Origin of the sequence: Deinococcus peraridilitoris DSM 19664 (assembly GCF_000317835.1) — a bacterium.
Classification (GTDB): Bacteria; Deinococcota; Deinococci; order Deinococcales; family Deinococcaceae; genus Deinococcus_A; species Deinococcus_A peraridilitoris.
Genome location: NC_019793.1, coordinates 2560535 through 2670749, shown reverse-complemented (window position 1 = coordinate 2670749; position 110215 = coordinate 2560535). Strand labels below are relative to the sequence as shown.

The window sequence follows — 110215 nt, the reverse complement described above, 5'->3', positions numbered from 1 at the left end:
TCTCGCGGACCCAGGCCAGCGTGTCGCGCACGGTGTCGGTGAGTGGGCGGCGCGTCAGGCCCGCCGTGACCGCGCGCTCGTCGGGGGCGCGCATGGCGATGCCCCAGCTGCCGCCCGCCAGCGGCAGGTTCAGGCCGCTCTGTTCCAGGGCCGCATCGTCGAGAAAGCGCGCCCGGACGGGCGTGGACTGCGCCCCCTGCACGGCGCGCACGACCTCGCCCCAGTTCAGGCGCTCGCCCACCGCGTTGAAGGTTCCGGCCAGGTCACGCTCCAGCAGGCCCACGACAAAGGCCGCGAGGTCGCGCGCGTCGATCACCTGAAACGGCGTCTCTTCGCTGCCGAACAGCGCGAACTCCTCGCCGCCCGCCAGTCCCTGGATCCAGAAGGTGAAGCGGTCGGTGTGGTCAAAGGGCCCCACCACCAGACCAGGGCGCACCACCGTCGCCCGCTCGCCGTACACCTCGCGCACGGCCTCTTCGCACAGCACCTTGAGGCCACCGTACGTGCTCCCGGTCACCTCTTCGACCGCAGGGTCCTCCAGGGTCGCGAGGGGAGCGTCCTCGTCCTGCCGTTCGGTGCCCGCGTAGACGGACACTGTCGAGATGAACAGGTAGCGTGAGGTGGCCTCTTTCAGCGCCTGCGCGCTCTGGCGCACCACGCGGGGCACGTAGCCTGACACGTCGATGACCGCGTCCCACTGCCCACCTTCGAGCGCACCGAGGTCACCGTCCCGGTCGCCACGCAGGCGCTGCACCTGCTCTGGCAGGTCGTCGGGTTGCTGACCGCGCGTGAAGATGCTGACCTCGTGCCCGCGCGACAGGGCCGTGAGCACGATGTGTTTGCCGACAAACTGGGTACCACCGAGAACGAGCAGGCGCATGGGCCCATTTGACCATGCGCCCTGCTCCGCCCGACTGAGCGATTTTGCTTAGCCGGGCCCGGCCTTGTGGGCCGGTATGCTGGGCGCATGCTGACCTTGTCATCCTGCAGCGGGCCACTCCGGTCGCGGCCCACCGGAGTTCTGTCATGAAGATCCGCTGGACCAGGCGCACCCTGCGCCTGCGGCTCGACGATCTGGAAAGCGCCGCACTGCAGCGCGGCGAAACGCTGCGTGAACGCATCCACTTTCCCGGCGGCGACTGGAGCGTCGAGCTGCGCGGCGCCCAGGAAAGCGAACTCGGAATGCGCGACGGTGTACTGCAGGTGACCCTCGACGAGGACGAACTGCGTCTCTTCGCCCGTCAGCGAGAGGACGGCATCGAGCGCGAAGGTCAGCCGCGTCTGCTGGTCGAGCAGGAACGCCGACCTGACGACCGGTCCCAGGAAGGAAGTCCCGCGTGAAGGCGCCGGGTGAAGTGATCTTTTCGCGTGGAGAACTCCCCGAAAGCGTGCACCGCGTGCACGTGGCCGTGGTGAACGCAGCAGGACAGCTGGTCGCGTCGTGCGGAGACGCCGCACTCGTGATGTTTCCACGTTCGAGCAGCAAGCCCTTTCAGGCCATTCCCCTGGCCGAGGCCGCCCCGGACCTGTCGAGTGACGAGCTGGCCATCGCCTGCGCGAGCCACGCGGGCACACAGCGGCACCTGAGCGTGGTCGAGCGGCTGCTGCGGCGCGCCGGGCTGGACGAAAGTGCGCTGCAGTGTGGCACACATGCTCCCTTTGACCCGGACGCGCAAGCGCAGCTCGTGCGCACGGGCACGCCCCCGAGCACACTGCACCACAACTGCTCGGGAAAGCACGCCGGCATGCTGCTGACCTGCCGCCTGCGCGGGCTTGACCTCACAAGCTACACGGCGGCGCAGCACCCGCTGCAGCGTGAGATTGCGGCCCTGCACGCCGCGCTGGGCGCGGTCGACGAGGTGCGTGTGGGACGCGATGGGTGCAGCGTTCCCGCACTCGCCCTGCCCCTGGAGGCCGGTGCCCGGCTCTTCGCGCGTCTCGCTGCTCCCGAGGGGCCGCATGAGGCTGCGCTGGAACGCGTGTTTGCGGCCATGACCCTACATCCGGAGCTGATCGCGGGAACGCGGCGCCTCGACACCGAGCTGATGCCGCGCGTACCCGGCTGTGCCAGCAAGATGGGCGCCGAAGGCTACTTCGGGCTGGCGCTGCGAGACACGCCACAGGGACCGCTGGGCGTGGCCATCAAGATCGAGGACGGATCGGAACGCGCCCGCGCCCACGCGACCCTGGCAGTATTGAACGCGCTGGGCGTGCCGTTCTCGCCCGAGCTGGCAGACCTGTACCCTGCAGCCTTGCATAACTTTGCCGGATATCCGGTGGGCGAAGTGCAAACCGAAATCCACCTGGCCTGAACCTTGGTGCCGCGCGCTGTAAGAATTTAGACAGGACACCTCGCCTAGCCTGGGGCGAAGTGACTCCGAAACCGTCCCATGAACCCGTTCTCTGAGACACCCAATCCAGGCAGCACGTCACCCACGGGCGATGCACTGACTTTGACCTGGCCGGCCGTGCGCTCGGCGCTCAATTGGCTGGGACGTGATGACGAGATGCGCAGCGCAGACTGGCAGGCCCTGCTTGACGCCGCAATTGCCTCGGTGGAAGGCGCGCAGGCCGGGTCGATTGCCGTGCGTGAAGGCAGCGTGTTCCTGTTCCGCGCCCAGCGGGGCTTCATGCCCGCCCTGCTGAGCGTCGTGGAGCCCGAAGCGGTCATGCTGGAGTGGTATGGCCAGGACCTGAAAGGCTGGCAGGAAGGCCAGCCACGCGTGATGCGCGGTGAGGCGCTCGTTCGGCATTCGCTCGGCGTTCACGCCAGGGACGGTGAAAGAGACAACTCCCGAGCCTACGAAACAGCCGGACGCGCCCGGCAGCTGCGCGCGTCGCTGTGCCTGCCCGTGGTGCTGGGCAGCGAGGTGGTCGCGCACCTCAACCTCGACAGCTTTGAGCGGGAAGACAGTTTTGACGCCAGGGACTTGCAGGTCGCGCAGGAATTCGGACATCTCGTGGCCGCCCTGCTGGCCGCCCGTAACCGGCGCACCCAGGAGCGCGAGCGAGCGCGCGAACTGGAACGGCTGGCAGAGATCGGCTCGGCGCTGCACTCGGCGAGCGCGCCCGAAGAAGTCGAGCGCATCCTGACCTTGCAGGCCCGCGAATTGCTGAACACGCGTGACGCGCTGTTTTACCGCTTTGACCCGGCAAGCGACGTTCTGCGCGCTTCGGTCATTCCGGACGTGGTCCGGCCCGCAGGAGAGCTGTGCGTTCCCCGCGGTCAGGGACTGATGTGGACGGCTCTGGAGCAAAACGAGGTGCTGTACACCAACGACGCCCGGACCGACCCCCGGGTATACAAGCCCGGCGGAGTGCTGCATGACGTGGTGCTGGCCGTTCCGCTGCACAGCGCCCAAGGTGTTCCGCTCGGCGCCCTGGTATGCGGCGACTGGCACCCCCGGCGCCTTGGCATGCAGGAGCTGCGTCTGGCACGCGCCATCGCCGGCCTGGGATCACAGGCGCTCGGGCGGACCCACGCCCTGGGAGCATTGGTCGCGCGCGCTTCAGAGCTGCAAGCCAGCATCGCGCGGTTCGAGGCACTCAGCCAGCTTTCGTTGGCTCTCGAAAACGCGCGCACCACCCATGACGTGGCGTCCCGTGCGCTGCAGGTGCTGTCAGCGACCGTGGACATCGGTTATCTGGTGTTCTGGCAGGTCGACGGTGACTGGATCACGCCCGGTGCCTTTTATGGTGATGTTCCCCCGGCCGTGCAGGTCCAGATGAAACGCGGCCTCGGCGAGAATGCCGGCCGGGCCTGGCAGGCCACCCAGGGACACAACATGTACCTGGAATGCACCGAGCGCCCCGAACTGCACGAGCTGGGCGTGCGCGGTGTGGCACTCCTGCCGCTGCCCTTCAAGCAGGGCAACCGTGAGGTCATGGCCGCCTACAGGCGTGGTGAGGCGCGCCCCTGGAGTGCCGACGAGCGCGCCCTGCTTGAAACGGCCGCGCGCTCGATCGGCGTGAGCTACGAGCGCGCACAGCACGTGCAGGAAGTGGAATCCACCCGCGAGGGCGCGCTGCTGTCGCTGGGTCTCGCCCTCGAAGCGCGCGATTTCGAGACCCACGGTCACACCCGCCGGGTTGCGGCGCTTGCCATGAGGCTTGGGCAGGCCTTCGGGCTGGACTACGAGGCCCTGGACGCTCTGCGGCAAGGCGCCTACCTGCACGACCTCGGCAAGATGGTGCTTCCGGACGCCATTTTGCTCAAGCCCGGCAAGCTTGGCGACCACGAGTGGCAGATCATGCAGGGACACGCCGAGCACGGCTACACCCTGGCGCGCAACATGCCCAGTCTGCCTCATGGTGCCCTGGACGTCATCCGCCATCATCACGAGCGCTGGGACGCCAGCGGCTATCCCGCCGGGCTGGGCGGCGAGCACATTCCCCTGCTGGCCCGGCTCTTCGCGGTCTGCGACGTCTATGACGCCCTCACCAGCATCCGTCCGTACAAAGCGGCCTGGCCGCACGCAGAGGCCATGGCGGAAATCGCACAGCAGGCAGGGCGGCACTTCGATCCTCGTATCGTTCAGGTGTTCGGCAGTCTGTTCGCGGACCGAGAGCACACGCCTGCTGCGCCGGGCGCTGCCGACTGAGCGGCGCGACGTCCGCACTGCTACGCCTGAAACTGCGGATGCCCGGCTTGACGGAGCGCGCTTTCGAGTTGGTCAAGCCTGAGTCCGTGTGCGGTCACACCGTTCGCGCCCGTAATCGTGGTGGCCGAAAGCAGCGCATTGATGATCGCTTCCTCGACGGCGTCGGCGGCCGCGACAAACAGCGCCGACAGGTGGTGGTTCCCGAGCATCCGGACCTCGCTTGTGAGCGGTCCCGCCAGTGAATAATCCGCACGTGGAAGGCCGGCGTTGCCCGTGGCAAAGGCGATGAACAGGTCGCCTGACGAATCCTCGGTGCCGCCTCCGGTTCGCGCGAGCCCGATGGAAGCACGCTGTGCCAGCCGCGTGCACTGCCCGGGCAGGAGGGGCGCGTCGGTGGCCAGCACCACGACGACGCTTCCGGTGCCCGGAGGGATGGGCGCGCCATTGCCGGTCCGGTCGAACGGACTGGGCACGGCAGCGCGCGACAGGAAACGGCCGACCGGGTAGCCGTCAACGCACAATCGCTCACGGCGACCGTGGTTGGCCTGCACCAGAGCCCCGACCGTAAAACCACCCTGGGAGGGCGCCAGCACGCGTGAGGCCGTGCCGATCCCACCCTTGAATTCGTGGCAGATCATGCCGGTGCCGCCTCCGACCGCTCCTTCGGCAACCGGCCCGCTGCGGGCTTCGTCGTAGGCCCGCGTGACGTGCTCCTCGCGGACGTGAAAGCCACCGATGTCGCTGAGCAGGCCGTCGTAGGTTTCGCTGACCACCGGCATGCTCCAGTACACGCCGTCATCGCGGCGGTCGCGCAGTTCGAGGGCGATCAGCGCGTCGCGCACTACGCCCACCGAGTGGGTGTTCGTCAGGGCAATCGGGGAAGCGAGCAGTCCGGCTTCCTCGATCCACTGCACGCCCGTCATCTCCCCGTTGCCGTTCAGGCGGTGAAAGCCGGCGAACAGCGGCTCGTCACGCGCCAGGCCGGCACGCGGATGCAGCACCGTCACCCCGGTGTGCACGGGTCCGTGTCCGACGCGCAGCGCTCCTTCTCCCTCGATCAGGGTGGTGTGCCCGACCCGCACGCCCGCCACATCGGTGATGGCGTTCCACGGTCCGCTTTCCCCCAGCCCCACACCTATCCCCAGATCGCGCAGTCGTCCCATTCTCTTCCCCTCCTGCCTGAATGTTCGAAAGACGTGAATGTTCGAAAGACAAGGACAGTGCTCAGCGGGTCAGGGTGACTTTGCGCAGGCTGGGCGGTGCGTCGGGGTCAAGTCCACGCGCGAGGGCCAGGTGTCCGGCCAGCAGGTACACGCTCAGCGCAGACGGCAGCGTGTCCGTCCAGCCGTGCCCGCTGGCAGGCGTGATCAGGCGCAGCGGCGCAGGAAGCGGTGCTTCGGCACCCACCAGCAGCAGTTCCACGGCTTTTTCACTCAGCGCACGGTAAGCGTCGGCGGTCGAAGCGGCGGTTTCGTCACGCGCCTGCAAGGCCAGAATGGGAAAACCGGCCTCGACGACCCGCACGGGACCGTGCAGAAACTCGGCGGCACTGTAGGCTTCGGCCATCAGACCACTGGTTTCCTTGAGCTTGAGTGCGCTCTCCAGCGCCACCCCGAAGTGCGCGCCCCGGCCGAGAACCACCATGGTTTCGGCGTAGCGGTAGCGCTCGGCCCGCTCACTTGCCACGTCTTCGAGCAGCAGCGTCGCCGCGAGGGTATCGGGCAAGACCTCCAGCGCGCCCGAAAGCGTTCGGTCGTCTGCCAGGGCAGCCACGAGTTGCAGTCCGGCGGCGAGGCTGGCGAGGTAGCTTTTGGTGGCCGCGACCGCCTGCTCGGTGCCGGCACGCAACGGCAGCACGAACTCGGCAGCGCGCGCCAGATCGGAGTCCTCCTGATTGACAAACGCGACGGTCAGGGCGCCGCACGCGCGGGCGCGCGTGACGCTCTCCACCACGTCGGGTGACGCCCCCGACTGCGACACCGCCAGCACCAGCGCGCGTTCCAGGCGCAATGAGCGGCCGTAGAGGGTGTGTACGCTGGGCGCCGCGCTGCCGACGCTCAACCCCAGGGACGCCTCGATGGCGTACTTGAGCACCGTGCAGGCGTGATCGCTGCTGCCACGCGCCACGGTCACGACGTGCAGGGGATCACGGGACCGCACTTCACGGATGAGGTCCTGAACGAGCGGGGCGTTTTCGCGCAGCAGGCGCTCAACGACCTGGGGCGCCTCGCGGGTTTCCTGCAGCATCAAGGGGTTCGTGGTGGGCATGGTTGATGTTTCCTTTCGTGCGTTTTCCGGGCGGGTCAAGCCACCCGGGAGCCTTTGATCCATACTTCCTGAACGGCATAATCGGTGTCCAGCACCACCAGGTCGGCGCGGCAGCCGCTTTCGATGCGTCCCCGGTCGCTCAGGCCCAGGTACCGGGCGGGATTGGCCGACAGCAGCGCCGAAGTCTCCTCCAGGCTCAACCCCAGGGACAGGGCGTTGCGCAGGGCCACGTCCAGGGTCAGGACGCTGCCCGCCAGGGTGCCGTCGCTCAGTTGCGCCCGGCCATTCCTCACCTGCACTTCCTGACCACCCAGCTCGCTGATGCCGTCACCCAGCCCGGCCGCGCGGATGGCGTCGGTCACGAGCGTCAACCGGTTGCCCAGCGCCGCGAGCGCCGCCCGAAAGGAGGTTTCGTGGACATGGTGCAAATCGAGGATCAGCTCGGCGTAAGCGTGTGCCGAGGCGAGCAGCGCGCCCACCACACCCGGTTCGCGGCCAGCCAGACCGCCCATGGCGTTGAAGAGGTGGGTGCCGCCCACCACGCCGCCCAAGGCGCGCACACGCTGCATGAGCTGCTGGGCGTCCTCGCAGCGGCCCGCCGTGTGCCCCAGACTGACGCGCACGTTCATACCCGCGAAGGCCTCGGCGGCCTTGGGCGCGCCCTCCAGTTCGGGCGCCAGCGTCACGACCCGTACCACTTCCAGGGCGAGTACGTCACCGATCCGCTGCGATTGGGGAAGCAGCGCGTGGGGAGGTTGAGCCCCCAACCTTCGGGGGCTGATGAAGGGTCCTTCGAGGTGGGCACCCGGGATGTCCGCGCCGCCCGGAACCCCAAAGGCGCGCACTTCGGCAACCCCCCGCAAAGCGTTCATGACCTCGGGCCAGGGGGCGGTCATGGTGGTGGGGAGCAGGGTCGTGGTGCCGTGCTGCGCGTGGAACTGCGCCAGGGTCCTTACCCCTGCGGGGCCGTCCATGGTGTCACCTCCCCCACCGCCGTGCACGTGCGAATCGATGAAGCCCGGCAGAACGAAACGGTCGACCGCCGGGCCGGGCACGACATGCTGGATGCGGCCGCCCTCAAAGGTCACCTGTCCGGACAGCAGGCCCCTGGGCGTCAAAATCTGTCCGCCGATCTTCACGGCCACCGCTCCTGATGACAATGTGCGTTGCGTGCAATCATGCCACTCTCCGAAGTGGCGTTGACACCACTTTCAACGCCAGCGTAATGTGACTCCAAAAGTCCTGTCAAATCTGGAGTATTTTTTCAGGACATTCTGGAAGGAGTTCAGGTGCCACAACGACTTGCCACCACAGACTTGACGCCATCGGGCCAGCTTCGCTGCGTCTCCCCTGCGCCGTGACACGTGAACCCTACGGACCGGCCGGAGCGCTCAGCCGACTGCGGGCACAGCTCGAGTTGCTCACGCCTGCGCAACGGCGTACGGCGTCCTACGTGCTGGCCTCCCCGCAGAAGGTGCTGTATCAGACGGTCACCGAAGTAGCCGAAGCGAGCAGTGCCGGTGAAGCCACCGTGATTCGCCTCACGCGGGATCTGGGGTTTCGGGGCTTTCAGGATTTCAAGCTGGCGCTGGCTGCCGACCTTGCCGCTCCCGCCGCGAGCGAGGCGGTGGGCGCCTCCTCGCGGGGACTGATCGCACGTGCCGCGCAGCACGCCGACACGGCGATCCGCGAAACCCGCAAGGTCCTGGGCGAGGCAGATCTGCAAGCTGCCCTGGACGCGCTGGCGGCAGCCCCCCGGGTGCTGATCTGTGGTCAGGGGGCCAGCGGCGTGACCGCCCTCGACTTCGCCTACAAGCTGTTGCGCCTTGGACTGAACGTGAACGCCACACTCGATCCGCATCTGGCCACCATGTACGCTGCCACCCTTCCGCCAGGTTCGGTCGCGCTGGGCATCAGCCGCTCGGGCAGTACCGTCGACACCGTACAGGTGCTGCGGGTCGCCCAGGAACGCGGCCTGTTCACGGTGGCACTGACCCACCGCGCCAAAAGCCCCATCACCCGCCACGCTGACTGCGCCCTCTACACGGCCAGCCCCGAAGATCCACTGGACGGAGGCGCGATTGCCAGCAAAATCGGGCAGCTGCTCGTCCTCGAAGCGCTCTTTCTGGGACTGACGCTGCGTCTGCCAGACGCCCGACAAGCCATTCATGACACGGCGGCCGCGGTGGTGGACAAAAGTTACTGAGATGACCTGCCGTACCCGCGAGCCGCGCGCGACAAAGCGTGACAAAGTAGGGGGTGATGGTTCCTCCCACTTCTTCCACGCCGGATACACCAGCGGAACGCCCGGGCCTGCTTGACGCCCTGATGCGCGGCCGGAGTGTCTCGCCGCGTCGGCGCCGGCTGGGCACGCTGGGCTTTCTGTGTCTGCTGGCGCTGGCTTTTCTGCTGGCGCCCCGTCCAGCACTGCGGGTCGTGAACGCCAGCAGCGAAGCGCTCCACGGTTTGCGCGTCTGTCTCGGTGAACAATGCGAATCACGCGAAACACTCGAAGCCGGCGCGCACTGGAATGTTCCCCTGCGCGTCACTCAGGACGCGTCCGCCAAGTTGGTCCTGTCGGGTACACCCAAAGGTCAGGGCGCGCAGGCTTACGTCACGCCCGGGCAGCGTCTGGACTTTCGCGTGCGTGCCCCCGACGTGATCGACCTCATTTCGCGCTGAGCGACCTGCCTCTTTTTGGCGGCCGAGTGGAACCCGGTGATGCGACGCCAATGATTCTTGAGAGCGTCGGTCTGTTTCATTGACAGGAAAACGCGTTCCATCAAGCCACTTCCGTCCGCGTGGGTGCCGGCTCGGTTGCCCCACTCGATCAGGATCTCTGGTCAGCAGAGGGCCGTGACACTGACCACCGTTTTAGTAGGTATTGTCGACTGCCCCGACGCTTTGCGGCTCCTCTGGGGGCAGGTATTGCTGACCTTCCGGCACGAGCGAGGTATCCGGCACCGGTGGCACCGGTTCGGGCAGCGGCTGCAAATCCTGGGGTACGGGTACGGTGTCCGTCGGAAAGTCCTCTCCGGGAAGCGGGGGCTGTTCGGCCGGCACCGGTTCACTCGGGATGGGCTCACTGGGAGTGGGAACTTCGGGCGCCGAAGGCTCGGGCATGGTGGGTTGCAGATCCTCGGGTTGCGGCAGCCCGGAGGGTTCGTCCGGGGTAGGAGGGATCTCGGTGGGCGCAGCTTCTGGCAGTGGCGCCTCTTCGAGCGTGGGCGCGGGAGCTTCCTGGGGGCGCTCCCTTTGCGGCCGGGGCGCGGGTGAACGCTCAAAGAAACGCCGCACACCCGCGCTGAGACCGGGGCTGTCTTCTTTGACAGCCATGCGCACGCCCCGCACGAACTGAAAAGCCACACCCTCGGGCGCGCCGAAGGCCTGCGGCGTGCGGCCCGCGAGGGCGCCGGCGACGGCCTGTTGCCAGACCGGCGCGGCAATGTCGCCGCTGTAAGCGTTCTCCGGCATCGCGCCCCCTTCCTGCCTGCCCACCCACACTGCGCCCGCCACACCCGGCGTCACGCCCGCGAACCACAGGTCCTTGACGTCGTTGGTGGTACCGGTCTTGCCGCCCACGTCCCAGCCGGGAATGCGCGCCCGCCAGGCCAAGCCGCCCTGCCCACGACCCAAATCGTTGACCACGCCGCGCAGCATGTCGAGGCCCAGGAAGGCTGTCTGCGCGTCCCATACCCGCCGTGAAGCGTAAGTGGGCAGCGGTAGCGCCCGGCCGTCCGGCGCAACGACGCGGCGCAACACGCGCGGTTCGTGCCATTCGCCCCCGTTCGCGAAGGTGGCGTAAGCGCTCGCGAGCTGCAGCGGGCTGGCTTCCAGGGTGCCGATGGCCAGCGACAACCCGGCGTCCGTCGGCACCGACAGTCCCAGATCGCTCAGTTTGCGTTCCAGGTTGCGCACGCCGACCTCCTGGGCCAGCCGTACGGTGGGCAGATTCAGACTGTGGTTAAGGGCATAGCGCAGCGTCACGGGCGTACCGAGATAGCGGCCACTGTAATTCCTGGGTTGATAATCACCGCTGATGGGCGCGTCGAGCACCGTATCGTACTGCTGACCGCCTTTCTCGAGGGCCAGGGTGTAAAGCAGCGGCTTGATGGCGCTGCCCACCTGCCGCCTGGCCTGCGTCGCGTTGTTCCACTCTCCCGCCACGAAACCCTCAAGCTTCTGCCCCACCAGGGCCAGCACCTCGCCGGTGCCCGGCTCCACGAAGGCCATGCCCAGCGTAGCCCCCTCGGGCAGACGGGCGTCACGCGACGCCCGCTCGGCTGCCGTCTGGGCCTGCAGGTCCATGGTGGTGTAGACCTTGAGGCCCGTGCCCGAGTACACCGCTTTGCGTCCATACAGCCGAATCAGCTCCCGCTCGACGGCCTGCAGGAAATGCAGGTGCGCGCGGCCGGGGGGCACGGGTGTGTTGCGGTTCTTGGCGCTCTTGTCGACCAGGGTGGCCGAAACGATGTTGCCCTGTGCGTCGTACCGGACCCGCCAGCCGGCCGGTTGCAGCGGGAAACGCCAGGCCGCGTCGGCCTGAGCGCGACTGACACGGCCGTCCTCCACCATGCGCTCGAGCAGGCTGCGCATCAGGGAACGGTAACCCGGGTAATTGAAATACCGGCCCGGCGAGGGAATCAGCGTGGCGAGATAAACGCTCTCGGCCAGGTTGAGGTTACGGGCGTCTTTTTGCAGGTAAGAACGCGAGGCCGTGGCCGCGCCGATGATGTCGGTCCGGCCACCCGATCCCCAGTAGATGACGTTCAGGTAGGCGCCGAGAATCTCGTCTTTGCTGAAGTTGCGGTCGACCTGGACCGCCAGAATCGCTTCCTTGAATTTGCGTTCGGGCGTGCGCGCACCTTCCAGATCGGCCAGCAGGGTGTTTTTTACCAGCTGCTGCGTCAGGGTGGAGCCGCCTTCCAGATCACCCCGCAAACCGCGCCACAGACCACGCGCGATGCCCAGAAAATCGATGCCGTGGTGATTGAAAAACCGCCGGTCCTCGCTTGTCACCACCGCGTCGCGCAGAAAAGGGCTCACCTGATCGAGCTTCAGCAACGTGCGGTTCACGCGCGCACCGTTGGAGAGCGACGGTGCGAGGGTGCCGACCAGCTGACCGTCCCGGTCGAAGACGCGGCTTTGCCCGGAGAATTCCAGCACGTCAAGGTCCGACACGCTGGGCAGATCGCGGCCCCAGGCGAAGAGCCCGCCCAGAAAGGCCAGCAGGGCGACAAATCCCGAAGCGACAACACCGGTCATGACACGCACCCGCTCAGTCTAGCCTTCCATTCCTGACGGGCCGCGCAAGCTTGATGAGCGACCATGAGTCTGCGGGAGGGTACATCTCCCCTGCCTAACAATTGTTAGACTGAGGCCCGTGAGTCAAGAAAACCTGAAAAAAACACCGCTTCACGAAGCGCACGGTCGCGCCGGTGCGCGCATGGTGCCCTTCGGCGGCTGGGACATGCCGGTTCAATACGCGGGTGTGATGAGCGAGCATCAGGCCGTGCGCGAAAGCGCCGGGGTCTTCGACGTGTCACACATGGGCGAATTCCGCGTGAGCGGGCCGGGCGCGCTGGATTTTCTGCAATACGCCACCACCAACGACGTGAGCAAGCTCAAGGTGGGGCGCGCGCAGTACAACCTGCTGCCCAACGAGCGCGGCGGCCTGGTCGATGACATCTACATCTACCGCCTGGACGAAGAAGAGTACCTGATCGTCGTGAACGCCAGCAATGTCGACAAGGACTTCGCACACCTGCAGCAACTCGCGCAGCACCATGACGTGACCCTCAACGACGAATCGGACGCCTGGGGCCTGCTGGCCGTGCAGGGCCCCAAGACCGCCGAACTGCTGCAGGCCCACGTCGATACCGACCTGAACGCCAGAAAGAAAAACAGCGTCTTCCACACCAAGCTGTTCGGCTTTCCGGTGATGCTGGCCCGCACGGGCTACACCGGCGAGGACGGCTTCGAGATCTTTGTGGACAGCGACAGGGCCGAGGTCGTATGGGACAAGCTGCTGGCCATCGGCTTCACGCCGGCCGGTCTCGGCGCGCGTGACACCCTGCGGCTCGAGGCCGGCTTTCCCCTGTACGGTCACGAATTTGGCGACGACATTCACCCTCTCAGCAGTCACTACACCTGGGTCGTGAAAGACACCAAGGACTTTCACGGCCGCGACCGCATTCTGGGTGAAGCGCCGCAGCAGAAGCTGGTCGGCCTGAAACTCGATAAGGTCATCGCTCGTGAAGGCTACGCCGTCAAGAGCGGCGGCGAGGTCATTGGGCGGGTCACAAGCGGCAGCATGAGCCCTACCCTCAAGGAGCCCATCGCCATGGCCCTCATCGACGCCAGCCGGCTCACCGGTGGTGACCTCGCCATCGAGATTCGCGGCAAAGATCACCCGGCGCGTCTCGCCGACCTGCCGTTTTTGCAGAAGTAATGCACCCTGGCACAACCGGGGCGCGCGCACTTTAGACCCCGTTTCCACCCTCTAGACTTGAAACGCTCCATGCCCGACCCATCTCATCCGTAGGAGAATCTGCTTGATGAACATTCCCAGCGACCTGAAATACCTCAAAAGCCACGAGTGGATCAAAGTTGACGGCCCGGACTCTTCTGGAAACACGGTGGCCACCGTCGGCATCACCGATTTCGCGCAGGACCAGCTGGGTGATGTGGTGTACGTGGAGCTCCCCGAAGTTGGCCGCGAGGTACGTGCCGGTGAAGCCGTCGCGGTGGTCGAGAGCGTCAAGACGGCCAGCGACATCTATGCGCCCGCAAGCGGCATCATCACCGAAGTGAACAGTGAGCTGGCCGGCAGTCCCGAGCGTGTCAACGAGAATCCCTACGAGCGCGGCTGGCTTTTCCGCATGACCGTTTCGGAAGTCGGTCAGGTCCTGGACGCCAGCGAGTACGAAGCCATCGCACAGTAAGGATTCAGTGCCCGGTCGTCGGCCATCAGCCGTTCTGCTGACTGCTGATGGCCGACTGCTCAGAGCCCTGGAGGACATTCCATGAAGCCCCTCAACGAACTTCTCGATTTTAATGCCTTCACCGGGCGTCACCTCGGACCGACCGAGCGCGAACAGCAGTCGATGCTGGCCGAGCTGGGCCTGGAGAGTCTCGACGAACTGGTCGAAACGACCCTGCCCGAGAGCATCCGCTTCAAGGGTGACTTAAAAATCGGCCCGGGCGTCAGCGAAGCGCAGGCGCTCGCCGAACTGAAAACCGCCGCGCAGAAGAACAAGCTTTACCGCAGCTTTATCGGCACCGGCTACTACGGCACCCTCACGCCCGGCGTGATTTTGCGCAACCTGCTCGAAAACCCCGGCTGGTACACCGCCTACACTCCCTATCAGGCTGAAATTTCGCAGGGTCGGCTGGAGATGCTGCTCAACTTCCAGCAGGTCGTGATGGACCTCACCGGCATGGAAGTCGCCAACGCCAGCCTGCTCGACGAGGCCACCGCCGCCGCGGAGGCCATGACCCTCGCCAAACGGTCGGGCAAGAGCAGGAGCAACACCTTTTTCGTCGCCTCCGACGTGCATCCGCAGACCCTTGACGTCATTCGCACCCGCGCCGAGTACTTCGGCTACGAGGTCGTGGTGGGCGACGCTGAAGGGGAATTGCCCGAGTGCTTCGCGGCGCTGGTGCAGTACCCCGGCACCTACGGGCACGTGCGCGACCTTGCGCCCTTCACCGAAAAGGTGCACGCCGCCGGAGCGCTCGCCATTGTCGCGACCGACCTGCTCGCGCTGACCGTGCTGACCCCTCCCGGTGAACTGGGCGCGGACATCGTGGTCGGCAATTCGCAGCGCTTCGGGGTGCCGATGGGCTTCGGCGGTCCGCATGCGGCCTTTTTTGCCTGCAAGGACGAATTCAAGCGCTCGATGCCGGGGCGCGTGATCGGGGTCAGCAAGGACAGCCGTGGACGGCGTGCCCTGCGCATGGCGATGCAAACCCGCGAGCAGCACATCCGCCGCGAGAAGGCGACCAGCAACATCTGCACCGCGCAGGCGCTGCTGGCCAACATGGCCGCCGCGTACGCCGTTTATCACGGCCCCGAGGGCCTGAGGACCATCGGCGAGCGGGTCTCGCGCCTCACGGGCATCCTGCACCGGGCGCTGACGAACGCCGGGATTCAGCCGCAGGAAGCGTTTTTCGATACCCTCAGCTTCCAGACCTCCTCGACGGGCGCCGTGCGAACGCGGGCGCTCTCCAAGGGCATCAATCTGCGCTTTGAAATCGATACCGTCAGTGTCTCGCTCGACGAGACGACGACCCTGCAAGACGTCTCGGACCTTGTGGAAGTCATCACGGGTGAGCACGTGGACGTGTCGGCCCTGAACGACACTGCCCCGAGCGGCATTCCTGCCGCCCTGACGCGCACCAGCAGCTACCTGACGCACCCGGTGTTCAACACCCATCACAGTGAAAGCGCCATGCTGCGTTATCTGAAGCTGCTGGAAAACAAGGACTACAGTCTCGTGCACGGGATGATCCCGCTGGGGTCGTGCACCATGAAACTCAACGCCAGCAGCGAGATGGCGCCCGTGACGTGGCCGGAGTTCGCGCACATTCATCCCTTCGCTCCCCAGGACCAGACTGAAGGTTACGCCGAGATGATCGGTGAGCTCGAAGCCTGGCTGGCTGACATCACCGGCTACGACGCCGTGAGCATGCAGCCCAACAGCGGCGCGCAGGGCGAGTACGCGGGCCTGCTGGTGATCCGCAAGTACCATGAGGCGCGCGGTGAAGGGCACCGTAACGTCTGCCTGATTCCCTCCAGCGCGCACGGCACCAACCCCGCGAGCGCCGCCATGATGGGCATGCAGGTCGTGGTGACGAAAACCGACGAGAACGGCAACATCGACCTCGCCGATCTGCGCGAAAAGGCCGAGCAGCACAGCGCCAACTTGGGCGCCCTGATGATCACGTACCCCTCCACGCACGGGGTGTACGAGGAGCACGTGAAGGAAGTCTGCGACCTGATTCACCAGCATGGCGGGCAGGTCTACATGGACGGCGCCAACATGAACGCACAAGTCGGCCTGAGCAAGCCCGGACTGATCGGCAGCGACGTCAGCCACCTGAACCTCCACAAGACCTTTGCCATTCCGCACGGCGGCGGCGGCCCCGGCATGGGCCCTATTGGCGTGAAGGCACACCTCGCACCGTACCTGCCCAACCACGCCGTGCGCCCGGTCAGCGAAAGCTCCACGGGCGCCGTCAGTGCGGCCCCGTACGGCAGCGGCGCCATCCTGCCCATTTCGTACCTGTACATCAAGATGCTGGGCAGCGAGGGCCTGAAGATCGCCACGCAGGTCGCGGTCTTGAACGCGAACTACATCGCCAAGAAGCTGGAAGGGCACTACAGCGTGCTGTACAAGGGCATGAACGGCCGCGTCGCGCACGAGTGCATCATCGATGTGAGACCCCTGAAGGCCGCGACGGGCATCACCGAGGAAGACATCGCCAAGCGGCTCATGGACTACGGCTTCCACGCGCCCACCATGAGCTTCCCCGTGCCCGGCACCCTGATGATCGAACCCACCGAAAGCGAACCCAAGGAAGAACTCGACCGCTTTATCGAGGCGATGGTGCAGATTCGCCGGGAGATCCGCGAAGTCGAGGACGGCCTCATCAAGGCCGAGGAGACGGCGCTGCGCCACGCGCCACACACCATGGACGACCTGGTGGACGCCGAATGGCAGCGGGCGTACTCGCGCGAGCAAGCCGTGTTCCCCACAAGGCACACGAGAGGTGCGAAGTACTGGCCGACCGTGAATCGGGTGGACAACGTGTACGGCGACCGTAACTTCTTCTGCTCCTGCCCGCCTGTGGAGGAGTACGCCGACTTCGAGTTCAGTCAGTAAGCCACAAAACGAAGCGGACCCTCGGTCGAGGGTCCGCTTCGTTTCATACGGCAGCTTCACGGCGTGCGTGGGGTACAGCTTTCTGGTATGACCTGATCTGCGCTGTAGATTTGCACGGCTCCCTTGTGGCTGCGTTTGATCTGGTACATGGCGCTGTCCGCGCGCGCCGTCAGGGTTGTGATGTCCTGACCGTCACGCGGGAAGAGGCTTACGCCAATGGACACGCCGACCAGCACGTGTTCACCGTGAATGAAAAAGGGAGCTTGCAGAACAGCAAGCAGACGCTCGGCGATACGCTGCGCGTCGTGCGGTGACGACAGGCAATGCACGATGGCCGTGAACTCGTCTCCTCCGAAGCGCGCGACGACGTCGTCACGCTGGAGGCACGACCGGAAGCGTTGGGCCACCTGAGCGATCAGCTCATCGCCTGCCTGGTGGCCCAGCGAATCGTTGACCCCTTTAAAGCCGTCGAGGTCAAGCAGCATCACGGCGAACATTTCGTTCTGCCGGGCTGCCTGCGCGATGGCCTGCTGCAGCAGCTGGTCAAAATGCAATCGGTTGGGCAGGCCCGTCAGGACATCGTGGTGCGCATGAAAACTGGCCTGCTCCAGCAGCTGCTGGTTGTGCTCAAAGGCCCGGTTGAGTTCCTGATGGGCTTCCTGCAGCTGCTCGGCCAGCGAGCGCTGCTCTTCGGCACTCTGGCGAATCTGCTCGACTTCGTGCTGAATCAGCAGGGTTTGCGTGCGTTTGTCCTGAGCGTCGTTGAACAGTTGCTGCTGACACGCATGAAAGGCTTTGTAGTGCGCGAGTGCCTGAAAATAATCTTCTCTGAGTTCCCAGTACCGCGACAGGCGCTCGTGCGCTTCACTGCTCTCGGCCGTCAAACTGAGCTTCTCGGCCAGCGACAGGGCGCGCCGCAGGGCGTGGAGCGCAGAGTCGGCCTCTCCAGCGTGCAGCAGGGCGCTGGCCGAACGAATCAAGACACTGACCGTGAGCTGCTGGTCTTCAAGGGTGCCCGCCAGTTCAAGTGCGTGGGTGTAATGCGAGAAGGCAGCCCGGCTGGCTTCCTGACTGAGGTACCAGTCTCCGAGAGCGCTGAGCGCCTGCGCTTCCCCCTTGCGGTAGCCGGTGTCACGCAGCAACTGCAGGGCCTGCTCAAGGGAATCGAGCGCCTGCTCAGGCTGTTGCAGTTCACGGTAGCACTCCCCCTGGTAGAGTGCTGCCATGCCCTGGTAGCGCTTGTTATTGCTGGCCAAGGCCAGTTGCCAGGCCTGGCGGTAGTACTCCAGCGCCTGACTTGTGCGTCGCAGTTGCTGACACGTGGTTCCCAGGTTGACACGAACGATGATGCGGTCCAGGGGGTCATCGTGCTGCTCAAAGACCTGTAAGGCCTGGAGGTAGTACTCGGTGGCCTGCGAATAATCACCCAGATACTCGTGAACGCCACCAAGGTTGTTCAGGCAGCCCGCTTCGCGAATGGGCAGCGCGGCCTGACGGCTCAGTCGTAAAGCCCTGAGAAAGTGGGCAGAAGCGGGCACGTAATGGCCCTGGTCCATGTCGACAAGCCCGAGGTTCATGAGGCAGCGAATCTGGGTTTCGGCGTCAGGGTGCTCTTCGGTGATGGCCAGTGCTTCATGCAAGTTGTGCCGGGCAGTGCCGTAATCGCCCAGCGTCCAGCGGGTGCGTCCACAGTTGAGCAGGCTGCGGGCCAGTCGGCTGACGTCACCGAGACGAGTGGCCTCTTCGCGCGCCTGTTCGCCCAGTGCGAGCGCCTGGTGGGCATCGCTGTTTCGGAGCTCCTCGGCCCTACGAAGCCACAGGTCAAGCTGCATGGCGCCTGGGTTGGGCCGGGCGGAGTCAGCGTTGTCAAGGCTCTGGTCAGTCATAGATTCGTGCAGCACAGTCCCACTGCAGCTTTATTTTATGAAGACTTTCACACATTTTCCTTACAGAGTCTTTCTGGAGTGGGCGCGCTCCAACGGAATTGACCGGATCTCTGGTGCACAATTCGTGCCGCTTCCACAGGTGGCAGATCGTCCGAATCCGGGTCAGCCTTTCAAAACACCCCGAGGTTCTTGAGCCAGTCCTGCCACGCCATGACTTCCCATGCCTGATGACGGCTCTGACCACTTGCAGCGGACCCTGACCAACGTTGAGTTTCCTCCACTGCAGCGTGGCTCTGCAGTGGAGGAAAGGGCCAAAATACATCTCATGCTTTTCTCATTCTCACGGTTTTAGATGGGAGGGTACTTGTCACAGATCGTTTTTTGTTGTCGCTCCTCTCGTGTCTTCACAACGCTAAAAATGTAAACGCTTACATAAAGCCGGGTACATCAAAGTCTCTCACCACGACGTGAAAGGAGGCATGTCTTTCCTGTTGCTTGAACGCTTCAAACACACGCTATCGACGCTCAACAAGGAGGAGTAAAAAATGGGATGCAATGGCAGGCAGTACAGAAAACAGCAGCCCGTTCATACAAGTGGTGACGAGAGACGCAGCGTTTCGCGCCAGGCCCTGTTCCTGCTGGCAGGACTGACGGTCCTGCTGGGTGCTTGCGGACAGCAGGCAGCCACGAACGTCTCCGCTCCGGATGCCAGGCTCAGCACCACGGCAGCGCGTGCCGGCAGCGTCCGCGACCTGGGACCAAATGTCACCGTTTTCGATCCCAGCATGCCTGTCAGCCAGATTCAATCGATTCTCGACGCGACCTACGCCAAACAGGTCAACAACGAGATGGGCACCGAGCGCTACGCCTACTACTTCAAACCCGGCACGTACGGCACCGACGCTCAGCCGCTGCAGATCAAGGTCGGCTACTACACCGAGATCTCCGGTCTCGGCGCCTCACCCTCGGACGTGGTGATCAACGGCAAAGTCGAGGTATACAACCGCTGCCTCGGGGACAACGGCACGAGCAACTGCATCGCGCTCGTCAACTTCTGGCGCACGCTGTCGAATCTGACCATCAAGGTCAACGGTGCGGGTCAGGACGGCTGCCGAGCCTCGGCGAATTTCTGGGCCGTGTCGCAGGCCGTATCCGTGCGCCGCGTGGGCGTCGAGGGCGGCAACCTGTCACTCATGGACTACTGCACCGCCGGGCCGCAGTTCGCCAGTGGTGGATTTCTGGCCGACAGCAAGACCCAGTTCATCATCAACGGCTCACAACAGCAATGGTTCACGCGCAACAGCAGCATCGGCGGCTGGTCCAACGCCGTGTGGAATCAGGTGTTTGCCGGAGTCGAGGGAGCACCAAGCGACGCGTCCTTTCCCGACCCGCCCTACACGACGCTGCAGACCACCCCGATCAGCCGCGAAAAACCTTTCTTGTTCGTCGATTCACAGGGCGAGTATCAGGTTCGCGTACCCTCGGCGCACCGCAACACCCGCGGTACCTCGTGGGTCAACGGAATGACGCCGGGCCAGACCATCGCTCTCAGCGAGTTCTTCATCGCGCGGCCCTCGGACTCGGTGCAGGTCATCAACCGGGAGTTGGCCCGCGGCAAAAACCTGCTGCTGACCCCTGGCGTCTACGATGTTGCGCAGAGCATCTCGGTCAAGCGTCCGGGCACGGTCGTGCTCGGGCTCGGCCACGCCACGCTCACTGCGGTGGGTGGCACGACGCCGCTGAAAATTGCCGACGTTCCCGGCGTCATCATCGCCGGGGTCACCATCGATGCGGGCACAACCCTGTCGCCGGTGCTGCTGCAGGTCGGCACCAAAAACGGCAACAACGGCCGTCCACACGTCGATCCGGCCAACCCGACGACGCTGAGTGACGTGTACTTCCGCGTGGGCGGACCGCACATCGGCAAAGCGGACATCAGCCTGGAGGTCAACAGCGATCACGTCCTGATCGACCACACCTGGGTCTGGCGTGCCGACCACGGTGTCGAGGGCTTTACCCGGGGCGTGAATGGCGACACCGACCGCTGGTTCACCAACATCGGGCGCAACGGTGTGGTAATCAACGGTAATTCTGTCACGGCCACCGGACTGTTCGTCGAGCACTTCCAGGAGTACAACACTGTCTGGAACGGTGAAAATGGTACAACGATCCTCTACCAGAACGAATTGCCCTACGATCCGCCCACCCAGGAAGAGTGGCAGCACGACGGCGTTCTCGGCTGGGCCGGCTACAAGGTCGCTGACCACGTCAAGACACACAACCTCTACGGTGGGGGCGTCTACGTCTTCAACCAGAACAACCCCTCGATTCACACCACAAACGGCTTCGAGGTTCCCCGAACGCCGGGCGTCAAGCTTCACCACATCATGACGGTGAATTTGAGCGCCGGTACGATCGACCACGTGGTAAACGGTGTGGGAAGCGCGGCGGACACGTCCAGAATCGGCCAGCCGGTCTACCTTTCCGGCTATCCAATACCCTGATCTGGCGTCACAACCCGGTGTCGTCATGACGGGGAGGCCGGACCATCGGCCTCCCCGTCACGCTCCGGTGTCGCCTCGCCAGCGGCGCCAAGCCGACCGATGATTGAGGCTTTCTTCATGCGCCGGGCAGATGCGCCCTGAAAACGCTGTTCGGATTGTCATGATGCAGATATGACCGACTTCGCCGAACGCACCCTGGGACTCGAACACCACCAGGGAAACCGGGAACAGGTGCGCATCTTGCAAGAACACCTGCGCCGCCTGCACGACGAACACTGCACGGAGAACGCGGAACACGACGCTCCGGACAACCTCCCCGCCGCACAGGTGAGGTGAGAAGCGCGGCATGTGGTGTAGGCTGGCCGCGTGAAAGTCGTGATCAGTGCGGACATGGAGGGCGTGTGCGGCGTGAGCAGTTGGGTGCACGTCTCACCGCCGGAGTTTGGCGGGCTGGTATCGGAAAGCGAATACGCGCGTGCCCGTCTGCGCCTGACGCGCGAGGTGAACGCAGCAGCCCGGGGAGCGTTCGCGGGTGGCGCGAGTGACGTCCTGGTGAACGACTCGCACGACGGTATGCGCAACCTGCTTCCAGAAGAACTTCACGAGGGCGTGCAGTTCGTAAGCGGCAACGACAAGCCGCTCAGCATGGTTCAGGGAGTCGACGAGGCAGGCGTAGGCGCGCTGCTGTTCGTGGGCTACCATGCCCGTGCGGGCACACCGCGTGCTCCGCTGGCGCATACCTGGAATGGGTTCGTCCGTGATGTGCGCGTCAACGGACGCTCGACGGGCGAATACGGCCTGAACGCGCTGGTGGCCGGGCATTATGGGGTGCCGGTGGTGTTCGCTTCGGGCGATGACCAGGCCATCGCGCAGATTCAGGCGGAGCTGGGCGAAAACGTGGTCGGCGTGAGCGTCAAGCGCGGCCTGTCACACTTCAGCGCCATTCACCTTCACCCGGCGCGGGCGCAGCAGCTGATCGAGAAGGGGGCCGAACAGGCCATCCGGGGCACCCACCTCTCCCCTGCGCCTTACCGCACTTCCTTTCCAGCACGCGTGGAACTGGCTTTCGATCATCAGGCACGCGCCGATCAGTGCGAGCGCGTACCCAACGTTACGCGGGTGGACAACGTCACGGTCGCCTACGATTCACCCGACGCGCTGCACCTGTTTCAGAGCTTTCGCCTGCTGTGCAAGGTGGCCGAGATCAATCTGCACACCTGACCGGGGCAAGCACGGAACGCGCGGTTCCACTTCAACGCCGCAGCCACGCTCACTGCGGCGGCGGGGTTGCGCTCAGGCCGCCTGACGCAGCGGGGGCAGGCGGCGCAGGGCTTGGCGCAGCCGCTGACCAATGCTCGGGGCCGACCGGGGACGGGGCTCGACGTTGACGCCCGGCACCAGCGTGCCGATGGGCAGGCGGTAGGCGCTTTCGGAGGCTTTGGCCGGTGCGAGGCAGAACTGAAAAATGCCTGTCCGAGACGCGAAGAGCTCAAGGATGACACTGCGGGCATGGTGCTCTTCGTGCACGGGAAGGCCGTTGACGACGAGCGACCGCAGGCAGCCCTGTTCGAGCTGCAGTTCGAAGTGATCGGTGCAGTGAGATGCAGTCTGCCAGACCTGCAGGCGCCCGCTGCGCCTCGCAATCGCGCCAATCACCTGTTCGACGGGTTGTTCGGCAAAACTTCCAAAAATCACAAGGCGCCTCGACGTTGAATTCTTGAAGAGTAGGGGACGTAGCACATCAGGATCTGCCTGCTGAACAGCGCTGTTGCCTTGGCATGGTTCTGTACAGACAGCTTATCTAAAGACCAGTTTAATTTCCACTCATTCTCTTATTCATGAAATTGCCTCCCGAGGCAGCTCGCGACAGTTGCCCTGAGGTCGGGAATATCAGCCACCACATCGCACGAAGGTTCAACTGGTAAATCTCGCTGGCCGCGCTCCGCGATGATGACCCACCAAGAGACCCGGCGCGTTTTTCCGGGCCTGGCACTTCCCATGCTCGTTCGCATTCAGGCGTTTCCCAAGAAACGCTTGAATGCGAACGGGGCGGCAAGGCGCTCGCTCCAGCCAAGACAGTCGGGTTTTACCCGGGTACCCTGCCAAGATGGAATTCCGCGAAGGCAAAGGTGAGGTCGTATCAGGTCAGCAGGGCGCTCAGCAGCGCCCAGGCCCGCCACGCAACCCATCCACCCGCCAGGCCGCCTGACAGCAGCGCGATTCCGGGGGCAACCGCGTACAGCACAAAAAATCCTGCCAGCGCCGTCATTCCCGCCGCCACACCGGTCCACAGGCTGCTGGTGGCTCCAGCCACGTTCACCCCGAACCACAGCGCCGCCAGGACGGTCAAGGGAAAGATCAGCAGTACCAGCGACGCGTGGCGCGCAGGCTGCCGTGCCCGCGCGGCCGAGCGCACCCTGGCCGGGTGGACTGGGGCGGGGCGTCTGTGCAGCGTCGGCCCAGACGCTTCTGGCCGGTCGCCCGACGCCGGGCGCTCCGGGGACGAACTGCGTCTCGCAGCCGCCTCGGGTCTCATCTTCAACCTGGCCGGCTTCTGGTTCTCGGGCGCCTCGACCGGTTGCGGTGGTTCCAGGGCCAGGCGCACTTCCTGCACGGCGCGCAGGTAACCGGGCAGGTCGTCAGGAACGTACTGCGGGTCGTGAGCGCTTTTGTTGCGCACGGAGGCGATGAAACGAATCTTTTTAAGGGTGTCATCTGCCAGGGGCGGTTGCGCCGTACTGGCTTTCTCGTGCAGGCCCTTGCCGCTCGCCTGTCGGTGCGTGACCAGCAGGTGCTCGATTTCCGCAGCACCACGGATGATTTCGCCGATCGCGGTTGCCGTCGAGGTCATGAAGGACTCTCATTCTACAGGCCAGGCGTCCTGGCCGGCCTTCAGGTACGGGTTCCTCGGGGACGCGGGCATGTTCCCTGTTTTCCAAAGCGGATTGCGGACAACGCCGCACGCCCAGGGAGGCGCTCAGCAAAGATGCCCGAACCCGGAGTGCTCAGGGACTGACCACCCGGGCCACGCCCTGCTTGACCAGACCGTCCTGAAACTTTTGGTTGTTGCGCCAGACCACGACCATGGCCGGAGGTCCTTTTTTGACTACCTGTATCACCACCCGCAGTCCTTCGGGCAGGCCCTTGCGAATGGCGCCGGTCGCACCGGGCAGGAGCGTCACCCCGTCCAGCCGCACCGGAAAGGGCTGCTGCCGATTTTCAGCACAATGGTGCCATCGTCGAAGACGGTCTTGACGCTGGCGGCCAGTTTGGCCGTACTCTTGGTATCTGACACCGCTGGGGTCGTCTGTGCTGCAGCGGAGGTGGCCACCGGTGCCAGTAGACAGAGTGCCAACAACGCCACCCGGCGGGCCGACGGGGAGACAACAGCCCTCTTTTGGATGTTTGAATTGTTACTCATTACTCAAAGTGTAGTCATTCCTGAGAAAATCGTGATGAAGATAAGAATGGTACCCAAAATCTGCCCTCGAGATCATCTGTCGCATGTGGGAAGCGAAGCAGGACCTGCCAGTGGGAAATTCCGCTCTATTTCGTAAGACTGACCGGGCACAAATTTGACGAACTGCCAGACAGACTCGGCCTGAAACGAGCTTTCTTGCGCGAATGTCGCACGGGCCGAATGCAGCGCTTCGTGGAAGGACACGTGGAGCGCCTTCCATCCCAGCACCAGTGAGAGATGTGGCGCAAAGGACGCGCCCTCGAAAGCACCGTGGGGCGCTTTCCCGAGGGCTTCCAGCAAGGCTTCGTGTAACCGGTGCACACCCTCTCCCTGCACGGAGAGAAAAATCACCCGATCACCGAAGGTGTCCACTCCCTGCACGTTCACCGAGAACGCCGGTCTGAGCGCGCAAAGCGCCGCGACCCGCTCTTGCCAAGCGAGGTCACTGTCCAAATTGTTCGGCGCTTTGACGGTCACGTGCGGCATGGTGATGTGATGCCCGAGCGATTGTTGCCACTTTACGATCCGCTCACTCAAATCGGCGGGCGGCCGCAGGGCCAGAAATCGGCGCGGACCCTCAGGACGAAGCGTCATGCCACTCGCCCTGCGGAACGAAACCCGGGGGCAGTTCGATCAGCACCCGGTCAATGCGGCGCCCGTCCAGATCCACCACCTCCAGGGTCCAGCCTTCTACTTCCAGGCGCTCGCCGACATTGGGAATGCTGCCCGAGTGTGACAGCACGTACCCGGCCAAGGTGGTAAATTCCTCGTCCTCGCTCTTCGGCAGGTTCAGCACCTCGCGCAGGTCGTGCATGGCGATGCTGGCGTCCACCAGATACGAGCCGTCGCCACGGCGCACCAGCATGCCCGCCTCCTCCGCTTCGTCGCCGAAGACCCCGATCAGTTCGGAAATCAGGTCGTTTGCCGTGACCATGCCCACCAGGTCACCGTATTCATCGACCACCAGTGCCTCGTACTGCGTGCGCCGGTGCAGCTGGGCCAGCACGTCGTTGGCCCAGGCTCCCTCCGGCACGAACAGCGGTGAGCGCACCACTTCCCGAAGCGGCAACTGGGAATCGAGGGCCACGGCCAGCAGGTCGTCCCGGCGCACCAAACCGATCACTTCCTCGGCATTGCCCTGGTAGACCGGGTAACGGGTGTGGCCGAGCCGCAATGAATCGGCGAGCACCTCGGGAACGGGCCGCGCCACGTCGAGCAGCACCAGCTCCACGCGCGGCGTCATCACGTCGCGCACCCGGCGGTCGGTGAAACGCAGCACCCGCTCGATCAGTTCGCTTTCCTCGGCTTCCAGCGAACCGCTTTCGGTGGCCTGTTCCACCATCGCGCGCACGTCCTCCTCGGTCACCACGTCCTGACGCTCGCCCTTCACACCCAGCAGCGACAGCAGGCCCGTGGTCGTGCGGTCGAGCGCCCACACCAGCGGCCGGGTGAGGACCAACAGCAGGTGCATGAGGGGCGCGACGCGCAGCGCCAGCATCTCGGGGTCACGCAAGGCAAGGCGCTTGGGCGCCAGTTCGGCGATCACCAGCGAGAGCAGCAGCAACACCAGCACGACCACAACCGACCCGACCGTGGGGGCAGCCAGGCCAAACCGGCCTTCCAACGCGGGCGTGAGATAGCGCGTGAAGTGCTGAGCGGCAAAGATGGCGTTCACAATGGTGAGCAGCGTGACGCCCAGGCGAACGGTCACCAGCAGAGCGCCCGGTTGCTGGGAAAGCGCCAGGGCGATTGCCGCCGCGCGCTTGCCCTGGTCTGCCAGGGTTTCCAGGCGCGACCGGCGGGCCGAGGTCACAGCCAGTTCACTGGCCGACAACAGCCCGCTGATCAGCAACAGCGCCAGAACCAAAGCCAGCTCGAGAACGGGTGAGTTCACAGGGGTAGTGTACGGGCACCGGTGCTGCTGCTGTCCAGGTATGCCCACAGCTCAAGAAAGCCCGAACGTGGGGCAACATGAACGTCAGGTCAGCCGCACGATACAAGACCGCCCAGCAGGCTCGGCACAATGGGCGTTGGAGGAAGACCATGCGTTATTCGAATTTGACGTTACTGGGCATGCTGGCACTCCTGCTGCCCTCGTGCACCCTGGCCATCCAGCCCCGACCGTACAACGTGACGGTCGACAACTCGCGCTGCTTCACGACTGCCACGGTGTTCATCGATGGCCAGAACGTCGGGACGGTGCCCGGTGGTGGGCTGCGCAGCTTCCCGGTGACCAGCGGTATCCACGAGATCAACGTGGATAATGACCTGATCGGTTCGCGCAGCATCCGGGTGCAGGGTGACCTGACCTGGCGAGGCGGCACCTGCCTGTAATACCGACTCCGGATGCTGCGTGGCAGCCCCTCCGCTTCGGTGCGGGTGCCACGCAGCGGACTCCGTATCAGCAGCAGACGGAGCGCCTGAAATCAAGCCCTCTTGCCGTGAGCCTCCACGGTTCTCCCGAAGCAAAAAGCAGTGGGTGGACACCTGTCCACCCACTGACTGCCTCGGCCGCTCAGCTGGAGCGTGAACCACCCCGGCCACGACCCCGCGAGGGACGCGAAGGGCCCGTCCGGCCGCCTTCGCGGGCCGGTTGGGCAGCAGACGCCGGACCGCTCGCCGATGACCGGGAAGGTGTCGCCGCACGGCCCGCGCCTGAACCGGCCGGGCCGCGTCCGCCGGGCTGGGGATCCTGGGCCGCTTTGCGTTCGGCCTTGGCCTTGGCGCGGGCGCGCTCTTCGGACTTGCGGGCGCGGATTTCGGCAATGCGCTCACCGATGGGCACCTCGAACCGCTCGCTGGGCCGCGCGCGGTAATCGAAATCCGGCAGAGTCACCCGGTCGAGCTTGCGACCCACTGCACGCTCGATGGCCTTGAGGTCGCCCTCTTCCTGGGGCGCTACAAACGTCAGGGCCTCACCGGTCATCTCGGCGCGCGCAGTGCGGCCCACCCGGTGGATATAGTCCTCGGGGATTTCCGGCACGTCGAAATTCACCACGTGCCCGAGCGCTTCGACGTCGATGCCTCGCGCGGCGATGTCAGTGGCGACCAGCACCCGGTACTTGCCGGACTTGAAGCCCGCCAGCGCCTCGGTGCGCGCTGCCTGGGAACGGTTGCCGTGAATACGCTCGGCTTTGACCCCGGCCTTGATCAGTTTTTCGGCGAGGCGGTTGGCGCGGTGTTTGGTGCGGGTGAAGACAATCGCGCTTTCCATGCTGGGCTGGCGCAAAAGCTCCAGCAGCAGGTCGGTCTTGAGCTCTTCGGGCACCGGATAGATTGACTGGGTGACTCCCTGAGCGGGGGCCGCCTTGCGCTCGGCTCCCACCATCACCGGGTCACGCAGCAGTTCACGGCTCAGCTGCAGAATCGGGGCAGGCATGGTCGCCGAGAAGAAGAGTGTCTGCCGCCGCGCCGGCAGGTGACGCAGCACCCGGCGGATGTCGGGCAGAAAGCCCATGTCGAGCATCCGGTCGGCCTCGTCGAGCACCAGCACTTCCAACGCCTCCAGGCGGGCGTAAGGGTGCTGGAAATGGTCGAGCAGGCGCCCGGGCGTCGCGATGATCAGGTCGGTGCCACCACGAAACGCCTTTTCCTGAGGCTTCATGCTGACACCGCCGAAGACGCTCGCTACGCGCACATCCGTGAATTTTGCGAGTGCCAGGGCGCTTTCTTCGATCTGCGCGGCGAGCTCCCGGGTGGGCGCCAGGACCAGCGCGCGCGTTTTGCCGCGCGGCAGGCCCTGCAGGCGCTGTAGAATCGGCAGCAGGAACGCGGCCGTTTTGCCGCTGCCCGTCTGCGCGGCACCCAGCACGTCACGGCCCTGCAAGGCCGGCGGCAGGGCCAGCGCCTGAATGGGTGTGGGCTTGGCGTATCCAAGTTCGCCAACCGCGCGCTGCAGGCTGGCATGTAAGTCGAGCGCGCTGAACGCGTCTGCAAAAGTAGTGGTCATGTGTGGCCTTTCCAGGCGCCGCCCTTGAACGGACCAGCAACGAAGCGCCGCTCAGGCCGGTGAGCGGGCGCTCCTGGACGTGCGGGGGCGCCACAGGCATCAACGTTCGGGCATGGTGGCTCCCCTGGGGGCGCTCACAAGAAAAAACCGGCCTGACCTCGGCCGCTGATTTCTTTAAGATAGCGCGTTATGCACGCGCGGTCAAATCATGCACTCGCAGTCCGGGCCCGCGGGAACGCGAGTACACACTGTGCGGGGAACGCGGCGGGAAGCGAGGCAACACGACACGACTCATCCGTTCGTCTCGCCGTGCAGGCTCAGAACCAGGCTGCGGGCACCTCCGGCGTTGCGGTGCTCGCACAGATAGAGGCCCTGCCAGGTTCCCAGTGCCAGACGTCCACGCGACACGGGCACGGTGAGCGAGCTGCCCAGCAGGGCTGCCTTGAGGTGCGCTGGCATGTCGTCGGGGCCTTCGTCGGTGTGTTCCAGGTAACTCGCGCCGTCCGGGACCAGACGGTTGAAGAAACGCTCGAAGTCCCGCCGGACATCCGGCGAAGCGTTCTCGCTCAGGGCCAGGCTGGCCGAGGTGTGCTGCACGAACACGTGCAGCAGGCCGACCTGCACGCGCCCGAGCTCGGGCAGCGCCGTCTGGACGTCACGCGTGATGAGGTGAAAGCCTCGGGGCCTGGGCGACAGGGTCAAGACGGTGGAATACCACATGACTCACCTGTAGCACGCCGGGCGCGACCGAGGCCCGCGGCAGGGCCACCGCACCCTGCACTTCACTGCTCAGGCGACCTGCTGGGCCGCGAAGCGCCGGGAGGGCTGCAGGTACTCGTCTTGCGCGGCGATCAGCTGAATCTCGCGGCTGCCCCGGCGGTGGGTCAGTTCGAGCATGTTGTAAAGCGCCGAAACCGCATTTTCCAGACTGTGCGGCACGTTGCCGCTGCGCAGGTAATGTCCCAGAAACAGCGCGGCGACCGCGTCACCCGTGCCGTTGCGAGGCGGATCGAGCGGCAGCAGCGGCGTGCGGACGGTCCAGGCGCCCTCGCCGGACAGCATCAGCGTCTCGATGGCGTCGTCGGGCGCGTCCTCACGCACCAGGCTCGTTACGACCACGATGCGCGGTCCGTGCGCCCAAATCCGCGCGCGCAGTTCGGTGGCCGCCTGCAGGGCGTCCTGCAGGGTGCGCACCTCGCGCCCCGTCAGCAGTTCGAGTTCGAAGTGGTTGGGGGTCACGATGTCCGCTGCCGCAACGGCCCGCTCGCGCATCACCTCGGGAATCTCGGGGCGCACGAACACCCCGCGCCCCACGTCGCCCATCACGGGGTCGCAGCAGTAAAGCGCGCCGGGATTGGCCTCACGAACGCGCGTCACGGCGTTCAGAATGGCGCCCGCCGTGTTCGCGTCGCCCATATACCCCGAGAGTACGGCGTCGCACTCGTGCAGCACACCGCGATCGGCGATGCCCTCGATGACTTCCGCGACATGCTCGGTACTCAGGACCTGCCCCCGCCACTGACCGTAACCGGTGTGGTTGGAGAACTGCACGGTGTGAACAGCCCAGACCTCGAAACCCAGGCGCTGCAGCGGAAAGACCGCCGAGGCATTCCCGGCGTGCCCGTACGAGACCCAGGACTGGATGGACAGAATGTTTCTCACTCGCTCGCTGCTTGCCTGCACGCGCTCGATCATACCTTTCCAGCAGGCGGGGGACCAGCGGCCAAGGTGATTTCCTGGAAACGTTCCCTGGAAACGGCCCTCAGGGCCAGGTGCGGCGGGCAGGACGCAAATGGAGCACGCCGAGCAATGCCAGCAGCAGTGCCAGCGCGTCAAGCGCGCGAATGTCCTGCGTAACGGCGTATGTTTCGCTGATCAAAGCGAGCACACTGAAAACCAGAAACCACAACTGTCCTTGCCAGCGCATGATCCCAGTCTGAACGGGCCACATGACTGCAAACTGAGGCTGTGAGGTTTCTTTCATGACAGCGTCCTAGACTGAGCTTCTGCCCATCATCGGCCAGCGCCCTCTACGGCCGAGTCATGCCAGGTCCCCGGGAGGTGCAGTTCAAGCGGCCTGCAAGGAGTGTTATGTTTCGCCTCGTACCCGTGATATTCCTGTCCCTGACCGTCTGGGCTGCCGGCCAGCATCAGCACGCCCCGCCTCCCGCAGCAGGCTCGCCCACTGCGCAGCAGGCTCGCCACCGCGTCTTCGATCCGCAATTGCTCGCACAGCTGGAGACATTGTCCGGGCGCAACTTCGACCGTGCCTACCTGTCGATGATGATCGCGCACCATCAGGCTGGAGTGGAGATGAGCCAGGCCCTGCTGCCCCGGCTGCGTGATCCACAAGTCCGCGAGTGGGCGCAGATCGTGGTCACGGGACAGCAGGGGGAGGTCCGCGAGATGACGGCAATGCTCACCGATTTCCAGTTGGGCGGCCTGGACCGCGTGCGGGCCGACGCCATGAAGGCGCACATGCAAGGCATGCTCCGCGCCGTGCGGGCTTCGACCGCACCCGAGGAAGCGTTCGTGAGCCATATGCTCGAACACCACGCTTCGGGCGTGCTGATGGCCACCCTCGCCCTGATGCGCTCGGACAACGATCTGCTGCGCCTGGACGCCCAGGGTGTCGTCCGGGTCCAGGCCGAGCAGATGAACACGTACCGCAGCTGGAAGCCTCGCTCGTGAGCGGAGCGTGCTTCGCTGAAGCTTCCATGAAGCAACCTTGGGGAAACTGGCACGGTCGGCCTGCCCGGACGAGGGTACGCTGACCCCGCTATTCATGTACGTCACCGCCGACCTTTCGAGTTGTACCCTGCGCATCCGCATTGGGACCGTAGTCCTGCACGTTCACGCGGAAGACGCCCAGACGTTTGCCAATTTGCTGCGCCGCCCGCCGCAAGCGGGGCTGGTATGGCTCGACGCTCTTGATCACACCCGGGGAGCGCGCCTGCGGGCACTGAACGAAGGCACTGAACTCACCGCCGACCAGGGCCAGGGCGCTCGTGAGTGGATCACCTGGACCGTGGCCGTCGACGTGGCCGGTGAAATCACCGGAGGGCTCGGTACCCTCCGACTGGCGCGCGCGGGCTGAAAGGGCTGAATCCTCCCAACAAAGGCTCAGGAGGGGCTCAACGCAGCTTCAGGTGCAGGTGCCCCCGGATCTCAGTGCGAGGTGTGCGGGTAGACGCAACTGGCGAACACCTGGCCGACTTCACGATTCCTCGTAGAAATACAGGCCACACCCGCCCCGTTGACTGGCACGCCGCCCGGCACCGAGTTTCTTCCCCAGCCCGCTGGCCACGCGTCATGGTGACCCACACAAAGGAGGCGCCCAAGTGGGCGCCTCCTTGCTGACGTGTGCTTATTCGTGCTCCGGATCGCCCTCAGACTCACTGGGGGCGTGGCTGGGCACTTCGGGATTCTCGACGAACTCGGTGGGATCGAGTTCGCTGAAGCCGATCTCCTGTTCGTACTTCTCGATCTTGACGTGCAGCCTCTTGACGTCGCCTTCGACCAGACCGTAGTCAAACGAGCTCCAGATGGCCGTCTGCTGAGTGCTGTCGCCTTCAAAGGTCGGCACTTCACGCGTGGCCTTGATGCCATCTTCGAGCTGCTTGCGTCCCTCGATGCCGAGATTGCGAAACACCACCTGCATGACGTCCCGGCTGAAGTCGCGCGGTCCGTACACTCCGGCGCGGTACACCGTTTCATAAAACTGTTCCCAGTCAGGCACCAGGTGGCTCGCTGGCATCGAGAACTGCGAAATGACGTTCTTGATGGCCTCGAGGGTCTTTTGTGGGTAATAGTACAGGTACAGGCGCACACCTTCCAGAAAGAAGTTGTAGTGCGCTGCTTCGTCCACCGCGATGGTCTGCGCTACCTTCGCCAGCACCGGGTCCTGAAAGCCCACAAGGTGCGGCTTGGTGCTCTTGCCCTGTGCGATGTTCATCATGTTGAGGTAGTTCAGCTGCGTCGCGCGCTCCTGAAACACCGTGTAGACGAGGTTGTGAATGGCGTCCGGAAAGGGCAGCGTCCATTGCTGGCTTTTCAGGCGCTCTTTGTACTCGGCGATCCATTGTGGCGAACGCTGGCGCGAAAACAGCACGGCGTTCTCCCAGGCGTCGGCGTGCTTCTCCTCTTCGCTGCCCCACCGCAGCTGAAAGTGGCTGCGTCCGTGACTGGCGCGCACCAGACGCAGCAACTCGCTGGTGTAGTCAGGCGCGTACTGCTCGACAGCGAAAAAGCCCTGCAAAATGGTCGTGACTTCTTTGGGCATGTCAGTGCGCAACTGACGCCACTCGAAACTCTTGTCAGCATTCCAGTTGCGCGTTTCCTGGCTCCGCGAGGTGTACCAGCGGTACAGGCCCAGAAACGCCCGTTCGATCAGGGTATCTTTTTCCTGGTTGGACAGCAGGCCCGCGGGCTGCCGGCGTCCGGTCGGCAAGGCAGAAGGAGGAATGATGGCACTCATACTCAGAGATGCTAGCGCGAGATTTGGTGGATGATGTGTACTCTCTTGACAGTTGCGCCAAGAATTCCTCCACCCTGCCTTGGGTCAGTCCGGTTGCACGAGCCGCAGATTGCTGCCGTGAATGGTCGCCCGGCGAGCCAGCAACAGGTGGTGCAGGGCGTCCCGGACGTTGGCTTCCTCGGGCAGTCGGGCGCGGATTTCCTCCAGGTCCATCTCGCCGCCCTCCGCAATCTTCAAGAATTCCTCAATATTGCGCGCTACCCGTCGGGCTTCCTCGGCGTTCTCGGGGACATGCACTTCATCCTTACGAACGCTGCGCACCTTGCGTTCACGCGCCGCACGCACCTGCTCGAGCTCCGAGCGCAAACGGGCCGCCTCGTCGTTCAGGCGCAGCACCTCGTCCTGCAGACCCTCCAGCACTCGGCCGGCCTGACTCTGGGCCTGCTCGGCAATACGCCGCGCTGCGCGCAGACCGGCGCGATAGCCGCGCGCGTAGCCGGCCAGTTCCGACTGGGCCGCCACGCCGCCCACCGCCCGGCGTGCCCGCGAGTCCTGCGTCACGCTGGTAAGCAGCTGCTGTAGTTCCAGGGCGCGGTCGAGCGCTTCACGCTCCTCGCGCACCAGACCTGAGCGCAAGTCGGCGTAGGTGCCGTCCCGCGGCGCCGGCGCGGGCAGTTCCAGCAGCAAAGCGAGTCGTGCGTCGAAAGATCCAGGGGTATGCTCGTCCACGGAGCGAAATTTACGTCGTCTGGGCATGATGGGGGTCGCAGTGACCTTTCTGGCCACGTCGGGGTGTGGCCGCCGACCTTCGAAACGGGGACGCGCGCAGCGCGGAAAAGAAGTCGTCGCGTGGGCGATCCGTCCCAAGGTCGGTGAAAGAAAAAGCGACCGCTGTGGCCGCTGATTCCTTCAAGATAGCGCCTTATGCACGTCCGGTCAAATGATGCAGCCGAAAAGCAGACGAACTGGGCGGCGAACGGAGGTCAATCGAAGCAGGCAGCGCACGCAAAAATGACGGTCAGCGGAAGTCAGCGGGAATGCCCCGCACCTGACCCGACGCAGGCACCCGCAGCGCGCCGCCCCAGGTGCCGTTCAGGGTGACCGGACGACTCACGGTGACCAGGGACGGGTCCAGGTTTCGTCGTGTGGAGCCTTGTCCGCACCGTCACCGGTCGTGGCGACCATGACACCGCTCACCAGGTCGGCGACCGGAGACTGCCGGGGACTGGGAAGCGGGGTCAGTTCGGTCCAGCGGTTCGTGTCCGGGCGGTACATGACGACGTTGGCCACCTCACGCCCGCCACGAATGGACTGAGGATCGTTGGTGACGCCCCCCACCACGATGATGCGGCCGTCACGCACGAAAGTGCTCGCACCCGCGTGTCCCAGCGGACGCGGCATGGGAGCCACCCCTCCGGCCGCGGTCCAGCGGTCACCTGCCGGGTCGTAGGCGTAGACCGCCGAAGTGTTGGTGCTGGTCTCGGCGTCCGAACGCTGACCACCCAATCCGTAAATGGTTTCTCCTACCACTGCGCCTGACAAGTGATTGACTGCCAGCGGATACGGAGCCTTGCGCTGCCAGCCCTGGGAAGGCTGATCGAGGTTGAGTGCCCAGTGGGAATTGTAATCACCCCCGTAGCTGTCTCCGGTGCGGACGGTTCCCGCGAAGTAATGCAGGAAGCGGCCCCGCCGCACCAGGACACCCGCCGCGCGCGGTGCGGGCAGTGAGGGCGCGGCACTCCAGGAATTCGTGGCGAGGTCATACTTCCAGACTTTGGCGGTCGTGACGATCGGATTGGTCTTGGTGTAGCCGTTTCCGACAAAACCGCCTGCCAGGTAAATCGTGCGGCGCTGCTCATCCAGGGCCTGCCCGGCGTGGGTGATGGGCTCGGGCAGGTCGGCGATGCGCGTCCAGGTGTTGCTTGCCACGCTGAAACGGTAGCTCTCACGTGTCGCGTAAACCGCGATGTCCGGGGTGTTGCGGAAGCCTCCGAAAGTGAAGAGCTGGCCTTCGGCGGCCAGTCCCTGCGATTCCCAGCGTTTCAGGGGCGCCGGGGCTTTGACGCTCCAGCCTGAAGTACCGCCCGTGGTTGCGCTGCCCTCGATGGCGACTTCCGTGAAGGCCGTGGCGCTGCCCGTGCTGGTTCCGCGGTTCACGAGCCGCAGGTGACGGGCGCTGACCGGCGCAGGCAGCACGAAACGCTGAAAGTCGTTGGTTGCGCCGCTGCTGGTACGCGTCGTCACGGTCGTCCAGGAGGTCGTGCTGGTGATGGTGGCGCTGGTGGTGACCTGCAGATCGAAGGTCGCGCTGCGTGAGCTGCCTTTGTAAAAGGCGATCCGCACGGCGCTCACCGTGCTGGTCGTTCCGGGATCGAGGCGCAGGGCTCCGCCCACGGCGTTGGTGCCCCACCAGGTGCCGAACTGGCCGTCGACTGCTCCACCCGCCGAACTTCCGGCGTTGGTGTCGACTGAACTGGCCGTGATTCGCAGGTCACCCACCGCGAGGGGACTGGCGGTGACTTCATGAGCCGTGTCGGGGAATTCGGGGCTGACCTGCCGGGCGCAACCGGAGAGCAGCGCAAGCAGCAGGAAAATCTTGACTTCCTTGGTGAAGTGTCGCATGCGTTGAAATCCAGCATTCTGATCTGGTGCGCCTCGTTCTATCCAACGCGGTAAAGACGCCTCTCGGCAGTTCTCATGAAACGCTGGCGGCAACGCCAGGGCGACCACGGGAGGCTTTCGGGAGGACGGGAACCCGGCGGCATACCGGTGCGTATCGGCTGTATATGTCGAGTTGCCCCGTCGTTCAGCTGCAAGACCGGTCACGACGCCCAGCATTCGTTCGTGGCCACCTTTGTCCGTGGGCGCGGTGCGGCGCCATGCGCCGCACCGTGCGCTTTCACCACGTCGCCCGACGACGCGCACGGTACGATGCCAGCACAGGGTTCACTTCTCCGTGGGTTCCTGCAGGAGGGCTTCTTTTATGAACCGCTCCCGTTACTTGCCAAGCGCCACCCGTCTGCTTCCAGGTCGCCTGATGATGTTGGGCCTGTTGCTCCTCGTGCTGGGCGCCTCGCTGCTCACCCTGGGGCGGGCGCAGTCCCCGGGCCCGGTGGTCGTGGTGCCCATTCAGAACGAAATCGATCTGGGCCTCTCCCCTTTCCTGAAACGCGCCCTGGCCGGAGCTGCCGAGCAGAATGCCCGCGCGGTGATTCTGGAGATCAACACACCCGGCGGGCGGCTGGACGCCGTGCTGCAGATGCGTCAGTCCATCCTGGACTCGCGGCTGCGCACGATCGCCTTCGTGAACCGTGAGGCCTTTTCGGCGGGCGCGCTGATCGCCATTGCCGCGCAGGAAATCTATCTCGCGCCCGGCGCGGTGATGGGCGCCGCGACTCCGGTGACCGGCTCGGGCACCACCGCGGACGCCAAAACCATTTCGGCGGTCCGCTCGACCTTCCGCTCCACCGCCGAACTGCGAAAGCGCGATCCGCTGGTGGCCGAGGCGATGGTGGACCCCTCAATTGCCATTGAGGGTCTGGTGAACCGCGGGCAGTTGCTCACCCTCACCGCCTCGCAGGCCCAGCAGCGCGGGTATGCCGATGGCGTGGTGACGGACCGCGCGGCGCTGCTGAAAGCGGCGGGCCTGGACGGTGTGACGGTACGTGAGGCCGAAATCAGCCCCGCCGAACGGCTGGTGCGGTTCCTGACCAATCCACTGGTGGCGTCGCTGCTGACCTCACTGGGTTTCCTGCTGATTCTCGCCGACGTGTACACAGGCGGATTCGGTCTGATCGGCAGTCTCGGGCTGCTGCTGTTCGGGCTGTTCTTCTGGGGGCATTTCCTGGCCGGACTGGCCGGCTGGGAAGGCGTCACCCTGGCAGTCATCGGCTTGGTGCTGATCGCCGTGGAGGTGTTCGTGCTGCCCGGCTTCGGCATTGCCGGAATTCTGGGCGCAACGGCCCTGCTGGGTGGCCTGTTCGTATCCCTGATCGGGGGACAGGTCATCACGCCGCAGGACCTGACACGTGCGGCGTCGACCATCATGGCGACCTTTGTGCTGATGACGCTGGGAAGTCTGGTACTCCTGCGCTTTCTGCCCCGCGCCGCGGCAGTGCAGGGCATGATTCTCAATTCGCAGGTCGGCACCACGGAAGCCGCGCCCATCAAGCAGAGAACGTCCAGAGCGTGGCACTGGCTCGAGGGTGAGCGCCTCGAAGCCCACAGCGCCACGTATGCTGAGGGTGCCCCGGAGCCACCACCGCAGCGCTCTTTTGAGGGAGCCGTGGGCGTCGCCCTTTCGGATCTGCGACCGGGTGGCATCGCGAACATCGAGGGGCAGCGCGTCGATGTCGTATCGCAGGGTGACTACATCAAGGCGGGCGAGCAGGTGCGCGTCATTGCCGACGAAGGCTACCGGCGGGTCGTGCAGCGCGCCCGGACCGGCGACAGCGACCTCACCTGAGCGGACGAGGAAGGAACGGAGAGACATGGAAGGCACACTGTTTACGCTGGGAATCCTGGTTTTTATCGTCTTCATTCTGTTGTGGATGTTCTTTTACTTCGTGCCGGTGGGCTTGTGGATTACCGCAATCTTTTCGGGCGTACGGGTGAGCATCGGCACCTTGATCGGCATGCGACTGCGCAAGGTCAACCCGGCCGAAATCGTCCGTCCGCTGATCAGCGCCACCAAGGCGGGCCTGAACCTCGACGTGGGGCAGATGGAAGCGCACTCGCTGGCAGGCGGCAACGTGGGCCGTGTGGTGACGGCCCTGATTTCGGCCGACCGCGCCAACATCGCGCTGCCCTGGAAACGCGCGACGGCCATCGACCTCGCGGGCCGTGATGTGCTCGAAGCGGTCCAGGTCAGCGTCAATCCCAAGGTCATTCAGACGCCGCGCGTCGCCGCGGTGGCCAAGGACGGCATTCAGGTCGTGGCCGTGGCACGGGTGACGGTGCGCGCCAACATCGAGCGCCTTGTGGGCGGCGCGGGTGAGGAGACCATCATCGCCCGGGTGGGCGAAGGCACGGTGTCGTCAATCGGCTCGGCGGCCAACCACAAGATGGTGCTCGAAAATCCTGACGCGATTTCCAAGTACGTACTGGAGCGCGGTCTCGACGCCGGGACGGCTTTCGAGATCCTGTCGATCGACATCGCCGATGTCGATGTCGGACGCAACATCGGCGCCGAGTTGCAGACCGATCAGGCCGAGGCCGACAAGAAAATTGCGCAGGCCAAGGCGGAGGAGCGCCGCGCGATGGCTGTCGCCTACGAGCAGGAAATGCGCGCCCGCGTGGTGGAAGCCGAAGCGCAGGTGCCGCTGGCACTGGCCGAAGCCTTCCGCAACGGCCGCCTGGGTGTGATGGACTACTACAAGATGGAGAACGTACAGGCCGATACCCGCATGCGCCAGGCCCTCTCCGAGGACGATGAGTCTGCCAACCTCCGGGGCGGTTGAAGGCCACGATGACCGGCTCGAATGACGGATTCGGCGGGCGTGGGCTGTCACGCGAACTGCCCGATCCGCAGGAATACCTGCGCGAGCAGGCGCTGAAAGCGCAGGTGGCCCCGGAGCCGTCACCCCCACCGCCACCTCAGGAGACGCCACAGATGAGGGTGGCGGCCGAGCCGGTCCAGGCACGGACCGTGGCGCGCCCGGAGAGAATGCCAGCGGGTGTGGTGGAAAGCGCGCGGCCCCTGTCGCAACGGGAACTGCTGCGCAAAGAACTGTCCTCGCGCCGGGCGCTGCAACGCGCGTTTCTGCTCATCGAAGTCCTCGGTCCGCCCAAAGCACTGCGCGATCCGGACGAAGGTTAGTTCCCCTGCGGGCAGAAGGGCACACTCGTTCTGTTATGCACACAAGGGCCGCTCCTGAGGAGCGGCCCTTGTGCCGGCTGGTCCGTTGCTGCTCCAGCCCATAAAATCAGGGCACGGCCCGGACTGGACCGGAGTTTGAATTTTCCAAACGAACGCCCGGCACGCTGGGGCGACGTAGGCTGGGAACATGTCCGAGCCCTTGATCTTCTCGTTCGAGCCGATGCACGAGATCCTGCCACGGGTGCGCGCCGCGCTGAACGGGCAGGGCGAGGCACAACTGAGCGTGCCCAACCCCGACCTGGACTTGCAGCGCTTTCCCGGGGAACGCACCCCGCAAGGCATCTGGCGCCCGCTGCAGGCCTGGCTTGATCTGGCCGACCGGCTGGAATGCCACCTGATGACCCCCGTGGTGCGGGGCGAGCGTCTGGAGCTGCACCTGCGCCGCCTGCCGGGAGCGTCACTGCACCGGCGCTCGAAAGATCAGGAGCGGTACGGGGCCGACAGCGAGTTTCAGCGTCTGGACAAGCTGGAAGACCCGATCCTGCTGGACGACCTGCTTGAGGCGCTGGCACGGGTGCGCCTCCAGCCCGGCGCGCGCATTCTGGATGTCGGCGTCAACAGCGGTCGGGAACTGCAATTGCTGGATCTGGCCTACCCCGGGCATGACTTTCAGGTGGTGGGCATCGATGTGAGCGAGAGCGCCCTGCAACTTGCCCGCACCCGCTTTGCACACTATTCGTTTCGTACGTTGGACGTGAATAATCTGCCGCACGCGGCACTGGGCCGCTTCGATCTGGTGCTGTCGCTGGGAACGCTGCAGAGTTCCGGCATCGAGCAGGACCGGGTGTTTCGCACCCTGTTGCGTGACCACCTCTCGCCGGGCGGCGCGCTGATCCTCTCGCTGCCCAACTGCCGCCTCGAAGCCGGGCGGCTCTCGTATGGAGCAAGGCTGCTGAATTTTCGCAGGCCCGACCTGTCCCTGCTGCTCAAGGATCTGGCACTGTACCGTCGGCATTTGCAGAAACATGGCTTTCGCGTGTACGTCACCGGCAAGTACGAGATCGTGCTGACCGCCGTGCCGCAGGTGGGGCCGACGGGCGATCAACCGACACTGGAATCGGCGGCCTCGGGGTCGTGAATCAGCTTGACCCGCCCGACTTCTCCGGTTTCCAGCCGGACTTTGATGCCGTGCGGATGGCTGGGGGCACGGGTCAGCAGGTCGCGGACGACGCCGCGTGTGAGACGACCCGAACGCTGGTCGGCCTTCATGACAATGCTGACCGTGAGTCCTGGCCGGATGTTGCGCCGAAGTTGGCCTTGGGTCATGTGCTTACCATACCCGCTGCTCGCCGGACATGCAGTATGAAAAATAAACTGAGTACAACAAAATAGATGAGTTTTGTAAGAGCCTTGAAAGTCTTAATACGAAAAAATTCACATATGTCAATGTCAATGAAGGCGCGCCTTGGAGCACTCTCGGTACTGCTGCTCGTCTCTCCCGCCCTTGCCACCAAAGTCAAGATCGCTCTCGTCGCGCCACTTTCCGGACCGCTCGGCCCAATCGGTGAATCCGCCCGACTGGCCTCCGAGCTCGCCCTGCAGACCATGCGGGCGCAACTGACCAAGGCCGGCCTGGAGGTCACCCTGGTGCCGATCGACGAGGGCAACCCCACCATCGCCGCCCAAAGCGCGCGGGCACTGGTCAGCGACCCCGAAGTGCTGGGCGTGCTCGGACCGACCTTCTCGGGAACCGCCATGCTGGTGAGCGACGTGCTGCGCCCGGCCAACCTGGTCATGCTCAGCGGAGCGGCCACTGCCACCGAAATCACCGACCGCAACTACCCCAACGTCAACCGTGTGGTGGCCCGCAGTGACGCGCAGGCAGCCGCGATGGCCGAGTACCTGTCGCAAAAGACGCCCCACCGCAAGCTGATGGTCATCTCCGACGCCACGACTTATGGCAACAGCCTGGCTGACGATGTCGAGACTGCCGCCGCCGTCTACAAGCTCAACGTGGTCGGCCGCTTCAACACCACCGCGCGCATCGCGTTCGAGGACATCGTGACCGCCGCCAAAAAGCAGAATCCGGACGTCATCTACTTCAGCGGCGGCCAGGAAGCCGGGCTGGCGCTGCTGCGTGAACTGCGCAGTGCCAACATTACCTCCGTTTTTGCCGGCGGCAGCACCTTCGAAGACCCCAGCTTCATTCGCACCGGGCAGGGTCTCGTGAAGGGCGTGCTCTACACCACCACCTTCGGTCCCCTCAACAAGTTCGCCGCTGCAAGCGCGTTCTCACAGCGCTTCAAGTCGGCCTTCAACCAGAACGCCACCATTTTCAGCGTCTTCAACTACGACGCCACCCGCGTGATGCTGCAAGCACTGCTGGATGCCAAGGCGGGCGCGGGAGACACCCTCAGCCGTGCGGACGTGAGCGCCGCCGTGCGCAAGGTCAACATTCCCGGCGGCCTCACCGGCGCCCTCTCGTTCAATGCCAAGGGTGACCGCCAGCGCGCACCGCTGTTCGTGATGCGCTTCAGCGAGACCACCACGCTTCCGGAGTACCTGCAGATTCACATTGCCCGCCCCAAAGCCGTGAAGTAAACCCGACCAGACCATCAGACAGCGGAAGTGCGAACCACAGTATTGGTTCGCACTTCCGCTGTCTGATGTCACGGCTCGCGCCCTGCCGAGCAGAACGGTCATCCTTTTTCATTTGATGCTTCAGGGAACTCTGCCCGGGGGGTATAGTAGCGCCTGAGCCAGGTGCTTAGGCCGCTCAGGCCCGGAAAGAGCGTCCGCTCGGTGACATTGGCCTGATCAAGCTTGTCGCGGACTTCCCACTTGACTTCAGCCGGCAGAACGATCTTGGTGTACGCCTGTGGACACTGCTCCAGCCAGGCTTCCATTGAGTCCCGCGGATCGGACAGCAGCGAGAACAGCGCGTACTGCTGCACGATCCGCTCGTCCAGCGAGGGCGGCTCGAAAAACAGCAAGAAGGGCTCACGCGAGCGCGCTTCGAGTTTTTCGAGTGCCTGAACGTCGAACATTGCCGAATCCGGCGCGTCGCCCTCGCGGTAATGCTGTGAAAACGAAGCGAGCAGGTCGACCGTGAACACGTCCGAACCTTCCTCGGCCAGGAAACTGCCAAGTTCCGGCGGCAACCGGGCGTTTGTCTCGGCGTAGTTGACCATCCAGATCACCCCGTCACAGTCGAATCTGGAAGGGTCGGCGGTGGCAAAGTGCATCGCCACCAGCGGTGAATACGACCAGTCGAGCAGCCGGGTCGGCAGGCCATGGTGCTGCCCGGTGGCCAGCCAGTACCAGTAAGAATCGCGCTCGACCACGTCCCGGTAGGCGTAGCGCCGAAAGGCGCGCAGCAGGTGCCGCTCCAGTTCACGTGGATCACCGCCCAGTCGTGACAGCGAAGGGACCAGCGAGTAGTGCAGGTCCGAGACACCACGAAAAGCGTAAGGAGAGCGGAAACGCGACAGGCGGTCGTTCCAGGATTGACGGTACACGGCTTCGTGCAGTTCGGTCCAAGACGCCACGCGAATCTCGTCCATGCCTCACGCTGGCACGGATACCCGCAGGTCGTGTGCGAGGGAAATGAAGTTGTACTCGTACATCTCAGCCGCCTCTACGCCAGTGAAGCAGGCGAACTGGCCTGCCACAGCGGGCGAGGCCCTACACTGGCCCATCAAGCGTGCCCAGGTGCAGCGCTACCGCGCGATGTGCCGCGAAACAGGGGTTCTGGTGCGGCGTATTTCAGGATGGCCGCATTCCTTCGCCAAGGACATCTATCGATCCGTGGGCTGTGCAGACTCGCCCGGAACACGGCAGAAATCGGCGCGGCGTACCGCATACTGAGCGGCATGGGTTTTCTTCGCAGAACGCTGGCCCGCGTGGGAATCGGCAACGCTACCGTGGATACGCAGCTCGCGCAGGTGTCCGTCCGCCTGGGCGAGCAGGTGGAAGGGAAGGTGGTCGTGCGCGGGGATCAAGCGCCGCAGGCCATCGAGCACATCGAGCTGTTCGTGCTGGCCGGCAACTCCGATCAGGTCAACATGCACGAGGTCCAGCGGGCTCGCGTGTGCGGGCCCCTCGAAATCGCACCTGGCGAGGAGCGCGTCCTGCCCTTTGAGTTCGTCCTGTCGTACCACACGCCCCTGTCGCTGCGCGGAACCCGGGTAGGAGTGCAAACCGGCGTCTCGGTACGGCTCGCCGTCGACCTCAACGACCACGATCTGCTGGAAGTCCAGCCCAGTGCGCCCGTGCAGACGCTGCTCGACGCGGCCGAACTGCTCGGGTTGCGTCTCAGCCGCAGCTATGTAGACTACGCTCCTGCCAGGCGCCGCCCCGCGCAACAACTGGAATTCCTGGCCCCGGACACCTACGGCGTCAAAGAAGTCGAGCTGCTGCTGTCCGTCGAACCGGACAGGATCGACGTGACGCTGGAAGTGGACCGCCGGGCCCAGGGTCTGGTTTCGCTCATCACCACGGAAACCGAAGCCCGCACGCATTTCTCGCTGGCAGGCGCCCTGCTCGACAGCGGCGTGGACGCCGTCGCCCGGGAACTCGACCGCTTCATCCGTGAGCGCCCGACGTCGTGAAGCATTATGCCCGGCATCCGCCGGAACTTCGGAGCATGTGAACCTTTTTCCACCTTGGCGTCATTTTCCGGCGACGAAAACCGGGTATGGTGACGGCGTGACCGATCCGAACAGCATCACGGCCCATTTCGATGAGGTCTCGATTCCGGCGACCATCACTGCCCTGGAAGGTGGCGGTGGGTACATGCGCGTGACGCTCAACTGGCAGAACACTGCCTTCTCACCTGCTCCCGGCATGGAAAGCGAACTGGAGATGCACGACGGCGGCCGCTTTCGTGTCACGCTGCTGGAGCAGATCACCGACACGGGCAAAACGTCAGCCGAGTTTCGCATGAAGTTGCTGGGCCGCGGCCGGGGATAAACCAACGATCCACGGGCGGCCTGCGGACATAAGCGAGAAAACCACCTGGGTTGCCCGGGTGGTTTTCGTTGGCGTGCCCGGTGGTCTACTCGCTGACCGCACCGATCACTGGTGTCACGCCGACACCCGCAAAACTGGCGAGGTCGGCGCGAACCGCCCGCCCCTCGGCGCTGCCCATACCGGACTGCAGCGCTTCCAGGCTCTCGAAGTACAGACCTACGACCAGGTAGCGGCAATCAGATCGGAGCAGGTGTGCGTTTTCCGAGCCCTCGGCGCGTGGCGAGCAGCAGCGCCCAGGAGGCGACGCTGAGCAGCGCACACAGGACAAACACGGCAGTGTAGCCGAAGAACTGCGCACACAGACCCACGCCCAGGCCGCCCAGCAGGGCGCCCGCATTCATGGTGTTGGCGTAGAGGGTGGTCGCAACCCCCACACGGTCGGGCATGAGTTCCTGCACGTAGGCCATGCCCAGGGTCGCCAGAATGGCAATCACCACCGCACGCACTGCCTGCGCGACGGCCAGCCACCACACGCTGGGCGACAGCAGCACCAGCACGAAATACAGCACGAACAGCGCAATACCCCACAAGATCAGTTTCTCGTTGCTGAGGCGCCGGGCACTCACGACAAAGCTGAGCATGACCGGGATTTCCAGCAGCGCGCACAGGCCGACCAGCAGGCCCACGTCGCTGGTGGTTCCGTGCAATACCTGTGTGACGTGAATCGGCAGCGCCACTGAACCCATGTGCATCGAGGTGCCGTAGAGCACAAAGCTCAAAGCGACCAGGGCGACGGGTCGGTCGGTCCCGGAGGCGGCGCTCGGCGGCGCAGGCGCGACCGGGTTGGCCCGTGCGGCCTCGCGGGCCCGCGCCGATGTACGCAGGATCGGGACAGCAGCCAGCGCGAAGCAGGCGGCCGTCGTGAGAAACAGCCCGCGAAAGCCTCCTGCGGCCAGCAGCGCCGCGCCAATACCCGGGCCCACCACCCACGCCAGCGAGAACAGTGAGCGCAGGGCGGTCATGCTCTGCTCCCCGGCCGTACCTGCCTGCGCTTTGGCCAGGGCGAACAGCTGCGGAAAAGAGGCGGCGCCCGTGCCGATGAACACCACGGCCGTCAGCAGCAGCAGGTAATTTTCGGTGAGCGCATACAGGGTATAGCCCAGCGCAGCGCAGGCCACGGACAGCAGGACCACCGGCTTGCGGCTGGGCAGGCGGTCGGAGAGACGCCCCAGCAGGGTGCTGATCACGATGCTGCTCAGCGCGATGGTGGTCAGAAAGAAGCCCAGCGCGATGGGCGACATGCCGATTTCGGTCACTCCGAAGAGCGACAGGTAAGGCTGGGCGAACGATGTGGCAAAACCCAGCAGCATGATGGCGATAGAGAGGCCCCCGATGCCGGGCACGTTTTTCAGTGAGGTCAGTGTATTCGTCTGCATAAGGGAAGGGTCACGGCTGTTTGTGGCACAGGTGTTTGTGCCACAGGCTCGCCGGAAATCACGCACCAATCTAAATCGGTTCAGGAACGGCAAACGGGAAAGTGGAACAAATTACCTGCCCGTTGAAAAGGGCCGCGCGATCCAGTGACGGAGCGCCGGTACACAGGGTCCATCAATGCACGGAGTCGAACGGTACACTGTGCACAACAGACTTCACCACACAGGAGAAAGCTTCATGCAGGGAACCGTCGTCGCCGTCAGCCTCAGTCAGACGCACACCTTCAGCAAATACCTTTCCGGGCTCATCCGGCTTAAGGCGCGCTGGGGTGTCGAAGGTGACGCCCACGCGGGCACGACCGTCAAGCACCGCTCGCGTGTCGCGCAGGATCCCAGTGCGCCGAATCTGCGTCAGGTGCACCTGTTGCATGCCGAACTCTTCGACGAACTGCGACTCGCCGGATTTCAGGTCGGCACGGGCCAGCTGGGCGAAAACATCACCACGCGCGGCGTCAATCTGCTGGCACTGCCAAAGGGCGCCCGACTGCACGTCGGGCGCGAAGCTGTGGTCGAGGTCACCGGCCTGCGCAATCCCTGCGCCCAGATTGACGCCCTGCAAGCGGGCTTACTCGCGGCGGTCCTGGGACGCGACGAACACGGCGGTCTGGTACGCAAGGCCGGCATCATGGGCGTGGTGCTCGAAAGTGGCGAGGTGCGCGCCGGTGATCCGCTGAGGGTGGAACTGCCGCCCGAGCCATACTTGCCCCTCGAACGTGTGTAAGGCCACCTGAAATCTTGGCTTTCTCCATGCAGTTCGGGGGCGCTTCACAGGCTGCACTCCTACACTCAGGGCAACCCGCTCTTCCGGAGGACACCCATGACCGATGACGCTCGCAATGGACCGCTCAAGACCCCCGAGCCGCCTGACCAGGAAGCCGTTTCACACGATGAGGGTGACGGGCCCTTCGGGGCCGATATGACAAATCTGCGCGGCGGCACCCGCAGTGAGAACGACGTACCTGAAGCCAACGCCAGTCCGTACAGCACCGGGACGAGTTCGGCCACCGGCCGCTCGCTCGCCCGCGATCCGCGCAGCACATTCGACGGACAGACCACCGGCACAAGCAACGAGCGTGAGGAGCAGGACGAGTCACACTCCTGAGCGCGGCGCCACAGCGAGGAAACAGGACAGCACGGCCCTGTTTCCTCAAACTTGCAGGAAGCTCAGGCCTGCGAGTTGTCGGTCGTGTCGTCCTGGCGGGCTGTCCCCGTGGCCTCCCCTTCGCTTGCGTCGCCCATTACCGGAATCACCGGTATACCGGGAGACGGCGTGCCACCCGTGGGACCGCGGGCCCCGACACTCGCTTCACCCCAGGGCAAGATGGGCGTGCCACCGTCTCCACTGGCATCCTGCTCGCCGGTTGCGGGCGGATTCACCCGATTTTGCGTATCGTCCTCGATCTCTTCGACGGGCTTGCCGATGGGCGGGATGTTGGACAGGCGGTGATCGTCGCTCATACCTCAGGGTACGGGTGGCAGGTACCGTAATCGTATGGTCGGGTTAAGGCCCTCTTGAACACCGCCGAACGGATCCTCGGAGACGCCGGCAGGCTCATGAGATCAGGCGCTTTCAAAGCTTCCCATGATGACTGGTTAAAGCAAAGTTAACAGCATTCAGCGGTGACAGTGAAAGGCACCTCCTAGGCTGAGCTTATGCCTGTCTCCGATCAGCAGATCAAAAGCAAAGTCGGCGCGTTCTGCATGCCGACCTTTCATCTGCTGCCGCAAGCTGGAACGCCGGCTCAGGGCACATTGATCCGCGACACGCAGGGCGATTACCGTGTCGTGCGGGTGTTGCGTGAATCCCGAGCGGGTTTCGGCGCCATCGTGCTGGCCGAAGCCGCCTGAAGCACGCCAATTTTGCTCGTCTGCTCGCTCAGGCAGCCCGAGGTTTCGGTTTGATCATGGCGCTCAGTTCACGGGCCGAATGCCGGGTGACGATGCAGCCGGTGCGTTCGTGCAGGGTACGGAACGTGGCTGCATAAGGCGCCTCGTCCGGAGAGCAGCCCTGCCAGTTGCCACGCACGTCCCGCGCCAGCAAAAACCAGGCCGGATCGGGTGGGGGCTTCCGGAACTCTACGTTGGCTCGCTTGACCATGTCAGTTCTGAATAGCGCTTGCGAGGCGTCCCGCCTGTTGCGAAAACACTTTGTGAGGAAAATGCGGGGCGCGGGCACAAAACAGGTCGATCATCCGGCTCATCATTTACCTAATCCTGTCACTCAATTATGTTATATACTAAATTCATGAGCAGCGAGAAGCGTACAGCCCTGAATGCGGCCATGAGCCAGATCGAAAAGCAGTTCGGCAAAGGCTCGATCATGATGCTCGGAGCAGAAACCAAGCTCGACCTGGAAGGCCTTCCCACCGGCAGCCTTTCGCTTGACGTTGCCCTCGGCGTTGGCGGCATTCCCAAGGGTCGCATCACCGAAATCTATGGCCCCGAATCGGGCGGCAAGACCACCCTGGCACTCAGCATCATCGCGCAGTCGCAGAAAAACGGCGGCATCTGCGCCTTCATCGACGCCGAGCACGCCCTAGACCCCCTGTACGCCCGCGCGTTGGGCGTCAACACCGACGAATTGCTGGTGAGCCAGCCGGACAACGGCGAGCAGGCGCTGGAAATCATGGAACTGCTGGTACGCAGCGGCGCGATTGACGTGGTCGTGATCGACTCGGTCGCGGCCCTGACGCCCCGCGCCGAAATCGAAGGTGACATGGGTGGCTCGCTGCCCGGCCTGCACGCCCGCCTGATGAGCCAGGCGCTGCGCAAGCTGACCGCTATTCTCAGCAAGACGGGCACCAGCGCCATCTTCATCAATCAGGTGCGTGAAAAGATCGGCGTGATGTACGGCAACCCGGAAACCACCACGGGAGGCCGGGCCCTCAAGTTCTACGCCTCGGTGCGCCTCGACGTGCGCAAGATCGGTCAGCCCAGCAAAGTCGGCGACACGGCGGTTTCACACACGGTCAAGGTCAAGACGGTCAAGAACAAAGTCGCCCCACCCTTCAAGGAAGTCGAGCTGACCATCGTGTACGGCAAGGGCTTCGACCAGCTCAGCGACCTCGTGACGCTGGCGAGCGACCTCGAGATCGTCAAGAAGTCGGGCAGCTTTTACAGCTACGGTGAAGCTCGCATCGGTCAGGGCAAGGAAAAAGCCGCCCAGTACATCGGCGAACGCCCCGAATTGCAAGAGGAAATTCGCAGCAAGGTCATGGGGTTGATCAAAGAAGGTCGCGCCTCATCATTGCTCAAAGAAAGCGTCACGGACGACGAACAGGTCGCCTGAATCAGAGATGAAAAAACGCGCCCGTACGGGCGCGTTTTTTCATCTCAAACAATGCTCAAACTCCTTGAGTGAAGCGCATGGCCGCGCCCACCATCACCCGCATCCCGTGCTCGAGCGCGCGCTCGTCCACCGTGAAGCGCGGGTGGTGGTGCGGGGCGCTGATGCCCTCTTCCTCGTTGCCCGCCCCCACGAAGAAAAACGCACCCGGCGCTTTGGTCAGGTACGCACTGAAATCCTCGCCGCCCATGGTGGGTTTACCCTCCACCAGTGCCGCCTCACCCAGCGTGTCATGCACAACCTGCTGCAGTTCACCCGTGACCACCGGATCGTTGTGCAAAGCGCGGTAACCCTGCTGGTAGCGAAACGAGTAGCGGGCGCCGTGCGCCTCGGTGATTCCTTTCACGACGCGCTCCATCCACACGGCCGCGTTTTCGCGCAACTGCGCGTCGAAGGTGCGCACCGTGCCGCCCAGCGTGGCCACGTCGGGAATCACGTTGTCCGCCGTTCCGGCGTGGAACTGCGTGACGCTCACGACCATCGGCTCGAGCGGATCGCGGTAGCGCGACACCACGTGTTGTAAGTTCGTGACGATCTGCGCCCCGATCACCACCGGATCGACCGTCTGTTCGGGATGAGCGCCATGGCCGCCCTTGCCGCGCACCACGATCTCGAAGGTGTCAGGCGCCGCCATGGTAGCGCCCGCGCGCACGGCGATCAGGCCGGTCGGCAGCGACGAGTAGAGGTGCGCGCCCACCGCCAGGTCCACCCCGTCCATCACGCCCGCGTCCACCACCTGCTGCGCGCCTCCCGGAAACAGTTCCTCGGCGTGCTGGAAAATGAAGCGCAGTTCGCCCTGCAACTGCGCCCGGCGTTCGCTGAGGATCTTCGCCGCGCCCAGCAGCATCGCCGTGTGGCCATCGTGTCCACAGGCGTGCATCACCCCGGCCGTCTTGGACGCGAACTCGAAATCGTTTTCCTCGTGAATGGGGAGCGCGTCCATGTCGGCACGCAGCAGCACCGTGCGCCCTGCTCCGCCTTCGCCTTTCAGGACGGCCAACACGCTCGTGGGCGTCGGGCGTGAAATCTGCAGACCCTCAAAAGAGCGCAACACGCCCTCGACGTACTCGGCCGTGCGGTGCTCCTGAAAGGCCAGCTCGGGGTGCTGATGCAGGTGGCGGCGCCAGGCGACGACTTGCGGCGCGAGTTGCGCGACCGCGTCCGTTGTGGAGGTTGTCATAAGCCAGCCTAACAAGCCTGCGGCCTTCACGCCAACTACACTGCAAACGTGATGCAGGCAGCCGACCGAAGTACCATGCGTCTACTGGCCGCCGTGCTGCTGGCCGTCTTTGCGCTGACGGTGGCCGGTACGGTCGGTTACCGCGTGATCGAGCAGTTCAGCTGGCTTGACAGTGTGTATATGACCCTGATGGTCCTGACCACCGTCGGTTTCGGCGAAGTTCAGGAACTTTCCACCGCCGGAAAAGTCTTCACCAGCCTGCTGATGATTTTTGGCATCGGCACCATGCTGTACCTCCTCAGCACCATCGCCGAAATCAGCTTCACCTCTATCGCCGATCCGTATCGGGCGCGCAAACGCCGGGAGAAACACGTGGAGAAACTCAAGGAACACACCATCGTCTGCGGCTTCGGGCAGGTTGGTGAAGCCGTCAGCGCCGAACTGCACGCCGCCGGACAGGTCTTTGTGGTGATCGATCAGGTGCACGAGCGCCTGCAGGTCGCGCATGACCTCGGCTACCACTCTGTCGAAGGCGACGCCACCCAGGACGCCACGCTGCTGCGCGCCGGCATCAGGGCCGCGAACGCCCTTGTCACGGACATGTCAAGCGACCCCGCCAATCTCTACGTCGTGCTGTCCGCCCGGGAGCTCAATTCGAACCTCACGGTCGTCGCGCGCGCCAGCACCGATGACGCGGCCGAAAAAATGCGTCGGGCCGGAGCAAACGAGGTCGTCAATCCGCACCGCACCAGCGGCAAGCAGATCGCTGCACGCCTGCTGAATGCTGATTTCGCGCAATTGCCCAGACGCGTCCGTTTCGGGCAGGAGCACCTCATCATTGACGAGCTCATGGTCGGGGCGGCCCTCGCCAATCAAAGCATCGAGGACATCGAGCGCAACAGCCACGTCAGGATCATCGCCCTGCGCCGCGATGGAAAGCCTCTCCAGCCACGCGAACAGAAGACCCTGCAGGAAAACGACGTGCTGCTGATTGCCGGCACAGAAGATGAACTCCGGAGCCTTAGGTGAGTGTTATTTGCGAAAATACTCAAGAGAGGCCAGGAACCCGAAACGCTTACCGCGCGTAATCATCAGGGAAATGTCGATCAAGACCCTGCTGTTCAAGGTGGCGCGCGAGATACTGCGCCAGCGTGGCTATGGACGTAACTACGGTTATATTCGCGGCGGGAAGCGCAAACCCCGCTCGCTCAAAGGAAAAATTTTCGACTTTGCCGTCCGGCGCATCGAAAAAAGCCTGAGCAGGTCGCGCCGCCGGTAAATTCGGCCATCGCTCTCTTTCATGACGAGGAGGCGCTGTGGCCGCCTCCTACAATGACCGTATGGTTACCGCAATCGTTCTGGTGAACGCCGAGCGCTCCCGCATTCCCGAAACCGCCGCCGAACTGGCCAACGTGACCCACGTCAAGGAGGTCTACAGCGTCACGGGAGACTGGGACATCGTCGCAGTGCTGCGCCTGCCGAGCTACGACGACCTCGACGACGTGGTCACCGGGGAACTGCGTAAGGTCGAGGGCATTACGCGCACGACCACCATGCTGGCCTTTCGCACCTACGCGCCCGCCCTGCTCGATCAGGGCTTCGGCGTCGGTCTGCACGAAGACTGAGGCGAAGGCTCAGATTCGCTCGAGCGTGTCGCGGGTGCGTTCGCCGCGTACATTCCCGGTGTTCAGGGTGCCTGCACTTTCCAGCATCATCACCCAGGCTTCCTCGCCTTCGGCTGCCGGCTTGTGCTCCACACCGCGCGGCACGATCAGCAGCTCGCCTTCCTGAAGCAACATGTCGCGTTCCTCGGGATCGCGCAGACCCATCCGGACTGCGCCACGCACGACGAAAAACACTTCGTCCTCGTGTTCGTGGTGATGCCAGATGAACTCGCCACGGAACTTGGCGAGCTTGACCTGCTGTCCATCCCACGCTCCCACCACGCGCGGATTCCAGGCGTCATCAAAAAGTGCGAATTTCTCCGCGAGGCTCACCTTGCGCAGCGGCTCCATCACGCGCCGGCTTCCTGCGCGGCCGCATCCTGCATGGCGCGCAGCACTCGTGCCATGTGCTCGTCGAGATCGACACCAAGTTCACGCGCGCCCTGCTCGACCTCGTCACGGTTCACGCCCGCCGCGAAGCTGCGTGTCCTGAAGCGCTTCTTGAGGCTGGTGAGTTCGACCTGACGCACGTCCTTGTCAGGGCGAATCAAGGCCGCCGCCTGAATCAGGCCGGTCAGTTCATCGACTGCGAAGAGGGTCTTGGCGAGCAGGCTGTCACGGGGCGTGCCGGTGAAACTGGCGTGCCCCATGATGGCGTCGAGTACATCCTCGCCGGTGTCGGTATTGCCGCGCAGATACATCACGCCCCAGTTGGGGTGCTCATCAGGGTGCAGTTCGTAGTCAAAGTCGTGCAGCAGACCTGCCACGGCGTAAGTCTCCTCACTTTCACCCCAGTGCCGCGCGTAGGCGCGCATGGCGGTCTCGACGTTGAGCATGTGACGCTGCAGGGAAACGCTGGGCGTGAACTGCATCATCAGGGCGTACGCTTCGTCGCGGTTCATGCGCTCCAGTCTAGCGAGCCTTCCGGGCGACAGGTTGCCTGCCGCCCATGGCAGCTTGTTCAGCCCTGAAGGCCGGGCGTCCCGAAGAGCTGTTCCTCGACAAAACCCATCAACTCACGCAAGGTCGCCTCATCAAAGGCAAAGCGCGCGCCAGCAGCCTCGAAGAGTTCCGGCAGCGGGCACGTACCGCCCAACGCCAGTGCGGCCTTGTAGCGTTCCAGCGCCAGCGCGGGATTGTGCTGTGCACCCCTCCAGATCTGCAGCGCGCCGATCCAGGCCAGCGAGTACTCCAGCATGTAAAGCGGGTAGGCAAACACGTGCACGAACTGCCAGCCCTTGGCGCGCTCGCGATCCAGGCCGTGCGTGTCCACGCCTCGCTCGAAGCGCGCGGCGCATTCCAGCCATTTGGCATCGATCTGTGCGATCGTGACGTCCTCGGGTGCTTCGGCGTACAACCATTGCTGAAAAGCGTCTGCGGTCGCCTGACTGATGAACTGGCGCAGCACGGTTTCCAGCTTGTCACGCCGCGCACGGGCAGCGTCTTCGGCGTCGTAAAAGCCCACGGGGCGCTCCAGCAAGGGCAGGGTAAGCAGTTCCATGGCCTGGCTGCCGACCTCGGCGAACTCGATGGGTGACATGAAGTTCCACACCAAGTGGTGCGGCTGCCCGGACGCGAGAAAGTGAAACGCGTGCCCTGCCTCGTGCATCAGTACCCGCACGTCACCATCCGTGCCCACGGCACTCCAGTAGATGAAGGGCTGCAGGGCCCTGGGAAAGTAATCGCAATATCCATATCCCGGCACTTTTTCCGCTCGTGGCTCCAGGTCGAGGTACCCACCCTCACGCATGCGCGCAAACTGCGCGCCCAGGTCTCGGTCCAACGCCTCGAAGATGCGTTGCGCGATGTCTTCCAGCTCCTGCGTGCCTGTAAAGGGCACCAGGGCCGCGCGACCCTGACTGTCAGCCGAAGTGTCCCAGGGGCGCAGAGCGTCCAAACCAAAGGCGGCGCGGCGCTCTGCGAAGACCCGGGCAAGCAGGGGCGTCACGGTCTGCTCGACCGCTTCGTGCAGCGTCCGGGTGTCCCGGGGTGAGTAGTCAAAGCGGTTCATGGCCTGCCAGACATAATCGCGGTAGTTTGGAAACCCGGCGTTACGGGCCATCTGACGACGCAACTTCAGCAGCTCCAGAAACACCGCGTCGAGTTGCGGCGCACTCTTTAGACGCGCGGCCATGATGGCCCGCCAGGCGGATTCACGCACACCGCGATCTGGCTGCAACAGCAACCGCTGCGCTTCGGGCAAAGTGAGTGCTTCACCGTTGACGACCGCTCGCTGTGCGCCGGTGATTTTGTTGAACTCGTTGGCCAGCCGGTGTGCCTCGGTTTCCAGCGTGACGTTTTCTTCCCGGAACAGCGCGGCGGCGTTGCGCAACTGGCGAAGCATCTGCTCGTGCTGCGCTTCGGGTTGCCAGCCTGACAACGCCAGCAGTTTCTGGTTGAGGCCGTGCGAGGCGCGCGTCACCTCTGGCTGCACGTGCTGCAAAAACGCGAGGTAGGCTTCTTCGGCGTCCCGGTCGCTTGGGTTGGCGTCTTTGGCACGCGTCAGGTGTGCACGTATGTCCCAGACGTCCTTTTCGAGGTCACTCCAGTGTCGCAGCCAGTCGGGCGCATGCTCAGGAGTCAGGTGGTCGGAGGCGAGCGCTTCATAACGCGGCGCCAGTTGGGTCCAAGCAGTAACAGTCTGGGGCATCAGGCTCCTCGGGTACCGGGTCAGCTTACCTTGCCGGGAAGCCCTCATTCCTCACTGCCGACGCGTGAAGTCTACTTTCGATGGGCGCTGTCACGCTCTTTGAAGGTAACCCAATTCGCCTTTTTGCGCTGTGCAGTTCGGCCAGCCCTAACCCAAAAACTGCTGCGCTCAGCCGTTCATCACTTCACGCAACGCCGCCGCGAAGCCTTCCTCATCGTCGAGCCAGGGGTAATGCCCGGCGTCCAGCACGGTGAGTTCCGCGTCCGCGAGATCCTGGAGCCAGCCGACCTGCTCGGGGTAACTGGTGCGGTCCCACTCACCGGCAATGACGTAAACGGGACGCTTGAGCTCCATCAGGAACGGTGGATACTCGAATTCCCAGAAGCCGTGCAGCACCAGCGCCTGCTGCACCTCGGCGCCACCGACCAGCTGCGACTCGGCGTCGGCGAATTCCAGGTGCAGGCGTGAAGCACTGTCACGAAACTGCAACGCGTTGAGCAGATCCCGCGCGTTGAGCAGGCTGAACGCCGCCTCGACACGGGCCGCGCCCACCTGCGGGTATTTGCCTTCAGGCGTGCGGGCGAGCACCTCGTCACGGGGATCCTGGGCGGCCTTACCGCTCACACGCCCGGCTTCCTGCAACAGCGTCAGCGCCAAGTCGGGCAGGTGCAGCCAGGGACTGACCGTGATGACGCGCTCCACGAACTGTGGATAGCGGCGGGTGTACTCCAGCGCGACCAGCGCGCCAAAACCGTGACCGAGCGGCGTGAAGCGCTCCAGGCCCAGAAATTCGCGCACCGCTTCGATGTCAGCGACCAGCGTGTCGAGATCGAGCGTTTCCTCGGCGAGCGACGCGCTGCGCCCGGCACCACGCTGATCGAGGTACACGACCCGGTAGTCTTCGAGAAGTTCTCCCATCAGCGCGCGAAACGAGTAGCTGTTGTACCCGGGACCGCCGTGCAGGTACAGCAGGGTGGGGGCGTCTTCCTCTCCGACCACCTCGAAGTACAGTTCGGTGCCGTTGAGTTCTTCCAGATACGACTCGTCCGTGGGGCTCATGCCGCCACATGCTAACACCGGCGCAGCAGATCACCTGTGACGAGGTGCGGCCCTCCCTACGATCAGCCTTCAGGAGCCTTTAAAGCGGTTGTCATAAACATTGATAGGTTTTTGATCAATGTCTATGACCGAGTGGAGCGAGTAGACCCTGTGCTGGCGCGGATGGAAGTGGAATTGATGGAGTGTTGTTCTCCATCAATGGAACGGACAAACGCTCTAAGGCGCTGCGTACGTCACGCTGATGACCCCTTTGGTGCTCGACAGACGGTAAGCCCTGACGGCGGCGGCATACAGGGCGGCGTTGTTGTACTCGCAGCTGAAGAGCAGGTTCGTGCCACCCAGCGCCAGGCGCTTGCCGCGTGTGGCCGATTTCAGGCACTGCTTGCTCACCGCGAAACGGTGACGCTCCCCGAAACTGAGCGCCTGGAAATCCGGCAGCACCGTGCCAATGGCGTAGAGCAGTTGGCTGTCCTTGAGCCCCTGCGGATCGAGCAGCAGCAGGGTCATGCCCGCCACCCGGTTGCCCGCAACACGCGACACCACGCCCACCCCGGGGGCTTTCTGCAGGCGGTAGGCGCGGCTGGTGGCCCCACCCAGCGTCACGGTGCCCAGGGACTGGCAGGCGTACTTGGCACAGAATTTCGAGGTCAGCAGCCCACCGCCCTTGATGAGCAGTGGCTCGGCGCTCACCTGACCGGCAAAGCAGACCAGCAGCGCGCCCAGGGCCCGCGTTGCCAATATTCGGCGTGGTTCTCGCATGCGCGGAACCTAACACGCTCCTGCATGTGCCTCATGAAAGGCTCCGGCGTTTCCGAAGGAAGCGGGGAAAGCCTGAGGTGCCCTCGCGCCGCTGGCGTACCCTGAGCTTCATGACGGTGCCCATCACCCGAAGCGAGCGCTCGCTTCTTCCGGACATTCTGCGGGGCCTGGCGATCGGGGGCATTCTGCTGGTGAACCTGCAGAACTTTGCCGGCTACGTGCCGTGGCTGCAAAGCGGGCCCGACCGCAGCGCGCAGGCGTTCATCGACTTTTTCTTCAACGGCAAGTTCGTGTCCACCTTCGCGATGCTGTTCGGCGCGGGCATGGCACTCTCCGTCGCACGGTCGGGCAGCGCGCGGCAGGTACGGCGACTGCTGGCCCTGCTGCTGATCGGGGTGCTGCACGGGGTACTGGTGTGGGTAGGTGACATTCTGGCCAACTACGCGCTGGTCGCTTTTGTGCTGCTGGCGCTGCTGCGCGCGCCCACTGCCCTGCTGGCCGCCGTGATTCCGGCCCTGCTGGGCTTTACCGCCCTCAGCGTCAGCCTGCTTGCACTGGTTTCCGGCCACGAAAGCGCGGACATCAGCAGCGCGGGCGTACACGCGGCCTATCAGCAAGGCAGCTACCTTGAGGTCCTTTCCTTTCGCGCGCCGCAGTTTCTGGGAGAGTTGCCGGGCATCGTGATGTTTTATGGCCCGTGGCTGCTGGGCCTGTTTCTGATCGGGGTGCTGATCGCGCGCAGCGGGGTGCTGCAGCGCCCGCAGGAATTTCGTGGGCCCCTGTGGCTCACCGTGACGCTGGGCCTGGTGCTGGGCGTGCCGCTCAACCTGGCCTTCACGGCGCTGGCCGCGCAGGACAGCGTCTCAGCACAGTTCTGGGCCACCTTGCTGCGCTTTGCAGGCGGTCTGGCCTTCGCGCTGCTCTACGGCGCGCTCCTGGCCCTGCTGGTCGGGGCGGGCCGCGGTCGCTGGCTGCGACCCCTGGCAAGCGTGGGGCAACTCGCCCTCAGCAATTACCTGCTGGCATCACTGGTCTGCACCTTCGTGTTCAACGGCTACGGCCTGGGACTTTACGGACGGTGGGGCGCCCTGAACAGCCTGCTCTTCGCGCTGGTGCTGTTCGTCGTGCAGGTGCTGCTGAGCCGTTGGTACCTGCAGTACTTTTCGCGCGGACCGGCCGAATGGCTGCTGCGGCGTCTCACTTATGGCCGCGAGCGGCCATAACGCAAAAAAGACAGGGCCAAATGGCCCTGTCTTTTTTGCCCGTGAGGGCTACGACGAGCGGCCCACCGCCGGACGCAGTTCGGTGAGGGCGGCGCGCAGCTCCTCGACCTTGTCGGTCTGCTCCCAGGGAAATTCCGGGCGGCCGAAGTGCCCGTACGCGGCGGTCTGCGCGTAAATCGGGCGCAGCAAATCGAGGTTGGCGATGATGGCCTGCGGACGGGCGTCGAAGTGCGCGCGCACCAGGGCGGCCAGCTGCTCGTCGCTCACGGTGCTCGTGCCAAAGGACTCCACGCGCAGGCTGACGGGGTTTGCCCGCCCGATGGCGTAGGCGACCTCCACCAGGGCCCTGCGGGCCAGACCCGCCGCCACCAGGTTCTTGGCGATGTAGCGCGCGTAGTACGCGGCGCTGCGGTCCACCTTGGTGGGGTCCTTGCCGCTGAAGGCGCCCCCGCCGTGCGGCACCGCGCCGCCGTAGGTATCCACGATGATCTTGCGCCCGGTCAGGCCGGTGTCACCGTGCGGTCCGCCGATCACGAACTTGCCCGACGGGTTGATGAAGTACTTGGTCTCTTCGCGCAGCAGCTCCTGCGGAACGACATGCTGAATCACGTGCGAGAGCATGTCGGCGCGGATCCGGGCCTGCTCGACGTCCTCGCGGTGCTGGGTGGAGATCACGACCGTGTCCACCCACACCTCGCCGCCATCGCGCACGATGGTGACCTGGGCTTTGGCGTCGGGGCGCAGGTAATCGAGGGTGCCGTCCTTGCGGACCTGCGCGAGGCGCCGGGTCAGACCGTGCGCGAGCGTGATGGGGAGGGGCATCAGTTCGGGTGTTTCATCGGTGGCGTAGCCGAACATCAGACCCTGGTCGCCCGCGCCGATCATGCTGAAGCGGTTTTGCGGCAAGGCGCGCTCGGCCTCGCTCATTTCGCGCCACTCCTCGGAGTAGTTCACGCCCTGCGCGATGTCGGGGGACTGCTCGTCGATGGTGGTCATGACCGAGACGCTGTCGGCGTCAAACCCGTACTTGGCGCGGGTATATCCGACGCTACGCACGGCCTCGCGCACCACGCGCGAGATGTCCACGTAAGCCTCGCGCGCGCTGATCTCCCCGGCCACCAGCGCGAGGCCGGTCGTGACGAGCGTTTCGCAGGCCACCCGCGAAGTGGGTTCCTGACGCAGAAATTCGTCGAGGATCGAGTCGGATATGAAGTCGGCAAGTTTATCCGGGTGTCCTTCGGACACGGATTCCGAGGTGTAGTACTGGCGCATGCGTTTCTCCAGGGGGCCCAAGCAGGGCCGGTCGCGTGTGTTGCGGCGCGCCTCGGGAAGGGACGTGTCCGCCCCTGACGCGGCAATGAGCACAGCGTAGCGCGCCCGGCACTGGGGCGGGAGTGCCGAACACACCAACAGGCGAACGGCTCTGGCGGATTTGGCACGTTCCTGCTCCGGCAAAGCTGGGTAGACTCCCTAACACGGAGGCCGGTTCTGAGTTACGACTACGACGTCATCGTGATGGGTGCAGGCCACAACGCCCTGATCACCGCCGCCTACGCTGCCAAGGCAGGCTACCGGGTGGGCGTCTTCGAGCGGCGCGCCGTTCCCGGCGGGGCGGTTGCCACCGAGGAGCGCGTGCCTGGCTACCAGTTCGACCTGGGCGGCAGCGCGCACATCCTGATCCGCATGACGCCGATCGTGAAAGAGCTGGAACTCTCGCGCTACGGACTGTATTACCTGGACCTCGATCCGATGTTTCACGCCTCAGACGGCGAGACGCCCTGGTTCGTGTGGCGCGACGCGGCGCGCACCGCGAACGAGCTGGAAAACCTCTTTCCCGGTCAGGGCGAGGCCTACGCCCGCTTCATTTCCGACTGGACGCCTTTTGCGCGCGCCGTCAACGAGACCTTTCTCAGCGTGCCCTCTCCGCTGGAACTGGGGCGCAAACTGATTCTCGGCGGAGGCGGCGGGCGGGGGTGGCAGGGGCAGCTGCGCCGCATCCTGCGCCCTTACGGCGAGGTGGCGGGCGAGTACTTCTCGGAAGAGCGCGTGCGGGCACCGCTCACCTGGATGGCCGCGCAAAGCGGGCCGCCGCCCACCGAGCCGATCTCGGCGCCCTTTCTGCTGTGGCACCCGCTCTACCACGAGGGCGGAGTGGCGCGGCCCAAGGGCGGCTCTGGCGGCCTCACGAAGGCGCTGGCGCGCCTGATCGAGGCGCACGGTGGCACGCTCACCGTGAGCGCGCCCGTGAAACGCATCCTGACCGAGGGCCCGCGCGCCACCGGGGTGGAGCTCGCAAGCGGCGAGCGCATTACAGGGCGGGCGGTCGTGAGCGGCACGCACGTTCTGGCCACGGCGGGCGCACTGCCCCCAGAGTTCGTACCCGAAGCGGCGCGCGAGGTTCGGGTCGGCAACGGTTTTGGCATGGTGCTGCGTCTGGCACTGAAGGAGAAGGTGCGCTACCGCCGGCACCACGAGCCTCATTCACGCGTGGGACTCGGCCTGCTGATCAAAAACGAGCGCCAGCTGAGCAGGGCCTACGGCGAGTATCTGGCCGGTGACCCCACCCGCGACCCGCCCCTGATCGCCATGAGCTTTTCGGCAGTGGACGACAGCCTCGCCCCGCCGGGCGGTGAGGTGCTGTGGCTGTGGGCCCAGTACTACCCCTACAGCCTGGCGCGGGGCAGCTGGGAAGAGCGCCAACTGGAAGTGCGCGACTGGATTCTGGACGCCTTCGAGCACTACGCGCCCGGTACCCGCGAGAACATCGTGGGCGAGCTGATACAGACGCCGCTGTGGCTGGAGCGCGAGCTGGGCCTTTACCGGGGCAACGTGATGCACCTGGAGATGACCATCGACCAGATGTTCGCGCTGCGGCCCTTTCTGGGCGCCGCCTCGTACCGCTGGCCGGGCCTGCGGGGGCTGTACATGACGGGCGCGAGCACCCATCCGGGCGGCGGCATCATGGGCGCGAGCGGACGCAACACGGCGCGCGAGCTGCTGAGAGACCTTTCCCGGCGAGGCTGGAAATGACGACCCTCCGTGCGTGCGAGCTGGCCTGCCCATGACCTATCTGCAATACCACCTGCTGTTCATCGCGCCGCTCCTGGCCTTGCTGGCCCTGTGGACCTGGCGCGAAGTGCGCTCGGGCCGCCCACTTGCGGGCGCCTACCGGCCAGAGAACCGCTGGGCCTGGACTTTTTACTGGCTGCTGCCCCTCATCGCCTTCGTGTATACCACGCCGTGGGACAACTATCTGGTCTATAAGCAGGTCTGGAACTACCCACCCGAGCGTGTGCTGGGACGCGTCGGTTACGTGCCGCTCGAGGAGTACGCCTTTTTTGTCCTGCAGACCCTGATCGCGGGCCTGTGGCTGTTTTTGCTGCTGCGCCGGGGCGGGCCGCCACACATCTCCACCTTCGCGGTGCGCTGGGGCGGCGCAGTTCTGCTGCTGCTGCTCGCCTTCGCGGGCGCCTTCATGCTGAGCTTCGAATCCACCTTCTACCTGGGCCTGATCCTGGCGTGGGCCATGCCGGTGCTCGCGCTGCAGTGGGCCTTCGGGGGCGACCTGGTATTGGGAAACGCGCGGACCTTTCTGCTCGCGGTGCTGCCCCCGACCGTGTACCTGTGGGCAACCGACCTCTTCGCCATCAGGCAGGGCATCTGGAGCATCAGCGAGCGCTACACCACCGGGCTGAACCTGTTCGGATTGCCGCTTGAAGAGGCCGTGTTCTTTCTCGTCACCAACCTGCTGGTCGTCACGGGGCTGCTGCTGTTTTTGCATCCTGTCGCGCTGGAGCGGGTGCGTTTCCTGCGGGCGACTGTGCGGCCCTGGGTGGGGCTGCTGGCCCTGTCCGCGCTGCTGCGCGTGCCGGTGCCGCTCTGGCCCGAGGGCTTTGCCTTGCTGGCCACGATTTCGACGCTGCTGCTGGCCCTGGCGGCCCTGGCCTGGGCCTGGGAGCAGGTCGGGGCGCGCGCCCTGCTGCTGGCGGGGCTGGCCTTTGGGGTGGGGCTCCTCGTCGAGGTGCTCGGCAGCCGCACCGGGTTTCCTTTCGGGGCCTACAGCTACGACCCGCCCGGACCGACACTGCTGGGCGTGCCGCTGCTGGTGCCGCTGGGCTGGTGGTGGATGACCGCCGCTGCCCTGGCCCTGGCAGGCGGGCGGCCCCTGCTGGTCGGGGCGCTGCTGGTCGCGCTCGATCTGGGACTGGAGCCCCTGATGACCCGCACGGGCTTCTGGACCTGGAGCGCGGGCGGGGGCCTCTATTACGGGGTGCCGTGGGTGAACTTCCTGGGCTGGTTTGTGGTGGGCAGCGCGCTGGCCTGGGTGCTGGGCCGGCTGGCGCCTGAATTGACCCGCACTGGGGGCAGCTTCGCCTGGGCGTACCGGCTCGAAGCCCTGATGCTCCCGGCCGGGCTGCTGCTGCTGGGTATGTGGCCGGCGGCCCTGGTGACCTTTCTGGTGATGGGAGGACTGACATGGACCTCGTCGAGAGCAGCTTTCGCACGCTGATCCGCCGCACGGTGCGGCGTGATCTGCGCGGCGTGTGGCTGCGCGGCGCCCTGCCGCCGGGAGGCGCGGTGCTGGCCCTCAACCATCACAGCTGGTGGGACGGCTACGTGCTGGCCGAGGTGTGCTGGACCTTCGGACGCCGCCCCAGCGTGCTGATGAACGACGAGCAGCTGGCGCGCTTTGCCTTCTTTCGCGCGCTGGGCGTGCTGGGCACCCGCGAACTGCGCCCCGCCGTGCGCCGCGCGCGGGCAGGCGAGTGGCTGTGGATCTTTCCGGAAGGTCGGCTCACTCCCGGCCCTGCAGTGGTCGAGCTGCAGCCAGGCGCGGCCTGGCTCGCCCGCGCTGCCGGGGTGCCGCTCGTGCCGGTGGCGCTGCGGGTGGTGCTGCGCGGTCATCAGCATCCCGAGGCATACCTGCGGATCGGTACGCCGACCGCCGACCTGACACGTGGTCTGGCAAGCGAACTGTCCCTGCTCGATCAGGAGCTCACCGGCAGCGATCCCGAGTGGCCGCTGGCCGGATACCTGCAGCTCACGCGCGGAGCGCGGGACGTGCCTGAGCGGCTGGAAGGACCCAGCCGCACCTTGACGCGCCTGCTGGGCCATCCGAAAAAAAGGCAAGGCGGGTGGAGAACCTGAGCCACCTTTCCCTTTCGCCGCTGCTGGAGCGGGCCTTGCGCGGTTTCTTTCATTACAAGCTCCTGACCCTGGCGCTCAACCTGCTGACCTTCGAGGTGCTGCGCCCCGCGCGCCCGGCAGCCTGGCCACGGGTGTCCCTGCTGGTGCCCGCCCGCAACGAAGCGCACAACCTGCGCCGCACCCTGCCCACGCTGCTCGCGCAGGGCGCCCACGAGGTCATCGTGCTCGACGACCACTCGAGCGATGAAACGCCATTGCTGGCAGCGCGACTTGGAGCGCGGGTACTGAGCGGCGCGCCGCTGCCGCCCGGCTGGCTTGGAAAGACCTGGGCCTGTCAGCAACTTTCGGAAGCCGCGACGGGTGACGTGCTGATCTTCACGGACGCCGACGTGCTGTGGCAGCCCGGAGCGCTCGACGCGGTCGTCGAGGCGCTGCTGCGTTCGCGGGCGGACCTGCTGACCGTGTGGCCCCGCCAGGAAACCCGTTCGGCGGGCGAACGCCTGATCGTGCCGCTCAACGACGACGTGCTGCTCTCGCTGCTGCCCGCGCCGCTGATCCGGCTGCCCTTCGCCTCGGCGGCGGCGGGCAACGGGCAGCTGATGGCCTTCTGGCGTGCGCCGTACGAGCGGCTGGGCGGTCACGCCCTGGTGCGCGGCGAGGTGCTCGAAGACGTGACGCTGGCCGTGAAACTCAAGACGCGCGGCGGTCGCCTCGCCATCGCGCTGGGTGGCGACCTTGTGAGCGTGAGGATGTACCGCGGTTACGCCGAGGCCGTACAGGGTTTTGCCAAGGGCCTGCCCAAGGCCCACGGAAGCAGCCGCGCGCTGCTGGCGCTGTCCTGGGGCTGGCACCTGCTGGCCTATAGCTGGCCGTGGTTGAGCGGCAGACACGAATTCATGCTCTACGCCCTGATCGAGCGGCTGCTGGTCAACCTCAAGAGCGGACGGCGCGCACCCGCCGACCTGCTGGAAGTGCTGGCCACGCCCCTGCTGCCCCTGGCGACCCTGCCAATCTACCTGCGCGCCCTCAAAGGCTCCTATTCCTGGAAGGGCCGGACCTACCACCGGCCCGGGCACAAAGCGCACGACGCCCGGAGCCGACCATGAAGCGCGTCGTGGTGATCGGTGCGGGCTTCGCGGGCCTGGCGGCCGCCCTGCGGGCGCGGCGGGCCGGCGCGGACGTGACAGTGCTCGAAGCCCTCCCCCGGGCAGGTGGGAAAGCCGCGCTGGGGTGGGCCGACTTCTCCAGCGGGCCCACGGTCGTGACGATGCCGCAGGTGCTGAGCGCCCTGCACGAACGGGTGGGCCTGCCCCGCCCGCACTTCGAAAGCGCGCGTCCAACCACCACCTACAGCTATGCGGACGGGCGGACCTTCGCGCCGGGCGCCCTGGCGGTGGAAGGGGACCTGGACGGCACCCTGGCCCAGCTCAGCCGAACGGAAGGTCAGGATTACCTGCGCCTGCTGCGCCTTGCCCGCACCCTGTACCAGGACGCACAGGACACCTTTCTGTTCGCGCCGCCCCCTTCGCGCACTGCCCTGCTGCGCTACGCGCTCACGCGAGGAAGGCGCGCCTCACCGGGGCGCTCCCTCGCCAGCCTGGTGCAGAGCGGGCCTTACCTCACGCCTTTCTGGCTGCGCTTTGCCACTTACCTGGGTGCCGATCCCTACCGGGCGCCCGCGGTGCTGCACAACATCAGCTGGGTCGAACTGGGAATGGGCGTGTGGCACCTGAACGGCTGGGCCGGTGGGCCGCCGGGTCAGGCACGCGGCCTCGGCGCGCTCGCGGCTCGGCTCGCCGAGCATGCGGGCATGCTCGGGGTGCGCTTCGAGTACCGGACCCGCGTCGAGCACCTCGTGCACGAACGGGTCGCGCCCGGAAGGCGGCTGGTGTACGCTGCCCACACCGGCCGTGGGGTGTTCAGCGCCGACGTTTTTGTCAGCGCGGCTGACCGGGACCATACCCTCGGGTGGCTCGGCGCACCGCCTTCACCACGCCCGCTGGGCCTGAGTGGCTTCGCCCTGCAGTTACGGCTGTCTGAAGCCCTGCCGGCCGCCCACCACCTGCTCTTCTCGCAGGACTACGCGCGCGAGTGGCAGGAGCTGCGTGCGGGGCAACTGCCCACCGATCCCACCCTCTACCTGCACCTCGACGGCGACCGGGCATTTTTCCTGGTGAATGCCCCGCCTCGCCCGGAACTCGGCGCGGGGCGTGACGAGTACGCCCGGTTTCTGCTGTGGCGCCTGCAGGAACGCCTGCCCCTGCCCGTGCGGGAGTGGCGGGCCCTCTCCCCTGCCGAGTACGCGCGGGTCGCGCGAGGTGGCGCGATTTACGGCTCGGCGCCTCACGGTCTCGCGGGCGCCCTGCGTCCGGGCTGGCGCCTGGGCTCTTATGACAACCTGCGGCAGGTGGGCGGTACGGTTCATCCGGGCGGCGGGGTGCCCCTGTCGCTGCTTTCAGGCTGGAACGGCGCGGGAGAGCTGCTGAGTCTGCCTTACGACGATCTGGGAGGGCGTGGGCCATGGTGAACCCGGCCGGCCTTCCCGCCCCTGAAGCGCATCCCTATGCCGGGCATTTTCCGCGCTGGGGAACAGCGCCACTCCAGTTGCTGCAGGAAGGCGCGCAGTTCGGCACGACGTTTCAGCTGAAGCTGGGCCTGCCCACCGTGGTCGGCTTTGGTCCGACCTGGAACCGCTCGCTGCTCACCGATCTCGAATCCTTTGTCAGCGCGGGAAGTTTCAGCCGTCTGGTGCCGTACCTGTCGGGCGGCGTGATCATGACCGACGCACCCGGGCACCGCAGCCGCCGGGCGCAGCTCAGGGAGCCTTACGGGAAAAACGCGCTGCTGAACTTGCAGGAGCGCGTGCGCTCCGCTCTGTACGACGTGCGGCCAAGCGGTGAGTTCGACGCGTTGTCCTGGGCTGACCGGGCGACGCTCAGCATGCTGAACGCCGCCTATTTTTCGGGCGAGTTCGATGCGGAGCTGCTGCACGCCTTTCTGGCGCCGTTGCGCCTGCCCTTTCCCTCGCCGATGTGGCCACGCCCGATCCTCTTTGCGCGGGTGAACGCCGAGCTGCGCCGCCTGGCAGGCAAGCGGCTGGAACAGGGAGGCGACGACCTGCTTTCGCACCTTGCCCGCCTGAGCGGCGGCCTGACGGAGGCGCGGGTGACGCTGGCCGCCGGGCACGATACCACCACCCACACGCTGGCCTGGACGTTGTGGCACCTGGCTCAGCACGGTTCCTGGCGCACAGCCGAGGGACTGCGCCCCGCCATCAGGGAGACCCTGCGGCTGTATCCCAGCGGCTGGATCGGCAGCCGCCGCGTGAAGCGGGCCGCCGAAATCGAGGGGGTGGCCCTCGCTCCTGGCAATTTGGTGATCTACAGCCCATTTTTGTCAGGGCGCTCTCCGGAGTTCTGGACGGCACCCGAGGAATTCCGGCCCCAGCGTTTCGAGCAGGCGCCGCTTCCCTGGACGTACCTGCCTTTTGGAGGCGGTGAGCGGGTATGTCTCGGCATGCACCTGGCGCACCTGCTGCTCGAAGAAGCGCTGGGGCTGTTTCTGTCGGGAGAACTGAGCGCCGTGACCGGCGACCCCACACCGCGTCCGGGCGTGACCCTGGGACCGACCGGGCCACTGGTGCTGCGCTTCCGACCCTGATGGGTGAACTGCTCCAGCCCAAGCGCGTGAACGCTGACGTTTTATGTCCGTGGCCCTGACGTACACTTCGCTGATGCATGACGTGATCGTGGTAGGAGCAGGCCTGGGTGGCCTGGCGTGCGCGCGCGACCTGGCGCGGTCCGGGCGGCGCGTGCTGGTGCTGGACAAGTCACGCGGCGTGTCGGGACGGGCGGCCACCCGCCGTCGGGAAGGCGTGCGCATCGATCACGGCGCGCAGTACTTCACGGCGCGCTCAGAGCGCCTGCAGCGTCTGGTGGACAGCTGGCAGCGCGAAGGCTGGCTGCGCATCTGGACATACGGCTTTCCCTTGTGGGAGCGCGGGCAGGTCACGGCGCGCCCCGAAGGTCATCCCCGCTTCGCACCCCTCAACGGCATGAGCGCCTTGGGGCACCACCTGGCCCGCGATCTGGAGGTACTTTCCGAGGTAACGGTATCCTCGCTTGCTCGGCTGGAAGGAGGCTGGAAGGTCTACGCCCAGGACGGCAGCGCCTTTCAGGCCGCCTCGCTGGTGCTCAACCTGCCCGCGCCGCAGCTCTCGGCGCTGGTGACCGACCTGTCCCTGGGCGCAGCCGGAGAGCAGCTGGACCGCGTGCGCTTCGATCCCACCTGGACCCTGCTGGTGGAGCTGCAGCGTGACCTGCCGGTCGACTGGCCTGCCGTGGAGCTTCGCCACGAGGTGCTGAGCTGGCTCAGCCGCGATCACACCAAGCGCGCTTCCGGCGCCTTGCCGACGTTGGTGGCGCACGCCTCGGGTTCCTGGAGTCGGGCGCACCTGGAAGAAGCGCGCGAGGAGGTTGAGGTGGCGCTGCTCGCGGCAGTGCAGGAAGTCACGGGCGAGATCGGCGTCCGGCGCGTTCAGGGGCACCGCTGGCGTTACGCGACGCCGACCGTGCCGTTCGGGCACCCCTTTCACTGGGACCCTGGGTTGCAGCTGGGCTGGTGTGGCGACTGGTGTGGCGGCGCGCGCGTGGAGGGCGCACTGGAAAGCGGGTGGGGCCTCGCTCAGGCCCTGCGAGCCAGCCTCACGACAGCATGACCTCGACCTCTTCGCCGGCACGCACGGGCTGACCTTCGGGCACAATGACCAGCACGTCGGATTCGCTCAGGGAGCGCAGCACGCTCGAGGCCTGCTTGGGGTACTCCACCACCGCGCCTTCACGCAACACCCCGCGCCAGAAGGCCGTCTTGTCGGGCAGGGCCCGGAAGTTTTCACCGGCGCGAAGGCGCACCGTGCGTGTGGGCAGCCCGGTCAGGGCAGGCCGGACGAGCACTTCGAAGACCACCAGCGCGCTGACCGGGTTGCCCGGCAGGCCGAACAGTGGGGTACCGCGCCACGAGCCACACAGGGCCGGGCCGCCGGGGCGCATGCGCACCTTCCAGAAGGCGACTTCGCCGTCTTCGATCAGGAGGTCGCGCACCAGATCGTAGCGTCCCATGCTGACCCCACCCGAGGTGAGCAGCAGGTCGGCTCCGCCCGCCCGTTCCAGCGCCTGCGAGAGCGCCCGAGGGCTGTCAGGCGCGCTACCGAGCATCAGCGTCTCGTGCCCGCTCTGCTGCACCAGCCCCAGCAGGCCGTACAGATTGGAGTTGTACACCTGCCCTTCTTGCAGCCTTTCGCCGGGCTCGACCACCTCGTCTCCAGTGGACAGCAGCCCCACGCGCAAGCGGGGCCGCACGGGCAGGCGCGCGTGGCCCAGGGCGGCCGCCAGCGCCACACGCTGCGGCGTGAGGAGCTGCCCCGCGCGCAACACCACCTCGCCCGCGCGAAAGTCGCTGCCGGCGTGGCGCACGTCCCTGGGCGAGGCCGGGCGCAGCAGCTCGGTGTGGCCCTCGCCCGCGTCCCGCAGCTGCTCAACAGGACAGATGGCGTCGGCGCCGTCTGGCAGGGGCGCGCCGGTGTAGATGCGCACGGCCTCGCCCGTACTCACGGCGCCTGGAAAAGCCGCTCCGGCACGCGACTCGCCAATCAGCCGCAGGCGCGCGGGCGTGTCCGGACTGGCCTGCAGGGTGTCGGCTTCGCGGCAGGCCACGCCGTCAAGCGCGCTGTCGGTCGCACTGGGGTGTGAAACGAGCGCGCTCAGATCCTGGGCCAGGATGCGCCCATAACACGCGGCCAGCGGAGCCAGCTCATGTGCGGCGAGGCGCGAAGCGAGCAGTGCGGCAAAGCTGGAACGCGCTTCGTCGAGGCTGACATGCATAGGAAAGGACCGGCCGGAATCGGACATCCCTTGATCTTGGCCCGCCGCCGGGCGTTCGTCCAGCCCGCCCGGTCAGGGCGTCATCTCCGGGGGGTCAGCCGACAACCGTGGTGTGCGCACCAGCACATGCTTTTCCCGCCACGGTTCGTCCAGGTGGTGCAAACGTCCCACGGCGACCGTTCCGGTCCATCGAAAGTCGACCACATACCAGCGTGACTGCTGGTCGGGTTTCAGGGCTGTGGTCACCTGGCGACCGGGCAACAGCTCATCATACATTCTGTTATTAGCATAACGCTCCTTGACGCTGGAAGGTGCAGATGGCTGCATGAGCAGACCTCCATAGCGGCGTGAAGCCCGCCTGAAGTGCCTGCTCATCTCTGTCCAAAGTGCATGAAGTGAAATGAGGACGGCAACGAGGAATACTCACGCCAGATCTTCAAATCATTTTCGTATTGTTCACGCGGCCCCAACCATTGAGGGGCCGCAAATTATTGGACCGTGGATTCGGTATTCCTGAACTGGGTTCAATTTTCGGGTAGGGTAAGGCATGACGTACACGAGCCTGCAGGTCACCCACGAGGCTGGCGTGGCCGAGCTGACGCTGGTCAGCAAGCGCGGCGCGCTGGGACCGGTCTTCTGGCAGGAGCTGCCCGCGGCCCTGAGCGAAATCAAAGAAGCCCGGGCGGTGCTGCTGCGCTCTGGCGAAGACTTCAGCGTGGGCCTCGACCTGGTGCAGACCGCGCCCCTGCTAAGCGCTTCACGCGAGCGCCCCGAGGGCTTTTTTGAACTTCTGTCCCCCATGCAGGAGGCCATCGAAGCGCTCGCGAACGTTCCGGTGCCGGTGGTGACCGCCGTCAACGGCTGGTGCATCGGAGCGGGCCTGGAACTGATTCTGGCGTGCGACGTGCGGGTATGCTCGCACGAAGCGCGGTTCTCGCTGCCCGAGGTCAAGCTCGGCATTGTCAGCGACCTGGGCGGGCTGGGACGTCTGCCGCATCTGGTCGGCGAAGGCTGGGCGCGCCGCCTCGCGCTGACCGGCGAGGCCATCGGTGCACGGCGCGCCGAGAGAATCGGGCTGGTCAGCGAGGTGCTGGAAAGCCCGGACGCCACCACACAGCACGCCCGCGCGCTTACGCACACCCTGAGCGAACTGCCGGCCACGACCCTGCGGGGCATCAAGCGCGCCATGAACGCGCGCCTGGAGGCCGGAATTCAGGTGCACTACCGCGAAACGGCCAGCTGGAACGCGCTGTTCCTCGATGCCTCACGTGTGGCGCTCTCCCTCAAGAAAAGCTGAGCTTTCGTCATCTCCGCTGCTTTTATGCAGCCTCGAAAGGAACACCATGTCAATTTTTCAAGCCAGCATCCTGCAAGGCAAGCACGCCCTGATCACCGGCGGAGGCAGCGGCATCAATCTGGGCATCGCGCAGCTCTTCGCCGAGCATGGCTGCGCGGTCACCCTGCTGGGCCGCAACCTGGAAAAAGCTGCGAGCGCGGCTCAAGGCATTCAGGCTGTCGGTGGTCGGGCGCTGGGCGTCTCGGCCGACGTACGCGACATGGCCGCACTGGAGGCAGCGGCGCAGGAGGCGGTGGACACCTTCGGAGCGATCGACGTGGTCATTTGCGGCGCGGCCGGTAATTTTCCGGCCCCCGTGGACAAGATCTCTCCCAACGGTTTCAAGTCGGTGGTGGACATCGATCTGCTGGGCACCTTTCATACGGTCAAGGCGAGCGCTCCTCACCTGAGAACACCAGGGGCGAGTGTACTGTCGATCAGTGCCTACGGAATGCCGGTGCCGCTGCAGGCACACGTCGTGGCTGCCAAGGCCGGCGTGGACGCGCTGACCAAGGTGCTGGCCATCGAGTGGGGCGAACGGGGTGTGCGCGTCAACGCCATCATTCCCGGTCCCATCGACGACACCGAGGGGATGCGCCGTCTGGCGCCCACCGAGGCGGCACGCGCGGCCGTTACACGCGGCATTCCGCTGGGCCGTATGGGTCAAAAGGACGACATCGCCAACCTGGCGCTCTTTCTGGTGTCAGACGCCGCTTCCTACATCACGGGCGTGGTGATTCCCTGCGACGGAGGCAGCCAGCTGCTCGGCGCGGGCGTGATGGCGCAGTCCTTTATGGCCCGGTGAATCTGGGCTGTGGCTCGGTTACTCCGGGCGCGGTCAGCTGTCATGGGCGTCCCTGCCTCGCCCTGCCGTGAACCAGACATCATCCTATGGGTGTATCCGGTGATCTGGCAGCGTGCCCGTCACAGCGTTGCTCAGTGGCCAGCCCACACCTGCAGCAGCGCGTAAAGGCCGCTTGTCAGCGAAATGAGCCCTGCCACAATGGCCTGCCGCAACCCACTTTCGCGCCGAGAAGACACTTGAGACGGGACAAGGATCCGCAGGCGCCTCAGCAGGGTCGTGCTCACCCAGAACGCCGCGCTTCCTGCCACCGTGAGCAGCAGCGCGAAGAGCGTCACCAGCCACTGCAGCATGAAACGCCAGCTTTCCGAAAAAGTCAGCGCCGCCAGCCAGGAAGCGGCATGCAAGTGAAGCGCAAACAGGGCTGCCAGGGTCAGTGCCACCACTGCCAGCGCGCGCACCAGCTGGTATTCGGGCAGCTGGTTTTCGGGCAGTTGCACTGCAGCCCTGGCGGCTGCACGGGCAGGCTTGATATCGCGCATACCGCATTGTTGCCGCACAGGAGCCAGGGTGGATGCAAAAAGGCTTTGGGCAGCCTTGCCAGATTGCAAAGCCAACCTGAAGCGAAGGCCTGATAGCGCGTTGGAACAGCTCAGCGACGGGCCAGCAGAAAACGCGCCCGTCCGGTCAGGTCCGGCTGAACCTCGACGTGCCAAGCGCTCATCTCGGCCGCGAGCAGGGCCACATTGCGCGGATCGAGTTCCAGCGCCAGTACGCCCTGCGGCCCCACCAGGACCTGGGCCTCATGCACCAGAGGCCGCGCCACCGCCAGGCCGTCTTCTCCGGCGTACAGGGCCAGCTCGGGGTCACGGCGCACCTCGGGTGCGACCACGGGCGCGTCGGCGAGCGGCAGGTAGGGCGGATTGGACACGATCAGGTCGAACGGACCGGCCAGACCAGCGTGCAGGTGGCCCAGCGCGAAGGTGACCGGCAGCCCCAGGTGTTCGGCATTCTCACGTGCCAGCTCCAGTGCGTCGGCGCTGAGGTCGGTGGCCCATACCTGGGCGTCGGGCCGGGCCCGGGCGATGCCAAGCGCCAGTGCGCCCGTGCCGGTCCCGATGTCGAGCACACGAGGGTCACGCACGCCTGACAATTCACGCAAGGCCAATTCCAGCAGCACTTCTGTCTCCGGACGTGGAATGAGCGCTGCGGGCGTGACCTTCAGGATCAGGTCGCCCCACTCGACTTCACCCAGCAGGTGCTGCAGGGGCTCGCGTCCGCAACGTCGGCGGGCCAGCTCCTCCAGACGCGCCCTGTCGTTGCTCATGACACAGCGCTCGCGGCGCAGCACCAGTTCGGTGCGAGTGCAGTTCAGCACGTGCATCACGAGCAGTTCGGCGTCGACACGCGCGGAGGGAACACTAGCCCTCCCGAAGCGGCGGGTGAGGTCGCTCAGCAAGTCACCCAGCGTGGGCGGTACGTCCTCTGGCAGGCTCAATTGCTGGCGTGCCGCGGCCGGATGATCAGGTGGCGGCCCGGTCCTTCCCCGACCGACTCGGTCATCACGTCGGGATGCTCTTTGAGGGCGATGTGCATGATGCGGCGGTCACCCGGCGGCATGGGCTGCAATTCGTGACTCTCGCCGCTCTTGGCTACCTGAACGGCCAGCCGCTCGGCCAGCTTGGTCAGGTTGTCGGCGTGACGGCGCCGAAAACCTCCGGCGTCGATACGTACCCGCGCATCGGCCCGTCCGGTGTGCTTGGAGAGCACCGTGTGGGTCAGCAGTTCGATGGCGGCCAGCACCCGCCCGTCACGACCTGCCAGACGGCCCGCACGCTCACCCGTGATGTCGGCCTCCACCGCGTCCTCAGCCTCGCGCACGGTCACCTCGAGCGTCTCGTCGATGCGTGACAGCAGGCCGCGCAAAAAACGCTCCACGATGGTGCTCGGCGCTTCGCTGGGCACGTTCGCACGCGGCGACTCGGGCAAGGCGACCGGTGGGCGCGGGGGCGCCTCATCTTCCGCCTCGCTGATGCCGAGGTCGGCAAGGTAGTCGTCCAGATTGGTTTTCTTGTCCATGGAGACAGTTTAAGGCAAAGCGGCATTTCGCCGGACACACTCGAGTCGGCGCGCAATGCGCCGGAAAAACTTCAGTTACGCTCTGAACATGCGGTCGCTGCCAGAACGTGCGTGTTGAAGGGAGATGCAGGTGGGCTATGGTAGGGTCGGGCATGCGGGAACGGCGCCCCTTCGATCTCGACACCTACGTGCAGCGCACCCGGACTGGCCCGTGCTTCATCTGTGCACTGCTCAGCGGGCATCCGGACTACCGGCATCACGTGCTGTACCAGGACGAGTTCTTCATTGCCTTCCTCGCAAAATCTCCCAATGCGGAGAGGCGGGAATTCGTGCAGGCCCTCGGGTACGTGCTCATCGCACCCAGGGAGCACCGCGAGCACGTGACGGGCGACTTCACTCAGGACGAGTACCTGCGCCTCCAAGCACTCGTGTACCGCGTGGGCGAGGCCCTCTGCGCGGAACTGCCGACCGAGCGGGTGTACGTCCTGTCCCTCGGCAGCCAGCAGGGCAACGCGCACGTCCACTGGCACGTCGTGCCCCTCCCGCCGGGCGTGCCGTACGAACAGCAGCAGTTTCACTTCCTGATGGCCGAGCACGGCGTGCTGGAAGTCCAACTGAGTGAGCTGGACGACCTCGCGGGCCGACTGCGCTCACGTCTGAACGCGTGACGCAAGGGTGGCGCCCGGCGTAACGTTCCGTCAGCCCTGTTGGGCTTCGAGGGTCGCACGGAGTTTCAGGGCGTACGGCTCGCGTTCCTCAGGTCGCGTCATGCGGCGTTGCGGGGTGAGCACGTACAGGTCGTCTCCCGCGGAGCGCGGGAACACGTGCAGGTGGTAGTGCCACACGTCCTGCCCGCCACCCGGCTCGTTGTGCTGCCGCACTGACGTGCCCTCGCAACCGTACGCGGCTTTGAGTGCCAGCGCCACCTGCCGCGAGACCCGGTGAATCTCCGCGCCGTACTCATCGGGCAGGTCGTACAGGTTCTCGAAGTGCGCGTTGGGGACCACGAGGACGTGACCGGGGTTGTTCGGCCACCATCCCGCAGCGATGAAGGCGGTGACGAGCGGCGTGTGCAGGATGACGTCCTCAGGTTGCGTGCGCGCCACACGGCCACCGCGCACCACCTCGCAGAACGGGCAGAAGTAATCACCAGGGGCGTGCCGAGGGGCGTTCATCACACTTGACCGAACCATCGCGGTTCGCACTGGTGAAGTGGAAGCTTTGGGAGTGATGTTCAGAGGGAGGATCAAAGTCAGTCCGAAGTGCGCTGTTCGCGCGTAAGCAGCCTCCACGTTTACGATGAGCGAGTGAAGCGTGAGTTCGTGAGCGTGGACCTCAGCTTCGTGACGCACACCGCGCACCGGGAGGTATTGCGAAGCGAGCTCGGCCTCGCCGTACGCGAAGGGGCGCTGGGTGTGCTGGTGTGCGGCAGCGTCGCACGTGGCACCGCCTGCCCGAATGCGGACCTCGACCTGCGGGTGTACGCAGCGCGCTCCCAACCGTTCGAGTCACTCTTCCGTGACGGCGTCCTCGTGGAGCGGCACCACCATACCTTCGAGCAGGCACAGGCGCGTCTCGCGTCGCGTCCGCCCGACCTGTACGCCTGGCAGGAAGCGCGGATTTTGCATGACCCGACGCTCGCGCTACACGAGCTGAAGGCACGCGCCCACGAAGCGCTCGCCGCATACCGGACTCCGGAAGCAGACCGCCGGGCCGTGCGGCACTGGCTGACCAGCACCGTCCGCAAGCTGCACAGCGACCTGGACACTGCACGGCAGGTGTTCTTCGTACACACGACAACGTGGAAACTGCTGGAAGGCGTATGCGTGCTGTACGACCGTCCCGTGCCGTCCTCGACGCTGATGTGGGAGCTCCTGCCGGTCCTGCCGGGTCCGGGGAGCGGTTGGTGGCGTCCGCTGCTGCTCGGCGAGCCAGGCGAGCGTGTCGCGGCCTTTGAGAACGTCACGGCGTGGTTGCTGGAAAACACCGTTGACCTGTAGCTTCGTGATTGACCACCACACCTGCGTCACCCACCTCAGTTCAGCAGCTGGGCAATTCCTGACGAGCGCTGACCACCTGCCGGTCACCCACCACGACAGCCTGCATTCAGCTTCACCAGCGTACCTGCGCCTCCCACAGCAGCCAGCGCACCTGCTGCACGAAGCCACCGTCCGGGTGAACCATCTCGCCCGCCAGTTCGTGCAGCAGGTCCGCGTGCTCGGGCCGGCGCACATCCGGCATGCCGGGCGTCCGTTGCAGGTACCCGGCGAGGTCCACGAGCGTCGGGAAGCGCAAGCGGTCGTCCAGCCGCTCGAAGCGCCGCACGTCCAGGTCCGACTCCCGCAGGCCCTGGGCGTACCGCACCTGGTCCTCATCGCGTTCCAGGGGGTGCAGGCCCAGCAGGACGCCCCCGGGACGCACCAGGGCAGGCACGACGGCCGTGATGTTGGGCCCCCTTCGCGAGTACGCCACATCGAACGACCTAGCGGGCAAAAGGGCGTCCTGCCGGGCATGTGCGTGAACGAACACCACGTTCTGCATGCCACGCTCGGCCGCGAGCACTCGGGCGTGGGCGAGCATGCCCTCGGAGAAGTCGATGCCCGTCACGCTCGACGCGCCCCGCGCGACGGCCAGCGTGAACGCCCCGTCCCCGCAACCGCAGTCCAGTGCGATTTTCCCCGCCGTGCGGTCGAACACCAGTGCGTCGAAGATCGCCTGCGCGTCCGGGCCTTCCACCCACTGCGTCCAGGTGACCGAGTAACCGCCGGGCCTGCGGGCAATGTCGTCGCTCCAGGCGCGTCCCGCCTCAGTCTTGCCCGTCATGGCAGCTCCACCAGTCGCTCGCTGGCGTTCCCCTCGCGCAGCTGCACGAGAAGCCACGCCAGCAGCTCGAACTGTCCGGCCAGCAGTTCGGCGTGAATCCGTCGCGCTTCGACCCACGCGCGACTCGCGGTGGCCTCGTCGAGCCTTCCATCGCGCACGGCCTTCGCGAGGTCATCCGCGTCGATGATCTCCGCGTCCAGTACCCGTCCCTCGTCGTCCACCACGGCGATGACGTCGAGGTACAGGTCCAGCGTCCACGGCAGGCCGTCCTCGTCACGACCGCCGTCGCCGATGACGTCCACGTACACCTGCACGACCCGCCCTTGCGCGTCGCACTGTAAGGTCAGCGCGTGCCGCACAGCGGGGCCGCTTGCGTGTGGCAGCAGGAACACCCAGCGGTAGTGGTCGTCGAGGATCGTGAGGCGGCGTTCGCGAAACGGCACGGTCAAAGGAAGCGTCACGCGACCGGCGGTATAGTCCACGAGCAGGCCGCGTGGGGTGTCGCGAACGAGCTGTGTTCCGCCGGCCGGTACACGGTGCCAGTCGCGTTTGTCGAAGCGTTTGCGGGGCATGGGGCTCAGCTTACGTGTAGCTCGGGCGTTTAGAGGCGAAAGTGACCGGCCGCGTAACTCGACTCGGGCGGCGTCCATAGGGCCTTCCAGTGGTGGTAAAGGATGGCGCCAGACCCTATCCATAGCACACCAGAAAAAGCCTTCCCATTCGGGAAGGCTTTTTGGAACTGTCAGGCTTATTCCTTCTGGCGTTTGCTTTTTGGCAGGGCCGGCGCGGTCTTGGCCGGCTTGACGCTCTTGCTGAGATTCGGGCTGACGGGCACCTCGACGCGCTGCACGTTGCGCGCGGCCATGGCGGCTTCCATCTGGCGGTTGATCAGCACCTGCTGCAGCACCGTGAAGAGCGTCGAGAGAATCCAGTAGAGCGTCACTCCCGCCGGGAAGGTGATGGCAAAGTAGGCGAAGATCAGGTAGATGAACGACTGCTGCTTGAACATCTCCGGCGTCTTGCGGGTCATGACGTAGAGGCTCAGCAGGTTGGCGAGCACGTACAGCACCGCCAGAATGTAAAAGGGATCGGGAATCGAGAGGTCGGGCAGCCACAGCAGGCCGCTGTCGAACTCGAAGTTACGGATGGTGTTCCACAGGACGATCAGGAACGGAAACTGAATGAACATCGGCAGGCACCCGATCGGGTTGACGTTGTGCTCGCGGTAGAGCAGCATGGTCGCCTCGGCGCGCTTCTGCGGATCGTCCTTGTACTGTTCGTTGAGTTTCTTGATTTCCGGCTGGATGAACTGCAGGCGGGCGGTGTAGCGCGCCTGAGACTGCATCAGGGGCCAGATCAGCAGGCGAATCAGGATGGTGATGGCCACGATGACCAGAAACCATGACTTCAGAAAGCCGTAAAGCCACTCCATCAACGAAGCGACCCCCAGCGACAGTTTTCCGAACAGGTTCGGATCGAAGATGCCGGGCAGATTCAGGAACCCGGTCTGGCTGAGGCGGATCAGTTCGTTCTTGCCGCCGTACACCGCGAGCTGCGCCGGACCGGAGAACTGCAGCGCCAGATTGGCGTTCTGCCCGCCCTGCAAATTGACGCTGGCCTGCGTTCCTTCGATGGGCCGCACGATCAGGGCTGTCACGGCCTGTGAGTTGAAGGTACCTGGTTCTTCCTGCAGCGCGGCGTACTGGATGTTGTTGACCGTGCCCGACGTCTGGATGTCGGTGCTGCCCTGGGCGACCGCTTTGACGTCCGGGTTGTTGTTGCGTGACAGGCCCGCGAAGTTGACGGTGTAGTTCTCAGCGCCGTCCACGTCGATGTTGGCGATCATGGTGAACTGCCGCGGATTGAGTGCGATGGTCTTGGAAACGGTCGCGCTTCCCTGAGTGTATTGGAATTTCGCCGTGAGGCGGTTGTTCGGCAGGTCAGTCTGGGTGGTGAAAGGCCGGGCCTGGCGCTCGGCGGTGTTGCCGGGCAGCACCACTTCGAAAGCCTTGCGTTCGCGCACCAGACTGATGGTGTTCTTGAGTTTGTTGAAACCGTACGCACCATTCTGCTCGGTGATCAGGTTGCTGCCCGGCGCCACTTTCGGGTACCAGCCGATGACCTCGCCTTCCGGATTGAAGACCACATCGGCGAGATTTGAAGTGGCGATCAGGTCTTTGCGGCCGTCGCCGTTGAAGTCGGCTTCGATCCAGCGGGCCGTGACGGCAGCCGAAGCGGAACCCAGACCGAGCAGGGCCAGCAGGGGCAACAAAAAGGCCGCACGTGAACGCGCCGGCGAGGTGGAGGGCCGAGAAGAGGTGGAGTCGTTCTGGTTCTGCATTGTTTATTCCTAACGGCCGCGTGCTGGAGGCACGGGGTCGTACCCGCCCGGGTTCAGGGGATGGCACCGCATGATGCGCCGCACGGTCAGCAGGCTTCCACGCCCGACGCCGTGCCGTTCGACCGCTTCAAGGGCGTACGTGGAACACGTCGGCGTGAAGCGGCAGGTCGGTCCACCCTTGAGTGGAGACAGGGTGCGTTGGTAAAAACGCACTCCCGCCAGAATAAATGATGCCAGCAGGCCGATTGACCCACCCGGCACCTTCGTTCTGCCTTCGCCCGTCAGGCTGGCGCTCTCCCGACACATCGCTCCAGTCTACGACCTTCTCGTGAAGGAAGTTCCAGCCGGATGCACGGTAGTCCTCCGCCCTTCTCACAAATGACCCGTGGCGCTGTTGCCCGGTGAGTAAGGTCAGGGCGCGGCCTTGTCAAAGGCACGCTTGAGTTGCGCCTGCAGCTCAGCAAAATCCACTGACAGCACTGCGGGATTGGGCAGGACCATCGCCCGGCAGGGAGGCAGTTCGAGCAGGCGCAAGGCTTCACGAACCCGTCGCCGGACCCGATTGCGGTCTACGGCACTCTTGAGGGTCTTTTTGCTCACCACGATTCCGACAATCGTCATGGGCCGATACGGCTCACGGTGCTTGGGACGGTAGTGCACGGCGCGCACGGTGAAGTAGGGAGTACGGACCGTCTTTCCCTTGCGGACCTGACGAAACTCGCGCTCGCCCGTGAGCGACGCGAGACCTGCACTGCGCTTGCGCGTCCGTGAAGGTGACGAAGGCTGGTGGCGGTCGGTCATGGTTCAGGCCTCAGCAGAAGGCGCGCTGTTGTCAGAGCGTGGTACTGGGAAACGGAATGCAAAAAGCGGGCCAAAGCCCGCTCGTCTGGCGTCCCGTGGATGCCGGTGTTCGGTGCGGATCGCCCTTACTCGTCGGAGACGGTCAGCTGGGTGCGGCCCTTGGCGCGGCGGCGCGCCAGGATGCGGCGACCGGACTTGGTGGCCATACGGGCACGGAAACCGTGGGTTTTGGCGCGTTTGCGGGTGTTGGGTTGGTACGTGCGCTTCATGATTCCTCCTTCACGGTCTTCCAAGGTCTACAGTCACGAGGCGCTGACGCCCTGGAGCCGGAGCATACAAAATCGCCCCTGAAGGGCAAGCTTGAAAATTCTAGCATGGTCTCCTTCGCGCGCGCTAGCCTGCGCCGCCCGGCGAAAGCCAGGACCGGAAGACGCGGGTCACCATGGGCATCACGGCGTAGGTCATCACCACAACCACCAGCACAGCCAGCAGCAACAGGCGCAGGGCCAGCGGCCAGGACGACAGCAGCGGGGAAAGCAGCACGTTGAGAAGCAGGTTCAGGGGGTAAAGTGCCAGCACGGTCAGGGCGGCCATCTTCCAGCGGGGTGGCTGGCGCAGGGTCGGCGAAGCGGGAGGCGTGAACCAGAACTCCAGGCCCGCGAGTTGCTCGGTGGGCTGGCCCTCGATCAGCTCGCGTCCCTGTTCGAGCAGCTCGGCGCGCACCCGTGACTCCTGCCAGCTGCGCAGCTCCCGGTAACTCGCAAAGCGCACGACCATGGTGTACGGTCCACCCGATCCGCCCGGCGGGCGCAGTACGCCGATGCCAAGGTGGCCGGGGAAGTCGCGCGCCGCGCGGTTGAGGGTGGCGGCCCAGGCTTCGAAATCCGCTTCACGGCCACGGCGGACGTTCCGGGTGACCGACAGGGTCACCGGGCCCGCTTCGGAGTCACTCACCCCTTCAGAATAAAGGCGCCGTTCAAGACTTGCGTGGCCACGCGACCAGCACGACGCCGAACAGAATCACGGCCAGGGCCGCCCAACCAAGGGTCGTGAGCTGCTCGCCGCCCAGGCCGACCCCGAGCGCGACCGCGACAATGGGATTCACGTAAGCGTAACTGGTCGCCACCGCCGGGCGGACATGCTGCAGCAGGTAGCCATAGGCGCTGTAGGCCAGCATCGAGCCAAAAAAGATCAGGTACACCAGCGCCCACAAACTCGCCGGGGTCGGCACCTGCCACGATTCGCGCATCAGGAGGCTCAGCACCAGCAGCACTGCGCCTCCCGTGAGCATCTCGGCCGCCGAGCCCATCAGGCCGCTTGGCAGACGCAGCTGCTTGCCCCACATGCTGCCAAAGGTCCAGCACAGCGGCGCCAGGATCAGCAGCAACGCGCCCAGCGGCGTGGCGCGCAAGTCACCCAGATTGAGCAGCACGATACCCGCCAGACCGATGACGATGCCCAGCCATTCGCGCCCCGAAGTCCGCTCACCCCAGATGCGCGCGAACAGCGAGGCGAAGAGGGGCGAGACGGCGATCACCATGGCCGCCACGCTGGAGCTGACGTCGCGTTCCGCGAGGGTGACAAGTCCGGTTCCGCCGCCCAGCAGCAAGGTGCCGATCATGGCACTTGAGCGCCACTCCACCGCGCTTGGCGCCTGCGCGCCCCGCCAGCGCAAAAAGCCGTACAGCAGCGCCCCCGCTACCAGAAATCGAATGGCGAGCATGCCCATGGGCGGCAGGCTGGCAATGGCCACCTTGATGCCGAAGTACGTGCTGCCCCACACGACGTACACCGTCAACAAAGCCAGAAGGACCAGCAGGCTGTAGCCACCACGCAAAGCCGGGAGAGCGCTCATTCGCCCATGATAGAAAGCGATCCTTGATTCGTACAGGCGAAATCGAAGGCAATCTCCAATATTTACTGAAGAATGTTAAGCTAAGCCATGACGCTTACCAGCGAGAAACTGCTTGACGAGACCGGCTGGGCGCTGCTGAACGAACTGCAGGCCAACGCCCGCATCCCCTTCAGTGAACTGGGGCGCAAAGTGGGCCTGTCCGCGCCCGCCGTGGCCGAGCGGGTCCGGCGCCTGGAAGACGCCGGCATCATACAGGGGTACCGGGCCGAACTCGACTTGGGCAAGCTGGGACTGGCGCTGCAGGCCTACATCCGCATCTCGGTCGAGAATTCACGCGACGACGCTTTCCTGCACAAGGTAGCAGAGCTGCCCGAAGTGCGCGGTTGTGACCGCGTCACGGGCACCGACTGCTACTTCATCAAAGTGGCCGTAAGCGGTGTGGGGCACCTGGAACAGGTCATCACCGGCTTCAAGGCTTACGGTTCGCCGGTCACCTCCTTGATTCTCTCGTCACCCGTGCCGGCGCGCGGCGTCGCGCCGCGAAGCTGAAACGCCCGGGTGCCGCGAAGCTTGCACGAGGCAAACTCCGGGCGCTAGAAGAAAGAGTGATGCTCGCTTTTTCTGCCCGGTGTCTCTTCCAGTCCGCGCCGCGCACCGTGGCCGCATGATCACCGCGCGCGCCGTGACCGTCATTGGCGGAGCGAACGTCGATGTGAAACTCACCCTGAACGCGTCGCCCGTGCCCGCCACCAGCAATCCCGGGCGATTGGACAGTTCTCCGGGTGGCGTCGCCCGCAATGTTGCCGAGAACCTCGCGCGGCTGCGCGTACCGGTGCGCCTGATCAGCGCGGTCGGCAACGACGCACACGGGGAGATGCTGTTGAGTGAAGCGCACGCAGCGGGCGTGGACGTGACCAGTGTCTTGCGGGTGAACGAACCGACCGGAACCTACACGGCCGTACTCGCGCCCGAGGGTGAACTCGTCATCGCCGTTGCGGCGATGGACGTCACCGCGCAGCTGAACGTCTCGGCGCTGCAGGCACGCCGGTCACTGCTCGAAGACAGCGCGCTCGTCATCGTGGACGGCAACCTCAGCTCAGAAGCGCTGAGCTTCGTGGGCTGCACGGCCCACGAGGCCGGCGTTCCACTGATCATCGAACCGGTCAGCGTGCCGAAAGCGGCCAAAGTGCGTGCCCTGCTGCACCTTGGCCTTCAGGTTCACACGCTCACCCCCAACTGCCAGGAACTCGAAGCCATGCTGGCGCGCCCTCTGTCCACACACGAAGACCTGCTGCGCGCCGCGCGCGAGTTGCACGGCTGGGGAGTGCAGCGCGTCTGGGTGCGGCTCGGCGCAGACGGCAGCCTGTTCTGTACAGCCCGGCACGCCGAGGTTCTACCGGCCCTGCCCGCCCGAGTAACCGACGTGACCGGCGCCGGTGACGCCATGCTGGCCGGCTACGCCGCGGCCCTGCTGGAAGGACAAAGCGACCTTCAGAGTGCCCGCTTCGGGCACGCCGCCGCCGCGCTGACAGTCGAAAGCTCGCACACCGTCTCCCCGGTCCTCACCCCGGAAGCCCTCCACGCACGCCTGAAAGGAAACTGACTTGAACACCGACCTCGTCCTGACTGCCGAAGTGCAAGACGCCCTGCGGGAAGGCCGCCCGGTGGTTGCGCTGGAAAGCACCATTATCAGCCACGGCATGCCCTACCCGCAGAACGTACAGACGGCCCGTGAAGTCGAGGACATCGTGCGCGCCCACGGCGCGGTGCCGGCCACCATCGCCGTGCTGCACGGCCAGCCGCGCATCGGCCTGAATCCCGACGATCTGGAGCTGCTCGGCACCGAGAAAGACATTCTCAAGCTCTCCCTGCGTGACCTGCCCTACGCCGTGGCGCTGGGACGCCACGGCGCGACGACGGTGGCGACCACCATGCGCCTCGCTGCCCTGGCGGGCATCGCGGTGTTCGCGACCGGAGGAACGGGAGGCGTACACCGGGGGGCGAGTGCCACCTTTGATGTGAGCGCGGACCTGACCGAACTGGCGCAGACCAACGTCGCGGTCATCTCGGCGGGCGTCAAGAGCATCCTGGACATCGGCCTCACGCTCGAGAAACTCGAAACCCTGGGTGTGCCCGTACTGGGGTACGGCAGCAGCGAGTTTCCGGCCTTCTACTCGCGGGAAAGCGGTTTCGCGGCGCCGTTGCGAGTAGACAGTGCCCAGGAGGTGGCGCGCGTGATGCAGGCCAAATGGGCCCTGGGGCTCTCCGGCGGGGTGCTGGTCGCCAACCCCATTCCGGCGGAGGCAGAAATCCCCAATCACGAAATTGCGCCCATCATCGAGCGGGCCCTGGCCGACATGGACCAGGAAGGGGTTTCAGGAAAAGACGCCACACCCTTCCTGCTGGGGCGCATCGTGAACATCACGGGTGGCGCGTCCCTCACCGCCAACATTGCGCTGGTCAAGCACAACGCGGCGGTCGCCGCCCAGATTGCCGTGGCCTACGCCAACACCTGAAACCAGCTGGGCGAGTGAACACCGATAAGGGCTGGCGGCAGATGAACGCAGGACCAGGTAAGCGGCGTGCTTGCCGTACCACTCAGGCATCCGGGCAACGCCGGGTGCCTGTCTTCCCTACCTTGAACCGGGCCGGCTCGCGAGCGCGTGGTAGATCAGGATGCTGGCCGCCACCGAGGCGTTGAGGCTCTGCACCTGACCGCGTACGGGAATGCTGACCAGCTCGTCGCACTTCTCGCGCACCAGACGGCGCAACCCCTCGCCCTCCGCGCCGATGACGAGCGCCAGCCGCCGGTCGTAATCGAGCTGACGCAGATCGCGCGCGGCTTCTCCGGCCGCCCCGTATATCCACACGCCATCTTCCTTGAGGGCGTCGATAAAGCGTGGCAGGTTTTTTACCTGCGCGACCGGCAGAAAGCTCGTCGCGCCCGCCGCCGCCTTGGCCACGGTGGCGCTCAGGGGCGCGCTGCGCCTTTCCTCGACCACCACGCCGTGTGCGCCCAGCACCTCAGCACTGCGAATGATCGCCCCGAAGTTGCGCGGATCGGTGACCCCGTCGAGCAGCACCAGCAGCAGGGTCTCCCCGCGCGCTTCCGCCCGGTCGAGCATGTCGTCGACGCTGGCCCAGGCCAGATCCTCCACCTCGGCGATCACGCCCTGATGCTGGGTGGTACCGGCCAGCTGATCGAGTTCGATGCGTGGGGCAAACTTCAGGCGAATGTCAAAGGCCTGCAGTTCCTGCAGAAAACTTTTCTCCACACCGTGCGCGACCAGGAGTTCCTGCACCAGCCCACCGCGCAGCGCTTCCAGAACGGGATTTCGACCATACAGCAACATCCTGACAGTCTAACGCCCACCTCACCGCGCGGGGGTGGCAGGTCAGGCCGACTTTCACCATGACTCGGCGGCACTGGTTCGAACACGGAGCAGCAGAATTCTGTCACCGTGACCCCATAAGAAGATGTCCCGGGACAGCAGAGGGCAAAGAGCGGCGTCTCCTGCCGTGTCGCGTGGTTGCAAGACGTTTCTCTATGCCGTTGCCCGGTGGCGTTTTCCGTTTTGTCCTTGACGCACCTACTACCAAGTCCCACTATGTAGACAGACTAGGCTTAGTAAGGTCGGCAACGCAGCGGGACGCCGGGCGCCGACGACCAGGCAGGAGCAACATGAACCCAGACCAGTTGCGCGGAAACCTCGATTTGATTCTTCTCAGCGTTCTCGACAAGGAAGCCCTCTACGGTTTCCGCATCATTCAGGAAGCCAAAGTCCGTTCTGAAGGGTATTTCGACTTCAAGGAGGGGAGTCTCTATCCGGCCCTGCACCGCCTGACCCAGGACGGCCTGCTTGGCACGGAAGAACGCGAGATTGGCCGAAATGGAAAGCCCCGAAAGTACTACTTCCTGACCGAACGCGGACGCGAAGCCCTTTCCCGTAAACGCGCAGAGTGGCGGGAATTCAAAGGCGCCCTCGACGGGCTCACCGAGTGACCCTTATGCGCCTGCGAGAGCTGCAAAGCCAGGTGGAGCTGCAACGCTACCTTGCCCTTGCCACCTGGGGCCTGTGGGGCGCCAAACGCCGCGAAGTCCGCGCCGAACTGGAAGAACATCTCCTGGAGCGAGTCGACGGTCTGATCGTCTTCGGCGTTCCCCCTTGCGAAGCCGTCTCACGCGCCATCCGAGAACTCGGACCTCCCGAAAGGGTGTGCGCGGGAATGAACCAGGTGTATCTCATGCCTAAAATCATCAAACTGTCTGCCCTGTCTGCACTGCTTGTCTCACTCGGTACGCTCGGCATGACCAGCGGCTCGGCACAGGTCGCCGTAACCAACAAATCTCCGAATCCGCCTGTCTGCGCCAAGGCGAGGAACGGAATGCAAAGCAACGACTTTATCGAAGTGATCAGCAGCAAAGGTGGTGTGTACTGCTACCGTTTCCGGCAGCCTCAGCAAAGCCAATATTATTTGAGCCTCAACAGCCTGGAACGCACGCTGAAACCTTTGGGTGTTCGAGTGCAACGCCAAGGGAACGAGACCGTTCTGACCTTCCCTGGCGCTCGCCAACCCAACCGTCTGCGGACCACGTTCTCTCGTGATGGTGACCGCTTCGCCAACCTGAGAGAGTTGCCCTTCAACTTCATGGCCACCGGACTTCCTGTCACGGTCACGGGTTGGATGAATCCGACCATCCAGGTTGGCCAGACCACGTTCACCTTGGGAGACACCCAATTAAATGCTCCGGCGTCCATCATTTACGAGAGCGTGCTGATGGACATCGGCAGTGAACTGAAGATTACCCACAAAGCCGCCAGCTTCACGAACCGCGCCGCGAATACCGACCTTGGCCCTCAGTTCTACACCCACACTGTGCGCATGAACGCTCCGGCTGGCAGCATCATCGGCATCTTTTCCCGAGACGAGCGCGGCCTTGCCCTCATCGATCAGGCGCCCCTGGGCCAGGACGGGCAAGTCGATCTGTATTCAATGCGCGACAGGCTGCAGTTTGTCAGCGACCCCAAAGAACTGACACCCTACCTGTCAGGTGGGCGTGGGCAAGCCCTGCTGGTCCGGCTCACCGGGCTGATTGCCTCGGATGACACCACACAGAAGGGCAAGTACGAAATTGTTTTACCAAGTCAGACCACGAGCGACGGCACCAAGTAGCACGCTTGCCTCAACGGCCCTGTGAATGTCTTGGACCAGCGCTTTAAAGCGTTTGTCCATTCCACCCTTGGAGGAAGACACTCCAGCAATTCCATTGTCTTGGGCAGAACGGACGCCCTTCAGGACGCCTGCCCGCTTCCAAACGCTTCTGGTCAAGGTCACTCGCTCCCCGCGCAGGCAGCGTGCCCAAAAGCGGTTTTGGCGGGCATGCCCTCAAAGCGCTTTCTTTAGAGCACTTTGAGGGCTGCTCTGCCCAAGAAGGCACTGTGCGCTCTCCGCTCGGCCGAAGACAGTGATCAAAAACCGATCAATGTCTTTGACAACCACTTTAAGTACCTCCCCTTGAGTTTTGGCAAAGCGCCAAAACTCAAGGCAGGCGAAGCGAGTAGAGGACAAGTAGGGAAAAGGTGTCTACCGCTGGTTTTGTCGTTCTGAGGTTGTTGCCAGAACGACAAAACTGAAGCGGTAGACACTCAGTGGACGTGGTGACACCCGTTCTACCCTGGAAGATCACAGGGCCGGAGCTCCATTTCCTGCAGCCCCTACCCGTATTCACTCGCCCCGCTGGGCCTTCAGGTGGCCCGGCGGAAACTTCTGACCCAGAGCCGCACGGGATCGATGGAGCTCGGGTTACCCGATTGCGATCATGCGCTCGATGGGCAAGAGCGCACGCCTGCGAATCGGCTCGGGGACAGTCACCTGACCGGACAAGTCGCGCAGACTCTCACAGATATTTTCCAGGGTGATCATTTTCATGTAGTTGCAGCAGGCTGTCTGCGCCACGGGCACAAATGTCTTGCCTGGAACCTCGCGTTCCAGGCGGTGCACCATGCCCAGTTCGGTGACCACGATGAACGATGAGGCGCTGCTCGCACGGGCTCGCGTGACCATTCCTTCGGTGGAGTACAGGCGCAAGTCCGGCACCTGCTGCAGCACCCGGGTACTGCAGCCGCATTCGGGGTGAATCAGCAGTTCCGCGTCGGGGTGCGCTTCCTGCTGCGCCGTGATGTCTTCGATACGAATTGCGGCATGGACGTGGCATGCACCATCCCAGACGTCAAGCATGCGTCCGGTCTCACGCGCGACGTGTGCAGCGAGGAACTTGTCCGGTGCAAACAGTACCGGAACGTGGTCGGGCAATGCGCTGACAATCTGCACGGCGTTTCCGCTGGTCACGCAGTAGTCGGCTTCGGCCTTCACGTCTGCGGTGGTGTTCACGTACACGACAACCACACCGTCGGGATGCGCGGCTTTCCAGTCCCGTACATCCTGTGCAGTGAGGGTATCCGCGAGACTGCACCCGGCACGCTCGTCGGGCAGCAATACGGTCTTGTCGGGGTTCAGAATCGCGGCGGTCTCCGCCATGAAATGGACGCCCGCGAAGACAATGACGTCCGCGTCCGTGCAGGCTGCCTGCCGCGCGAGGCCCAGGCTGTCGCCCACAAAATCTGCAATCTGCTGCACTTCCGGTCGCTGGTAGTTATGGGCCAGAATCACCGCGTTGCGCTCGCGGCGCAGGCGCTCGATGTCGCGGCGTATTTCGGCCTCGTCCAGGAGGGGCTTGAGCTGTAGCAGCTGGGACACGGGCGCAGTTGGGATGACGCTCATAGGTGCTCCTTGTTCACGGTGACGTTCAGGCTGATGTCAAGGCTGGGGGCCGAGTGTGTCAGAGCGCCCACAGAGATGTAATCCACACCGCTCTGGGCAACACGCGGCAGACGCTCGAGGGTCATGTTGCCACTGGCTTCCAGGGTGACGTGTGGAGCGAGTTCGTCGCGTAAGGCAACCGCCTGAGCCAGTACAGTGTCCATCATGTTGTCGAGCAGCACGCGGTCTGCTCCAGCCGTCAGCGCCTCCCTGAGCTCGTCGAGCGTCTCGACCTCGCACTCGACCTTGAGCAGGTAGGCAGACGCCCTTGCACGGCGTACGGCTTCAGCAACGCTGCCAACGGCCTCGATGTGGTTGTCTTTGATCAGAATGCCGTCGTCGAGTCCCCAGCGATGATTGCTCGCACCACCGTGACGTGTCGCCTGTTTCTCCAGGTCGCGCCACAGTGGGGTGGTCTTCCGGGTATCGAGCAGGCGTGCGCGGGTTCCCTGAAGGGCTTGTGCATGCGCGTACGTGTGTGTGGCGATGCCGCTCATCCGCTGAAGCAGGTTCAGGGCGACGCGTTCGGCTCCGAGCAGGGCGCGCATTGGGCCGCTGACCTCTCCGATCAGGCAACCGGGGGGCAGGGGTTGCCCTTCGGTGACGTGCCAGCACACCCGCACGCTGGGATCGAGCAGCGTAAAGGCCTGGGCAGCAGCGCTCAAGCCGCTGAGCAGACCTGGTTGTTTGAGCAGGAAGCTCGCATGCCCGGCTTGATCGACGGGGATGGTTCCCAGGGTGGTGGCGTCGCCACGCCCCACGTCTTCGGCGAGGGCAGCGCGTAATCGCTCTGTGAGGGTCAACATGTTCGGCTCCAAGGGTGCAGTGGTTTACAAGGAAGTGGTTTACAGGACAGTGCTGTGCGGGGCGTAGCATGCGTCTTGTTGTCGCGCGGAGTCCAGAGGCTCTCGCCACGCCCGCGTACCGTCCTGAACGACGTGGTAGGGGTACTCGCCTATTCCGGGGAAGTCGAGGCGCAGGTGCGCTCCACGCGACTCCTCGCGGGCGAGTGCCCCACGCAATACCAGCGCGCCAATGAGTGTCAAGTTTGCTGCTTCGTGCACCGCGCGATCGTCACCGTGCTGCACGGAGAGCGCCCGCGACGGGCGGGCGCTCTCCAGTTCGCCCAGTGCCGCGTGCAGGTGTCCGGCTTCGCGCTCCAGCCCTGCTGCACGGGCGAGGATGTCGCGCACCAGCTCAGGGACAACTCCAGCTGCGCCAGTACAGGCTTCGACCCGACCCGACCCGATGGACAACTCTTCAGCCGCCGCAGCCGCAGCGCGCGCTCCGAAGACCAGGCCTTCCGAAAGACTGTTGCTGGCCAGGCGGTTGGCACCGTGGAGGCCACAGGACGCAACTTCCCCCGCCGCATACAAGCCGGGCACGGTTGTACGCGCCCAGGCGTCAGTTCGCACTCCACCCATCGTGTAGTGCACCGCCGGTTGCACGGGAACGGGGTCTCGGGCGAGGTCAAGGCCCTCACGGAGCAGCCGGGCGTGCACGTTCGGGAAGCGTGAGCGAACCTCGGCAGCTCCCAAATGGGACAGGTCGAGGGTCACATTGCCGGTCCGCCTGCGCTCGGAGTGGATGCTGCGCGCGACCACGTCGCGCGGCGCAAGCTCCCCGTGCGGGTCATAAGCGGTCATGAAACGGTGACCATGTGCGTTACGCAGCACACCGCCCGCGCCGCGCGCTGCTTCCGTGACGAGCAGGCCTTCACTTCCGGCGATGACCACGGTGGGGTGGAACTGCACGAACTCCATGTCGCGCGCCTGGGCTCCCGCATTGACGGCGAGGGCCACCCCATCCCCTGTTGCCTCGCGTGGGGCGGTGGTCACCGGATAGGCACGGCCGAACCCGCCGGTGGCGAGCAGTACGCTGCCCGCCCGCACACGCCAGACACCACCGCCTTTGGGCAGGATATCGGCGCCGACCACGCGGCCCTGGTCATCGCGCAGGAGGGCACGGGCGAAGGCGTGCTCCCACACCACCACACCAGCGGCGCCCACCTGGCGTGCCAGCGTCTCGCTGATCGCGCGACCGGTTCCATCACCGCCTGCCTGGCGGATACGGGCCAGACCGTGTCCGCCCTCGCGCGCCAGGTTCGGTGCGAAGGGAACCCCGAGCCGTGCCAAAGCGTTGACGTGCGTATGGGCCTCGCGCACGAACTCGCGCACCACTGTCTCGTCGCTCAGGCCGCGTCCGGCGGTGAGGGTGTCTCGCGCGTGCGCCTCCTCGTCCCAGGCAGCAAGCGGGGCGGCCACACCGCCCTGCGCCCAGTAGGTACTGCCCCCGGTGATTGCTCTCTTGCACACCAGCACCACGCGCATTCCACGGCTGCGGGCGCACAGCGCCGCGTAAAGCCCGGCCACACCACCACCAATGATCAGTAGATCCGTCTGCTTTTCCATGGACAAGGTGTTTCCCATGGGCACGGTGCATCCTGCATAGTGGGTGAACGGATTCACAAGCAGTATCAACCATAGCACACACGAACGACCTGCCAAGATGAATTGGAGGGCGACCAACGTGAAACTCAGCAGTAAACTGCACGGCCCGCAGCAGCAGAACTGCGCCCTCTCTGAATGCACCCTCTCTTAATACAGTTGGGTTCGAAATCACCGCTCAGAATGCTAAGTACCTCCCACTTGAGTTTTGGGAGAACACCAAAACTCAAGTCGAGCGGAGGCGAGTAGGGGAAGCCTGTCTACCGCTGGGTTCTGTCGTTCTGGGTGCTGTTCCCTTCGGTGGACGAACTGAGGCGGTAGACACTTAGGACTCCGGAAACATGTTGCCCGCCGCCAGTTGCCAGGCGGGGTCGAGGGCGCGCTTCACGGCGCGCATCTGCGTCACGCCCGCCTCGCCGAACAGTTCGCGCAGCATCGCCTGCTTGACCGGGCTTTTCCCCACCCCATGCTCCGAGAGGGGCGAGCCACCCAGGCGCACCACCTCGCGGGCCAGCAGGAACAACAGCTCGCGCCCCGACTCGGCGTCCTCGCCCGAGCGCGGAAGCAGGTTGGGGTGCACGTTGCCGTCGCTGGCGTGACCGTAGATGGCGTAGTCGAGGCCACGCTCCTCGAAACCGCGGCGGTAGATGGCCATCAGCTCCGCGAAGTGCTCGAAGGGCACGATCATGTCCCCGGCGACCTTGCTGACGCGTGCATCCTGTCGCTGCGCTTCGCGGACCCGGCGGTTCACGCCGTCTGGAACAGCCTCACGGATTTTCAGCACTTCCGCCGCGAAGGGTTCTCCGGGCAGGGCGATCTGGGCGTCCTCGAAGGCGTCGTGTTCCAGCAGCAGCGTCACGAAGCGCTTCAATGGCGCGTCGGGCGCGTCGTCGTCGAAGGCGGCCTCTAGGGCGGCGCGGTGCTCGGCCAGCGGGGCCGAGGGCAGTTCGAGCTGCACGATCAGCGCGTATCCGGCCTGCGCGGGAATAAAACGGGTCAGCCCGTCCTCGCGCAGCAGGGCGAGACAGCGCCCGTCCAGGGACTCGATGGCGCTGACGTCGAGCCCGTTCGGGTCAGCGCCCTGCCAGGTCCGCTGGCTGTGCTCGCGCAGCAGGGCGACCAGGCGCAGGGCGGCGCTTTCGCCCGGCAGGGGCAGCAGCACGAAGGCGGTATCACGCAGGGGCTGGGTGCGCAGTTCGACTTCGGTCACGACGCCCAGGGTCCCTTCGCTGCCGACGAACAGATCCAGGAGGTCCATGCCCGGAGCGGCGTAGTAACCGGCGGCGAGTTTGGGCACCCGCGGCAGCGGATAAGTGGGAAGCGGAATGCGGCGCAGGCCACCCGGACCGTCAATCTCGAAAAAGCCGTCCTCGCTGGCGCGCACCTCGCCACGCCGCACCTCGAGCACGTCACCGCCCGCCAGCACCACGGTGAGCCCCTCGACCCAGGCGCGGGTGGTGCCGTACTTGTAGGTTGCGGCGCCCGCCGCGTTGTTGGCCACCGCGCCGCCCACCGTGGCCCCCAGGTAGGTGGGTGTGGCGGGGTAGGCCCGCCCATGCCCGGCCAGAAAGGCACCCAGCGTCTGCAGCGGCACACCCGCACCGACCCGCACCGTGTCCGCGCCAAGCTCCATCAGGTCGAAGCGGGCGAGGCTGAGCACCACATCACCCCGGGGCGTGCCGCCGCCCGTCAGGGAGCTCTGCACGCCGACCGGCAGCACGCGCGCGCCCGAGCGCAGCAGCCGCGCGATCTGGGCTTCCGAAGTGGGCTGAGCGAGCGCCTGCGGCTGCCCGATCAGGTGTGCCGCGTCACGCGACACGCCTTCCAGATCGAAAGGATCGCGTGACAGCGTGGGCTCGGCATCGTCGCCACGCGCAGCGCGGGCAACGGCGCGATGCGCCAGGGCAGGGCGAGAAGTCATGCCGGGAGTATAGGGGGCGTGGGTCAGGGCGCCCGGCCGCCTTGTGCAGTCAGACCACCCGGCAGACACGACGCTGCAGGGCTGGACGGGGTGGAGCCGACTGGAAGCGGTGGTCACTTCAGCTTCGCTCAAGGACACCACGCACCACGTGAACGCACACGGGCAAAACGCACGGGACAATGCAGGAGATGGAGTGGAATTTCGTGGATGTCGGGCTGATCGGGCTGATCCTCCTGAGCACACTTCAGGGCTGGCGGCATGGGTTCGTGCTGGGTCTGATCGACGTCCTGCGCCTGGTGGGCGCCTTTGTGCTGGCGCTGCGCTTCTACCCGACGCTGGCTGCGTGGCTGGGCCAGGTGGCTGACTGGGAAGAAACCTGGACAGTTCCGGCAGCCTTCCTGCTGATCTTTGTCCTCGGGGGCGCCCTGATCAACCTGATCGGGTACATGCTGATACACAAAATTCCCAGAGGCGTCCATGAAGCACGCACGAACCGTCTGCTGGGCCTGATCCCCGCCCTGCTGCAGGGCGGGCTGTTCACGGTCATCGTTTCTGCCCTGCTGATGACCTTGCCGTTGCCGGCCACCTTGAGACAGCAGGTGCGCGAAAGCCACCTGGCCAACGAACTGGCCACTTATGCCGAGCGGGCACAGGCCACGCTCAACCCGGTGTTCGGCCGGGCAGTCGAGCAGACCATGAACTCGCGGACCATTCGCCCCGACTCGGGTGAACGCGTCACGCTGCCTTTTCGGGTCACGGGCGCCCAGCCCGCACCCGAGCTGGAGGCACAGATGCTGACGCTGCTCAACCGGGAGCGCGCCGCCCACGGTCTCGCGCCGCTGCAATCCGATCCCGGGTTGACCGAAGTCGCGCGCCGTCACTCGGCCGACATGTTCGAGCGGGGGTATTTCGCACACGTCACCCCGGAAGGCAAGACGCCCTTCGACCGTCTGTCGGAGGCAGGCGTTTTTTATCTGAGCGCCGGAGAGAATCTCGCCCTGGCTCCGACGCTGCCGCTGGCACACACCGGCCTGATGAATTCACCCGGACACCGCGCCAACATCCTGCGCCCACAGTTCGGCCGGGTCGGCATCGGCATTCTGGACGGCGGCTCTCGGGGCCTGATGGTCACCCAGAAGTTCCGAAATTAAGCGGCTTGGAGCGTTTGTCCGTTCCAGCGCTGGGGATACTCGCTCCCCGCGCTGAGAGCGTGCCCGAGTGCAGGCCAAGCCCCAGTGGGCGTATCCCCCTTTGAACACCTCGAAGGTTGGCCTCTCCAGGGGCTTGCTTTCCAGGGACTTGCTTTCCAAGGGCTTGGCCTGCACGCGCTTTTGGGCACTGTGCGCTCGCCGCTCGGTCAAAAGGAGTAGCAAAAACTCGCAATCCTTTTGACCACCGCTGTATTGCTTACTTCGAGGCGGGTCGGGCGATAAAGCGTGACATGTATTTCATGGCGTCCCCGAGCGCCGAGCCCCACACATCCCAGCTGTGCCCGCCGTTCACGATGCGCAGTTCAGCCGGCTGGCCGGCGGCGCGCAGGCGTTCGTACAAATTCGTGGCGTCGCGGTGAATCAGGAAGACATCGTCATCCCCGGTGTGGATGTACATCGGAACCGGCAGCTTCTTGGCCACAAAGCGTTCGAAGAAGCGCGGGTAATTCAGTGAGGTCCACACGGCCGGATCAAACTCGTTGGTACCGAACACACCGACCACCCGCGAGGCGGAATTCTCCGGAGGTTGCGGATCGTAGATGGCGGGGCTGAGGGGTGCCGCCGCGCGGAACAGTTCCGGGTACTTCATTGCGAAGCGCACCGTACCGTACCCGCCCATCGAGAACCCCGCGAGCATCCGTCCGTCGCGGGAATTGATGGTGCTGTAGCGGGCGTCGACGTGCGGCAGCAGGTCCTTGATGAAGGCCGACTCCATCTTCTCCTGGCGGTCAACGTACCAGGTGGTGCCCGCCGAGGGCATCACGATGATGGTGGGGGGAATTTCACGGCGCGCAATCAGTCGATCGGCCAGCTGCTGAATGTTGCCCGCACTCGGCCAGCTGTTCTCGTCTCCACCGTTGCCGTGCAGCAGGTAGAGCACCGGGTACCTCGTGGTGTCCGGCTGGTAAGCGTCGGGGAGGTAGACGCTGTACGCCCAGCTTCGACCGAGTTCCCGGGACGCGAACGTCACGCTGGTGACCGACCCGGCGCCCGCGGCAGACAAAAACGTGGCAAGGACGAGCGCTTGACCCTTCGCGTTCATGGCAGACCTCCAAGTCATGGGTTCAGCGGTGCTGGCGAGGAAGCGTGACGAAACATCATGGCAGGATGTCATCAAACTACCCCGGCCACAAGGGCCGGGGTGCGGGGTCTTCAGAGAGCATGAACGCCGGATCAGACGCCGGTGTGGCGTTCTGGCAGGGACCGCAACGTTACTCGACGGCCAGATCCTCATCGCTGATCAGGAAATCCACCGCGCCGCTGCCGATCTCGTAAAAAGCACCGATGACTTTCAGGCTGCCCGCCTGGGTGGCGCGCTGCACCACCGGATTCTCGCGCAGCAGGGCCACCTGCGAGCGCACGTTGCTGATGACCGCCTCGCGCATGCGGGCCTTCTCGTCACGAATGCGGGGCATCCCACGCAACGCCGGGCGAATGCGCTCGACCAGCAGGCGTACGTTTTCGGGTTCCTCTGCCAGCACCTCGTCGCCCAGCATGGCGGCCTTGACGGCGCCGCAGCCTTCGTGACCCATCACGACCAGCAGGCGGCACTTGAGGTGCTTGACCGCGTACTCGACGCTGCCCAGCGCCGCGCCCGACGCCACGTTGCCGGCCAGCCGGATGCTGAAGATGTCACCAAAGCCCTGATCAAAGATCATCTCGGTGGGCACGCGGCTGTCCGAGCAGCCCAGCACGATGGCAAAAGGCGTCTGCGACATGATCAGCGCGCGGCGTTCGTTGACACCCAGCGACTGCTGGGTGGTCTGGCCACTGAAAAAACGGGCGTTCCCCCGCTTGAGTGCGGTGATGGCCTCGTCGGGGGTGGCGACCTGGGGGCCACCCTGCTTGGCGATGTCCTCCATCGAGGAGCGGGAACGGACGGCGTCCAGCGAACTTTCGTCGGTCATATGGGGTCGGTCGGTCATGCAGCTTCACCTCCGGGCGTCGGTCGTGACGCACCATCAAACTTCCCGTACACCTTAAAGCCCGAGCAGCGCAAAGCAAAGTGCGGGAATCTCGTCGCCCACTACGGTGATCGGCACGCCGAGCGCGGGAAGCTTCCCTGCACCGAAGAGCGCCCCATCTGGATGGTTGACCTGTAAAAGCGGCGAGGTGGGATTGGCCCGCCTTGCCGCTTCACGCCCTGGCCGCTACTGGCGGCGCTGGGCCTGCGTCAGGAAGTAGGCACTTGACTTGTCGTTGGGGTCAAGCTGCACGGCCACCTGGTAAGCCTGGGCCGCTCCCGTGAAATTGTTCTGCTCGAAGCGGGTGCGGCCCAGCCACGCCCAGGCTTTCTGGTAGGTGGGGCTTTGCTGCGTGGCACTCTCGAAGCCCTGCTCGGCGGCGGCTTTGTTGCCGCCGGTGTACTGGGTGTAGGCAGCGCGAAAGGCCCGTACGGCCTCCAGGCCGAACTGCTCGACTTCGCGGGCGAAATCGAGGTTGAATTTGTCGGCGGCGCTGGCGCCCGGTTGCGCGCTCACGGCTTCCCAGGCCTGCCGGGCCACCGCGCCCTGGCCGAGCTCCAAAGCCAGGCGTCCGACAAAGCGCTGAGCGTCGGTGAACTGCGGCGCGAGGCGCGTGGCCTGCTGAAACTCGTTCAGGGCGGCTTGCCGGTTGCCGGCCTCAAAGGCGCGGTAGCCACGACTGAACGCGCTGGTTGCCTCGGCACCAAAAGTGCTGGCGCGGCGCGCCACGCCCAGGAAGTACTGGTTGCTCTGGTCGTTCGGCGCGAGGCGGACAGCCTGTTCGTACAGGGGCACGGCGCGGGCGCTCTGGCCGCTTTCGAGCTCCACTCGCCCGCCCCAGGCGGCACAGCGCGCGTCAGGGTTGTATTCCAGGCACAGCGTGAAGGCCTGACGGGCCACGTCGAGCTGCTCGCGGCGGTAGGCGGCAAAGCCGAGGTTGTACTGCACTTCCGCCGCCGCGCGCCGAGCCTCGGCGTCGGCGTTGTTGGTCTGCAGGTAAGCGTTCCAGCTGACCTCGGCCCGTGCCCAGAAACGCGCGTCGGTGTAAATCTGTGCGCGGAGCTTCAGGGCCGTCGGGTCGCTCGGAGCGGCCTGCACGGCCTGCTCGGCGGCCTCAGCGGCCTGCTTGAAGAGGGGGCGGTCGATATTCCAGGCGTCTCGCGGGTAGGCCGCGCGGGCCTGCTGCGCGAGGTTCTGTGCGCGCTGCACGAGTTCCTGCGCGCTTTGAGCGAAGGCCGAAGTACTCAGGGCCAGGCTCAGGCCAAAGGTGATCCAGTGTCGTGTCATGCGTTCCTCCTGATGACGCCGAAGACGGGCGCCGTCGTTGAATGCCTCAGCGAACCATGCGTTGATGAGTCTTCGTGCTGAGCGGCACAACCGACCATGAGAAACCCTTGAGCCGAGCCGTCCGCCGGGCAGCTCTCTACAATGGGCGGCATGTCACGTCACGCCCTGGGCCTGGTGCTGCTCATCTTCGTCACGGCCATCTGGGGAAGCACCTTCGCGATTGTCAAGAGCGCCACCGAGACCCTCTCCCCCGCCACGCTGATCGCCTGGCGCTTTACCATCGCGGCGCTGGTGCTGCTGCCCTTTCTGTTCTCCTGGCCCCGCGTGTTCAGACGGGACAGGAGGCGTACGGATACTCCAAAAAGTGCGCTGTTCTGGAAAGACGGCCTGCTGCTGGGCAGCTGGCTGATCATCGGCTACGCCACCCAGACGATTGGGCTGCAGACCACCAGCGCCAACCGTGCGGCCTTCATCACCGGTCTGAACGTGGTGATGGTGCCCCTGTGGCTGGCCATCACTGCAGGCGCGCCTCTTCGGCTGCGTTTGTGGGGCGCGGTGGTGCTGGCACTGCTGGGTATCGGCCTGCTGTCCTGGGAAGGCGGCGCGCTCGTGATCGGCGATCTGTGGGCCTTCGGGTGCGCGCTGAGTTACGCCGGGTACATCCTGGCCCTGGAGAAAGCCGCGCCGCGTCATCCGCCGCTGGCGTTCACGGCGGCGCAGGTGATCGTGGTCGCGCTGTTCGGCTGGCTGTGGGCGCTGCTGGCGGGAGGCGTCTCGCTGGCGCCCGCCAGCACCTGGGGAGCGCTGATCTACCTCGGCCTCGCCGCGACGGCCGTCACGACCTTGCTGCAGACGCTCGGTCAGCGCTGGGTGAGCGCCACCGAAGCGGCCATCATCTACGCGCTGGAGCCGGTCGCGGCGAGCATCTTCTCGTTTTTTCTGCTGCGCGAGACGGTCGGTGCGCGCGGATTCGCCGGCGGGGCGCTGGTGGTGGCCGCCATGATCCTCAGCCAGCTTCCCGAGCGCGGCAGAAAATCTCCTCCAGGCGCGGTCGGGGAGCGGGGTCTGGCCGAGTAGGCCAGCGGGTCCGCTGCTGGCAGGCTTTGCCTCAGCCCGGATCGAGGTCCAGCACGACCAGTTCGGCAGGGCACAGGAAACGCAGCGGCAGAAAGGTGACCCCCAGGCCCCGCGACACGTAGGCCTGCCTGGGCTGTTGCACCCAGCCACCCACGAATTGCTGACCGTAGGCTGATCCCGTATGCAGTGGTCCGTACAGCGGCACGACGATCTGCCCGCCGTGCGTATGACCGCACAGCGTCAACCCGACTTCGCCTGGCACCTCGGGCAACAGGTCCGGATTGTGGCTGAGCAGGATCACGCTGCCCTCCTGACGCCCCGCAAGTGCCTTCGTGAGGTCCGGCGTGCCGAACCACAAGTCGTTCACCCCGGCGAGATACAGGTCCGGGCGCAATTGAACGCCTTCATTGGCCAGCACCTGCAGGCCGGCCCTGGCGAGTTCGCGCGCGAAGTCGTCCATGCGTGAAGTACCAACCTCTCCTGCCGGGCGGTGCGCGTCACGAGGCAGCGCGGCGGTAGTGCTGGTCCAGTCGTGGTTGCCCCACACCGCGTACACGCCCAGTGGCGCGCGCAGCCGGGAGAGTTCTCGCAGCAGGTCCCGGCGGCGGCTGTCCCCGGCTTCGGTGTCCAGAAAATCGCCGGTGATCACGATCAGGTCGGGCTTGGCGTGCAGGGTGGCATCTACCCAGGCGCGCACCGACCGGTGCCGGATAAAACGGCCGTAATGCAGATCACTGAGATGGACGAGCCGCAACGGTGCGCGCAGACGCGACAGCCTCCGGCGGTGACGCGTCACGCGAAAGTGGTAGACGTTCCAAGCGCTGTGCACGAGGAACAGACCGGTCACGGCGAGCAGCGTCTGGAGCAGGCGCCGAATCATTCCTGGGTACGCTCGCCGGGCGGGCTGAGGTCCAGCAACACCAGTTCGGCGGGACAGTTGAGACGCACCGGTACACCGGTCACGCCCAGGCCACGCGAAACGAAGCCCAGCGCCTCACCGTCCGGAGTCACGCTGGGCGTTCCCTCCGCGGGCGAGGTGATGATTTCAGTGCCACGCACCCAGCCCTGCATGATGGTGCTGAGCGTCATGCGCTTCTTGAGGGGACCCAGCAATGGCAGACGCACCTGCCCGCCGTGGGTGTGCCCGCTGAGGGTCAGCCCGACCCGTTCGGGAACATGCGGCAGGTAGTCAGGGTTGTGCGCCAGCAGCATCACTGCGCCGTCTTCGTGTCCCTCCAGGGCCTTGTCGAGGTCCTGCATGCCAAACCACCAGTCGTCCACCCCGGCCAGGTAGAGGTCGTCCCGGACCTGCAGCCCGGCGTTGTTGATGAGGCGCACCCCGTGAACGCGCAGCAGTTCCGCGAAGCGGATGCGGGTGCGGTTGGTGTTCAAACTGGTCCAGTCGTGGTTACCCCACACCGCGTACACACCCAGCGGCGCGCGCAGGCGGCCAAGTTCGGCCATCAGCCGGGGATGGCTGCGCACGTTGAAACCGCTGTCCAGAAAATCGCCGGTGATCACGATCAGGTCGGGCTTGGCGTGCAGGGTGGCGTCTACCCAGCGCCTGATGGTCCCGAGGCCCACGAAAAGACCGTAGTGCAGATCGCTCAGGTGCGCGACGCGCAGCGGTCGCTTCAGTCCGGGCAGCGAGAGCGAGTGACGCACGGTCACGAAGCGGTAAGTGTTGAGCACGCTCACGAAGCCGAAGGTAAGCAGGCTCCATCCGGCAGTGGAAAAGACGCGGCGCAGGGACATGGCATCTATTATTGGCTGCTCTTATGGCGGTACGCCCTGTCCAAACGGCAAGACTTGCCCGGGAGCGCCGACCATGCAGAATTCAGGCAGCACGATGACGTACGGTCTGTGGAGCACCTCGGGAAGACCGAAGACAAAATGATGGTTTCACAAAACGTTCTTGAGCCGGTTCTCAAAAGTATCCCCGCTTACACGCGCAAGATCAGGACAACAGCATTCACCCTGGAGGTAAGATGATGTCGAAACGCACCGTAAAAACCCTGCTGGCCCTTACCCTCGCAATCGCGCCCATGACGGCACTGGCCCAGACGGACACTGGAACCGGCACCACGGGAACCACCGGAACGACCACCATGGATAACCGCGACGACCGGGGCTTCCCCTGGGGTCTGCTGGGCCTGCTGGGTCTGGCCGGCCTGATGCCCAAAAAGCGCGAGACGGTCGTCGTCGATGACCGCAGTGGCACCGCCACCCGCTGAGGGCGGCCTGAAAACCGCGCTCTGAAACGGCAGGATGTCCGGCTCACTGGCCGGACATCCTGCCGTGCGCTTGACTCTGTCCCTCTGCCGCGCAACCAGGCACGCTGAAGCCAGACGGGCCAGGGGCAGCGACTTCTCGGAGCTGATACGCTCCTGCTGCACACGAAAGGACCGGTCATGACGGTAGTCTCTACCCTGAAGGACGCCTTGACGCAAGGCGCACGCGTGGCAGCCCGCCACGCCAGCGAAACTGGCAGGCCCGGCAAGTTGGGTGTCGAGGCTGCGCGTGATCACCTCAAGGGCAAGCAAGACCCCTTGCAGGAAGCCTGGGCACAGAACACCCGGGAGTTGCAGGTACTTCATGCACCTGGGCCAGTGGTCGCGTTCACCACCCGGGATCACCTCGACGGGCCGGCAGGAGAGGTTGACTGGATCGTCCCCGTTGTGCCGGGGAAAGCTGGTGGAGTGCCGTCCATGGTCTTGCCGCTCGTGATCCTGGGTGCTGCAGGAGGAGGGGTGCTGTTATGGCGCAGTGCCAAAGTACGCGCCTGGGTACAGCGCCTGCGAACACGACTGAGGAGCCGCTCCAATCCGCAGACAGGACATGACCCTTCGCCCGAGGCTGGTCAGGAACGGTCTTCGGGCATGGTCGTGATCACCTCCGAGGAACGTCCGGACCACCGCGCCTGAGTGCAAACCGGAGAGCTTTTACTCGACGGGCGCTCTTGGTAATCGTCCTGGCGCGTGTCTCCGGTACACGGGTTCGTCGCGTCTGCTTGACGTTTTGTCAGGCGGGAACTACGCTCGGGCATGGCTCCGTCAGCCGCCCTGCAAGTTCACCTGCAGCAATACCGCGAACGTGCCCATCTCAGCCGTGTCGAGCTTGCGCAGCGTGCAGGCCTGTCCCGACAGGCCATCCACGCCATCGAGACGGGTGCCACAATTCCCAGCACCCTGGCAGCCTTGCAACTGGCGCGCGCCCTGGGGGTGGCAGTCGAGCAACTCTTCACCCTGCCCAACTCCACCTTGCAGGCCAGATGGCTGGGTGAAACGCCACCAGAGCCTTCCGCGCGCGTACAACTGGCTCAGGTCGGCGAACAATGGCTGGCCATCGCCCTGCACGGCGAAACCGGACTGCGTCTCCCGGCAGACGGCGTGACCGTCAGCGTACAGGGAGAGCGGGTGCAGGTCACGCCACTGCAGGAACCGGGCGACCTGCGACGCACCGCGCTCATCGTGGGGTGCGATCCTTCGCTCGCCTTGCTGGGGCCGCACGCCGCACGCCTCGGTGTGGGGGCCCGCACACTGTGGCGCGACCTGCCCAGCCTGGACGCGCTGCGCGCACTCGCCCGCGGAGAAGCCCACGCCGCCGGCATTCACCTGTGGGACCCGTCCACCAGCGAATCCAACCGCCCCTTCGTGAAGCGTGAGCTGACAGGACGCCCGACGCATCTCTTCACGCTCTGGGAATGGGAGCAGGGCCTGCTGGTCGCGCGGGGCAATCCAAAACGGATCACCACGCCTGCCGATCTGGCGCGGCCCGGCCTTATCCTGGCCAACCGCCAAGTGGGCGCGGGCAGCCGCATCCTGCTCGACGCCTGGCTGGAGGCGGCCGGACTGACGCCCGCCGACCGCGCCGCGCTTCGCGGGTATGACGTGTGTTCCTCGTCGCACCTGGCGCTCGCGCGCAGCGTCGCGCGGGGCGAAGCCGACGCGGGGCCGGGACCGCGCGCCGCCGCGAACGCCCTGGGTCTCGACTTCATTCCGGTTCAGCGCGAACGCTTCGATCTGGTCGTGCCAGACGAGCACCTGCCCCACCCCGGCATCCGGGCCCTGCTCGCGGCGGTCACCCAGCCGGCTTTTCACGCCGAACTTGCCGCCCTGGGCGGCTACAATCCTGTGCGCGCCGGTGAGGTCTGGCGCACCACGGCCTGAAGGAGCAAGCATGCGCACCGTCATACCCTCTGTCCTTCTCGCCCTGACCATCGGCAGCGCGCACGCCGAGACCGCGCGCGTCGCCGCAGCGTCCGACCTCAAGTTCGTGCTCGACGAACTCGCCGCGCAGTACCGCGCAGCTTTTCCGAAAGCCGACCCGCTGCTGATCTCCTACGGCAGCAGCGGCAACTTCTACGCGCAGATTCAGAATGGCGCGCCCTTCACGCTGTACCTCAGTGCGGACAGCAGCTATCCGGCCAAGCTCGAACAGGCGGGCCTCACCGTGCGCGGCACCCGACGTGACTACGCCATCGGTCGCCTGGTGATCTGGGTCCCGAAGAACAGCCCGCTCGACGTCGCCAGGCTCGGTCCGCGGGCGCTGAGCGACCCGCGCGTACGCAAAGTCGCCATCGCCAATCCCGAACACGCGCCCTACGGCGCGGCGGCGCTGACGTTGCTCGACCACCACAGAATCGGCAAAGCCCTGAAAGGCAAATTCGTGGTGGGCGAAAACATCGCCCAGGCCGCCCAATACGCCTCCACGGCCGCCGACGCGGGCATCCTGGCGCTCAGCATCGTCAAGGCACCGGCTTTCGAGGCGCTGGGTGGCACCTACTGGCTGGCACCGCTCTCGCATCACCTGCGGCTGCGCCAGCAGATGGTCATCGTGCGGGATGGCCAGAACACCCGGCAGTTCTGGGGTTTTCTGCTCAGCCCGGCCGCGCGGGAGCTGTTCAGGAAGTACGGCTTCGTGCTTCCCCGGGAGCAGTGAGTGGACCCACCACTGCGTGAAGCGCTGCTGCTGACCCTCAACCTGGCCGTCGTCACGAGCGCCCTGCTGCTGGTGCTCGGCTACCCGTTCGCACTGTGGCTGACCCGCACGCAGGGCTGGCTCAGTACGCTGCTGCGCGCCGTCATCAATCTGCCGCTGGTACTGCCCCCGACCGTGCTGGGGTATTACCTGCTGGTCAGCATGGGCCGTGAGGGCTTTGTCACCCAGCTGACCGGCGTGCAGTTGGCCTTCAGCTACCCGGGACTGCTGATCGGGTCGCTGCTGTACAGCCTGCCTTTTGCCGTCGGTCCGTACGTCAGCGCCATCGAGGGCCTCGACAAAAAGTACGAGGAGGCCGCTCGAGCACTGGCGCTCGGCACCCTGCAGCGACTGCGCTTCGTCGTTTTGCCGCTTACCCTGTCCGGTGTCGTGACCGGAACGGCCATGAGCTTTGCCCACACCCTGGGAGAGTTCGGCGTGGTGCTGCTGGTGGGCGGCAATATTCCGGGCGAGACCCGCACTGCCGCCATCTACCTGTTCGACCTCGTCCAGGCCCTGGAATACGAGCGGGCGGGACAACTGGCGTTCGGGTTGCTGGTGACGTCCACCCTGCTCTTGATCGCGATTCAGTTTCTCGCCAAACGCCTTGCCGTTCGGACGTGAAGAACGACGGCACCAAAAAGACGGGCATCAAAAAGCGGAGCCTACCGCTCCGCTCAAACCTTGGTCGCAGGTCGCTGGAGTCGCACCAGCCTACGCTCGTTCCTGCTCGCACGTCCGTTGTTGCCGAGGTGGACGCCTCCCCCGAAAGGATCGTTTCGTGCCCGCTGAGGGCCAGGAGCGCCTCACTTCGAGCAAAAAAAGCATAAGGCAGTCGCGCCAGGCGTCCGTGAGCAGGACCCTGAGCAGGGCTTGAGCTTTTGCTCCTGGGAGACACAACCAGACCGAGTGCGGGTTACCGGGCAGCTTGACGCGGGCGCGGTGCATACTCTGGAAGGCATACTCTGGAAGAAAGCTATTGCCATGAGCCATCCGCTGACCCTGTCCACTGCCCTGCTGCTTGTCGTGCCGCCCCTGCTATGGGCCAGCAACGCCATTGTCGGACGGCTGGTGATCGATCTGGTTCCGCCGATCACGCTCAACTTCCTGCGCTGGACGATTGCGCTGTTCATCCTGCTGCCCTTTGCCTCGTCGATCTATCGCCGGGGCAGCGGCCTGCTCACCCACTGGCGACGCTACGCGGTGCTCGGCCTGCTCGGGGTCGGCATGTACAACGCGCTGCAGTATCTGGCACTGCGGACGTCCAGCCCGATCAACGTCACACTGGTCGCCGCCAGCATGCCAGTCTGGATGCTTGGAGTCGGCTCGATGTTCTTCGGGGTGCACGTGACGCTCAGGCAGGTCATCGGCGCGGTCCTGTCGATTCTGGGCGTGCTGTTCGTGCTTTCCCGTGGAGACTGGGAAGGGCTGCTGGCGCTGCGCCTGGTGCCGGGGGACCTGTTCATGCTGCTGGCGACCGTCGCGTGGTCGGTGTACAGCTGGCTGCTCACGCGCGGGCAGGACGAGGCGGCCATCCGCGCGACCTGGGCCACCTTTCTGTTGGCCCAGGTCAGCTTCGGGGTAGTGTGGTCGGGCGTCTTCGCGGCCGGCGAGTGGGCATGGAGCGACGTGCAGATCACCTGGAACGCGCCGCTCGCCCTGGCCCTGCTGTACGTCGCGACCTTTCCCTCGCTGGTGGCTTTTCGCGCCTGGGGCATCGGCGTGCAGCGGGTCGGTCCGAACGTCGCAGCCTTCTTCAACAACCTCACGCCGCTGTTCGCCGCCCTGATGTCCCTGGCCGTGCTGGGCGAGCGAGCGCACCTTTACCATGTCACCGCGTTCGCGTTGATCGTCGGGGGAATCGCCGTGTCAGCACGGCGCTGAGCGCGTCGCCGAACCACGGGGTTGTTGGGCGGGGCCCTTTCGGGATATCAGCGCGAGTTTCCTGCAACAATTCCAGGGCCTGCCGAGTCGAGCCGGACCGGTTGCCCTAGCTGGCTTGATTCGTAAGCGGCCAGGGCGACGCGCAACGCCTGGTAGCCGTCGTACCACGACACCGCCGGCTCAGCTCCACGCTCCAGCGCCTGCAGAAAGGAATGCAGCATGGCTTCGTTGGGATCGGCGCCAAAACCGCGCCACTCTGGTGAACGCGCCGCACCGGAGGCATAGACCGTCAGGTATTGCGCGAAGGTGTCAACCACCAGCAAGCCATGCTCGGCCACGATGTCGAGCTTCAGATGCCCCCAGCGCGGGTAATCGGCAGGGCGGCTCCAGCTGCAGTCGATGCTGGCCTGCACGCCGTTTCCCAGCGTGATGAGCAGCAGCCCGGCCGTATCGACCGCCGACGAGGGAGAACGCTGCACCTGCGCGTACACCTCGACCACTTCGCTTTTCAGGACCCAGCGCAGCAGATCCACCAGATGCACCACGTGGTCCATCACGGCCCCGCCTCCGGCAAGAAGGGGATCGGCGAACCAGGCGCGGTGAGCGGCGGGGTTCTCGCTGTGGTTGACCCCATTCACGCCCAGAATCTCGCCCAGTTCCCCGGACTGAACGGCGTGCCGCAGTTCCAGGCTGGCCGAATCGAAGCGCATCGGAAAGGCGGTCATGAACAGCACCCCCCGGGAGTCGCAGGCGCGTTTCATCGCCAGGGCGTCCTCGAGGGTGGTGGCAATCGGCTTTTCGCACAGCACCGGCGTGCCCGCCGCAGCCGCCTGCTCGACCAGCACGCGGTGCAGCGAGGTTTCCGAGCAGACGATGGCGCCGTTCAGGCCTTCGCCCAGCAGGACGTGGGCGCTGGGGTAATGCTTCAGGCCGGTGCGCGTTTCGTCATCCCTGGCCTGCGGCCCGTCCTCGCTGAAACCCACGACCTCTACGCCCGGCATCGCGCGCAGCAGCGCCAGGTACCCCTCGGCGTGAACATGGCTGAACCCCAGAAAACCGATTCTCATGCGCTGTCCCCCAGGCTGACGGCCCGCCCCGTCCGGCTTGACTCCCGGGCCGCCAGCGCGGCCCGCAGCGAACGGAGCACTTCCTGCGGAGTGACATCAAAGGGCAATCCGTGTTCCAGCGCCGTTTTGAAGTGCTGAAGTTGCGTGGTGTACGGATCCTGCCCGGGCGCGTGATCGGGCAGGGCCACGTCGCTCACGGCGCGCCCGCGGGCCGCCTGATACCGGCGTACCGGCGCCGGCGCGTCCGAGCTCCATTCGATCAGGCCGTGTTCGCCGGAGATGTCCAGCGCCGTACGAAACAGCCCGTCAGGGTAAGCCCAGCCGCCTTCGATCAGGCTGGCCGCACCCGTGGCGTGCGTCAGGACCACCTGCGCGTACTGGCGTGCTCCGGTCTGGTTGAGACGCGCATACACGCGCTGCGCGTCTCCGGCCAGCCACAGGGCGTAGTCGATGTCGTGCAGCATCAGGTCGAGCAGCATTCCGCCCGAGCGCGCCTCGTCGGCGTACCATGACGCGCCACCGTGCGGGGGATAAGACACCCGCCTGAGCCGCACCACGTTGAGGGGGCCCAGCTCACCTCGCTGCACCGTCTGCCAGGCTTGTCGGTACTGCGGAAAGAAGCGCACGACCATCGCGACGAACAGGCGCACCCCGGCGTCTTCGCAGGCCTTCACCATCGCCTCGCCATCCTCGACGCTGAGCGCCAGAGGTTTCTCGCACACGACGTGGCAGCCTGCCCGGGCGGCCTGCTCGACCAGCTGGCGGTGCAGAAAGGTCGGCAGGCACACATCCACCACGTCCGCGTCACCCAGCAGACCCTCCAGCGTCGCGTGGACGGCGCCCCCGTAAGGTGCGGCGATTTCCCGGGCGCGTTCCAGGTTCCGGTCGTGCAGGCAGACCTGAGCACCCTGCGCAGACCAGCTGCGCAGGTGCACCTGACCCATGGCGCCCGCGCCTACGATGCCGACGCGCATGTCTTTCTCATTTGATGGCTCCTTCGGTGAGTCCGCGCACCAGCTGCCGGGAAAACAGCACGTACAGCACGACGGCCGGCACGATCGCGATGGACAGGGCGGCCAGCACGGCGTTGTAGTCGTTCACGAACTGCCCCAGAAAGACGCTGGCGCCCAGCACGATGGTCTTGGTGCTTTCTCCCGGCGCGAGAATCAGCGGAAACCACAGGTCGTTCCACACGGGAATGAGTGAGATCGCCATCACTGCGCCCAACGCGGGGCGGATCAAGGGCAGGATCAGCGAGAACACCCGGTATTCGCTGGCCCCGTCGAGCCTTGCCGCTTCTTTCAGGTCGCGCGGCAGCTGGCGCATAAAGGACGTCAGCACGAACACCGCCAGCGGCAGGCCTTGCGCGGTGTACACCAGGATCAGCGCCCACAGGGTATTGACGAGATGCAGCTCGACCGCCAGGTTGAGAATGCCCACCGTGCCCAGCCGGATCGGCACCATGATGCCCAGTGCGAGGTAGAGCCCCAGAAAGGTGTTGAGCCGGAAGCGGTATTCCGAGAGAGCGAAGGCCGCCATCGCGCCGCTGATCAGAATCAGGCCGAGGCTCGTGACCGTCACGATCACGCTGTTCAGCACGTAACGACCGAAATTGGCTCCCTCGGCGAGGGTTCGGTAGCCTTCCAGCGTGAAGGTTTCCGGCGTCGGCAGGGCAAAAGGCGCCCCGAAGATCGTGAGCTGATTCTTGAAGGAATTCATGATCAGCAGCACAATCGGAAACAGCGCCAGCGCGCAGTACAGCAGCAAAAACGCATGGCTCGCCAGCTGGGACACCCACAACCGGCGTCTCAGCATGAAGTCCTCGGGCGGCTCAAAACTGCACTTCCTGAATCCGGCGCTGCCAGCCGATCAGGTACGCCAGCACCCCGATCAGGATCACCAGCAGCATCACGCCTGCGACGGCCGCGCCCATGAACGGGTCACCGGGCTGCAGCTGAAAGCCGAAAAAGGTGCGGTAAAAAAAGGTGCCCAGAATGTCGCTGGCAAAATTCGGTCCGGCCAGCGCGCCCTGCGTGGCGTAAATCAGATCGAAGGCGTTGAAGTTGCCGACAAAGGTCAGCACCGAGACGATGCCCAGGGTGGGCAGGATCAGCGGCAGCTGAATCTGCCAGAAAATCCGCCAGGCGCTCGCACCGTCCACGCGCGCCGCTTCGTAGAACTCCTCGGGAATGCGCAGCAGCGCCGCGAGAAACAGCATCATCGGAATGCCGATGTTCTGCCACACCGAGATCAGGGCGAGGGTGATCAGCGAGGTGGACTCGAGCCCCAGCCACGGCTGGAACAGGCTTTCCAGGCCGACGCTGCCCAGCAGGCTGGGCGCCACGCCCCACGCGGGATTCAGGATCAGCTTCCAGGCGAAGCCGACGATCACCACCGACAGCACGGTCGGCACGAAAATCACCGTGCGGTAGATCGCCGTACCAATGAGACGGCGGGTGAGCAGCACGGCCAGCAGCAGACCGATCGGGTTTTGCGCGACCATGTGAACCGCGAAGAAGATGACGTTGTTCTTGAGGGCGTTCCAGAAGGTTCCGGCGAATTCCGGCGCCGTGAAGAGCCGCACGTAGTTCGCCAGGCCCACAAAGACCGTGTCACCCGCCGCGCTTTTGTTGTTCAGCGACAGCCAGAGCGAGTTCAGCAGCGGGTAGATCATGAACAGCGTGTAGATGGCGAGGGCGGGCAGCAGAAACACGACGATGTGCACCGGAAAGCGTTTGCGCATGGTGAGTCAGGAAGGAGGAGCTTTGCTCCTCCTTCTCTTTACTTGCCTTTCTGCGGAGCGTACCAGGAAGCGAGGTTCTTCTGCACGAAGTCACCGGCCTGCTGCGGAGTCATCTTGCCGTTCAGCACCTGTGCGGTCGCGTTCCACAGATCGTTTTCGTTGTTGGGGTTGGCGTTGCGTGACAGCAGCTGGTACGACGAGCGGAAGGTCTTGTCGCACGTCTTGCGCCAGTCGAGGAACTCCTGGGCGACGGGGTCGTTGACTTTGTACGCGACGTTGGCCAGCGGATAAAAGCCTGGCAGGGCGTTGGCGTAGAGTCTGGCGAACTCGGGCCCCGCCATCCACTCCAGAAAGACCTTGGCGGCGTCCTTGTTCTTGCTGGCCGCGTTCAGGCCGAACCCGATGTCGGGATGGTCGCTGATGACGCACTTCTGCCCGGCTGCGAAGGTGTAGGCCGGAAAGGCCCCCAGGTCCAGCTTGGGGTTCATGCCGCGGAAGGTCGCAATGTCCCACGAACCGGCCGGGTAAACTGCCGCGCGGCCCTGCGCGAAGAGGTTCTGCACGTCCGGGTAGGCCAGCGCCTGGTAGCCTTGCGGCAGGTAGGGACGCCAGCGCTCCAGCGCCTGAAAGGCCTGCAGAAAGCCTCCCTTGTTGTACTGCGCGCTTCCCTTGAGCAGCCCGGTGCGGCCCTGTTCACCCTTCCACAAAGTCGGCCCGATGTTCTGGTAGCCCATTGTCGCCGCTTCCCACTGGTCCTTGCTGCCCATGGCAATCGGCGCGTACTTCTTGTTGGCCTTGACCTTTTCCATGGCAGCCAGGAATTCCTTTTCGGTCTTGGGTTCGCTCAGGCCGAGTTCCTTGAAGACCGCCTTGTTGTACAGAAAGCCGTGGATGACCGCCGCCGTGGGCACGCAGAAGGTCGTCTTGCCGTCGTCGGTGCTCCAGGCGGCTTTGGCGACCGTACTGAAGTTCCGAAGACCCTTGAGGTCATTCAGAGCGACCAGGTGCTTGGCGTTGTATAGCCCCAGGCTGGCGTCGAACGGTCGGCAGGCGATGATGTCTCCGGCCGTGCCGCCCTTGAGCTTGGTCTCCACGACCGCGTTGTATTCTGCCGGGGCGCTGGGCGTGAACACCACGTCGATGTTCGGGTGATCCTTTTCGAAGGCCGGGAGAATGGTGTCACGCCAGATCTTGAGATCGTCGTTGCGCCAGCTTTCGATGCGCAGCTCGGTTTTCTGGGCCGCTCCCTGTCCCAGGGCCATCAGGCAGAGAATCATGACGCTCGCGGTGATGCGGGGTGCTCGTTTCATCTCGACTCCTCTTTTACTTGCTGCGCATTTCTTCGCGCTCGGGCGACCGGTGCTTTCCTGCGGTCTGCGTAAGGCGGGAGATCATCAGGGCGTGCCGAGGTGCCTTCGGCTGGTGGATAGCGTGACTGTGGGGACGCGGCTGAAGTCGCCCCTGGCCCACCCCCGCCGCCATTTCTGCAAAGACTGCGTGCGAGAGGCAGAGCCGCGAACTCCCCAAGGGGCTGAAGCTCGTAGATCAGCTGAAGCACCTGGCCGTGGATCGTTATCCCCTCCTCCAATCCATCGTTTTTTCCGAGAAATGACTTGTGGGTCAAGCGTAAGCGGCGCGGGTATGGGTGTCAACCGCACCCGTGCCCGGTACCGGGCACCCTCCAGACTCTGGCCTCAAGGCTCCGCTGTCCAAATACGCTGCGTGCAGGCGGTCATTCTCAGCGAAACCCGGCTTCTCGTCGCCAGCCATTCAGCGTGAATTGATCTATTCAAGATCTTCATCTATGATTTGGTTTATTCAACAGGAGGCGGATGCCGAACACCCTCACCGACCGCCAAAGCCTCACGGCGCTGCTTCACGCGCAGCTCCCCACGCTTTCCGGAGCCCAGCGTCAGCTGGCGCTGTACCTGCTTCATCACGCCGAGCAGGTTCCGTTCATGACCACCACCGAGCTCGCCCGCGCTGCTGGCACCAGCCAGTCGACGGTCACGCGTTTTGCACTGCGCCTGGGCTTCGAGAGCTACGCGAGCCTGATCAAGGTCCTCAGCGCGGTCGTGCTTCACGAAATTCGCAGCAGCGCCCCCGCAGAGCGCTTTCAGCAGACGGCCAAAACCACCCGCTTCTCGGACCTGCTCGAACAGGAGCGCGCGAACCTGCAGGGTCTGATCGGGGTCCTGGACTCGGCGGACTTCAAACGCAGCGTTCAGCACCTCGCCCGCGCCGAGCGCATCGTCGTCGCCGGTTTTGCGGCGGCCGCCTCAATTGCCGAGCACGCCAGTCTTTATTTGGCCCGGCTGCAAGCCAACACCCGCTGCGTCACCTGCCTTGACGCCGGCCTGCTGACCCAGCTGGTGCATTGGACCGAGCGCGACTGCGCGCTGCTCTTCGTGGCTCCGCGCCCGACCAACGACGCGCAATTGTTCTTGCAACTGCTTCGTCGGCAGGGAACGCGGGTCATCCTGGTTGCCGACCCTTCGAGCCTGATGGCCTGGGCCCCGGTCGAGGAACGGCTGATCGTGCCCGTCACGCTGG

General features: G+C 65.1%; 114 protein-coding genes (2 of these 114 cut by a window edge). 54 read left to right on the top strand and 60 right to left on the bottom strand.

The annotated features are described in order from the left end of the window. Window positions 1–880: the 5' portion of an NAD-dependent epimerase/dehydratase family protein gene (locus tag DEIPE_RS13020; protein WP_015236434.1), read on the bottom strand. 65 nt of this gene lie to the left of the window's left edge; the window shows 880 of its 945 coding nt (coding positions 1–880); it begins with the start codon at window positions 878–880; its stop codon lies off the left edge, out of view. A 146-nt stretch (window positions 881–1026) separates the two neighbouring features. Between DEIPE_RS13020 and DEIPE_RS13015 the strand changes: the two genes are divergently transcribed. The 3 genes from DEIPE_RS13015 to DEIPE_RS25385 all read left to right on the top strand — a co-directional run bounded on the left by DEIPE_RS13015 (window position 1027) and on the right by DEIPE_RS25385 (window position 4601). Next, the gene (locus DEIPE_RS13015; RefSeq protein ID WP_015236433.1) at window positions 1027–1341 is read left to right on the top strand and encodes a DUF7009 family protein; all 315 of its coding nucleotides are present in this window, start codon (window positions 1027–1029) and stop codon (window positions 1339–1341) included. Beyond that, window positions 1338–2312 (top strand): asparaginase, encoded by a 975-nt coding sequence (locus DEIPE_RS13010; RefSeq protein ID WP_015236432.1) that lies wholly within the window; start codon window positions 1338–1340, stop codon window positions 2310–2312. The genes DEIPE_RS13015 and DEIPE_RS13010 overlap by 4 nt, the downstream gene beginning before the upstream one ends. Before the next feature lie 78 nt (window positions 2313–2390). Continuing rightward, the gene (locus DEIPE_RS25385) at window positions 2391–4601 is read left to right on the top strand and encodes an HD domain-containing phosphohydrolase (RefSeq protein ID WP_015236431.1); all 2211 of its coding nucleotides are present in this window, start codon (window positions 2391–2393) and stop codon (window positions 4599–4601) included. A gap of 20 nt (window positions 4602–4621) precedes the next feature. Here the strand turns inward: DEIPE_RS25385 and DEIPE_RS13000 are convergent, their stop codons facing one another. The 3 genes from DEIPE_RS13000 to nagA form a co-directional block, all read right to left on the bottom strand. Further along, complete coding sequence (locus DEIPE_RS13000; protein ID WP_015236430.1) at window positions 4622–5764, bottom strand: DmpA family aminopeptidase; 1143 nt, start codon at window positions 5762–5764, stop codon at window positions 4622–4624. Between the two features lie 61 nt (window positions 5765–5825). Beyond that, entirely contained in the window at window positions 5826–6869 is a 1044-nt protein-coding gene (locus DEIPE_RS12995; protein ID WP_015236429.1) for an SIS domain-containing protein, read from the bottom strand. A gap of 35 nt (window positions 6870–6904) precedes the next feature. Beyond that, window positions 6905–8014, bottom strand: a complete 1110-nt coding sequence (nagA, locus tag DEIPE_RS12990; protein WP_157448864.1) for an N-acetylglucosamine-6-phosphate deacetylase — start codon at window positions 8012–8014, stop codon at window positions 6905–6907. A gap of 212 nt (window positions 8015–8226) precedes the next feature. Here nagA and DEIPE_RS12985 point away from each other — a divergent pair, with 212 nt between their 5' ends. Both DEIPE_RS12985 and DEIPE_RS12980 read left to right on the top strand, forming a co-directional pair. Beyond that, window positions 8227–9075, top strand: a complete 849-nt coding sequence (locus DEIPE_RS12985; protein WP_015236427.1) for a MurR/RpiR family transcriptional regulator — start codon at window positions 8227–8229, stop codon at window positions 9073–9075. Between the two features lie 56 nt (window positions 9076–9131). Next, complete coding sequence (locus tag DEIPE_RS12980; RefSeq protein ID WP_015236426.1) at window positions 9132–9551, top strand: hypothetical protein; 420 nt, start codon at window positions 9132–9134, stop codon at window positions 9549–9551. A gap of 192 nt (window positions 9552–9743) precedes the next feature. Here DEIPE_RS12980 and DEIPE_RS12975 read toward each other — a convergent pair whose 3' ends face one another. Beyond that, window positions 9744–12134: a transglycosylase domain-containing protein gene (locus tag DEIPE_RS12975; RefSeq protein ID WP_015236425.1), complete on the bottom strand. Its 2391-nt coding sequence runs from the start codon at window positions 12132–12134 to the stop codon at window positions 9744–9746. A gap of 118 nt (window positions 12135–12252) precedes the next feature. On the opposite strand from DEIPE_RS12975, the gene gcvT reads away from it, so the two are divergent. The 3 genes from gcvT (at window position 12253) to gcvP (ending at window position 16756) form a co-directional block, all read left to right on the top strand. Further along, the gene (gcvT, locus tag DEIPE_RS12970; protein WP_015236424.1) at window positions 12253–13320 is read left to right on the top strand and encodes a glycine cleavage system aminomethyltransferase GcvT; all 1068 of its coding nucleotides are present in this window, start codon (window positions 12253–12255) and stop codon (window positions 13318–13320) included. Window positions 13321–13426: 106 nt separating this feature from the next. Then, a complete protein-coding gene (gcvH, locus tag DEIPE_RS12965; RefSeq protein WP_015236423.1) occupies window positions 13427–13813 on the top strand; it encodes a glycine cleavage system protein GcvH in 387 nt (128 codons plus the stop codon). Between the two features lie 81 nt (window positions 13814–13894). Further along, complete coding sequence (gene gcvP, locus DEIPE_RS12960) at window positions 13895–16756, top strand: aminomethyl-transferring glycine dehydrogenase (protein WP_015236422.1); 2862 nt, start codon at window positions 13895–13897, stop codon at window positions 16754–16756. Window positions 16757–16812: 56 nt separating this feature from the next. Here the strand turns inward: gcvP and DEIPE_RS12955 are convergent, their stop codons facing one another. Further along, window positions 16813–18642, bottom strand: coding sequence for a diguanylate cyclase domain-containing protein (locus DEIPE_RS12955; protein ID WP_015236421.1), 1830 nt, complete (start codon window positions 18640–18642; stop codon window positions 16813–16815). Window positions 18643–19187: 545 nt separating this feature from the next. On the opposite strand from DEIPE_RS12955, the gene DEIPE_RS12950 reads away from it, so the two are divergent. From DEIPE_RS12950 to DEIPE_RS12945, 3 genes are all read left to right on the top strand, one after another. Beyond that, window positions 19188–21146: a hypothetical protein gene (locus tag DEIPE_RS12950; RefSeq protein WP_015236420.1), complete on the top strand. Its 1959-nt coding sequence runs from the start codon at window positions 19188–19190 to the stop codon at window positions 21144–21146. Window positions 21147–21317: 171 nt separating this feature from the next. After that, the gene (locus DEIPE_RS24055; protein ID WP_015236419.1) at window positions 21318–21482 is read left to right on the top strand and encodes a hypothetical protein; all 165 of its coding nucleotides are present in this window, start codon (window positions 21318–21320) and stop codon (window positions 21480–21482) included. Window positions 21483–21512: 30 nt separating this feature from the next. Beyond that, window positions 21513–22367 carry a M55 family metallopeptidase gene (locus tag DEIPE_RS12945; protein ID WP_015236418.1) on the top strand — a complete coding sequence of 285 codons (855 nt, stop codon included), beginning with the start codon at window positions 21513–21515 and terminating at the stop codon, window positions 22365–22367. A gap of 72 nt (window positions 22368–22439) precedes the next feature. Here the strand turns inward: DEIPE_RS12945 and DEIPE_RS12940 are convergent, their stop codons facing one another. The 6 genes from DEIPE_RS12940 to DEIPE_RS12920 all read right to left on the bottom strand — a co-directional run bounded on the left by DEIPE_RS12940 (window position 22440) and on the right by DEIPE_RS12920 (window position 26500). Next, window positions 22440–22841: a hypothetical protein gene (locus DEIPE_RS12940; RefSeq protein ID WP_015236417.1), complete on the bottom strand. Its 402-nt coding sequence runs from the start codon at window positions 22839–22841 to the stop codon at window positions 22440–22442. A 445-nt stretch (window positions 22842–23286) separates the two neighbouring features. Further along, window positions 23287–23997: a hypothetical protein gene (locus tag DEIPE_RS22350; protein WP_015236416.1), complete on the bottom strand. Its 711-nt coding sequence runs from the start codon at window positions 23995–23997 to the stop codon at window positions 23287–23289. Between the two features lie 154 nt (window positions 23998–24151). Beyond that, window positions 24152–24328, bottom strand: coding sequence for a hypothetical protein (locus DEIPE_RS12930; protein WP_015236415.1), 177 nt, complete (start codon window positions 24326–24328; stop codon window positions 24152–24154). After that, window positions 24325–24567 (bottom strand): hypothetical protein, encoded by a 243-nt coding sequence (locus tag DEIPE_RS24050; protein WP_015236414.1) that lies wholly within the window; start codon window positions 24565–24567, stop codon window positions 24325–24327. The genes DEIPE_RS12930 and DEIPE_RS24050 overlap by 4 nt, the downstream gene beginning before the upstream one ends. Before the next feature lie 72 nt (window positions 24568–24639). Continuing rightward, window positions 24640–25200: a 2'-5' RNA ligase family protein gene (locus tag DEIPE_RS22345; protein WP_015236413.1), complete on the bottom strand. Its 561-nt coding sequence runs from the start codon at window positions 25198–25200 to the stop codon at window positions 24640–24642. After that, complete coding sequence (locus DEIPE_RS12920; protein WP_015236412.1) at window positions 25184–26500, bottom strand: hemolysin family protein; 1317 nt, start codon at window positions 26498–26500, stop codon at window positions 25184–25186. Before DEIPE_RS12920 ends, DEIPE_RS22345 begins: the two co-directional genes overlap by 17 nt. A gap of 149 nt (window positions 26501–26649) precedes the next feature. Here DEIPE_RS12920 and DEIPE_RS12915 point away from each other — a divergent pair, with 149 nt between their 5' ends. After that, window positions 26650–26940, top strand: a complete 291-nt coding sequence (locus DEIPE_RS12915; protein ID WP_015236411.1) for a hypothetical protein — start codon at window positions 26650–26652, stop codon at window positions 26938–26940. 181 nt (window positions 26941–27121) lie between these two features. Here the strand turns inward: DEIPE_RS12915 and DEIPE_RS12910 are convergent, their stop codons facing one another. The 4 genes from DEIPE_RS12910 to DEIPE_RS12895 form a co-directional block, all read right to left on the bottom strand. After that, the gene (locus DEIPE_RS12910) at window positions 27122–28555 is read right to left on the bottom strand and encodes a DEAD/DEAH box helicase (protein WP_015236410.1); all 1434 of its coding nucleotides are present in this window, start codon (window positions 28553–28555) and stop codon (window positions 27122–27124) included. Between the two features lie 291 nt (window positions 28556–28846). Beyond that, complete coding sequence (locus tag DEIPE_RS12905; RefSeq protein WP_015236409.1) at window positions 28847–29275, bottom strand: secondary thiamine-phosphate synthase enzyme YjbQ; 429 nt, start codon at window positions 29273–29275, stop codon at window positions 28847–28849. 69 nt (window positions 29276–29344) lie between these two features. Beyond that, on the bottom strand, window positions 29345–30250 hold the full coding sequence (gene pdxY, locus DEIPE_RS12900; protein ID WP_015236408.1) for a pyridoxal kinase PdxY: 906 nt from the start codon (window positions 30248–30250) through the stop codon (window positions 29345–29347). A gap of 67 nt (window positions 30251–30317) precedes the next feature. Continuing rightward, window positions 30318–30482: a hypothetical protein gene (locus DEIPE_RS12895; RefSeq protein WP_157448863.1), complete on the bottom strand. Its 165-nt coding sequence runs from the start codon at window positions 30480–30482 to the stop codon at window positions 30318–30320. 164 nt (window positions 30483–30646) lie between these two features. Between DEIPE_RS12895 and DEIPE_RS12890 the strand changes: the two genes are divergently transcribed. Both DEIPE_RS12890 and DEIPE_RS12885 read left to right on the top strand, forming a co-directional pair. Then, entirely contained in the window at window positions 30647–31246 is a 600-nt protein-coding gene (locus DEIPE_RS12890) for a DUF305 domain-containing protein (protein ID WP_015236406.1), read from the top strand. A 37-nt stretch (window positions 31247–31283) separates the two neighbouring features. Continuing rightward, window positions 31284–31652 (top strand): hypothetical protein, encoded by a 369-nt coding sequence (locus DEIPE_RS12885; RefSeq protein ID WP_041230894.1) that lies wholly within the window; start codon window positions 31284–31286, stop codon window positions 31650–31652. A 270-nt stretch (window positions 31653–31922) separates the two neighbouring features. Here DEIPE_RS12885 and DEIPE_RS12880 read toward each other — a convergent pair whose 3' ends face one another. From DEIPE_RS12880 to DEIPE_RS22340, 3 genes are all read right to left on the bottom strand, one after another. Next, window positions 31923–33032 carry an acyl-ACP desaturase gene (locus DEIPE_RS12880; protein ID WP_015236404.1) on the bottom strand — a complete coding sequence of 370 codons (1110 nt, stop codon included), beginning with the start codon at window positions 33030–33032 and terminating at the stop codon, window positions 31923–31925. Between the two features lie 84 nt (window positions 33033–33116). Continuing rightward, on the bottom strand, window positions 33117–33761 hold the full coding sequence (locus DEIPE_RS12875) for a hypothetical protein (RefSeq protein WP_157448862.1): 645 nt from the start codon (window positions 33759–33761) through the stop codon (window positions 33117–33119). A 381-nt stretch (window positions 33762–34142) separates the two neighbouring features. Next, the gene (locus DEIPE_RS22340; RefSeq protein ID WP_015236402.1) at window positions 34143–35654 is read right to left on the bottom strand and encodes a Kelch repeat-containing protein; all 1512 of its coding nucleotides are present in this window, start codon (window positions 35652–35654) and stop codon (window positions 34143–34145) included. A 361-nt stretch (window positions 35655–36015) separates the two neighbouring features. Here DEIPE_RS22340 and DEIPE_RS12865 point away from each other — a divergent pair, with 361 nt between their 5' ends. The 4 genes from DEIPE_RS12865 (at window position 36016) to DEIPE_RS12850 (ending at window position 39988) form a co-directional block, all read left to right on the top strand. Then, the gene (locus DEIPE_RS12865) at window positions 36016–37497 is read left to right on the top strand and encodes an NfeD family protein (protein WP_015236401.1); all 1482 of its coding nucleotides are present in this window, start codon (window positions 36016–36018) and stop codon (window positions 37495–37497) included. 25 nt (window positions 37498–37522) lie between these two features. Next, window positions 37523–38491: a flotillin-like protein FloA gene (gene floA, locus DEIPE_RS12860; RefSeq protein ID WP_015236400.1), complete on the top strand. Its 969-nt coding sequence runs from the start codon at window positions 37523–37525 to the stop codon at window positions 38489–38491. Window positions 38492–38499: 8 nt separating this feature from the next. Next, entirely contained in the window at window positions 38500–38850 is a 351-nt protein-coding gene (locus tag DEIPE_RS12855; protein WP_015236399.1) for a hypothetical protein, read from the top strand. Window positions 38851–39037: 187 nt separating this feature from the next. Beyond that, window positions 39038–39988 carry a class I SAM-dependent methyltransferase gene (locus tag DEIPE_RS12850; RefSeq protein WP_015236398.1) on the top strand — a complete coding sequence of 317 codons (951 nt, stop codon included), beginning with the start codon at window positions 39038–39040 and terminating at the stop codon, window positions 39986–39988. On the opposite strand, the gene DEIPE_RS12845 is transcribed toward DEIPE_RS12850, so the two are convergent. Then, entirely contained in the window at window positions 39952–40176 is a 225-nt protein-coding gene (locus DEIPE_RS12845; protein ID WP_015236397.1) for a YwbE family protein, read from the bottom strand. The two genes, DEIPE_RS12850 and DEIPE_RS12845, sit on opposite strands and share 37 nt — an antisense overlap. A 114-nt stretch (window positions 40177–40290) precedes the next feature. Here DEIPE_RS12845 and DEIPE_RS12840 point away from each other — a divergent pair, with 114 nt between their 5' ends. After that, window positions 40291–41451: a branched-chain amino acid ABC transporter substrate-binding protein gene (locus DEIPE_RS12840; protein WP_157448860.1), complete on the top strand. Its 1161-nt coding sequence runs from the start codon at window positions 40291–40293 to the stop codon at window positions 41449–41451. A gap of 98 nt (window positions 41452–41549) precedes the next feature. Here DEIPE_RS12840 and DEIPE_RS12835 read toward each other — a convergent pair whose 3' ends face one another. Next, a complete protein-coding gene (locus DEIPE_RS12835; protein WP_015236395.1) occupies window positions 41550–42413 on the bottom strand; it encodes an FRG domain-containing protein in 864 nt (287 codons plus the stop codon). Window positions 42414–42722: 309 nt separating this feature from the next. Between DEIPE_RS12835 and DEIPE_RS12830 the strand changes: the two genes are divergently transcribed. Both DEIPE_RS12830 and DEIPE_RS12825 read left to right on the top strand, forming a co-directional pair. Next, a complete protein-coding gene (locus tag DEIPE_RS12830; RefSeq protein ID WP_015236394.1) occupies window positions 42723–43460 on the top strand; it encodes a sporulation protein in 738 nt (245 codons plus the stop codon). 97 nt (window positions 43461–43557) lie between these two features. Next, on the top strand, window positions 43558–43821 hold the full coding sequence (locus DEIPE_RS12825) for a hypothetical protein (protein ID WP_157448859.1): 264 nt from the start codon (window positions 43558–43560) through the stop codon (window positions 43819–43821). A gap of 236 nt (window positions 43822–44057) precedes the next feature. On the opposite strand, the gene DEIPE_RS12820 is transcribed toward DEIPE_RS12825, so the two are convergent. Continuing rightward, window positions 44058–45257 (bottom strand): sugar efflux transporter, encoded by a 1200-nt coding sequence (locus tag DEIPE_RS12820; protein ID WP_015236392.1) that lies wholly within the window; start codon window positions 45255–45257, stop codon window positions 44058–44060. 235 nt (window positions 45258–45492) lie between these two features. On the opposite strand from DEIPE_RS12820, the gene DEIPE_RS12815 reads away from it, so the two are divergent. Together DEIPE_RS12815 and DEIPE_RS12810 are read left to right on the top strand one after the other, a co-directional pair. Continuing rightward, entirely contained in the window at window positions 45493–46035 is a 543-nt protein-coding gene (locus DEIPE_RS12815) for an MOSC domain-containing protein (protein WP_015236391.1), read from the top strand. A gap of 96 nt (window positions 46036–46131) precedes the next feature. Continuing rightward, window positions 46132–46416: a hypothetical protein gene (locus tag DEIPE_RS12810; RefSeq protein WP_015236390.1), complete on the top strand. Its 285-nt coding sequence runs from the start codon at window positions 46132–46134 to the stop codon at window positions 46414–46416. Window positions 46417–46478: 62 nt separating this feature from the next. Here DEIPE_RS12810 and DEIPE_RS12805 read toward each other — a convergent pair whose 3' ends face one another. Then, a complete protein-coding gene (locus DEIPE_RS12805; protein ID WP_015236389.1) occupies window positions 46479–46772 on the bottom strand; it encodes a hypothetical protein in 294 nt (97 codons plus the stop codon). Window positions 46773–46967: 195 nt separating this feature from the next. On the opposite strand from DEIPE_RS12805, the gene DEIPE_RS12800 reads away from it, so the two are divergent. Next, the gene (locus tag DEIPE_RS12800) at window positions 46968–47162 is read left to right on the top strand and encodes a hypothetical protein (protein ID WP_015236388.1); all 195 of its coding nucleotides are present in this window, start codon (window positions 46968–46970) and stop codon (window positions 47160–47162) included. 28 nt (window positions 47163–47190) lie between these two features. Here DEIPE_RS12800 and DEIPE_RS12795 read toward each other — a convergent pair whose 3' ends face one another. Beyond that, complete coding sequence (locus DEIPE_RS12795) at window positions 47191–47412, bottom strand: hypothetical protein (protein ID WP_015236387.1); 222 nt, start codon at window positions 47410–47412, stop codon at window positions 47191–47193. Window positions 47413–47559: 147 nt separating this feature from the next. Between DEIPE_RS12795 and recA the strand changes: the two genes are divergently transcribed. Further along, window positions 47560–48603: a recombinase RecA gene (gene recA, locus DEIPE_RS12790; protein WP_052326702.1), complete on the top strand. Its 1044-nt coding sequence runs from the start codon at window positions 47560–47562 to the stop codon at window positions 48601–48603. Window positions 48604–48658: 55 nt separating this feature from the next. Here the strand turns inward: recA and DEIPE_RS12785 are convergent, their stop codons facing one another. Further along, window positions 48659–49840, bottom strand: coding sequence for a M20 family metallopeptidase (locus DEIPE_RS12785; protein ID WP_015236384.1), 1182 nt, complete (start codon window positions 49838–49840; stop codon window positions 48659–48661). Between the two features lie 51 nt (window positions 49841–49891). Here DEIPE_RS12785 and DEIPE_RS12780 point away from each other — a divergent pair, with 51 nt between their 5' ends. The 3 genes from DEIPE_RS12780 (at window position 49892) to DEIPE_RS12770 (ending at window position 51465) form a co-directional block, all read left to right on the top strand. After that, complete coding sequence (locus DEIPE_RS12780; protein WP_015236383.1) at window positions 49892–50869, top strand: potassium channel family protein; 978 nt, start codon at window positions 49892–49894, stop codon at window positions 50867–50869. Window positions 50870–50939: 70 nt separating this feature from the next. Continuing rightward, window positions 50940–51119 carry a hypothetical protein gene (locus DEIPE_RS12775; protein WP_015236382.1) on the top strand — a complete coding sequence of 60 codons (180 nt, stop codon included), beginning with the start codon at window positions 50940–50942 and terminating at the stop codon, window positions 51117–51119. A 61-nt stretch (window positions 51120–51180) separates the two neighbouring features. Then, on the top strand, window positions 51181–51465 hold the full coding sequence (locus DEIPE_RS12770; protein WP_041231512.1) for an Lrp/AsnC family transcriptional regulator: 285 nt from the start codon (window positions 51181–51183) through the stop codon (window positions 51463–51465). Between the two features lie 9 nt (window positions 51466–51474). Here the strand turns inward: DEIPE_RS12770 and DEIPE_RS12765 are convergent, their stop codons facing one another. From DEIPE_RS12765 to DEIPE_RS12745, 5 genes are all read right to left on the bottom strand, one after another. Then, window positions 51475–51855, bottom strand: a complete 381-nt coding sequence (locus DEIPE_RS12765) for a cupin domain-containing protein (protein ID WP_015236380.1) — start codon at window positions 51853–51855, stop codon at window positions 51475–51477. Then, window positions 51855–52406, bottom strand: coding sequence for an HD domain-containing protein (locus DEIPE_RS12760; protein WP_015236379.1), 552 nt, complete (start codon window positions 52404–52406; stop codon window positions 51855–51857). The genes DEIPE_RS12765 and DEIPE_RS12760 overlap by 1 nt, the downstream gene beginning before the upstream one ends. Window positions 52407–52465: 59 nt before the next feature. Next, window positions 52466–54154, bottom strand: coding sequence for a M3 family oligoendopeptidase (locus DEIPE_RS12755; RefSeq protein ID WP_015236378.1), 1689 nt, complete (start codon window positions 54152–54154; stop codon window positions 52466–52468). A gap of 168 nt (window positions 54155–54322) precedes the next feature. After that, on the bottom strand, window positions 54323–55213 hold the full coding sequence (locus DEIPE_RS12750; RefSeq protein ID WP_015236377.1) for an alpha/beta fold hydrolase: 891 nt from the start codon (window positions 55211–55213) through the stop codon (window positions 54323–54325). A gap of 216 nt (window positions 55214–55429) precedes the next feature. Next, window positions 55430–55972 carry a hypothetical protein gene (locus DEIPE_RS12745; protein WP_015236376.1) on the bottom strand — a complete coding sequence of 181 codons (543 nt, stop codon included), beginning with the start codon at window positions 55970–55972 and terminating at the stop codon, window positions 55430–55432. 110 nt (window positions 55973–56082) lie between these two features. On the opposite strand from DEIPE_RS12745, the gene DEIPE_RS12740 reads away from it, so the two are divergent. Then, window positions 56083–57195 (top strand): DUF418 domain-containing protein, encoded by a 1113-nt coding sequence (locus DEIPE_RS12740; RefSeq protein WP_015236375.1) that lies wholly within the window; start codon window positions 56083–56085, stop codon window positions 57193–57195. 48 nt (window positions 57196–57243) lie between these two features. Here DEIPE_RS12740 and metK read toward each other — a convergent pair whose 3' ends face one another. Then, window positions 57244–58467, bottom strand: coding sequence for a methionine adenosyltransferase (metK, locus tag DEIPE_RS12735; RefSeq protein WP_015236374.1), 1224 nt, complete (start codon window positions 58465–58467; stop codon window positions 57244–57246). 243 nt (window positions 58468–58710) lie between these two features. On the opposite strand from metK, the gene DEIPE_RS12730 reads away from it, so the two are divergent. The 7 genes from DEIPE_RS12730 to DEIPE_RS12700 all read left to right on the top strand — a co-directional run bounded on the left by DEIPE_RS12730 (window position 58711) and on the right by DEIPE_RS12700 (window position 67060). After that, window positions 58711–60225: a phytoene desaturase family protein gene (locus DEIPE_RS12730; RefSeq protein ID WP_015236373.1), complete on the top strand. Its 1515-nt coding sequence runs from the start codon at window positions 58711–58713 to the stop codon at window positions 60223–60225. Between the two features lie 31 nt (window positions 60226–60256). After that, window positions 60257–61705 (top strand): carotenoid biosynthesis protein, encoded by a 1449-nt coding sequence (locus tag DEIPE_RS12725; protein ID WP_015236372.1) that lies wholly within the window; start codon window positions 60257–60259, stop codon window positions 61703–61705. After that, window positions 61672–62343, top strand: coding sequence for a lysophospholipid acyltransferase family protein (locus DEIPE_RS12720; protein ID WP_015236371.1), 672 nt, complete (start codon window positions 61672–61674; stop codon window positions 62341–62343). The genes DEIPE_RS12725 and DEIPE_RS12720 overlap by 34 nt, the downstream gene beginning before the upstream one ends. Then, window positions 62331–63449 carry a glycosyltransferase family 2 protein gene (locus tag DEIPE_RS12715; protein ID WP_015236370.1) on the top strand — a complete coding sequence of 373 codons (1119 nt, stop codon included), beginning with the start codon at window positions 62331–62333 and terminating at the stop codon, window positions 63447–63449. Before DEIPE_RS12720 ends, DEIPE_RS12715 begins: the two co-directional genes overlap by 13 nt. After that, window positions 63446–64870: a phytoene desaturase family protein gene (locus tag DEIPE_RS12710; protein WP_015236369.1), complete on the top strand. Its 1425-nt coding sequence runs from the start codon at window positions 63446–63448 to the stop codon at window positions 64868–64870. The genes DEIPE_RS12715 and DEIPE_RS12710 overlap by 4 nt, the downstream gene beginning before the upstream one ends. Then, entirely contained in the window at window positions 64864–66003 is a 1140-nt protein-coding gene (locus DEIPE_RS12705) for a cytochrome P450 (protein WP_015236368.1), read from the top strand. The genes DEIPE_RS12710 and DEIPE_RS12705 overlap by 7 nt, the downstream gene beginning before the upstream one ends. Before the next feature lie 73 nt (window positions 66004–66076). Then, window positions 66077–67060, top strand: coding sequence for an NAD(P)/FAD-dependent oxidoreductase (locus DEIPE_RS12700; RefSeq protein ID WP_041231508.1), 984 nt, complete (start codon window positions 66077–66079; stop codon window positions 67058–67060). On the opposite strand, the gene DEIPE_RS12695 is transcribed toward DEIPE_RS12700, so the two are convergent. Together DEIPE_RS12695 and DEIPE_RS12690 are read right to left on the bottom strand one after the other, a co-directional pair. Then, window positions 67047–68249 (bottom strand): molybdopterin molybdotransferase MoeA, encoded by a 1203-nt coding sequence (locus DEIPE_RS12695; RefSeq protein ID WP_041230890.1) that lies wholly within the window; start codon window positions 68247–68249, stop codon window positions 67047–67049. The genes DEIPE_RS12700 and DEIPE_RS12695 overlap by 14 nt on opposite strands. Before the next feature lie 45 nt (window positions 68250–68294). Next, window positions 68295–68498 (bottom strand): hypothetical protein, encoded by a 204-nt coding sequence (locus DEIPE_RS12690; RefSeq protein WP_041230889.1) that lies wholly within the window; start codon window positions 68496–68498, stop codon window positions 68295–68297. A 271-nt stretch (window positions 68499–68769) separates the two neighbouring features. Between DEIPE_RS12690 and DEIPE_RS12685 the strand changes: the two genes are divergently transcribed. Together DEIPE_RS12685 and DEIPE_RS12680 are read left to right on the top strand one after the other, a co-directional pair. Beyond that, window positions 68770–69519 (top strand): enoyl-CoA hydratase-related protein, encoded by a 750-nt coding sequence (locus tag DEIPE_RS12685; RefSeq protein WP_015236364.1) that lies wholly within the window; start codon window positions 68770–68772, stop codon window positions 69517–69519. 46 nt (window positions 69520–69565) lie between these two features. Further along, window positions 69566–70363 carry an SDR family oxidoreductase gene (locus DEIPE_RS12680; protein WP_015236363.1) on the top strand — a complete coding sequence of 266 codons (798 nt, stop codon included), beginning with the start codon at window positions 69566–69568 and terminating at the stop codon, window positions 70361–70363. 131 nt (window positions 70364–70494) lie between these two features. On the opposite strand, the gene DEIPE_RS12675 is transcribed toward DEIPE_RS12680, so the two are convergent. The 3 genes from DEIPE_RS12675 to DEIPE_RS12665 form a co-directional block, all read right to left on the bottom strand. Continuing rightward, window positions 70495–70902 carry a hypothetical protein gene (locus DEIPE_RS12675; RefSeq protein WP_015236362.1) on the bottom strand — a complete coding sequence of 136 codons (408 nt, stop codon included), beginning with the start codon at window positions 70900–70902 and terminating at the stop codon, window positions 70495–70497. Between the two features lie 110 nt (window positions 70903–71012). Further along, on the bottom strand, window positions 71013–71858 hold the full coding sequence (gene prmC, locus DEIPE_RS12670; protein WP_015236361.1) for a peptide chain release factor N(5)-glutamine methyltransferase: 846 nt from the start codon (window positions 71856–71858) through the stop codon (window positions 71013–71015). Further along, window positions 71855–72439, bottom strand: a complete 585-nt coding sequence (locus DEIPE_RS12665; protein WP_015236360.1) for a Jag family protein — start codon at window positions 72437–72439, stop codon at window positions 71855–71857. The genes prmC and DEIPE_RS12665 overlap by 4 nt, the downstream gene beginning before the upstream one ends. A gap of 152 nt (window positions 72440–72591) precedes the next feature. Between DEIPE_RS12665 and DEIPE_RS12660 the strand changes: the two genes are divergently transcribed. Further along, window positions 72592–73107, top strand: a complete 516-nt coding sequence (locus tag DEIPE_RS12660; RefSeq protein WP_015236359.1) for an HIT family protein — start codon at window positions 72592–72594, stop codon at window positions 73105–73107. 30 nt (window positions 73108–73137) lie between these two features. Here DEIPE_RS12660 and DEIPE_RS12655 read toward each other — a convergent pair whose 3' ends face one another. Then, entirely contained in the window at window positions 73138–73614 is a 477-nt protein-coding gene (locus tag DEIPE_RS12655) for an HIT family protein (RefSeq protein WP_015236358.1), read from the bottom strand. A gap of 132 nt (window positions 73615–73746) precedes the next feature. Between DEIPE_RS12655 and DEIPE_RS12650 the strand changes: the two genes are divergently transcribed. Continuing rightward, complete coding sequence (locus DEIPE_RS12650) at window positions 73747–74439, top strand: nucleotidyltransferase domain-containing protein (RefSeq protein WP_015236357.1); 693 nt, start codon at window positions 73747–73749, stop codon at window positions 74437–74439. Between the two features lie 112 nt (window positions 74440–74551). Here DEIPE_RS12650 and DEIPE_RS12645 read toward each other — a convergent pair whose 3' ends face one another. The 8 genes from DEIPE_RS12645 to yedA all read right to left on the bottom strand — a co-directional run bounded on the left by DEIPE_RS12645 (window position 74552) and on the right by yedA (window position 80259). Further along, complete coding sequence (locus tag DEIPE_RS12645; RefSeq protein WP_015236356.1) at window positions 74552–75262, bottom strand: class I SAM-dependent methyltransferase; 711 nt, start codon at window positions 75260–75262, stop codon at window positions 74552–74554. Next, on the bottom strand, window positions 75259–75834 hold the full coding sequence (locus DEIPE_RS12640; RefSeq protein ID WP_015236355.1) for a DUF402 domain-containing protein: 576 nt from the start codon (window positions 75832–75834) through the stop codon (window positions 75259–75261). Before DEIPE_RS12640 ends, DEIPE_RS12645 begins: the two co-directional genes overlap by 4 nt. Before the next feature lie 176 nt (window positions 75835–76010). Continuing rightward, complete coding sequence (gene yidC / locus DEIPE_RS12635; protein WP_015236354.1) at window positions 76011–77603, bottom strand: membrane protein insertase YidC; 1593 nt, start codon at window positions 77601–77603, stop codon at window positions 76011–76013. A gap of 9 nt (window positions 77604–77612) precedes the next feature. Continuing rightward, window positions 77613–77909, bottom strand: a complete 297-nt coding sequence (gene yidD / locus DEIPE_RS12630) for a membrane protein insertion efficiency factor YidD (protein WP_015236353.1) — start codon at window positions 77907–77909, stop codon at window positions 77613–77615. Window positions 77910–78014: 105 nt separating this feature from the next. Next, window positions 78015–78404 (bottom strand): ribonuclease P protein component, encoded by a 390-nt coding sequence (gene rnpA / locus DEIPE_RS12625; protein WP_015236352.1) that lies wholly within the window; start codon window positions 78402–78404, stop codon window positions 78015–78017. A 125-nt stretch (window positions 78405–78529) separates the two neighbouring features. Further along, complete coding sequence (gene rpmH / locus DEIPE_RS12620; protein ID WP_015236351.1) at window positions 78530–78673, bottom strand: 50S ribosomal protein L34; 144 nt, start codon at window positions 78671–78673, stop codon at window positions 78530–78532. 124 nt (window positions 78674–78797) lie between these two features. Further along, window positions 78798–79358: an antibiotic biosynthesis monooxygenase gene (locus DEIPE_RS12615; protein ID WP_015236350.1), complete on the bottom strand. Its 561-nt coding sequence runs from the start codon at window positions 79356–79358 to the stop codon at window positions 78798–78800. Window positions 79359–79380: 22 nt separating this feature from the next. Beyond that, window positions 79381–80259 (bottom strand): drug/metabolite exporter YedA, encoded by an 879-nt coding sequence (gene yedA / locus DEIPE_RS12610; protein WP_015236349.1) that lies wholly within the window; start codon window positions 80257–80259, stop codon window positions 79381–79383. An 87-nt stretch (window positions 80260–80346) separates the two neighbouring features. Between yedA and DEIPE_RS12605 the strand changes: the two genes are divergently transcribed. From DEIPE_RS12605 to DEIPE_RS12595, 3 genes are all read left to right on the top strand, one after another. Beyond that, a complete protein-coding gene (locus DEIPE_RS12605; RefSeq protein ID WP_015236348.1) occupies window positions 80347–80808 on the top strand; it encodes an Lrp/AsnC family transcriptional regulator in 462 nt (153 codons plus the stop codon). Window positions 80809–80923: 115 nt separating this feature from the next. Then, on the top strand, window positions 80924–81862 hold the full coding sequence (locus DEIPE_RS12600; RefSeq protein ID WP_015236347.1) for a carbohydrate kinase family protein: 939 nt from the start codon (window positions 80924–80926) through the stop codon (window positions 81860–81862). 1 nt (window position 81863) lies between these two features. Then, window positions 81864–82775, top strand: a complete 912-nt coding sequence (locus DEIPE_RS12595) for a pseudouridine-5'-phosphate glycosidase (RefSeq protein WP_015236346.1) — start codon at window positions 81864–81866, stop codon at window positions 82773–82775. A gap of 117 nt (window positions 82776–82892) precedes the next feature. On the opposite strand, the gene rlmB is transcribed toward DEIPE_RS12595, so the two are convergent. Continuing rightward, entirely contained in the window at window positions 82893–83612 is a 720-nt protein-coding gene (gene rlmB / locus DEIPE_RS12590) for a 23S rRNA (guanosine(2251)-2'-O)-methyltransferase RlmB (RefSeq protein ID WP_015236345.1), read from the bottom strand. Between the two features lie 329 nt (window positions 83613–83941). On the opposite strand from rlmB, the gene DEIPE_RS12585 reads away from it, so the two are divergent. Next, window positions 83942–84262: a PadR family transcriptional regulator gene (locus tag DEIPE_RS12585; RefSeq protein WP_015236344.1), complete on the top strand. Its 321-nt coding sequence runs from the start codon at window positions 83942–83944 to the stop codon at window positions 84260–84262. Window positions 84263–84294: 32 nt separating this feature from the next. Next, window positions 84295–85434 carry a permease prefix domain 1-containing protein gene (locus DEIPE_RS12580; RefSeq protein WP_157448858.1) on the top strand — a complete coding sequence of 380 codons (1140 nt, stop codon included), beginning with the start codon at window positions 84295–84297 and terminating at the stop codon, window positions 85432–85434. A gap of 630 nt (window positions 85435–86064) precedes the next feature. On the opposite strand, the gene nadA is transcribed toward DEIPE_RS12580, so the two are convergent. The 4 genes from nadA to DEIPE_RS12560 form a co-directional block, all read right to left on the bottom strand. Next, window positions 86065–87042, bottom strand: coding sequence for a quinolinate synthase NadA (nadA, locus tag DEIPE_RS12575; RefSeq protein WP_015236342.1), 978 nt, complete (start codon window positions 87040–87042; stop codon window positions 86065–86067). Then, entirely contained in the window at window positions 87039–87887 is an 849-nt protein-coding gene (gene nadC, locus DEIPE_RS12570) for a carboxylating nicotinate-nucleotide diphosphorylase (protein WP_015236341.1), read from the bottom strand. The genes nadA and nadC overlap by 4 nt, the downstream gene beginning before the upstream one ends. A gap of 39 nt (window positions 87888–87926) precedes the next feature. After that, a complete protein-coding gene (locus DEIPE_RS12565) occupies window positions 87927–89492 on the bottom strand; it encodes an L-aspartate oxidase (RefSeq protein ID WP_052326794.1) in 1566 nt (521 codons plus the stop codon). A 361-nt stretch (window positions 89493–89853) separates the two neighbouring features. Continuing rightward, window positions 89854–91449 (bottom strand): FAD-binding oxidoreductase, encoded by a 1596-nt coding sequence (locus DEIPE_RS12560; protein ID WP_015236339.1) that lies wholly within the window; start codon window positions 91447–91449, stop codon window positions 89854–89856. Window positions 91450–91637: 188 nt separating this feature from the next. Between DEIPE_RS12560 and DEIPE_RS12555 the strand changes: the two genes are divergently transcribed. Beyond that, the gene (locus DEIPE_RS12555; protein WP_157448857.1) at window positions 91638–92600 is read left to right on the top strand and encodes a CvpA family protein; all 963 of its coding nucleotides are present in this window, start codon (window positions 91638–91640) and stop codon (window positions 92598–92600) included. A 256-nt stretch (window positions 92601–92856) separates the two neighbouring features. On the opposite strand, the gene DEIPE_RS12550 is transcribed toward DEIPE_RS12555, so the two are convergent. The 3 genes from DEIPE_RS12550 to DEIPE_RS12540 all read right to left on the bottom strand — a co-directional run bounded on the left by DEIPE_RS12550 (window position 92857) and on the right by DEIPE_RS12540 (window position 95911). Further along, window positions 92857–93702, bottom strand: coding sequence for an alpha/beta hydrolase (locus DEIPE_RS12550; protein WP_015236336.1), 846 nt, complete (start codon window positions 93700–93702; stop codon window positions 92857–92859). A 169-nt stretch (window positions 93703–93871) separates the two neighbouring features. Beyond that, the gene (locus DEIPE_RS12545) at window positions 93872–94585 is read right to left on the bottom strand and encodes a carbonic anhydrase (RefSeq protein WP_015236335.1); all 714 of its coding nucleotides are present in this window, start codon (window positions 94583–94585) and stop codon (window positions 93872–93874) included. Between the two features lie 225 nt (window positions 94586–94810). Next, window positions 94811–95911, bottom strand: a complete 1101-nt coding sequence (locus tag DEIPE_RS12540) for a tetratricopeptide repeat protein (RefSeq protein ID WP_015236334.1) — start codon at window positions 95909–95911, stop codon at window positions 94811–94813. Window positions 95912–96061: 150 nt separating this feature from the next. Here DEIPE_RS12540 and DEIPE_RS12535 point away from each other — a divergent pair, with 150 nt between their 5' ends. Beyond that, on the top strand, window positions 96062–96988 hold the full coding sequence (locus tag DEIPE_RS12535) for a DMT family transporter (RefSeq protein ID WP_052326793.1): 927 nt from the start codon (window positions 96062–96064) through the stop codon (window positions 96986–96988). A gap of 31 nt (window positions 96989–97019) precedes the next feature. Here the strand turns inward: DEIPE_RS12535 and DEIPE_RS12530 are convergent, their stop codons facing one another. Together DEIPE_RS12530 and DEIPE_RS12525 are read right to left on the bottom strand one after the other, a co-directional pair. Continuing rightward, window positions 97020–97868, bottom strand: coding sequence for a metallophosphoesterase (locus DEIPE_RS12530; protein ID WP_015236332.1), 849 nt, complete (start codon window positions 97866–97868; stop codon window positions 97020–97022). Then, the gene (locus DEIPE_RS12525) at window positions 97865–98743 is read right to left on the bottom strand and encodes a metallophosphoesterase (protein ID WP_015236331.1); all 879 of its coding nucleotides are present in this window, start codon (window positions 98741–98743) and stop codon (window positions 97865–97867) included. Before DEIPE_RS12525 ends, DEIPE_RS12530 begins: the two co-directional genes overlap by 4 nt. 233 nt (window positions 98744–98976) lie before the next feature. Between DEIPE_RS12525 and DEIPE_RS12520 the strand changes: the two genes are divergently transcribed. The 6 genes from DEIPE_RS12520 to DEIPE_RS12495 all read left to right on the top strand — a co-directional run bounded on the left by DEIPE_RS12520 (window position 98977) and on the right by DEIPE_RS12495 (window position 103852). Further along, window positions 98977–99222 (top strand): WGxxGxxG family protein, encoded by a 246-nt coding sequence (locus tag DEIPE_RS12520; protein ID WP_015236330.1) that lies wholly within the window; start codon window positions 98977–98979, stop codon window positions 99220–99222. Window positions 99223–99399: 177 nt separating this feature from the next. After that, entirely contained in the window at window positions 99400–99912 is a 513-nt protein-coding gene (locus tag DEIPE_RS12515; RefSeq protein WP_015236329.1) for a hypothetical protein, read from the top strand. Between the two features lie 120 nt (window positions 99913–100032). Further along, window positions 100033–101157, top strand: coding sequence for a substrate-binding domain-containing protein (locus tag DEIPE_RS12510; protein ID WP_015236328.1), 1125 nt, complete (start codon window positions 100033–100035; stop codon window positions 101155–101157). Window positions 101158–101167: 10 nt separating this feature from the next. Then, entirely contained in the window at window positions 101168–101929 is a 762-nt protein-coding gene (gene modA / locus DEIPE_RS12505; protein WP_015236327.1) for a molybdate ABC transporter substrate-binding protein, read from the top strand. Next, window positions 101930–102592, top strand: a complete 663-nt coding sequence (gene modB / locus DEIPE_RS12500; RefSeq protein WP_015236326.1) for a molybdate ABC transporter permease subunit — start codon at window positions 101930–101932, stop codon at window positions 102590–102592. It abuts the gene before it with no gap. A 360-nt stretch (window positions 102593–102952) separates the two neighbouring features. Then, on the top strand, window positions 102953–103852 hold the full coding sequence (locus tag DEIPE_RS12495) for a DMT family transporter (protein WP_041230887.1): 900 nt from the start codon (window positions 102953–102955) through the stop codon (window positions 103850–103852). 47 nt (window positions 103853–103899) lie between these two features. Here DEIPE_RS12495 and DEIPE_RS12490 read toward each other — a convergent pair whose 3' ends face one another. The 5 genes from DEIPE_RS12490 to DEIPE_RS12470 are packed head-to-tail and all read right to left on the bottom strand — an operon-like array spanning window position 103900 to window position 108972. Next, window positions 103900–104919 carry a Gfo/Idh/MocA family protein gene (locus DEIPE_RS12490; protein ID WP_015236324.1) on the bottom strand — a complete coding sequence of 340 codons (1020 nt, stop codon included), beginning with the start codon at window positions 104917–104919 and terminating at the stop codon, window positions 103900–103902. Continuing rightward, on the bottom strand, window positions 104916–105893 hold the full coding sequence (locus DEIPE_RS12485; protein ID WP_015236323.1) for a Gfo/Idh/MocA family protein: 978 nt from the start codon (window positions 105891–105893) through the stop codon (window positions 104916–104918). The genes DEIPE_RS12490 and DEIPE_RS12485 overlap by 4 nt, the downstream gene beginning before the upstream one ends. A gap of 7 nt (window positions 105894–105900) precedes the next feature. Continuing rightward, the gene (locus tag DEIPE_RS12480) at window positions 105901–106734 is read right to left on the bottom strand and encodes a carbohydrate ABC transporter permease (RefSeq protein ID WP_015236322.1); all 834 of its coding nucleotides are present in this window, start codon (window positions 106732–106734) and stop codon (window positions 105901–105903) included. Between the two features lie 16 nt (window positions 106735–106750). Continuing rightward, entirely contained in the window at window positions 106751–107662 is a 912-nt protein-coding gene (locus DEIPE_RS12475; RefSeq protein WP_015236321.1) for a carbohydrate ABC transporter permease, read from the bottom strand. Window positions 107663–107700: 38 nt separating this feature from the next. Beyond that, window positions 107701–108972 (bottom strand): ABC transporter substrate-binding protein, encoded by a 1272-nt coding sequence (locus tag DEIPE_RS12470; RefSeq protein WP_015236320.1) that lies wholly within the window; start codon window positions 108970–108972, stop codon window positions 107701–107703. A gap of 522 nt (window positions 108973–109494) precedes the next feature. On the opposite strand from DEIPE_RS12470, the gene DEIPE_RS12465 reads away from it, so the two are divergent. Further along, on the top strand, window positions 109495–110215 hold the 5' portion of the coding sequence (locus tag DEIPE_RS12465) for a MurR/RpiR family transcriptional regulator (RefSeq protein ID WP_015236319.1). The gene runs 227 nt beyond the window's last position; 721 of the gene's 948 nt are visible here — the first part of the coding sequence; it begins with the start codon at window positions 109495–109497; its stop codon lies beyond the right edge, outside the window.

Bases quoted from the DNA above. Each gene is read 5' to 3' on its own strand.
- DEIPE_RS12950 (WP_015236420.1), top strand. From the start codon at position 19,188: ATGGGATGCAATGGCAGGCAGTACAGAAAACAGCAGCCCGTTCATACA.
- yidD (WP_015236353.1), bottom strand. From the start codon at position 77,909: ATGTGTCGGGAGAGCGCCAGCCTGACGGGCGAAGGCAGAACGAAGGTG.
- DEIPE_RS12705 (WP_015236368.1), top strand. From the start codon at position 64,864: ATGGTGAACCCGGCCGGCCTTCCCGCCCCTGAAGCGCATCCCTATGCC.
- DEIPE_RS12890 (WP_015236406.1), top strand. From the start codon at position 30,647: ATGTTTCGCCTCGTACCCGTGATATTCCTGTCCCTGACCGTCTGGGCT.
- DEIPE_RS12720 (WP_015236371.1), top strand. From the start codon at position 61,672: ATGGACCTCGTCGAGAGCAGCTTTCGCACGCTGATCCGCCGCACGGTG.
- DEIPE_RS12835 (WP_015236395.1), bottom strand. From the start codon at position 42,413: ATGGACGAGATTCGCGTGGCGTCTTGGACCGAACTGCACGAAGCCGTG.
- DEIPE_RS12675 (WP_015236362.1), bottom strand. From the start codon at position 70,902: ATGCGCGATATCAAGCCTGCCCGTGCAGCCGCCAGGGCTGCAGTGCAA.
- DEIPE_RS12750 (WP_015236377.1), bottom strand. From the start codon at position 55,213: ATGAGCCCCACGGACGAGTCGTATCTGGAAGAACTCAACGGCACCGAA.
- DEIPE_RS12765 (WP_015236380.1), bottom strand. From the start codon at position 51,855: ATGGAGCCGCTGCGCAAGGTGAGCCTCGCGGAGAAATTCGCACTTTTT.
- nadA (WP_015236342.1), bottom strand. From the start codon at position 87,042: ATGAGCGTCATCCCAACTGCGCCCGTGTCCCAGCTGCTACAGCTCAAG.
- DEIPE_RS12560 (WP_015236339.1), bottom strand. From the start codon at position 91,449: ATGACTTCTCGCCCTGCCCTGGCGCATCGCGCCGTTGCCCGCGCTGCG.
- DEIPE_RS12495 (WP_041230887.1), top strand. From the start codon at position 102,953: ATGAGCCATCCGCTGACCCTGTCCACTGCCCTGCTGCTTGTCGTGCCG.
- DEIPE_RS12490 (WP_015236324.1), bottom strand. From the start codon at position 104,919: ATGAGAATCGGTTTTCTGGGGTTCAGCCATGTTCACGCCGAGGGGTAC.
- DEIPE_RS13015 (WP_015236433.1), top strand. From the start codon at position 1,027: ATGAAGATCCGCTGGACCAGGCGCACCCTGCGCCTGCGGCTCGACGAT.
- DEIPE_RS12485 (WP_015236323.1), bottom strand. From the start codon at position 105,893: ATGCGCGTCGGCATCGTAGGCGCGGGCGCCATGGGTCAGGTGCACCTG.
- yedA (WP_015236349.1), bottom strand. From the start codon at position 80,259: ATGAGCGCTCTCCCGGCTTTGCGTGGTGGCTACAGCCTGCTGGTCCTT.
- DEIPE_RS12775 (WP_015236382.1), top strand. From the start codon at position 50,940: ATGTCGATCAAGACCCTGCTGTTCAAGGTGGCGCGCGAGATACTGCGC.
- DEIPE_RS12540 (WP_015236334.1), bottom strand. From the start codon at position 95,911: ATGACACGACACTGGATCACCTTTGGCCTGAGCCTGGCCCTGAGTACT.
- DEIPE_RS12535 (WP_052326793.1), top strand. From the start codon at position 96,062: ATGTCACGTCACGCCCTGGGCCTGGTGCTGCTCATCTTCGTCACGGCC.
- pdxY (WP_015236408.1), bottom strand. From the start codon at position 30,250: ATGATCGAGCGCGTGCAGGCAAGCAGCGAGCGAGTGAGAAACATTCTG.
- DEIPE_RS12685 (WP_015236364.1), top strand. From the start codon at position 68,770: ATGACGTACACGAGCCTGCAGGTCACCCACGAGGCTGGCGTGGCCGAG.
- DEIPE_RS13000 (WP_015236430.1), bottom strand. From the start codon at position 5,764: ATGGGACGACTGCGCGATCTGGGGATAGGTGTGGGGCTGGGGGAAAGC.
- gcvP (WP_015236422.1), top strand. From the start codon at position 13,895: ATGAAGCCCCTCAACGAACTTCTCGATTTTAATGCCTTCACCGGGCGT.
- DEIPE_RS12780 (WP_015236383.1), top strand. From the start codon at position 49,892: ATGCAGGCAGCCGACCGAAGTACCATGCGTCTACTGGCCGCCGTGCTG.
- DEIPE_RS12470 (WP_015236320.1), bottom strand. From the start codon at position 108,972: ATGAAACGAGCACCCCGCATCACCGCGAGCGTCATGATTCTCTGCCTG.
- DEIPE_RS12520 (WP_015236330.1), top strand. From the start codon at position 98,977: ATGATGTCGAAACGCACCGTAAAAACCCTGCTGGCCCTTACCCTCGCA.
- DEIPE_RS12805 (WP_015236389.1), bottom strand. From the start codon at position 46,772: ATGAGCGACGATCACCGCCTGTCCAACATCCCGCCCATCGGCAAGCCC.
- DEIPE_RS12475 (WP_015236321.1), bottom strand. From the start codon at position 107,662: ATGCGCAAACGCTTTCCGGTGCACATCGTCGTGTTTCTGCTGCCCGCC.
- nadC (WP_015236341.1), bottom strand. From the start codon at position 87,887: ATGTTGACCCTCACAGAGCGATTACGCGCTGCCCTCGCCGAAGACGTG.
- DEIPE_RS12910 (WP_015236410.1), bottom strand. From the start codon at position 28,555: ATGACCACTACTTTTGCAGACGCGTTCAGCGCGCTCGACTTACATGCC.
- DEIPE_RS12695 (WP_041230890.1), bottom strand. From the start codon at position 68,249: ATGTCCGATTCCGGCCGGTCCTTTCCTATGCATGTCAGCCTCGACGAA.
- DEIPE_RS12865 (WP_015236401.1), top strand. From the start codon at position 36,016: ATGAACCGCTCCCGTTACTTGCCAAGCGCCACCCGTCTGCTTCCAGGT.
- DEIPE_RS12555 (WP_157448857.1), top strand. From the start codon at position 91,638: ATGGAGTGGAATTTCGTGGATGTCGGGCTGATCGGGCTGATCCTCCTG.
- DEIPE_RS24055 (WP_015236419.1), top strand. From the start codon at position 21,318: ATGACCGACTTCGCCGAACGCACCCTGGGACTCGAACACCACCAGGGA.
- DEIPE_RS12565 (WP_052326794.1), bottom strand. From the start codon at position 89,492: ATGGAAAAGCAGACGGATCTACTGATCATTGGTGGTGGTGTGGCCGGG.
- DEIPE_RS12795 (WP_015236387.1), bottom strand. From the start codon at position 47,412: ATGGTCAAGCGAGCCAACGTAGAGTTCCGGAAGCCCCCACCCGATCCG.
- DEIPE_RS12480 (WP_015236322.1), bottom strand. From the start codon at position 106,734: ATGCTGAGACGCCGGTTGTGGGTGTCCCAGCTGGCGAGCCATGCGTTT.
- DEIPE_RS12730 (WP_015236373.1), top strand. From the start codon at position 58,711: ATGGGTGCAGGCCACAACGCCCTGATCACCGCCGCCTACGCTGCCAAG.
- DEIPE_RS12710 (WP_015236369.1), top strand. From the start codon at position 63,446: ATGAAGCGCGTCGTGGTGATCGGTGCGGGCTTCGCGGGCCTGGCGGCC.
- DEIPE_RS12840 (WP_157448860.1), top strand. From the start codon at position 40,291: ATGTCAATGTCAATGAAGGCGCGCCTTGGAGCACTCTCGGTACTGCTG.
- DEIPE_RS12905 (WP_015236409.1), bottom strand. From the start codon at position 29,275: ATGTGGTATTCCACCGTCTTGACCCTGTCGCCCAGGCCCCGAGGCTTT.
- DEIPE_RS25385 (WP_015236431.1), top strand. From the start codon at position 2,391: ATGAACCCGTTCTCTGAGACACCCAATCCAGGCAGCACGTCACCCACG.
- DEIPE_RS12640 (WP_015236355.1), bottom strand. From the start codon at position 75,834: ATGCCCCGCAAACGCTTCGACAAACGCGACTGGCACCGTGTACCGGCC.
- DEIPE_RS12745 (WP_015236376.1), bottom strand. From the start codon at position 55,972: ATGCGAGAACCACGCCGAATATTGGCAACGCGGGCCCTGGGCGCGCTG.
- DEIPE_RS12645 (WP_015236356.1), bottom strand. From the start codon at position 75,262: ATGACGGGCAAGACTGAGGCGGGACGCGCCTGGAGCGACGACATTGCC.
- yidC (WP_015236354.1), bottom strand. From the start codon at position 77,603: ATGCAGAACCAGAACGACTCCACCTCTTCTCGGCCCTCCACCTCGCCG.
- DEIPE_RS12740 (WP_015236375.1), top strand. From the start codon at position 56,083: ATGACGGTGCCCATCACCCGAAGCGAGCGCTCGCTTCTTCCGGACATT.
- DEIPE_RS12815 (WP_015236391.1), top strand. From the start codon at position 45,493: ATGCAGGGAACCGTCGTCGCCGTCAGCCTCAGTCAGACGCACACCTTC.
- rpmH (WP_015236351.1), bottom strand. From the start codon at position 78,673: ATGAAGCGCACGTACCAACCCAACACCCGCAAACGCGCCAAAACCCAC.
- DEIPE_RS12830 (WP_015236394.1), top strand. From the start codon at position 42,723: ATGGGTTTTCTTCGCAGAACGCTGGCCCGCGTGGGAATCGGCAACGCT.
- DEIPE_RS12770 (WP_041231512.1), top strand. From the start codon at position 51,181: ATGGTTACCGCAATCGTTCTGGTGAACGCCGAGCGCTCCCGCATTCCC.
- recA (WP_052326702.1), top strand. From the start codon at position 47,560: ATGAGCAGCGAGAAGCGTACAGCCCTGAATGCGGCCATGAGCCAGATC.
- DEIPE_RS12880 (WP_015236404.1), bottom strand. From the start codon at position 33,032: ATGAGTGCCATCATTCCTCCTTCTGCCTTGCCGACCGGACGCCGGCAG.
- modA (WP_015236327.1), top strand. From the start codon at position 101,168: ATGCGCACCGTCATACCCTCTGTCCTTCTCGCCCTGACCATCGGCAGC.
- DEIPE_RS12545 (WP_015236335.1), bottom strand. From the start codon at position 94,585: ATGACCGACCGACCCCATATGACCGACGAAAGTTCGCTGGACGCCGTC.
- DEIPE_RS12690 (WP_041230889.1), bottom strand. From the start codon at position 68,498: ATGTATGATGAGCTGTTGCCCGGTCGCCAGGTGACCACAGCCCTGAAA.
- floA (WP_015236400.1), top strand. From the start codon at position 37,523: ATGGAAGGCACACTGTTTACGCTGGGAATCCTGGTTTTTATCGTCTTC.
- DEIPE_RS12760 (WP_015236379.1), bottom strand. From the start codon at position 52,406: ATGAACCGCGACGAAGCGTACGCCCTGATGATGCAGTTCACGCCCAGC.
- DEIPE_RS12605 (WP_015236348.1), top strand. From the start codon at position 80,347: ATGACGCTTACCAGCGAGAAACTGCTTGACGAGACCGGCTGGGCGCTG.
- DEIPE_RS12525 (WP_015236331.1), bottom strand. From the start codon at position 98,743: ATGTCCCTGCGCCGCGTCTTTTCCACTGCCGGATGGAGCCTGCTTACC.
- DEIPE_RS12975 (WP_015236425.1), bottom strand. From the start codon at position 12,134: ATGACCGGTGTTGTCGCTTCGGGATTTGTCGCCCTGCTGGCCTTTCTG.
- DEIPE_RS12530 (WP_015236332.1), bottom strand. From the start codon at position 97,868: ATGATTCGGCGCCTGCTCCAGACGCTGCTCGCCGTGACCGGTCTGTTC.
- DEIPE_RS12600 (WP_015236347.1), top strand. From the start codon at position 80,924: ATGATCACCGCGCGCGCCGTGACCGTCATTGGCGGAGCGAACGTCGAT.
- DEIPE_RS12660 (WP_015236359.1), top strand. From the start codon at position 72,592: ATGCGGGAACGGCGCCCCTTCGATCTCGACACCTACGTGCAGCGCACC.
- DEIPE_RS12785 (WP_015236384.1), bottom strand. From the start codon at position 49,840: ATGACAACCTCCACAACGGACGCGGTCGCGCAACTCGCGCCGCAAGTC.
- DEIPE_RS12515 (WP_015236329.1), top strand. From the start codon at position 99,400: ATGACGGTAGTCTCTACCCTGAAGGACGCCTTGACGCAAGGCGCACGC.
- DEIPE_RS12585 (WP_015236344.1), top strand. From the start codon at position 83,942: ATGAACCCAGACCAGTTGCGCGGAAACCTCGATTTGATTCTTCTCAGC.
- DEIPE_RS12700 (WP_041231508.1), top strand. From the start codon at position 66,077: ATGCATGACGTGATCGTGGTAGGAGCAGGCCTGGGTGGCCTGGCGTGC.
- DEIPE_RS12680 (WP_015236363.1), top strand. From the start codon at position 69,566: ATGTCAATTTTTCAAGCCAGCATCCTGCAAGGCAAGCACGCCCTGATC.
- DEIPE_RS12850 (WP_015236398.1), top strand. From the start codon at position 39,038: ATGTCCGAGCCCTTGATCTTCTCGTTCGAGCCGATGCACGAGATCCTG.
- DEIPE_RS12755 (WP_015236378.1), bottom strand. From the start codon at position 54,154: ATGCCCCAGACTGTTACTGCTTGGACCCAACTGGCGCCGCGTTATGAA.
- DEIPE_RS22340 (WP_015236402.1), bottom strand. From the start codon at position 35,654: ATGCGACACTTCACCAAGGAAGTCAAGATTTTCCTGCTGCTTGCGCTG.
- DEIPE_RS12820 (WP_015236392.1), bottom strand. From the start codon at position 45,257: ATGCAGACGAATACACTGACCTCACTGAAAAACGTGCCCGGCATCGGG.
- DEIPE_RS12810 (WP_015236390.1), top strand. From the start codon at position 46,132: ATGACCGATGACGCTCGCAATGGACCGCTCAAGACCCCCGAGCCGCCT.
- rlmB (WP_015236345.1), bottom strand. From the start codon at position 83,612: ATGTTGCTGTATGGTCGAAATCCCGTTCTGGAAGCGCTGCGCGGTGGG.
- metK (WP_015236374.1), bottom strand. From the start codon at position 58,467: ATGCGCCAGTACTACACCTCGGAATCCGTGTCCGAAGGACACCCGGAT.
- DEIPE_RS22350 (WP_015236416.1), bottom strand. From the start codon at position 23,997: ATGACCTCGACGGCAACCGCGATCGGCGAAATCATCCGTGGTGCTGCG.
- DEIPE_RS12800 (WP_015236388.1), top strand. From the start codon at position 46,968: ATGCCTGTCTCCGATCAGCAGATCAAAAGCAAAGTCGGCGCGTTCTGC.
- DEIPE_RS24050 (WP_015236414.1), bottom strand. From the start codon at position 24,567: ATGAGTAACAATTCAAACATCCAAAAGAGGGCTGTTGTCTCCCCGTCG.
- DEIPE_RS12955 (WP_015236421.1), bottom strand. From the start codon at position 18,642: ATGACTGACCAGAGCCTTGACAACGCTGACTCCGCCCGGCCCAACCCA.
- DEIPE_RS12655 (WP_015236358.1), bottom strand. From the start codon at position 73,614: ATGAACGCCCCTCGGCACGCCCCTGGTGATTACTTCTGCCCGTTCTGC.
- DEIPE_RS12550 (WP_015236336.1), bottom strand. From the start codon at position 93,702: ATGAACGCGAAGGGTCAAGCGCTCGTCCTTGCCACGTTTTTGTCTGCC.
- DEIPE_RS12845 (WP_015236397.1), bottom strand. From the start codon at position 40,176: ATGACCCAAGGCCAACTTCGGCGCAACATCCGGCCAGGACTCACGGTC.
- DEIPE_RS12510 (WP_015236328.1), top strand. From the start codon at position 100,033: ATGGCTCCGTCAGCCGCCCTGCAAGTTCACCTGCAGCAATACCGCGAA.
- DEIPE_RS12895 (WP_157448863.1), bottom strand. From the start codon at position 30,482: ATGCGCTGGCAAGGACAGTTGTGGTTTCTGGTTTTCAGTGTGCTCGCT.
- DEIPE_RS12665 (WP_015236360.1), bottom strand. From the start codon at position 72,439: ATGGACAAGAAAACCAATCTGGACGACTACCTTGCCGACCTCGGCATC.
- gcvH (WP_015236423.1), top strand. From the start codon at position 13,427: ATGAACATTCCCAGCGACCTGAAATACCTCAAAAGCCACGAGTGGATC.
- DEIPE_RS12995 (WP_015236429.1), bottom strand. From the start codon at position 6,869: ATGCCCACCACGAACCCCTTGATGCTGCAGGAAACCCGCGAGGCGCCC.
- DEIPE_RS22345 (WP_015236413.1), bottom strand. From the start codon at position 25,200: ATGACGCTTCGTCCTGAGGGTCCGCGCCGATTTCTGGCCCTGCGGCCG.
- DEIPE_RS12725 (WP_015236372.1), top strand. From the start codon at position 60,257: ATGACCTATCTGCAATACCACCTGCTGTTCATCGCGCCGCTCCTGGCC.
- DEIPE_RS12855 (WP_015236399.1), top strand. From the start codon at position 38,500: ATGACCGGCTCGAATGACGGATTCGGCGGGCGTGGGCTGTCACGCGAA.
- DEIPE_RS12980 (WP_015236426.1), top strand. From the start codon at position 9,132: ATGGTTCCTCCCACTTCTTCCACGCCGGATACACCAGCGGAACGCCCG.
- DEIPE_RS12915 (WP_015236411.1), top strand. From the start codon at position 26,650: ATGCGTTATTCGAATTTGACGTTACTGGGCATGCTGGCACTCCTGCTG.
- rnpA (WP_015236352.1), bottom strand. From the start codon at position 78,404: ATGACCGACCGCCACCAGCCTTCGTCACCTTCACGGACGCGCAAGCGC.